Annotated in this window: 95 protein-coding genes and 3 tRNA genes (1 of these 98 running past the window's edge); 42 read left to right on the top strand and 56 right to left on the bottom strand. The window is 70.2% G+C overall.

What is annotated here, in order from left to right; genetic code table 11:
* Positions 1–64 precede the first annotated feature (64 nt).
* The 8 genes from ACWTPI_RS26485 (at position 65) to cynR (ending at position 7,840) form a co-directional block, all read left to right on the top strand.
* Positions 65–1,639 carry an ABC transporter ATP-binding protein gene (locus ACWTPI_RS26485; RefSeq protein WP_454733201.1) on the top strand — a complete coding sequence of 525 codons (1,575 nt, stop codon included), beginning with the start codon at positions 65–67 and terminating at the stop codon, positions 1,637–1,639.
* Positions 1,629–2,720 (top strand): ABC transporter permease, encoded by a 1,092-nt coding sequence (locus ACWTPI_RS26490; protein ID WP_454733202.1) that lies wholly within the window; start codon positions 1,629–1,631, stop codon positions 2,718–2,720. The genes ACWTPI_RS26485 and ACWTPI_RS26490 overlap by 11 nt, the downstream gene beginning before the upstream one ends.
* The gene (locus ACWTPI_RS26495) at positions 2,720–3,682 is read left to right on the top strand and encodes an ABC transporter permease (protein WP_020203349.1); all 963 of its coding nucleotides are present in this window, start codon (positions 2,720–2,722) and stop codon (positions 3,680–3,682) included. Before ACWTPI_RS26490 ends, ACWTPI_RS26495 begins: the two co-directional genes overlap by 1 nt.
* A gap of 31 nt (positions 3,683–3,713) precedes the next feature.
* Positions 3,714–4,985 (top strand): amidohydrolase family protein, encoded by a 1,272-nt coding sequence (locus ACWTPI_RS26500; RefSeq protein WP_454733203.1) that lies wholly within the window; start codon positions 3,714–3,716, stop codon positions 4,983–4,985.
* Between the two features lie 106 nt (positions 4,986–5,091).
* Positions 5,092–5,178: transfer RNA gene (locus tag ACWTPI_RS26505), tRNA-Leu, on the top strand.
* Between the two features lie 519 nt (positions 5,179–5,697).
* A complete protein-coding gene (locus ACWTPI_RS26510) occupies positions 5,698–6,525 on the top strand; it encodes a hypothetical protein (protein WP_454733204.1) in 828 nt (275 codons plus the stop codon).
* A gap of 89 nt (positions 6,526–6,614) precedes the next feature.
* Positions 6,615–6,691: transfer RNA gene (locus ACWTPI_RS26515), tRNA-Arg, on the top strand.
* Positions 6,692–6,913: 222 nt separating this feature from the next.
* Complete coding sequence (cynR, locus tag ACWTPI_RS26520) at positions 6,914–7,840, top strand: transcriptional regulator CynR (protein WP_454733205.1); 927 nt, start codon at positions 6,914–6,916, stop codon at positions 7,838–7,840.
* Here cynR and ACWTPI_RS26525 read toward each other — a convergent pair.
* Entirely contained in the window at positions 7,813–8,370 is a 558-nt protein-coding gene (locus tag ACWTPI_RS26525) for a DUF934 domain-containing protein (RefSeq protein ID WP_454733206.1), read from the bottom strand. The two genes, cynR and ACWTPI_RS26525, sit on opposite strands and share 28 nt — an antisense overlap.
* 7 nt (positions 8,371–8,377) lie before the next feature.
* Positions 8,378–10,120: a nitrite/sulfite reductase gene (locus ACWTPI_RS26530; RefSeq protein WP_454733207.1), complete on the bottom strand. Its 1,743-nt coding sequence runs from the start codon at positions 10,118–10,120 to the stop codon at positions 8,378–8,380.
* Positions 10,121–10,392: 272 nt separating this feature from the next.
* Between ACWTPI_RS26530 and ACWTPI_RS26535 the strand changes: the two genes are divergently transcribed.
* Complete coding sequence (locus tag ACWTPI_RS26535; RefSeq protein WP_454733208.1) at positions 10,393–10,983, top strand: TetR/AcrR family transcriptional regulator; 591 nt, start codon at positions 10,393–10,395, stop codon at positions 10,981–10,983.
* Between the two features lie 79 nt (positions 10,984–11,062).
* On the opposite strand, the gene ACWTPI_RS26540 is transcribed toward ACWTPI_RS26535, so the two are convergent.
* Positions 11,063–11,425 (bottom strand): hypothetical protein, encoded by a 363-nt coding sequence (locus tag ACWTPI_RS26540; RefSeq protein WP_059411752.1) that lies wholly within the window; start codon positions 11,423–11,425, stop codon positions 11,063–11,065.
* Positions 11,426–11,588: 163 nt separating this feature from the next.
* On the opposite strand from ACWTPI_RS26540, the gene ACWTPI_RS26545 reads away from it, so the two are divergent.
* Positions 11,589–11,813, top strand: coding sequence for a DUF6566 family protein (locus ACWTPI_RS26545; RefSeq protein ID WP_059411751.1), 225 nt, complete (start codon positions 11,589–11,591; stop codon positions 11,811–11,813).
* 143 nt (positions 11,814–11,956) lie between these two features.
* A tRNA-Met gene (locus tag ACWTPI_RS26550) sits at positions 11,957–12,032 on the top strand.
* Between the two features lie 212 nt (positions 12,033–12,244).
* Here ACWTPI_RS26550 and ACWTPI_RS26555 read toward each other — a convergent pair.
* Entirely contained in the window at positions 12,245–12,892 is a 648-nt protein-coding gene (locus ACWTPI_RS26555; protein ID WP_454733209.1) for a TetR/AcrR family transcriptional regulator, read from the bottom strand.
* Positions 12,893–13,155: 263 nt separating this feature from the next.
* Here ACWTPI_RS26555 and ACWTPI_RS26560 point away from each other — a divergent pair, with 263 nt between their 5' ends.
* Entirely contained in the window at positions 13,156–14,724 is a 1,569-nt protein-coding gene (locus tag ACWTPI_RS26560; RefSeq protein WP_454733210.1) for a flavin-containing monooxygenase, read from the top strand.
* Positions 14,725–14,736: 12 nt separating this feature from the next.
* Positions 14,737–15,696 carry an alpha/beta fold hydrolase gene (locus ACWTPI_RS26565; RefSeq protein ID WP_020203365.1) on the top strand — a complete coding sequence of 320 codons (960 nt, stop codon included), beginning with the start codon at positions 14,737–14,739 and terminating at the stop codon, positions 15,694–15,696.
* Between the two features lie 216 nt (positions 15,697–15,912).
* Here the strand turns inward: ACWTPI_RS26565 and ACWTPI_RS26570 are convergent, their stop codons facing one another.
* Both ACWTPI_RS26570 and ACWTPI_RS26575 read right to left on the bottom strand, forming a co-directional pair.
* A complete protein-coding gene (locus ACWTPI_RS26570; RefSeq protein ID WP_020203366.1) occupies positions 15,913–16,119 on the bottom strand; it encodes a hypothetical protein in 207 nt (68 codons plus the stop codon).
* A gap of 219 nt (positions 16,120–16,338) precedes the next feature.
* Positions 16,339–17,460: a right-handed parallel beta-helix repeat-containing protein gene (locus tag ACWTPI_RS26575; RefSeq protein WP_454733211.1), complete on the bottom strand. Its 1,122-nt coding sequence runs from the start codon at positions 17,458–17,460 to the stop codon at positions 16,339–16,341.
* A 770-nt stretch (positions 17,461–18,230) separates the two neighbouring features.
* Here ACWTPI_RS26575 and ACWTPI_RS26580 point away from each other — a divergent pair.
* Positions 18,231–19,640 (top strand): DUF1254 domain-containing protein, encoded by a 1,410-nt coding sequence (locus tag ACWTPI_RS26580; RefSeq protein WP_454733212.1) that lies wholly within the window; start codon positions 18,231–18,233, stop codon positions 19,638–19,640.
* A gap of 46 nt (positions 19,641–19,686) precedes the next feature.
* On the opposite strand, the gene ACWTPI_RS26585 is transcribed toward ACWTPI_RS26580, so the two are convergent.
* A complete protein-coding gene (locus tag ACWTPI_RS26585) occupies positions 19,687–21,777 on the bottom strand; it encodes a TonB-dependent receptor family protein (RefSeq protein ID WP_454733213.1) in 2,091 nt (696 codons plus the stop codon).
* A 178-nt stretch (positions 21,778–21,955) separates the two neighbouring features.
* Positions 21,956–24,319, bottom strand: coding sequence for a 5-methyltetrahydropteroyltriglutamate--homocysteine S-methyltransferase (gene metE, locus ACWTPI_RS26590; RefSeq protein ID WP_059411743.1), 2,364 nt, complete (start codon positions 24,317–24,319; stop codon positions 21,956–21,958).
* A 133-nt stretch (positions 24,320–24,452) separates the two neighbouring features.
* On the opposite strand from metE, the gene ACWTPI_RS26595 reads away from it, so the two are divergent.
* A complete protein-coding gene (locus ACWTPI_RS26595; RefSeq protein ID WP_454733214.1) occupies positions 24,453–25,376 on the top strand; it encodes a LysR family transcriptional regulator in 924 nt (307 codons plus the stop codon).
* A gap of 15 nt (positions 25,377–25,391) precedes the next feature.
* Here ACWTPI_RS26595 and ACWTPI_RS26600 read toward each other — a convergent pair whose 3' ends face one another.
* From ACWTPI_RS26600 to ACWTPI_RS26610, 3 genes are all read right to left on the bottom strand, one after another.
* Positions 25,392–26,672 carry an MFS transporter gene (locus tag ACWTPI_RS26600; RefSeq protein WP_454733215.1) on the bottom strand — a complete coding sequence of 427 codons (1,281 nt, stop codon included), beginning with the start codon at positions 26,670–26,672 and terminating at the stop codon, positions 25,392–25,394.
* A 98-nt stretch (positions 26,673–26,770) separates the two neighbouring features.
* Positions 26,771–27,715 (bottom strand): LysR substrate-binding domain-containing protein, encoded by a 945-nt coding sequence (locus tag ACWTPI_RS26605; protein WP_059411741.1) that lies wholly within the window; start codon positions 27,713–27,715, stop codon positions 26,771–26,773.
* Positions 27,672–28,073 carry a hypothetical protein gene (locus ACWTPI_RS26610; protein ID WP_454733216.1) on the bottom strand — a complete coding sequence of 134 codons (402 nt, stop codon included), beginning with the start codon at positions 28,071–28,073 and terminating at the stop codon, positions 27,672–27,674. Before ACWTPI_RS26610 ends, ACWTPI_RS26605 begins: the two co-directional genes overlap by 44 nt.
* Positions 28,074–28,200: 127 nt before the next feature.
* Here ACWTPI_RS26610 and ACWTPI_RS26615 point away from each other — a divergent pair, with 127 nt between their 5' ends.
* Positions 28,201–28,671, top strand: a complete 471-nt coding sequence (locus ACWTPI_RS26615; protein ID WP_020203375.1) for an Lrp/AsnC family transcriptional regulator — start codon at positions 28,201–28,203, stop codon at positions 28,669–28,671.
* Positions 28,672–28,679: 8 nt separating this feature from the next.
* Here ACWTPI_RS26615 and bluB read toward each other — a convergent pair whose 3' ends face one another.
* The 7 genes from bluB to ACWTPI_RS26650 form a co-directional block, all read right to left on the bottom strand.
* The gene (bluB, locus tag ACWTPI_RS26620) at positions 28,680–29,345 is read right to left on the bottom strand and encodes a 5,6-dimethylbenzimidazole synthase (RefSeq protein WP_454733217.1); all 666 of its coding nucleotides are present in this window, start codon (positions 29,343–29,345) and stop codon (positions 28,680–28,682) included.
* Positions 29,346–29,376: 31 nt separating this feature from the next.
* On the bottom strand, positions 29,377–29,796 hold the full coding sequence (locus ACWTPI_RS26625) for a type II toxin-antitoxin system VapC family toxin (RefSeq protein ID WP_059411739.1): 420 nt from the start codon (positions 29,794–29,796) through the stop codon (positions 29,377–29,379).
* A complete protein-coding gene (locus ACWTPI_RS26630; RefSeq protein WP_454733218.1) occupies positions 29,793–30,038 on the bottom strand; it encodes a FitA-like ribbon-helix-helix domain-containing protein in 246 nt (81 codons plus the stop codon). Before ACWTPI_RS26630 ends, ACWTPI_RS26625 begins: the two co-directional genes overlap by 4 nt.
* A gap of 52 nt (positions 30,039–30,090) precedes the next feature.
* Positions 30,091–31,323 carry a cystathionine beta-lyase gene (gene metC, locus ACWTPI_RS26635; protein ID WP_454733219.1) on the bottom strand — a complete coding sequence of 411 codons (1,233 nt, stop codon included), beginning with the start codon at positions 31,321–31,323 and terminating at the stop codon, positions 30,091–30,093.
* A gap of 9 nt (positions 31,324–31,332) precedes the next feature.
* Entirely contained in the window at positions 31,333–32,328 is a 996-nt protein-coding gene (locus ACWTPI_RS26640) for a Bug family tripartite tricarboxylate transporter substrate binding protein (protein ID WP_454733220.1), read from the bottom strand.
* A gap of 102 nt (positions 32,329–32,430) precedes the next feature.
* Complete coding sequence (locus ACWTPI_RS26645; protein ID WP_454733221.1) at positions 32,431–34,044, bottom strand: rhodanese-like domain-containing protein; 1,614 nt, start codon at positions 34,042–34,044, stop codon at positions 32,431–32,433.
* Between the two features lie 156 nt (positions 34,045–34,200).
* The gene (locus ACWTPI_RS26650) at positions 34,201–34,788 is read right to left on the bottom strand and encodes a hypothetical protein (protein WP_454733222.1); all 588 of its coding nucleotides are present in this window, start codon (positions 34,786–34,788) and stop codon (positions 34,201–34,203) included.
* Positions 34,789–34,925: 137 nt separating this feature from the next.
* Here ACWTPI_RS26650 and ACWTPI_RS26655 point away from each other — a divergent pair, with 137 nt between their 5' ends.
* The gene (locus ACWTPI_RS26655; protein WP_020206541.1) at positions 34,926–35,789 is read left to right on the top strand and encodes a LysR substrate-binding domain-containing protein; all 864 of its coding nucleotides are present in this window, start codon (positions 34,926–34,928) and stop codon (positions 35,787–35,789) included.
* A gap of 13 nt (positions 35,790–35,802) precedes the next feature.
* Here the strand turns inward: ACWTPI_RS26655 and ACWTPI_RS26660 are convergent, their stop codons facing one another.
* On the bottom strand, positions 35,803–37,359 hold the full coding sequence (locus tag ACWTPI_RS26660) for a methyl-accepting chemotaxis protein (protein WP_059411735.1): 1,557 nt from the start codon (positions 37,357–37,359) through the stop codon (positions 35,803–35,805).
* Between the two features lie 320 nt (positions 37,360–37,679).
* Here ACWTPI_RS26660 and ACWTPI_RS26665 point away from each other — a divergent pair, with 320 nt between their 5' ends.
* Positions 37,680–40,727, top strand: coding sequence for a transglycosylase domain-containing protein (locus ACWTPI_RS26665; protein ID WP_454733223.1), 3,048 nt, complete (start codon positions 37,680–37,682; stop codon positions 40,725–40,727).
* A 15-nt stretch (positions 40,728–40,742) separates the two neighbouring features.
* Here ACWTPI_RS26665 and ACWTPI_RS26670 read toward each other — a convergent pair whose 3' ends face one another.
* Positions 40,743–40,922 carry a hypothetical protein gene (locus tag ACWTPI_RS26670; RefSeq protein ID WP_454733224.1) on the bottom strand — a complete coding sequence of 60 codons (180 nt, stop codon included), beginning with the start codon at positions 40,920–40,922 and terminating at the stop codon, positions 40,743–40,745.
* Positions 40,923–41,064: 142 nt separating this feature from the next.
* Complete coding sequence (locus tag ACWTPI_RS26675; protein ID WP_059411733.1) at positions 41,065–42,198, bottom strand: DUF1275 domain-containing transporter; 1,134 nt, start codon at positions 42,196–42,198, stop codon at positions 41,065–41,067.
* A gap of 325 nt (positions 42,199–42,523) precedes the next feature.
* Between ACWTPI_RS26675 and ACWTPI_RS26680 the strand changes: the two genes are divergently transcribed.
* Positions 42,524–43,408 (top strand): GntR family transcriptional regulator, encoded by an 885-nt coding sequence (locus tag ACWTPI_RS26680; RefSeq protein WP_454733225.1) that lies wholly within the window; start codon positions 42,524–42,526, stop codon positions 43,406–43,408.
* Between the two features lie 182 nt (positions 43,409–43,590).
* On the opposite strand, the gene ACWTPI_RS26685 is transcribed toward ACWTPI_RS26680, so the two are convergent.
* Complete coding sequence (locus tag ACWTPI_RS26685; RefSeq protein WP_454734063.1) at positions 43,591–43,728, bottom strand: hypothetical protein; 138 nt, start codon at positions 43,726–43,728, stop codon at positions 43,591–43,593.
* Here ACWTPI_RS26685 and ACWTPI_RS26690 point away from each other — a divergent pair.
* Entirely contained in the window at positions 43,703–45,001 is a 1,299-nt protein-coding gene (locus tag ACWTPI_RS26690; protein WP_454734022.1) for an aminotransferase class III-fold pyridoxal phosphate-dependent enzyme, read from the top strand. The genes ACWTPI_RS26685 and ACWTPI_RS26690 overlap by 26 nt on opposite strands.
* A gap of 19 nt (positions 45,002–45,020) precedes the next feature.
* On the opposite strand, the gene ACWTPI_RS26695 is transcribed toward ACWTPI_RS26690, so the two are convergent.
* Positions 45,021–47,594 (bottom strand): sensor domain-containing protein, encoded by a 2,574-nt coding sequence (locus tag ACWTPI_RS26695; protein ID WP_082079504.1) that lies wholly within the window; start codon positions 47,592–47,594, stop codon positions 45,021–45,023.
* A gap of 261 nt (positions 47,595–47,855) precedes the next feature.
* Between ACWTPI_RS26695 and ACWTPI_RS26700 the strand changes: the two genes are divergently transcribed.
* The 6 genes from ACWTPI_RS26700 (at position 47,856) to ACWTPI_RS26725 (ending at position 54,636) form a co-directional block, all read left to right on the top strand.
* Complete coding sequence (locus ACWTPI_RS26700; protein WP_059411730.1) at positions 47,856–48,692, top strand: universal stress protein; 837 nt, start codon at positions 47,856–47,858, stop codon at positions 48,690–48,692.
* Positions 48,693–48,837: 145 nt separating this feature from the next.
* Positions 48,838–49,272, top strand: coding sequence for a YeeE/YedE family protein (locus ACWTPI_RS26705; RefSeq protein WP_059411729.1), 435 nt, complete (start codon positions 48,838–48,840; stop codon positions 49,270–49,272).
* A 13-nt stretch (positions 49,273–49,285) separates the two neighbouring features.
* On the top strand, positions 49,286–49,789 hold the full coding sequence (locus ACWTPI_RS26710; RefSeq protein WP_454733226.1) for a DUF6691 family protein: 504 nt from the start codon (positions 49,286–49,288) through the stop codon (positions 49,787–49,789).
* Between the two features lie 44 nt (positions 49,790–49,833).
* On the top strand, positions 49,834–50,736 hold the full coding sequence (locus ACWTPI_RS26715) for a cation diffusion facilitator family transporter (RefSeq protein ID WP_454734023.1): 903 nt from the start codon (positions 49,834–49,836) through the stop codon (positions 50,734–50,736).
* Between the two features lie 163 nt (positions 50,737–50,899).
* A complete protein-coding gene (locus ACWTPI_RS26720; RefSeq protein WP_020202486.1) occupies positions 50,900–52,303 on the top strand; it encodes an MFS transporter in 1,404 nt (467 codons plus the stop codon).
* 521 nt (positions 52,304–52,824) lie between these two features.
* Positions 52,825–54,636: an OPT/YSL family transporter gene (locus ACWTPI_RS26725; protein WP_454733227.1), complete on the top strand. Its 1,812-nt coding sequence runs from the start codon at positions 52,825–52,827 to the stop codon at positions 54,634–54,636.
* Here ACWTPI_RS26725 and ACWTPI_RS26730 read toward each other — a convergent pair.
* Positions 54,633–54,941, bottom strand: a complete 309-nt coding sequence (locus ACWTPI_RS26730) for a high-potential iron-sulfur protein (protein ID WP_059411727.1) — start codon at positions 54,939–54,941, stop codon at positions 54,633–54,635. The two genes, ACWTPI_RS26725 and ACWTPI_RS26730, sit on opposite strands and share 4 nt — an antisense overlap.
* Positions 54,942–55,191: 250 nt before the next feature.
* Between ACWTPI_RS26730 and ACWTPI_RS26735 the strand changes: the two genes are divergently transcribed.
* Positions 55,192–55,896 carry a hypothetical protein gene (locus ACWTPI_RS26735; protein ID WP_454733228.1) on the top strand — a complete coding sequence of 235 codons (705 nt, stop codon included), beginning with the start codon at positions 55,192–55,194 and terminating at the stop codon, positions 55,894–55,896.
* A 268-nt stretch (positions 55,897–56,164) separates the two neighbouring features.
* Positions 56,165–56,437, top strand: a complete 273-nt coding sequence (locus tag ACWTPI_RS26740) for a hypothetical protein (RefSeq protein WP_155888032.1) — start codon at positions 56,165–56,167, stop codon at positions 56,435–56,437.
* Positions 56,438–56,458: 21 nt separating this feature from the next.
* Here the strand turns inward: ACWTPI_RS26740 and ACWTPI_RS26745 are convergent, their stop codons facing one another.
* Entirely contained in the window at positions 56,459–57,880 is a 1,422-nt protein-coding gene (locus ACWTPI_RS26745; protein WP_020202491.1) for an aldehyde dehydrogenase family protein, read from the bottom strand.
* A gap of 112 nt (positions 57,881–57,992) precedes the next feature.
* Between ACWTPI_RS26745 and ACWTPI_RS26750 the strand changes: the two genes are divergently transcribed.
* The gene (locus tag ACWTPI_RS26750) at positions 57,993–58,922 is read left to right on the top strand and encodes a LysR family transcriptional regulator (RefSeq protein WP_020202492.1); all 930 of its coding nucleotides are present in this window, start codon (positions 57,993–57,995) and stop codon (positions 58,920–58,922) included.
* A gap of 32 nt (positions 58,923–58,954) precedes the next feature.
* Here the strand turns inward: ACWTPI_RS26750 and scpA are convergent, their stop codons facing one another.
* The 9 genes from scpA to ACWTPI_RS26795 are packed head-to-tail and all read right to left on the bottom strand — an operon-like array spanning position 58,955 to position 67,668.
* On the bottom strand, positions 58,955–61,075 hold the full coding sequence (gene scpA, locus ACWTPI_RS26755) for a methylmalonyl-CoA mutase (protein ID WP_454733229.1): 2,121 nt from the start codon (positions 61,073–61,075) through the stop codon (positions 58,955–58,957).
* A complete protein-coding gene (locus ACWTPI_RS26760; RefSeq protein WP_020202494.1) occupies positions 61,072–61,896 on the bottom strand; it encodes a Pnap_2097 family protein in 825 nt (274 codons plus the stop codon). Before ACWTPI_RS26760 ends, scpA begins: the two co-directional genes overlap by 4 nt.
* A 1-nt stretch (position 61,897) precedes the next feature.
* Positions 61,898–63,187 (bottom strand): MSMEG_0569 family flavin-dependent oxidoreductase, encoded by a 1,290-nt coding sequence (locus ACWTPI_RS26765; RefSeq protein WP_059411722.1) that lies wholly within the window; start codon positions 63,185–63,187, stop codon positions 61,898–61,900.
* 59 nt (positions 63,188–63,246) lie between these two features.
* Positions 63,247–63,534 carry an MSMEG_0570 family nitrogen starvation response protein gene (locus ACWTPI_RS26770; RefSeq protein ID WP_059411721.1) on the bottom strand — a complete coding sequence of 96 codons (288 nt, stop codon included), beginning with the start codon at positions 63,532–63,534 and terminating at the stop codon, positions 63,247–63,249.
* A gap of 9 nt (positions 63,535–63,543) precedes the next feature.
* Positions 63,544–64,536, bottom strand: coding sequence for a sll0787 family AIR synthase-like protein (locus ACWTPI_RS26775; protein ID WP_454733230.1), 993 nt, complete (start codon positions 64,534–64,536; stop codon positions 63,544–63,546).
* Positions 64,533–65,078: an MSMEG_0567/Sll0786 family nitrogen starvation N-acetyltransferase gene (locus ACWTPI_RS26780; RefSeq protein WP_020202498.1), complete on the bottom strand. Its 546-nt coding sequence runs from the start codon at positions 65,076–65,078 to the stop codon at positions 64,533–64,535. The genes ACWTPI_RS26775 and ACWTPI_RS26780 overlap by 4 nt, the downstream gene beginning before the upstream one ends.
* Positions 65,075–66,154, bottom strand: a complete 1,080-nt coding sequence (locus ACWTPI_RS26785) for an MSMEG_0568 family radical SAM protein (RefSeq protein ID WP_454733231.1) — start codon at positions 66,152–66,154, stop codon at positions 65,075–65,077. The genes ACWTPI_RS26780 and ACWTPI_RS26785 overlap by 4 nt, the downstream gene beginning before the upstream one ends.
* Complete coding sequence (locus ACWTPI_RS26790; RefSeq protein WP_020202500.1) at positions 66,147–67,163, bottom strand: Nit6803 family nitrilase; 1,017 nt, start codon at positions 67,161–67,163, stop codon at positions 66,147–66,149. The genes ACWTPI_RS26785 and ACWTPI_RS26790 overlap by 8 nt, the downstream gene beginning before the upstream one ends.
* A gap of 22 nt (positions 67,164–67,185) precedes the next feature.
* Entirely contained in the window at positions 67,186–67,668 is a 483-nt protein-coding gene (locus ACWTPI_RS26795) for an MSMEG_0572/Sll0783 family nitrogen starvation response protein (protein ID WP_020202501.1), read from the bottom strand.
* A 400-nt stretch (positions 67,669–68,068) separates the two neighbouring features.
* Between ACWTPI_RS26795 and ACWTPI_RS26800 the strand changes: the two genes are divergently transcribed.
* Positions 68,069–69,460 (top strand): aminotransferase-like domain-containing protein, encoded by a 1,392-nt coding sequence (locus ACWTPI_RS26800; protein ID WP_454733232.1) that lies wholly within the window; start codon positions 68,069–68,071, stop codon positions 69,458–69,460.
* Between the two features lie 18 nt (positions 69,461–69,478).
* Positions 69,479–71,911, top strand: a complete 2,433-nt coding sequence (locus ACWTPI_RS26805; RefSeq protein WP_454733233.1) for a DNA polymerase II — start codon at positions 69,479–69,481, stop codon at positions 71,909–71,911.
* 27 nt (positions 71,912–71,938) lie between these two features.
* Here ACWTPI_RS26805 and ACWTPI_RS26810 read toward each other — a convergent pair whose 3' ends face one another.
* The 4 genes from ACWTPI_RS26810 to ACWTPI_RS26825 form a co-directional block, all read right to left on the bottom strand.
* Positions 71,939–73,513, bottom strand: coding sequence for a DHA2 family efflux MFS transporter permease subunit (locus ACWTPI_RS26810; RefSeq protein WP_454733234.1), 1,575 nt, complete (start codon positions 73,511–73,513; stop codon positions 71,939–71,941).
* Positions 73,514–73,595: 82 nt separating this feature from the next.
* Positions 73,596–74,876 (bottom strand): HlyD family secretion protein, encoded by a 1,281-nt coding sequence (locus tag ACWTPI_RS26815; protein ID WP_454733235.1) that lies wholly within the window; start codon positions 74,874–74,876, stop codon positions 73,596–73,598.
* Between the two features lie 77 nt (positions 74,877–74,953).
* Positions 74,954–76,444 carry an efflux transporter outer membrane subunit gene (locus tag ACWTPI_RS26820; RefSeq protein WP_454733236.1) on the bottom strand — a complete coding sequence of 497 codons (1,491 nt, stop codon included), beginning with the start codon at positions 76,442–76,444 and terminating at the stop codon, positions 74,954–74,956.
* Positions 76,445–76,483: 39 nt separating this feature from the next.
* Positions 76,484–76,918 carry a MarR family winged helix-turn-helix transcriptional regulator gene (locus ACWTPI_RS26825; protein ID WP_020202507.1) on the bottom strand — a complete coding sequence of 145 codons (435 nt, stop codon included), beginning with the start codon at positions 76,916–76,918 and terminating at the stop codon, positions 76,484–76,486.
* Between the two features lie 335 nt (positions 76,919–77,253).
* On the opposite strand from ACWTPI_RS26825, the gene ACWTPI_RS26830 reads away from it, so the two are divergent.
* From ACWTPI_RS26830 to ACWTPI_RS26840, 3 genes are all read left to right on the top strand, one after another.
* Positions 77,254–78,039, top strand: coding sequence for an SDR family NAD(P)-dependent oxidoreductase (locus ACWTPI_RS26830; RefSeq protein ID WP_029043495.1), 786 nt, complete (start codon positions 77,254–77,256; stop codon positions 78,037–78,039).
* Between the two features lie 364 nt (positions 78,040–78,403).
* The gene (locus tag ACWTPI_RS26835; RefSeq protein WP_454733237.1) at positions 78,404–79,390 is read left to right on the top strand and encodes a tripartite tricarboxylate transporter substrate binding protein; all 987 of its coding nucleotides are present in this window, start codon (positions 78,404–78,406) and stop codon (positions 79,388–79,390) included.
* A 22-nt stretch (positions 79,391–79,412) separates the two neighbouring features.
* On the top strand, positions 79,413–80,390 hold the full coding sequence (locus tag ACWTPI_RS26840) for a D-2-hydroxyacid dehydrogenase family protein (protein ID WP_454733238.1): 978 nt from the start codon (positions 79,413–79,415) through the stop codon (positions 80,388–80,390).
* 21 nt (positions 80,391–80,411) lie between these two features.
* Here the strand turns inward: ACWTPI_RS26840 and ACWTPI_RS26845 are convergent, their stop codons facing one another.
* Positions 80,412–81,800, bottom strand: a complete 1,389-nt coding sequence (locus ACWTPI_RS26845) for an MATE family efflux transporter (RefSeq protein WP_020202511.1) — start codon at positions 81,798–81,800, stop codon at positions 80,412–80,414.
* 173 nt (positions 81,801–81,973) lie between these two features.
* Here ACWTPI_RS26845 and ACWTPI_RS26850 point away from each other — a divergent pair, with 173 nt between their 5' ends.
* Positions 81,974–82,438 carry a MarR family winged helix-turn-helix transcriptional regulator gene (locus ACWTPI_RS26850; RefSeq protein WP_020423748.1) on the top strand — a complete coding sequence of 155 codons (465 nt, stop codon included), beginning with the start codon at positions 81,974–81,976 and terminating at the stop codon, positions 82,436–82,438.
* A 203-nt stretch (positions 82,439–82,641) separates the two neighbouring features.
* Here the strand turns inward: ACWTPI_RS26850 and ACWTPI_RS26855 are convergent, their stop codons facing one another.
* The gene (locus tag ACWTPI_RS26855) at positions 82,642–82,836 is read right to left on the bottom strand and encodes a hypothetical protein (RefSeq protein WP_020202513.1); all 195 of its coding nucleotides are present in this window, start codon (positions 82,834–82,836) and stop codon (positions 82,642–82,644) included.
* Between the two features lie 168 nt (positions 82,837–83,004).
* On the opposite strand from ACWTPI_RS26855, the gene ACWTPI_RS26860 reads away from it, so the two are divergent.
* The 4 genes from ACWTPI_RS26860 to ACWTPI_RS26875 all read left to right on the top strand — a co-directional run bounded on the left by ACWTPI_RS26860 (position 83,005) and on the right by ACWTPI_RS26875 (position 87,903).
* Positions 83,005–83,820, top strand: coding sequence for a fused MFS/spermidine synthase (locus ACWTPI_RS26860; RefSeq protein ID WP_454733239.1), 816 nt, complete (start codon positions 83,005–83,007; stop codon positions 83,818–83,820).
* A gap of 351 nt (positions 83,821–84,171) precedes the next feature.
* The gene (locus ACWTPI_RS26865; RefSeq protein ID WP_059411713.1) at positions 84,172–85,155 is read left to right on the top strand and encodes an ABC transporter permease; all 984 of its coding nucleotides are present in this window, start codon (positions 84,172–84,174) and stop codon (positions 85,153–85,155) included.
* Between the two features lie 140 nt (positions 85,156–85,295).
* Positions 85,296–86,186 carry an ABC transporter permease gene (locus ACWTPI_RS26870; RefSeq protein ID WP_020202516.1) on the top strand — a complete coding sequence of 297 codons (891 nt, stop codon included), beginning with the start codon at positions 85,296–85,298 and terminating at the stop codon, positions 86,184–86,186.
* Between the two features lies 1 nt (position 86,187).
* Positions 86,188–87,903 (top strand): ABC transporter ATP-binding protein, encoded by a 1,716-nt coding sequence (locus tag ACWTPI_RS26875; RefSeq protein WP_454733240.1) that lies wholly within the window; start codon positions 86,188–86,190, stop codon positions 87,901–87,903.
* Between the two features lie 72 nt (positions 87,904–87,975).
* Here the strand turns inward: ACWTPI_RS26875 and ACWTPI_RS26880 are convergent, their stop codons facing one another.
* The 9 genes from ACWTPI_RS26880 to ACWTPI_RS26920 all read right to left on the bottom strand — a co-directional run bounded on the left by ACWTPI_RS26880 (position 87,976) and on the right by ACWTPI_RS26920 (position 101,955).
* Positions 87,976–89,595 carry an ABC transporter substrate-binding protein gene (locus ACWTPI_RS26880; protein WP_082079503.1) on the bottom strand — a complete coding sequence of 540 codons (1,620 nt, stop codon included), beginning with the start codon at positions 89,593–89,595 and terminating at the stop codon, positions 87,976–87,978.
* A gap of 32 nt (positions 89,596–89,627) precedes the next feature.
* On the bottom strand, positions 89,628–91,418 hold the full coding sequence (locus ACWTPI_RS26885) for a hydantoinase B/oxoprolinase family protein (protein ID WP_454733241.1): 1,791 nt from the start codon (positions 91,416–91,418) through the stop codon (positions 89,628–89,630).
* Complete coding sequence (locus ACWTPI_RS26890; RefSeq protein WP_454733242.1) at positions 91,415–93,133, bottom strand: hydantoinase B/oxoprolinase family protein; 1,719 nt, start codon at positions 93,131–93,133, stop codon at positions 91,415–91,417. Before ACWTPI_RS26890 ends, ACWTPI_RS26885 begins: the two co-directional genes overlap by 4 nt.
* On the bottom strand, positions 93,130–95,286 hold the full coding sequence (locus ACWTPI_RS26895) for a hydantoinase/oxoprolinase family protein (RefSeq protein WP_454733243.1): 2,157 nt from the start codon (positions 95,284–95,286) through the stop codon (positions 93,130–93,132). The genes ACWTPI_RS26890 and ACWTPI_RS26895 overlap by 4 nt, the downstream gene beginning before the upstream one ends.
* Before the next feature lie 277 nt (positions 95,287–95,563).
* On the bottom strand, positions 95,564–97,108 hold the full coding sequence (locus ACWTPI_RS26900; RefSeq protein ID WP_454733244.1) for an amidase: 1,545 nt from the start codon (positions 97,106–97,108) through the stop codon (positions 95,564–95,566).
* Entirely contained in the window at positions 97,105–98,712 is a 1,608-nt protein-coding gene (locus ACWTPI_RS26905; protein WP_059411709.1) for an ABC transporter substrate-binding protein, read from the bottom strand. The genes ACWTPI_RS26900 and ACWTPI_RS26905 overlap by 4 nt, the downstream gene beginning before the upstream one ends.
* A 352-nt stretch (positions 98,713–99,064) precedes the next feature.
* Positions 99,065–99,334 (bottom strand): Txe/YoeB family addiction module toxin, encoded by a 270-nt coding sequence (locus ACWTPI_RS26910; protein WP_454733245.1) that lies wholly within the window; start codon positions 99,332–99,334, stop codon positions 99,065–99,067.
* Positions 99,331–99,594, bottom strand: a complete 264-nt coding sequence (locus ACWTPI_RS26915) for a type II toxin-antitoxin system Phd/YefM family antitoxin (protein WP_059411683.1) — start codon at positions 99,592–99,594, stop codon at positions 99,331–99,333. Before ACWTPI_RS26915 ends, ACWTPI_RS26910 begins: the two co-directional genes overlap by 4 nt.
* Positions 99,595–99,762: 168 nt before the next feature.
* The gene (locus tag ACWTPI_RS26920; protein ID WP_454733246.1) at positions 99,763–101,955 is read right to left on the bottom strand and encodes an SdiA-regulated domain-containing protein; all 2,193 of its coding nucleotides are present in this window, start codon (positions 101,953–101,955) and stop codon (positions 99,763–99,765) included.
* 645 nt (positions 101,956–102,600) lie between these two features.
* On the opposite strand from ACWTPI_RS26920, the gene ACWTPI_RS26925 reads away from it, so the two are divergent.
* A complete protein-coding gene (locus ACWTPI_RS26925; protein ID WP_082079498.1) occupies positions 102,601–104,112 on the top strand; it encodes a hypothetical protein in 1,512 nt (503 codons plus the stop codon).
* A gap of 103 nt (positions 104,113–104,215) precedes the next feature.
* On the opposite strand, the gene ACWTPI_RS26930 is transcribed toward ACWTPI_RS26925, so the two are convergent.
* From ACWTPI_RS26930 to ACWTPI_RS26960, 7 genes are all read right to left on the bottom strand, one after another.
* A complete protein-coding gene (locus ACWTPI_RS26930) occupies positions 104,216–104,581 on the bottom strand; it encodes a glyoxalase superfamily protein (protein ID WP_020202528.1) in 366 nt (121 codons plus the stop codon).
* 122 nt (positions 104,582–104,703) lie between these two features.
* Positions 104,704–104,982 (bottom strand): chaperone modulator CbpM, encoded by a 279-nt coding sequence (locus ACWTPI_RS26935; protein ID WP_197090336.1) that lies wholly within the window; start codon positions 104,980–104,982, stop codon positions 104,704–104,706.
* A 43-nt stretch (positions 104,983–105,025) separates the two neighbouring features.
* Complete coding sequence (locus tag ACWTPI_RS26940; protein ID WP_454733247.1) at positions 105,026–105,970, bottom strand: DnaJ C-terminal domain-containing protein; 945 nt, start codon at positions 105,968–105,970, stop codon at positions 105,026–105,028.
* Between the two features lie 192 nt (positions 105,971–106,162).
* Positions 106,163–107,704, bottom strand: coding sequence for a tripartite tricarboxylate transporter permease (locus tag ACWTPI_RS26945; protein WP_454733248.1), 1,542 nt, complete (start codon positions 107,702–107,704; stop codon positions 106,163–106,165).
* A gap of 5 nt (positions 107,705–107,709) precedes the next feature.
* Positions 107,710–108,192: a tripartite tricarboxylate transporter TctB family protein gene (locus ACWTPI_RS26950; protein WP_020202532.1), complete on the bottom strand. Its 483-nt coding sequence runs from the start codon at positions 108,190–108,192 to the stop codon at positions 107,710–107,712.
* A gap of 349 nt (positions 108,193–108,541) precedes the next feature.
* Positions 108,542–109,684, bottom strand: a complete 1,143-nt coding sequence (locus ACWTPI_RS26955) for an iron-containing alcohol dehydrogenase (protein WP_454733249.1) — start codon at positions 109,682–109,684, stop codon at positions 108,542–108,544.
* Positions 109,685–109,888: 204 nt separating this feature from the next.
* Positions 109,889–110,689, bottom strand: coding sequence for an IclR family transcriptional regulator (locus ACWTPI_RS26960; protein ID WP_020202534.1), 801 nt, complete (start codon positions 110,687–110,689; stop codon positions 109,889–109,891).
* A 171-nt stretch (positions 110,690–110,860) separates the two neighbouring features.
* Here ACWTPI_RS26960 and ACWTPI_RS26965 point away from each other — a divergent pair, with 171 nt between their 5' ends.
* Together ACWTPI_RS26965 and ACWTPI_RS26970 are read left to right on the top strand one after the other, a co-directional pair.
* Positions 110,861–111,274, top strand: a complete 414-nt coding sequence (locus ACWTPI_RS26965; protein WP_020202535.1) for a hypothetical protein — start codon at positions 110,861–110,863, stop codon at positions 111,272–111,274.
* A 268-nt stretch (positions 111,275–111,542) separates the two neighbouring features.
* Positions 111,543–112,753, top strand: partial view of a UDP-N-acetylglucosamine 1-carboxyvinyltransferase gene (locus ACWTPI_RS26970; protein WP_020202536.1) — the 5' portion only. 91 nt of this gene lie beyond the right edge of the window; the window shows 1,211 of its 1,302 coding nt (coding positions 1–1,211); the start codon lies at positions 111,543–111,545; its stop codon lies off the right edge, out of view.

A 112,753-nucleotide genomic window follows, 5' to 3' on the forward strand; every position in this document is an offset into this window, starting at 1 on the left:
TCTCCCGCTTTGTGGGAGAGGGGAGCGAACCATTGGTATTCCTGATGCTCCGCATTTCGTTTCCATGCCAACTCCCATCCTCCGCCTGAACGGCATCACCAAGCGCTTCGGCACGCTGCTGGCCAACGACGCCATCTCGCTGGAACTCCGGCGCGGCGAGGTGCTGGCCCTGCTGGGCGAGAACGGCGCGGGCAAGAGCACGCTGGTCAGCATCCTGTTCGGCCATTACGTGGCCGACGCCGGCACTGTGGAGGTCGACGGCCGGCCGCTGCCGCCGGGCCAGCCGCGCGCGGCGCTGGCCGCCGGCATCGGCATGGTGCACCAGCATTTCACGCTGGCCGACAATCTTTCCGTGCTCGACAACATCCTGCTCGGCACGCAGCCGCTGTGGCAATGGCGGCTGGAGCGCCGCGCCGCGCGCGCGAAGGTGCTGGCGCTGGCGCATCGCTTCGGCCTCGCGGTGCGGCCGGGCGCGCGCGTGGGCGAGCTGTCGGTCGGCGAGCGCCAGCGCGTGGAGATCGTCAAGGCGCTGTACCGCGGCGCGCGCGTGCTGATCCTCGACGAGCCCACCGCGGTGCTGACGCCGCACGAGGCCGAGACGCTGTTCGCCACGCTGGCGCAACTGATCGCGGAGGGCTTGTCGGTGATCTTCATCAGCCACAAGCTCGATGAAGTGCTGCGCGTGTCCAGCCGCATCGCCGTGCTGCGCGGCGGCAAGCTGGTGGCGCAGCGCGAGGCGGCGCAGACCAGCAAGGCGGAACTGGCCGAACTGATGGTGGGGCGCGCGGTCGCCATGCCGGAGCGGGCCGCCGGTGCCGCGGGCGATGCCGCGCCGGTGGTGCTGGCGCTGGAGCAGGCCGGCGCGCGCGGCGCGGACGGGCGCATGCGGCTCGACCGGCTCAGCCTGCGGGTGCGCGCCGGCGAGATCGTCGGCATCGCGGGCGTGTCCGGCAACGGGCAGGCGGCGCTGGCGGAACTGCTCAGCGGCACGCTGGCGGCCACCGAAGGCCGCGTCACGCTGGCCGGCCAGCCGATGCCGGCGCGCCCGCGCGCGTGGATCGGCGCGGGTGTCGCGCGCGTGCCGGAGGACCGCCATGCGGTCGGCGTGGTGGGCGACCTCGCCGTGTGGGAGAACGCCGCCAGCGAGCAGCTTGGCCAGCCGCGCTTCTCGCGCGCCGGCGTGATCCGCCGCGTGGCGGCGCAGCGCTTCGCGCGCGAACTGGTGGCGCGCTTCGACGTGCGCACCGCCGGCATCGAGGTGCCGGCGCGCACCATGTCCGGCGGCAACATGCAGAAGCTGATCCTGGGCCGGGCGCTGTCGGTGCGCGGCGAGGGCCGCGCGCCGCTGTTGGTGGTGGCCAGCCAGCCGACCTGGGGACTGGACATCGGCGCGGTGGCCTACGTGCGCGCGCGCCTGCTGGAGGCGGCGCGCGAGGGCGCGGCCGTGCTGCTGATCTCGGAAGACCTCGACGAACTGCACGCGCTGGCCGACCGCATCGCGGTCATGCACGCCGGCCGCCTGACCGAGGCGCGCCCGACGGCGGACTGGACGCTCGCGGCGCTCGGCCTGGCGATGGCCGGCGCCGGCGGCGGCGCGCCGGGCGGCGCCGGCGACGCGGAGGTGCTGCATGCGGCTTGAACCCCGGAGCGGCGTGTCGCGCGTGGCCATGCTGGCCGCGCCCGTGCTGGCCATCGCGGCCACCTTGCTGATCTGCGCGGTGCTGGTGCGCTGGGCCGGCGCGCCGGTGGGGCGCGCCTATGCGCTGCTGCTCGAAGGCGGCTTCGGCTCGCGCTTCGCGTGGTCGGAGACGCTGACGCGCGCCACGCCGCTGATCCTGACCGGGCTGTCGGTGGCGGTGGCGTTCCGCGCGCGGCTGTTCAACATCGGCGCGGAGGGGCAGCTGTACCTCGGCGCGCTGGCGGCGGTGGCCGTGGGCGGGCAGGTCGACGGCGCGGTGGCGCCGTGGGCGGAGCACCTGCCGGTGGCCGTGCATTTCGCGCTGATGGTGGCGGCCGGCATGCTGGCCGGCGCCTTGCTGCTGCTGGGCGCGGCGTGGCTCAAGACGCGGCTCGGCGTGGACGAGGTGGTGACCACCTTGCTCGGCAACTTCATCGTGCTGCTGTTCGTCTCGATGATGCTGGACGGACCGATGAAGGACGCCACCGCGATGGGCTGGCCGCAGTCGGTGCCGCTGGTGCCCGAGCTGGAACTGTCGAAGCTGATGGCGCGCTCGCGCGTGCACAGCGGCCTGCTGCTGGCGTGCGCGCTGGCGCTGATCCTGTGGGCGGTCAACCGCTTCACGGCGTTCGGCCTGCACATGCGCGCGGTCGGCGCCAACGCGCGCGCCGCGGCTTTCGTCGGCGTGCCGGTGCGGCGCGTGACGATGTGGACCGCGCTGCTGTCGGGCGCGCTGGCGGGGCTGGCCGGCGTGGTGGAGGTGGCGGGCCGCACCAGCTACCTGACGCTGGACATCTCGCCGGGCTACGGCTACGCGGGCGTGGTGATCGCCATGCTGGCCGGGCTGCATCCGCTGGGCGTGGTGGCGGCCTCGGTGTTCGTGGCCGGCGTGCTGGTCGGCGCCGACGGCATGAGCCGCGCGGTGGGCGTGCCCAACACCATCGCCGACGTGATCGTGGCGGTGGCGCTGCTGTCCATGCTGGTGGCGACCATGCTGGCACGCTACCGCATCCGCTTCGACGCCCTGCGCAAGGTGGCCTGATGGAACTGCTCGACATCCTGGCCTCGGCGCCGTTCTGGATCGCGGTGCTGCGCGTGGCCACGCCGCTGGTGTTCGGCACGCTCGGCGTGCTGCTGTGCGAGCGCGCCGGCGTGCTCAACCTCGGCATCGAGGGAATCATGGTGGCCGGCGCCTTCGGCGGCTGGCTGGCGGTCTATCACGGCCTGCCGCTGTGGGGCGGCGTGGCGGTGGCCGCGGCCGTGGGGCTGGCGTTCGGCTTGCTGCACGGCTGGCTGACGGTGAGCCTGGCGCTGTCGCAGCACGTCGCCGGGCTGGGCGTGACCATGCTGGCCACCAGCTTGTCCTACTACGCCTACCGGCTCGGCTTTGCCTCGGTGTCCACGCCGCCCACCATCGTGCCGTTCGCGCCGATGCGCTGGATGGCGGAGGTGCCGCTGCTCGGTCCGGTATTGGGCCCGGTGTTCGGGGAAGAGACCGCGCTGACCCTGCTCGCGCTGGCGCTGGTGCCACTGGTGGCCTGGCTGCTGTACCGCACGCCGCTCGGCCTCGCGGTGCGCATGGTCGGCGAGAACCCGGCCGCGGCCGAGGGGCAGGGCATCCGCGTGGGCGCCATGCGCATCGGCGCGGTGATGGCGGGCTCGGCGCTGATGGCGGTGGGCGGCGCCTTTCTCACGCTGTCGGCCTTCAACGCCTTCTTCTTCAACATGATCAACGGCCGCGGCTGGATCTGCGTGGCGCTGGTGGTGTTCGCCTCGTGGCGCCCGGGCCGCGCGCTGGCCGGCGCGCTGCTGTTCGCCGCCTTCGACGCGCTGCAGTTGCGCCTGCAGCAAAGCGGCGCCAGCCTGCCGGGCCTGCCGGCGCTGCCATACCAGCTCTACCTGATGCTGCCCTACGTGCTGTCGATCCTCGCGCTGGTGCTGGTGGCGCGGCGCGCCACCTATCCGCAGGCGCTGATGAAGCCCTATCGCAAGGGCGAACGCTGATCCATCCCGTCTCCCAGAAAAAGAACCCGCCATGCTCGACCTGATCCTGCGCAACTGCACGCTTCCCGATGGCCGCACCGGCATCGACGTCGGCATCACCGGCGACCACATCAAGGCGGTGGAGCCGGCGCTCAAGGCGCACGCCGCCACCGAGGTCGACGCCGCCGGCCAACTGGTGACGCCGCCGTTCGTCGACGCGCATTTCCACATGGACTCCACGCTGTCCTACGGCCAGCCGCGCATCAACCAGTCCGGCACGCTGCTCGAGGGCATCGCCCTGTGGGGCGAGCTCAAGCCGCTGCTGACGCAGGACGCCATCGTCGAGCGCGCGCTGGCCTATTGCGACTGGGCCGTGGCCAAGGGCCTGCTGGCGATCCGCTCGCACGTGGACGTATGCGACCCGCGCCTGCTCGCCACCGAAGCGCTGCTGCACGTGCGCGAGAAGGTCAAACCCTACCTCGACCTGCAACTGGTGGCGTTCCCGCAGGACGGGCTGCTGCGCGCGCCCGGCGCGCTCGACAACCTCAAGCGCGCGCTCGGCATGGGCGTGGATGTGGTCGGTGGCATTCCACATTTCGAGCGCACCATGAGCGATGGCGCCGACTCCGTGCGCATCCTGTGCGAGCTGGCCTGCGAGCGCGGGCTGCGCGTGGACATGCATTGCGACGAGACCGACGACCCGCTGTCGCGCCATGTCGAGACGCTGGCCGCGCAGACCGTGCGGCTGGGCCTGGAGGGCAGGGTGGCCGGCTCGCACTTGACCTCGATGCACTCGATGGACAACTACTACGTGTCCAAGCTGATCCCGCTCATGCATCAGTCCGGCGTGGCCGCCATCGCCAACCCGCTCATCAACATCACGCTGCAGGGCCGGCACGACACCTATCCGAAGCGGCGCGGCATGACGCGCGTGCCCGAACTGATGGCCGCGGGCGTGCCGGTGGCGTTCGGCCACGACTGCGTGATGGACCCCTGGTACGGGCTCGGCTCGGGCGACATGCTGGAGGTTGCCCACATGGGCCTGCACGTGGCGCAGATGACCGGGCAGGACGCCATGCGCGCGTGCTTCGCCGCCGTCACCGAGACCCCGGCCCGCATCCTCGGGCTGGAAGGCTACGGCATCGCGCCGGGATGCCGCGCCGACCTCGTGCTGCTGCAGGCGCGCGATCCGGTGGAGGCGATCCGGCTGCGCGCCACGCGGCTGATGGTGCTGCGCGCGGGCAAGGTGGTCGCCAGCACGCGTCCGGCCACCGCCACGCTGCATCTGCCGGGCCGGCCGGGGCAGGTGTGCTTCCAGCCATGAGCGCCGCCGGCGCCAGAAAATGCGTGCGGGGGTATTGACAGCCGAATCCGAACTTGCCATAATGTTTTTCTTCGCAGCGCTGCAGCAGTTCACGCAGCAAGACGAAGCCCAGATGGCGAAATTGGTAGACGCACTAGGTTCAGGTCCTAGCGGTGGCAACACTGTGGAGGTTCGAGTCCTCTTCTGGGCACCAAGACTCGATGAGAAAGGCCGTTGCAGATGCAGCGGCCTTTTTCTTTTTGCGGCGCTCGTTTTGCGATGAGACTCCGATGGCGAGGCGAGCTTCCGGCGGCACGGTCCTGGTCCGCGGGTACGCGCCGGCTTCGCGCCTTCAGCGCCGTTTTGTTTCAGGTTTGCATCGTCCGCCAAGCCGGTCCATGCGGACCCGCCATCGCGCATCTCTCTGCGCCAGTCCTCGTTTCCTCGTTTCCTCTTCGCGCGCCGGCAAGCGCGGAACCCCCTCGCATTGCCGCCGTGCGGTGGCACACGCAGATGCGCGCGGGCGCCCACGGAGCGCCCTTACGGTCGCGAGGGCTTTGACCTATGCTCAAGCAAAGCCGTAGCGGATTTTCAAGCCAGAGGTGCGGTCATGGCCAGGGGCGCGTGGTCTCCGAGCAGGGCGCAGGTCGGTGCCAGCGGGCATTGCCCGGGTATTCACGATCGCCATCTCCATCCCCATCCGTGCCGCCAGTGTTGTTGCTCGATACTCGCCATGATCGTGGCCAGCCTCGCCCAGGGCGAGGAAAGGCCAGCCGGCGGCGGCACCTTCGGCTGGGACCAGCTCGAAGGCGAACCGCCCGCGCAGGTCTCCGGCAGCGATGCGGTCATCGTCGCCGCCAATACGCTCGGCGCCGCGCCGGCCGGCATGGCCGCCGACACGGTTGCCACGGCGCCGGCCATGCCGGCCGGCGCGGCGCGCGGCGGCCAGCCTGTCCTGGTTGCCTCGCTCGGCGGCTGGGGCCGACCCGCCACCACGCATTCGTCCGGCACGCCCGCCACGGCTTACAACGACGCGCCAGGCCCGCTGCCAGCCTACGCGGACCCGGCGCCGCGCGCCGCGTGGCCCGCCGTGTCGGTGCACCTCGACGACGCCACCTCGGCCACGGGCCATGTCGGCAACCGCGTGCAGAGCATGGCGCTGTCGCTCGACACCGTGCTGCCGCGCAGCGGCGGCCTGACGATCCAGCCGCGCGTGCAGCTCGCCTACCAGCCGGCCCTCGACCGCAGCGGCACGGGTTTCCTCGGCAGCCAGCCCGCGGACGCGAGCGCGGCCGAAGTGCTGGTGCGGCTCTACCGTACCCAGCCGACCCGGCTCAACGGCGCCAACGGGGTCTACCCGTTCGTCGAAGCCGATCTCTGGCAAGACCACAAGCAGGCCATCAACATCAACGGCACACGCATCGACCCCGACATGCTGCGCGGGCTGCTGTCGGTCAACGTCGGCGCGCACGGCAGCACGAACGGCGGCGTCAAGCTGTGGATCAAGCTCAAGGCCGGACGCAACCCGGGCGGCACGCTGGGCGCGCGCTATCGCTGGTAGGCCCCGCAGCGGCGGGAAAACGGCCTGACACATGGCTGTAAAAAACGCTTGCATTCAGGCATGGCTGCGCTACAATTGCGACCTCGCGTGCGGCTGTAGCTCAGTTGGATAGAGTACTTGGCTACGAACCAAGGGGTCGTGGGTTCGAATCCTGCCAGCCGCACCACCTTATTTGAAGGGCTTCCGTTTCCGGGAGCCCTTTTTGCATTGTCTTTTTCATTGCCCTGTCCGTCGTCGCGCGCATTGCCCGCGCTGTCGCATTGTCACGGGCCGCCATCTGCCGCGAAGCGGTTCCAGCGGCGGCGCACGAAAGTCCGGGTGCGATCCGCTATTGGTCCAGGGACTGGCTTACCATCCCTCCCATAGCCAATCCCAATCGTTGATCCCGATGCTGCTCCGCCATGTCCGCTACTTTCTCGCCGTTGCCGAATGCGGCAATTTCACCCGCGCGGCCGAGGCGCTGCATGTTTCGCAGCCGACGCTTTCGCAGCAGATCCGGCAACTGGAGGACACGCTCGGCGTGCAGTTGTTCGACCGCTCGGGCCGCAGCGTCCGCACCACCGATGCCGGGCAGGCTTACCTGCTCTATGCGCGGCGCGCGCTGCAGGATCTGGAGGCGGGCAAGCGGGCGGTTCACGATGTCCAGGAACTGACGCGCGGCAGCTTGCGGCTGGCGATGACGCCGACGTTCACGCCTTATCTGGTCGGGCCGCTCGTGATGGATTTCAATGAGCGCTATCCCGGCATCGTCTTGAGCGTGCTGGAGATGCCGCAGGCGCAGATCGAGCAGATGCTGCTGCAGGACAGCCTCGACATGGGCATCGCGTTCAAGGACGTGCGGCTGGCGGACATCGACACGCAGCCGCTGCTGCTGGAGCCGCTGGCGCTGGTGGTGGGCGCGGGGCACCGCTATGCCAGGCGGCGCACGCCGCTCACGCGCAAGGAGATGCAGGACGAGCCGTTTGCCTTGCTGACGCAGGAGTTCGCCACGCGCCACTACATCGACAATTATCTTGGCCGGCAGGGCATCGTGCCGCAGGTCGCGCTGGAGGCGAACTCGGTCAGCGCGGTGGTCGAGGCGGTGCGGCGCGGCCGCCTGATGACGGTGCTGCCGGCCGCCATCGCGCAGGACAGCGGCGACCTGCGCAAGGTCAGGCTGGAGCCGCCGCTGCCGCCGCGCGAGGCCGCGCTGCTCCAGCGCAGGGGCGCCTACCGCAGCGCGGCCGTGCGGGCCTTCGTCGCGTTCGCCCAGGAGGTGCTGCCGGCCTGGACGCCAGCGCCGGACGCTCAGGCCGGCGTGGCCGGGCGCCGGTAGCCTTTCTGGTAATGGACCGTGAATGTGCCGAGCGCTTCGAGGGCCGCGCGGGGATCGTGGCTGGGTTTGATGGCGAAGCTGTCGAAGCCGCAGCGCGCCATGTAGTGCACCGTGTCGATCATCACGTCGCCCACCGCGCGCAGCTCGCCGGTCCAGCCGTATTGCGTGCGCAGCAACTGCGCCAGCGAGTAGCCGCGGCCATCGGTGTAGACGGGGAAGTCGATCGCCAGGTGGGCGATGCCGGCCGGGTCGATGACGTTCGCGCCGGGCTCGAGCAGCAGTTCGGGGTCGGCGTCCGGCGCGAGATACACGGCGACCGGATGCGCGCGCTGCCGCAGCCGGGCTTTCATCGCCAGCCAGGTGGCGGCGGTGACGAGCCAGCCGTCCTCGTCGGGCGGCAGCGCGGCGGGCGCATCGGCGCCGTCGCCTTTTCCAACTTCACCGCCTTCACCGTCATTGGCAACGAAGGCGCGCCACTTGTCCGGCTCGAGCGCGCCGTTGCGGATGACGTTGGCGACCGGGTTTGTCATGCGGGCCTCAGACACGTGCGTTCTCCGCCTGCAGCTTGCGCTGGACGATCCGCGCGTCGGTGTAGACCGCGGTCTTGAACGGTTCGATGCCGGTGCGCTCGACCACGTCGATGAACCGTTCCTCGTCGTCCTCGCGCAGCGAGAGGTAGGTCTGCACCAGCAGTTCCACCACGTCGGGGATTTCCTCGCGCGCGAACGACGGGCCGATGATCTTGCCGATGGCCGCGCCGCCGGCGCCGTCTTCCATGTCGCGCCGCTCGCCGGACAGCGCGCCGTTCTGGCGGCCGCCGATGGTGACCTGGTACCACTCCTCGCCGGCCTTGTCGACGCCGAGGATGCCGATGTGGCCCACGTGGTGGTGCCCGCACGAGTTGATGCAGCCGGAGATGTTCAGGTCCAGCTCGCCGATGTCGTGGAGGAAGTCGAGGTCGTCGAAGCGCTGCTGGATGGCCTCGGCCAGCGGGATGGAGACGGCATTGGCGAGCGAGCAGAAGTCGCCGCCCGGGCAGGCGATGATGTTGGTCAGCAGGCCGATGTTCGGCGTGGCCAGCCGCAACGGGTCCAGCCGTTGCCAGACCTGATGCAGGTGGACGCGGCGGATGTCGGCGAGGATGAGGTTCTGCTCGTGCGAGACGCGCAGTTCGCCGAAGCCGTAGGTGTCGGCGAGGTCGGCGACGGCATCCATCTGGTCGGCGGTGATGTCGCCCGGCGGGCTGCCGGTGGCCTTGAGCGATACCGTGACCGAGCAATAGCCGGCCACGCGGTGGGCATGGACGTTGCTGCGCAGCCAGCGGCGGAAGCGCGGGTCCTGTTCTGCCAGCGCGGCCGCGGGGTCGTCGTCGCCGGCCGCGGCGGGATCGTAGGCCGGCGTGGTGAAGCGGCCGGCGATGTCCTGCACGAACTCGGCGCTGACCGTGTCGGGGCCGCCGCGGATGCGCTGCCATTGCTCGTCGACCTGCTGCGCGAACACGGCCGGGGTGAGGTCCTTGACGAGGATCTTGATGCGCGCCTTGTACTTGTTGTCGCGGCGGCCGTGCAGGTTGTAGACGCGCAGCGTGGCCTGCAGGTAGGTCAGCAGGTCCGACCAGTGCACGTATTCGCTGATCAGCTTGCCCACGATCGGCGTGCGGCCCATGCCGCCGCCCACCCACACGCGAAAACCGGTCTCGCCGTCGCGGCTGACGGCCTGCAGGCCGATGTCGTGCACGCCCACCGCGGCCCGGTCCGTGCGCGCGCCGCTCACGGCGATCTTGAACTTGCGCGGCAGGAAGGCGAACTCGGGATGCAGCATCGACCATTGCCGGATGATCTCGCACCAGACCAGCGGGTTGACGATCTCGTCCGGCGCGATGCCGGCGAGGTGGTCGGTGGTGGTGTTGCGGATGCAGTTGCCGCTGGTCTGGATCGCGTGCATCTGCACCGTGGCCAGCTCGGCGAGGATGGCGGGCGCGTCTTCCAGGCGCGGCCAGTTGAACTGCATGTTCTGGCGGGTGCTGAAATGGCCGTAGCCGCGGTCCCAGCGGCGCGCGATATGGGCGAGCTTGCGCAGCTGCCGGCTGGCGAGCATGCCGTAGGGAATCGCCACGCGCAGCATGGGCGCGTGGCGCTGGATGTAGAGGCCGTTCTGCAGGCGCAGCACGCGGAATTCATCTTCCGTCAGCCGGCCGTCCAGGAAGCGCGTGGTCTGGTCGGAGAACTGGGCGACGCGCTGGTCGACCACCTGCTGGTCGACGGTGTCATACGAGTACATGGCAAAGATCGCGGCAGCCGCTACCCGGGGGGCGGGCGCGGGCGGCTTGAGTGAGGAGAGGGCACAAGGCTAGCCGGTGGGCCGCCGGCCGAACAGGATCAGTTCCGGCGAATTCGGTCATACCAGGTGACGGATGCGCGGCGGGGGTTCCGTTTGCCGGGCCGAATGGGGGCATCGCAGAGCCGGCGCGGTACCGGCGCCATGCCCCGGCTTTACAGAGACAGGTCTGTCTGCAATACTGAGTTGTCTATCTCATTTCAAGGAAGGGCGCCATGGCACAGCCCTCGGCCCGGGACCGGATTCTCGACACGGCGGCACGGCTGTTCTACCAGGACGGCTTCCGGGCGACCGGCATCGACAAGATCATTGCCGAATCCGATGTGGCGAAGATGTCGCTCTACCGGCATTTCGCCTCCAAGAACGAACTGATTTCCGCCTTTCTCGACTGGCGCCATGACTTCTGGATGCACTGGTTCACCGAGGAGGTGGAGGCGCGCTTTGCCGTCTCGCCGGGCCTCGGCGTGATCGCCGAAGCCCTGGGCGCGTGGTTCGCGCAGGACACCTTCCGCGGCTGCGCCTTCATCAACGTGGTCGCCGAGGCGGGCAGCACCGGGGTGCCGGAGCATCTGCAGCAGGCCGTCGCGCACAAGGCGTCGCTTAGCGCGTACCTTGCCGACATCGCCGGGCGGCTGGGGCTGGCGGAACCCGGCGAGGTGGCCGAGGAAGCCATGCTGTGCCTCGAAGGCATGATCGTCCGCTACCAGATGACCGCCGATCCGGCCGTGGTGGAGCACGGCAAGCGCCTGCTCGCGCGCCTCGAGCAGAGCGTCGGTGTCCGCGCGGCGAGCGCTGCCGCGGCCTGAACCTCAAGCAGCGGAATAGCGGCTGCGCCTGGCGGCCGGGCGGCGCGATGCGGCTGCGCGCGGCCTTGCGCGGTTCCGCTCAAGGCTCGCAGGCCGTCTCCTGCAGCGTGGCGTAGTGGCGCTCGCCGCGCGTGCGCAGGCACAGCGTGACGGGACTGAGGAATTCCATGCCTTCGGCGATGCTGAAGCTGATGCGCGCGCCGTCGCGCTCGAACGCCAGCGCGTCGATGGTCCACGGCAGCGCCTTCAGGGCCGCCGTGTCGATGCCCGAAAGGTACAGCGTGGCGCCGGCGGCCTGCGCGGCCGCCTCGGCTTCGGGATTCCAAGTGTCGGCCGTGAGCAGCGGGTCGTCCACCGTCAGGAGCGGGCAGCGGATCGACAGCCGGGCCGCGGCGGGGCGCTGGCTGTACAGGTAGAGGGTGCCGGGATCGCAGCTGAACATGATTTCTTGGCCTCATGTGATACTGTATGGATATACAGTATAGCGTGCTTTTCGCAGATTGCAGGCCGCCGGCAAGAGGGGGATGCCAGGGCCTTGCCGCGGGGGCGCATGCTAGGATGCGGCGCAGGATTCGCCCCGCGGCGAGAACGGACGGGCACGCCAAATGGACAGCGGCACCAAGGAGTACAAGGCGGAATACAAGGGGTACGTCATCCACGTGTTCTGCAGAACCATCAAGGCCGGCCTGCACATGGCGTCGTGCGCGATCTGGGAGGATGGCGCCATCGTCCAGGACGCGCGGGCGATCGGCAGCCAGCACGCCACGCCTGACGAGGCGAAGGCGGCGGCCTATGCCTGGGCAAGGAAGTGGATCGACGGCAATAGCTGAAAGCGAACGCTGCACTGCTTCGCCACCACGTCACCGCGCTGCCGGGCACTCCGCGCCGCAAACGGGCCGCCGGGCTAGGCGCTTTTCCGGTTTTTTCCCGCCCAGGGGTATCCAGATGCCACCGATCCGCGTATATTTCGGCCCGCGGGGTGGAGCAGTTGGCAGCTCGTCGGGCTCATAACCCGAAGGTCGCAGGTTCAAGTCCTGCCCCCGCAACCACATTCCCTACATCGACACCCGCGCCGATACGCCAGCTTTGCGTCAGGCCAATCGGCGGTGCGGTCATCGGTCACTCGCCGAAGCAGGGCGCCGCCGTAGCCGCAGCGCAGGCTGGCCGGCGAAGCGCTCCTCGATCCAGTCACTGGCCTTACCGGCCGCATCCCTCGCAGTGAAACGGCTTTGCCTGTCGTGGCTGGCAACGCAATGGCCGGCTAGCGCGCCGTATCGATATTCAGCAGCGCCTGTCCCGTTTCGGTGAGGTAGGGCGAGAACAGGCTCATCACCTGCGACGCGCCCCAACTGATGTGTTCGCGCCGCAGCGCGTCGATGCCGTGGCGCGAGCGCAGGTAATCGATCCAGTACGTCGACACGATCCAGCTATTGACCACGAGGTGGTCGAGCTGCGCCGGCGTGGCGCGCAGCAGGCCCGCCGCTTCCATGCTGGCGAACACGCGCCGCACGTGGCGCTGGCCGTCGTCGGCGAGCGCCTCGGTGCGCGCGCGCAGGGCGGGGGCGAGCGCGCGGATCGCGGCCGCGTCGCGGTAGAAGAAACGCCATTCCCACATCAGGCTGAACCAGCCGCTCAGGTAGCCGGCAAAGCGCTGCGGCGCGTTACCTTGCGCGAGGTCGGCCACGGCGGTGTCGCGCAGCGCGTGCTCGAACGCGTCGAACAGCGCTTCGAGAATCTGCTCCTTGCGGTTGAAGTGGTAATGGAGATTGCCTTCCTTGATGCCGACCGCCGCGGCGATCTCAGCCGTGGTCACGACCATCGGCCCGCGCTCGTTGAACAGGCTCAGGCAGGCCGCGAGGATGCGCTCGCGGGTCTTGGGCCGCCGCGCCGCGGCGCTGTCCGCGCTCATGGGCGGCGCTCCGCGCGGGTGGCCGGATCGGGTCGGCGGTGTTTGGCATGCAGCATGTCTTGCGTGGCGCGCGAGGCCAGGGCTTAAGGGAAAGCCCGGGTTCGGGCGATCCCGGTTGATTAATTAGGGTGAACACCCTAGTCTAGTCGGAAGTCGGCACGCGGGCACCACGGCAATGCGCAAACGCGCAGACGAGCGAGACGCAGGAAATGCGATGCCGAGGTGCCCGGCCACGACCGGCCAACAGGAACAGGAGACAACCGATGCTAGCAGGCAACGCAGACAAGGCGCATCCCCCGGCGCGGCAGGCGCCGCAAGAGCAGGTCCACCATTTCGATGTGCTGGTCGTGGGCGCCGGGCTGTCCGGCATCTGCGCGGCCTACCACCTGCAGACCAGTTGCCCGGGCAAGCGCTACGCCATCCTGGAGGGCCGCGACGCCATCGGCGGCACCTGGGACCTGTTCCGCTATCCCGGCGTGCGCTCCGACTCGGACATGTACACGCTGGGCTTCAGCTTCCGGCCGTGGCGCAGCGACAAGTCGATCGCCGCCGGCGACGCCATCCTCGAATACATCCGCGACACGGCCAGGACCTTCGACATCGAGCGCCACATCCGCTTCGGCCACCGCGCCACGCGCGCGTCGTGGTCGTCCGAGACGGCGCGCTGGACGGTGGACGCCGCCGTGGGCCCGCAGGGCGAGCCGGCGCGCTTCACCTGCAATTTCCTCTACCTGTGCAGCGGCTACTACGACTACGCGGACGGCTACATGCCGGGCTGGCCGGGCATGGAGCGCTTCGGCGGCCGCGTGGTGCATCCCCAGCACTGGCCCGAGGACCTCGTCTACGACGACCAGCGCGTGGTGGTGATCGGCAGCGGCGCCACCGCCGTGACGCTGCTCCCGGAGATGGCCAAGCGCGCCGCGCACGTGACCATGCTGCAGCGCTCGCCGACCTACATCGTCGCGCGCCCGTCCAGCGACGCGGTGTCCGCCTGGCTGCGGCGCAAGCTGCCGGCCGGCATGGCGCATCGGGTCACGCGCTGGAAGAACGTGCTGTTCGGCATGTACTTCTACCACCTCGCGCGCAGGAAGCCGGAACTGGTCAAGCGCAAGATTCTCGAGGCCGCGCGCGCGCAGCTCGGCCCGGACTACGACGTCGACAAGCATTTCTCGCCAGCCTACAAGCCGTGGGACCAGCGCCTGTGCCTGGTGCCGGACTCGGACCTGTTCAAGTCGATCCGCGCGGGCAGGGCGTCGGTGGTGACCGACCATATCGAATCCTTCACCGAGACCGGCCTGCAGCTGCGCTCCGGGCAGACGCTCGACGCGGACGTGATCGTCACCGCCACCGGCCTGCAACTGAAGGTGGCGGGCGGCATGCGGATCGAGGTGGACGGCGAGCCCGCCGATCCGGCGCAGGCCTTCATGTACAAGGGCATGATGTACAGCGACGTGCCCAACCTGGCGGTGGCGATGGGCTACGTCAATGCGTCGTGGACGCTGAAGGCGGAGTTGTCGTCGATGTACGTCTGCCGGCTCATCAACCACATGGAGGCCAACGGCCATGACTGGTGCGCGCCGCGGCGCGGCCACGCCGCCGGCGACGACGAGCCTTCGCTGTCGCTGACCTCGGGCTACGTGCAGCGCGCCAGCGGCATCCTGCCCCGGCAGGGCAGCAAGCGTCCGTGGCGGGTCCACCAGAACTACCTGTTCGACCTGATGGCGCTCAAGTTCGGCAAAGTGGAGGATGATGCGATGGAATTCGGCCGGGCCGGCCCGGCCGCGCCGCGCGCGCCGGCGCCCGCCCGGGCGGCGGAATCGGCGCACGGTTGAGGAAAGGACGCCATGACCATACTGATTGCCTGCATCGCCATCGTCGCCGCCGTCATCGCCGGCCTGGTGGCATTCACTGCGTTCATCGCGCGCAAGGTCGAGAAGGCGCTGCCGCCGCGCGGCAAGTTCATCGAGATCGACGGCGCCCGCCTGCACTACATCGACCAGGGCCAGGGGCCGGTGATCGTGATGGTGCACGGGCTGGGCGGCCAGACCGGCAATTTCTCCTACGCGCTGCTGGAGCGGCTGACGCCGCGCTTCCGCGTGATCCTGGTCGACCGGCCCGGCTCGGGGTATTCGACCCGTCCGGCGGGCATGTCGGCGCGCCTGCGCAAGCAGAGCGAGGTCATCGCCCGGTTCATGCGGGCGCTGGACCTGAAAGACCCGCTGCTGGTGGGGCATTCGCTGGGCGGCGCGGTCGCGCTCGGCGTGGCGCTCGATCATCCGGGCACGGCCGCCGGCCTGGCGCTGATCGCGCCGCTCACGCATCCGGTAGCCGGCCCGCCCGCCGTGTTCCGCGCGCTGGCGGTATCGCCGGCCGCGCTGCGGCGCGTGGTTGCGTGGACGCTGGCCATCCCGCGCTCGATCCTGCGCGGGCGCGACATGCTGGAATTCGTCTTCAGCCCGGAGCGCCCGCCGGCGGATTTCGGCACCGCCGGCGGCGGCCTGCTCGGCCTGCGGCCGGGCGCGTTCTATGCCGCGTCGTCCGACATGACCAGCCTGGAGGAAGACCTGCCCGCGATGGCCGGGCGCTATGCGTCGCTGGCGCTGCCGGTCAGCATCCTGTACGGCACGGCCGACGCCATCCTCGACTGGCGCGCGCACGGGCAGGCCATGAAGGACAAGCTGCCGGCGCTGGAACTGGAACTGGTGCCCGGCGGGCACATGCTGCCGGTCACGATCCCGGACCAGGCCGCGGCCTGGCTCGCGGCGGCGGCCGAGCGCACGCGGCTGGCCGGCGCGCCGGCCTGACCGCCGCCCGCATTCGGATTGCATCCGGGCAGCATCGCTACCGCGTGACCGGCCCCGGCGCCGGTCCACGCCAATGCCTCCCGCTCAAGCCACGCATGGGCGGTGCGACCGCCGCTGCATGGTCATGGACGTTCGGCATCCGGCGGAACCGCGCGATGTCCTCGCCACGGTGTTCCGTGCATGGTGCCGTGGGCGGCGCGCCGCAGGGCGCGGCCCTCAGGACACGGAGAAGGTGCGCACGAGCTTGGTCTTGAGCGGCCACGGTCGCGCCGCCAGGATCCAGATGCACAACAGCGGACCCATCAGCGGGATCAGCGACAGGTAGGCATAGGGTGCGCCGAAGTGCGCGGCGCGGAAGACCTTCCTGAATGGAAAGAACCACATGGCTTCGAAAGCCAGGAACCCCAGAAGATAAAACGTCATTGCGGTGCTTCCTGTGTAATTCCTGCTCCGTATCGCGCCTCTGAGAGACTCTGAAGGTCCCTGCTGGTGTTGCCGTATGGCATCGGGCAGCGTTTCCGGTGTGGCATCGGTGTTGTGCAGCGGGATTGTAGTGCGCAACCGCGCAGGTACAATCCCGCCCCTTCGGGGGATTCCTATTGATCGGAAGGTTCCTGTTAGCTTGCCGCCATTTCCCGTCGTCTACGGCAGGTAGGTATTGTTTTCCGCGACCAGCCCCGAAACGGGGCGTCCGAGATACATGGCGCGATATTGGGCGCCCGTCACGATGTCGGCGCTTCTGCTGCCGGAAAAGGTATTTCCGCTCACCGTATTATTGTCGTCCTCCACGATCACGCCCTGCCGGACATTGCTGAAGCGGTTGCTTATCACCCGGTTGTCCTGCGCATAATCGAGGAAATAGCGGCCGGCATAGTAGGAGGGATCGCCGCAATTCCAGTTGCTCAGGTCCCGGCTCTGCCGCGACGCGATCCACACGCCCACGCTCTGCGCGGCGAAATCGTTGTCCTGGATCAGGTTGCGGTCCGAGTGCTGCCAGCGCGTCGGGCCCTGGTTCTCGCCGCAGTTCTTGTAGAGCGCGATGGCGGCCAGGGCGTTGCCGCTGAACTGGTTGCCCGCGATCACGTTGCCGGCCGAGGAGTCGATGGCGATGGCTTCGCGGGTGCGCGGCACGCCGTTGCCGGTGAACGTGGAGTCCACGATCCGGTTGTCGCGCGTCGAGGCGTCCAGGTACACGCCCGGGCCGCGCGAGCCGGTCACGGTGACATGGCTCAGCGTGATGCCGGAGGCGTAGGTCTCGATATAGATGCCGGTGTCGCCCGCGCCTGCCACGCTGACATTCTCGATCAGCACCTGCTGCGGCGTGCGCGCGTAGATGTCGTCGCGGGAGTAGGTCTGCAGCCTGGCCGCGAGCGAGCCGCTCCAGCCGACCGCGATGCCCGCCGAGGCCTGGTCCTTGAGGCGGCAGTTGCGGATGGTGACGTTGCTTAGCGGGTTGCCGCGCGAGTTCACGTAGATGCCCTTGGCGTCGGTGCCGCGGCCGTCGATGAGCGCGCCGCTGCAATCCAGCGTGACGCCGGAGCGGGTGATGGTGAAGGCCTGCCTGTAGACGCAGGCGCCGTCGAGCACGGTATCGGCGGCGACTTCGGCCGGCGCCGTGCAGGTGGGCGCGCCCGGCACCGCGGATGGCATGTTGTCGCTGGCCGGGCCATCGCCGCCACCGCCGCAGCCGGGCAGGAACAGGAATAGGGGCAGGACGATGCCCGGGCCAAGACGATAAAGAAAGGGTCGTTTCCAGTTGGACATGAGGGCGCCTCCGGTGCGGGTGCAATACAGGTGTTATGGATCCGCCGGACAAAAGGCGGCCCCGCGCCCGCGGGCCGGCCGCGGGTGCCATTTTTCTGATCGAATGAATCTGGTTATCCCGCGATTTTCGCGGGCAGTAATATCGGACAGTAGCCGGGCAGGGGCCATTGATTATTCAATGGTCCCGCTGTCTCGATCCGGATAGTCTGGTGTTTCCCCGTTGGATGATTTTCCCGTCTTGTTTTTCTCTCCCCGTGTTGAGATGGTTCCGTGGCTGACGTAGGAAATTTCTCTGCCAGCGATGAGAGAATTCTAATTACGGTTTTTGGAAATTAATATAAGAATGCTCTTATTTTTGACGGTATTTAATGGCCGATCAGAGGGTGGTTTACCCTCTAATCCTGGCGGAAAGGCAGAACCGGATGGCGCGCCGGCCCAGGCGCGTCAATGCATCAATGGCCGGGCGGCCCGGTGGCCGCGCGGCGAGCCGGGGCGCGAGCCGGCCGGGCCGCGCGGGCGCGCTCCCGCAAGAATCATGCGGACGCAGGCGGCGCCGGCCGACGCGGGGTCTCGTCCGGCCCGCCGGCGCACCGGCCATAAGGCCGGCCGTTGGTGCGCTGCACCGCATTAATTCAGACACGCGAATTGACAAGCCCGGACTCGCCAGCCCATCATCGTTCGAATAAAATCACACGTTCGTGCGGGAAAATATCTCCGCTTCAGCGGTAACCGGCACGACGGGTAGTCAAACCAAAAAAGGGATCGGGGTCATGAGTTTTTCGATTCGCCAGATCGCGGGCGCGGCGGCCCTCGGCCTGCTGCTGGCAGGTTGCGCCGCGGGACCGCAGAAGGCGCAGGCGCCGCAGGGCGCCTCCAGCCAGCCGGATGCGACGGTCAAGGCCTTGTCGGCCCAGGTATTCACCTACGCTTATCCGCTGGTGCTGATGGACGTCACGCGCGAGGTCATGACCGCGCGCACGCCGGCCAATACCTTCGCGCACATGCGCGGCTTTCCCGATGCCACGTTTACCGACGTGGTCAGCCCCAACGCCGACACGCTCTATTCCACGGCATGGCTGGACCTGAGCGAGGAGCCGCAGATCCTGTCGCTGCCCGATACCCGCGGCCGCTACTACCTGATGCCGATGATGGATGCGTGGACCAATGTGTTCGCCTCGCCGGGCAAGCGCACCACGGGCACCAGGAAAGCCGTGTTCGCCATCACCGGCCCGCGCTGGACCGGCACGCTGCCGCCCGGCGTGAAGGAAATCCGCGCCCCGACCGAGATGGTCTGGCTGATCGGCCGCACCCAGACCAACGGCAAGAAGGACTACGCGGCGGTGCGCCGCCTGCAGAGCCAGTACCGCCTGATGCCGCTGTCGGCGTGGCAGGGCGGCGGCAAGGCGCGGTCGCAGGCGGCGCCGGCGGGCAATGCCGTGGACACGGAAACGCCGCCGGCCGAGCAGGTCGCGGCGATGGACGCGCAGGCCTTCTTCACGCGCTTCGCCGCGCTGCTGCCGGCCAATCCGCCGGCGCCGGCCGACGCGGCGATGGTCGAGTCGATCAGGAAGCTCGGCATCGTGCCCGGCGCGCCGTTCTCGGTGACGGCGCTGGAGCCCGCCACGGCCCGCGCCGTGCAAGAAGGCGCCACCACCGCGCTGGCCGGCATCGCGGGCGCGGCCAAGCGCGCCGCCGATACCGGGGCGGAATGGACGGTCCGCCCCGGTATCGGCAACTACGGCACCGCCTACGGCAAGCGCGCACTGGTCGCGTGGGTGGGGCTGGGCGCCAACCTGCCCGCCGATGCGGTCTATCCCGCCACGCGCGTCGATTCGGCCGGCAAGCCGCTGGACGGATCGAAGCGCTACGTCATGCATTTCGACAAGAACCAGCTGCCGCCGACCAATGCGTTCTGGTCGCTCACGCTCTACAACGACAAGCAGGCGTTCGTGGCGAACCCGCTGAACCGCTACGCCATCGGCGACCGCGACCGCCTCAGGTACAACCGCGACGGCTCGCTCGACATCGCCATCCAGAACGCGCGCCCGCCCGGCAGCCAGGTATCCAACTGGCTGCCGGCGCCGCCGGACGGCTTCAACCTGATGCTGCGCGTCTACTGGCCCGGGCAGTCCGTGCTCGACGGCACCTGGGTGGCGCCGCCGGTGGAGCGGATCGACTGACCGGACGCGCCGGGGCGGCGGGTCTCGCCGCTCCGGCCGCGGTCTCTCAGAAGCGGTACCTCACCCCGGCATAGAACGCGCGCCCCGTGCCGGGATAGAACACCGCGGTGTTCGCCGTGCGCGCGTCCGTCACGGTGCTGAAGTCGCTCACGTAGCGCTTGTTCCCCAGGTTCCTGGCATCCAGGAAGACCGTCACCCCGCCCCGGAACGCGTAGCTGGCCTGCAGGCCGAACAGCGCGTAGCCCGGCGTGCGCAAGGTATTCGCATAGTCCACGTAGGCGCCGCCCGGCACCCAGTCGATGGTGCCGGCCACGCGCAGTCCGCCCGCGCGGCTGTACGCGACGGTGGTGCGCAGCACGTGCTCGGGCACGCCCGCGATGCGGTTGTTGCCGTACTGCGCATCGTTGTCGAAGCGGAAATCGCTGTAGTTCCACAGTTGCGACAGCGTGAGCGCGTCGCCGGCGCCGAACACATTGCGCAGCACGTCGCCGGACACGCCCAGCTCCACACCCTGCAGCGTGGTGCGCCCGGCGTTGAAGGTGGAGGCGGGCACGTCCGGGTTGGTGGTGTATTGCAGCAGCTGGTCGCGCACCAGCGAGCGGTAGGCCGTCACGTCCCAGGCAAAGCGCTCGCGCTTGCCGCGCGTGCCGATCTCCATCGTCCAGCCATGCTGCGCGGCCAGCGGCACGAAGCGCGTGGTCGCGGCGATGGTCTGGCTCAGGTCGGTGAAGTCCGGCACGTCGGTGCTGCGCGTGATGTCGGCGAAAGCCTGCACGTCGCGCGCGGGTTCCCACAGCACGCCGAACTTGGGATTGACGCCACTGAAGGTGGCGCGGTCCGACCTGGCCGCCGGGTTGGCGGGCAGGCCGCCGTAGTCGTGGTAGTCGCGCACGCTGCGGTAGGCCTTGGCGCCGGCCATCAGCGCGAACGTGGGCGTGACCCACAGGCGGTCTTCGAGATAGGCCTCGTAGTTGTAGGCGTCCTGCGCCGCGTTGAGGGTCTGCGCGCCGCGGTTGCCGGCGTTGTTGACGAACTGGCGCGCATCGTTGTTGCCGCCGAAGAAGCGCGCGCCGGCGATGACCTGGTTGCGCAGGCCGCCGATGGTGTGGGTGCCGGTGTAGCGCGGCGCGAAGCCGTAGGTCCAGTAGTCCTGGTCGACGACCTGGAAGATCGGGTGGTACAGGCTCTTGTGGATGACCCAGGTGCTGAAGTCGAGCTGGCCGCTGTCGAGCTTCACCGTGGTGACGTTGGCCACGCGCTCGGTGCGCGTGTCGCGCGCCTGGTCGCCCGAGAGCGCGCTGGCGGAAGCCTTGCGCGGGCTGCCGAGCGCGTCGCCGAGCGAGAGCGAGCCCGGCAGCTGCTGGTCGACGACGTAGGCGCCGAGATAGAAGCGTGTCTCCACCGCGGGGCTGAAGCGGTAGCCGAAGTTGGCGTTGAACTGCTCGTACTGGCCGCGCTCGTGGGCGCGGAAGCCGTCCGCGTGGTTGACGCTCAGGCTGGCCAGGAAATCGAACGCGCCGATCTGGCGCGAGACCTGGCCGCTGGCGCGCGCCGTGCCGAAGCTGCCGCCGTCCACGCGCACCTCGTTGCGCGCCTCGGCGGTAAACGCCGTGGGCGTGGTGAAGTTGAGCGCGCCGCCGAGCGTGGTGCTGCCGTAGGCCAGCCCGTTGCCGCCTTTGTAGACTTCGGCCGCGCTCAGCGCGAGCGGGTCGATCTGGTAGTAGTCGCCGCTGCCGTCGGCGAAGTTGGTGGGCACGCCGTCCTGCAGGATTTCCAGCCCGCGCACGTGATAGCCGCGCGCGATGCCCGAGCCGCGCACCGACAGGCGCAGCTCCTGCCCGTAGCGCTCCTGCACGTACACGCCCGGCGCGTCCTTGAGCACGTCGCGCAGGTTGCTGGCGTAGCTGTCGCCATACGCGGCGGCGTCGACGAAGCCGACCGAGCCGGCGGTGCCGAACAGCGTTTCCTTCTGCTGGCTCACGGCGGGCACCGTGAGCGAGCCTTCGGCGCGGGCGGTCACGGTGGCGGCCGGCAGCGTCACCGTGACATCGGCGCCGGCCTGCGCCAGCGCGGCCGTGGTGAATGCCGCGGCGGGCAGCGCGGCGGCGCGCCGCCTCCAGTATCTGCTTCGTTTCATCTTCTTCCCTTGTGGCGGCGGTCCTGCGTGGGACACGCGCCTCGTATCGTGCTGGACAAGCCGCGTACGATACGAAACAAGGCTTGCCGCACGCTATGTGACACAGCGACGCAAGGGAAGAAAGCCGGCGGGCAAACGGCGGCGCCAGCCCGCCCGCGCGGCGGGCCGGCGCGCCGGTTCAGCGCGCGTGGCCGGCGCAGTCGCAGGCTTGCGTGGCGTGATGCGCCGCCTGGCCCGCGGCGCCGGCACGCTGCCAGCGCGCGGCGCCGTCGTTGCCGACGCGCTCGCGCAGCGCGCGCGCGGCCGCCACCATGTTGGCCAGCGCGGCCTCGGTCTCCGGCCATGCGCGCGTCTTGAGGCCGCAGTCCGGGTTGACCCACAGCCGCTGCGGCGGAATCACCTCGCAGGCGCGCTCGAGCAGATGCGTGATGGCCTCCACGCTGGGCACGCGCGGCGAGTGGATGTCGTACACGCCCGGCCCGATCTCGTTGGGATAGTCGAACTCGCCGAAGCCTTCGAGCAGCTCCATCGCCGAGCGCGAGGTCTCGATGGTGATCACGTCCGCGTCGAGCGCGGCGATGGCCGGCAGGATGTCGTTGAACTCCGCATAGCACATATGGGTGTGGATCTGCGTCTGGTCCGCCACCGAGGCGGCCGAGATCTTGAAGGCATGCACGGCCCAGGCGAGATAGGCGGCCCAGTCGCCCTTGCGCAGCGGCAGGCCCTCGCGCAGCGCGGGCTCGTCGATCTGGATCACGCGGATGCCGGCCTGCTCGAGGTCGCTCACCTCGTCGCGGATCGCCAGCGCGAGTTGCAGCGCGGTGGCCGAGCGGGGCTGGTCGTCGCGCACGAACGACCATTGCAGCATCGTCACCGGGCCCGTGAGCATGCCCTTCATCGGCCGCTCGGTGAGCGACTGCGCGTAGCGCGTGGTCTCCACCGTCATCGGCTCGGGGCGGTACACGTCGCCGTAGATCACCGGCGGCTTGACGCAGCGCGAGCCGTAGCTCTGCACCCAGCCGTTGGCGGTGAACGCATAGCCGCACAACTGCTCGCCGAAATATTCCACCATGTCGTTGCGCTCGGCCTCGCCGTGCACCAGCACGTCCAGGCCCAGCGCTTCCTGCTTGCGCACGGCGGTCTCGATCTCGGCGCGGATGCGCTGCAGGTATTCCAGCGCGCCGATGTCGCCGCGCTTGTAGGCTGCGCGCGTCTGGCGGATCGCCGCGGTCTGCGGGAACGAGCCGATGGTGGTGGTGGGCAGCGCCGGCAGTTGCAGCGCGTCGCGCTGGCGGGCGATGCGCACGTCGAACGCGCTGTCGCGCTCGGCCATGTCGGCGGTGATGGCGGCCATGCGCGCCTGCACCTGCTGGTTGACCACGCGGCGCGAGTTGCGGCGCGAGGCCAGCGCGGCGTCGTTGGCGGCAAGCTGCGCGGCGACGGCGGCTTCGCCTTCGTCGAGCGCGCGCGCCAGCACGTTCACCTCGGCGAGCTTCTCGGTGGCGAAGGCCAGCCAGCTCTTGATCTCGGCATCGAGCTTGTGCTCGGCCGCGAGCGACACCGGCACGTGCAGCAGCGAGCAGGACGGCGCCACCCACAGGCGCTCGCCCAGCTCGGCCCGCAGCGGCGCCAGCACGGCCAGCGCGCGGCGCAGGTCGGCGCGCCAGATGTTGCGGCCGTCGATCACGCCGGCCGAGAGCACCGCGCCGGCCGGCAGCACGCGGCGCCATGCGTCGAGCTGCTGCGGCGCGCGCACCAGGTCGACGTGGAAGCCCTGCACCGGCAGCGCGGCGGCGCGCGCGGCGTGGTCGGCGGCGGTGTCGAAGTAGGTGGCCAGCAGCAGCTTGACGCCGCTGCCGGCCAGCGCCGCGTAGGCGCTGTCATAGGCGTCGAGCCAGGCCGGCTCCAGGTCCAGGCACAGCGCCGGCTCGTCGATCTGCACCCACTCGATGCCGCGCTCGCGCAGGCGCGCCAGGATGCGGGCGTAGGCGGCCGCCAGCGCCGGCAGCAGGCTCAGGCGGTCGAAGCCCTCGACGTGGCTCTTGGACAGCCACAGGTAAGTGACCGGCCCGATCAGCACCGGCTTGGCGGACAGGCCCAGCGCCAGCGCCTCGTCCACCTCGTCGAAGAACCAGTCCACGCCGCCGTCGAAGCGCGTGTCGGGTCCAAGCTCGGGCACCAGGTAGTGGTAGTTGGTATCGAACCACTTGGTCATTTCCAGCGCGGGCTGCGCCTTGTTGCCGCGCGCCAGCTCGAAATACTGCGCCAGGCTCAGTTGCTTCGCGTCGAAGCCGAAGCGCGCGGGCAGGGCGCCGAGCAGCGCGCTCGTGCCGAGCACCTGGTCGTAGTAGGCGAAGTCGCCCACCGCCACGCTGTCCAGGCCCGCCTCGGCCTGGGCCTGCCAGTGCTGCCGGCGCAGGCCGGCGGCCACTTCGCGCAGGTCGGATTCGGCGGTCTCGCCGCGCCAGAAGGCTTCCTGGGCGAATTTCAGTTCGCGCTGGGCGCCGATGCGGGGAAAGCCCGCGATATGTGTCCGTGCCATCTGGTACTCCGTATGTGGTGTGTGACGATGGCGCCCAGTGTCGGATCCGGCGTAGAATGAATCAAGCGATAAGATTTAATCAACGTATGAATCAGTTTCATATCAGGTTTCATATCAGGCGGAGCGGCCAGTCATGATCGAAGTCAGGCACCTGCGTTCCCTCGTGGCGATCGCCGAATCGGGCAAGCTCGCCACCGCGGCCGAGCGCGTGCACGTGAGCCAGTCGGCGCTGTCGCACCAGATCAAGGGCATCGAGTCGCACTACGGCCTGCCGCTGTTCGACCGCACCCGCCAGGGGCTGCGCTTCACGCCCGCCGGCGAGCGCCTGCTGGCGCTGGCGCGCGAGACGCTGGCCGCCATCAGCACGGCCGAGCGCGACCTCGCGCGGCTCAAGGGCGACACGCGCGGCGAGCTGCGCATCGTGCTCGAATGCCATACCTGCTTCGACTGGCTGATGCCGGTCATGGACGAGTTCCGCCGCCGCTGGCCGGAAGTGGAGGTGGACCTGGTGGCGGGCTTCCACGCCGACCCGCTGGCGCTGCTGGCCGAAGGCCGGACCGACATGGTGATCGGCTCGCTGCCGCCGGCCAAGCGCGGGCTGGCGGTGGCGCCGCTGTTCCGCTTCGAGATCCTGGCGGTGATCGCCAACGAGCACCGGCTGCGCAACAAGCGCCGCATCGAGGCGCAGGACCTCGCCGGCGAGACCCTCATCACCTACCCGGTGCCCGAGCAGCGCATCGATCTGATCCGCGAGGTGCTGGAGCCGGCCGGCATCAAGCTGCAGCGGCGCACGGCCGAACTCACGGTGGCGGTACTGCAACTGGTGGCCAGCCGCCGCGGCGTGGCCGCGCTGCCGAACTGGGGCGTGAAGAACTACGTCGACCACGACTACGTGCTGGCCAAGCGCATCGGCGCGCGGGGGCTGTGGAGCGAGTTGTACGCGACCACGCCGGCGGCGCTGGCGCAGCGGCCCTACGTGCGCGACTTCGTTTCCATCGTGCGCGACACCTGCGCCGCCGAACTGGACGGCATCGAACTGCTGCCGGACAACCGGTAGCGTCCCGGTGGCGGGTCAGGCGGAGCGCGGAGCCGCGCCGCGCGGCGCGGGCGGCGGCGCGGGCGTGCCGGCCACGCTGTCGTCGATCGGGAAATGCAGCAGCGCCGCCACCAGCCCGGCCAGCGCCGTGGCGGCCCACACGAGCGAGTAGGAGCCGGTCAGGTCGAACATGAAGCCGCCCAGCCAAGCGCCGAGGAAGGAGCCTATCTGGTGGCTGAGGAAGACCACGCCGAACAGCGTGCCGAGATGGCGCGTGCCGAACACCTTGGCCACCAGCCCGCTGGTGAGCGGCACCGTGCCGAGCCACGTCAGGCCCATCACGGCCGCGAACACCATCACCGAGGTGGCGCTCTTGGGCAGCAGCAGGAAGGCGGCGATGGCCACGCCGCGCACGAGGTAGAGCCAGCCCAGCACGTATTGCTGGCGGAAGCGCCCGCCCAGCCAGCCGCAGGCCCAGCTTCCCGCCATGTTGAACAGCCCGATCAGCGCCAGCGCGGTCGCGCCCAGCCCGGCGGGCAGGTGGCACAGCGTCAGGTAGCCCGGCAAGTGGGTGCCGATGAACGCCAGCTGGAAGCCGCAGGTGAAGAAACCGAGCGTGAGCAGCCGGTAGCCGCGGTGGCGGCTTGCCAGCGCCAGCACCGGGCGCAGCGGCTCCGCCGGCGCCTGCCGCGCGGGCGCGCCGCCGGCGTGGCGCTTTTCGAGCATGAGGCCGAGCGGCGCGGCCAGCAGCATCACCGCGGCGAGCACGAACAGCGAGGCGCCGACGCCCGCGCCCGCGCGCACCGACTGCGCCAGCGGCACCACCAGCACCTGCCCGAGCGAGCCGCCCGCGCTGGCGATGCCCATCGCCATGCTGCGCTGCGCGGGCGTGGCCACGCGGCCCACCGCGCTCAGCACCACGCCGAAGCTGGTGCAACTGATGCCGATGCCGACCAGCACGCCCATGCCGATGACCAGCATGGCGCCCGACGGCGCCACCGCCGCCAGCCCGAGGCCCGCCGCGAAGGCCGCGCCGCCGAACGCCACCACCGGCGCGCAGCCGTGGCGGTCGGCCGCGGCGCCGGCGAACGGCTGGGCCAGGCCCCATACGAGGTTATGCAGCGCGATGGCGAACGCGATCAGCGTGACCGGCATGCCGCGGTCGAACGACAAGGGGCCGAGGAACAGCCCGAAGGTCTGCCGCACGCCCATCGCCGCGCTGAGGATCAGCGCGGCCGCGATCACTACCGGCAGCGCGGGGTTGCGCAGGGAACCCCTGCGCGGGTCGTGGTGGTCTTGGGCTGGCGCCGTCGGCATGGTGGTGTTCCTCCTGCGCCAATACTGGCAGCGGGCGGCACGCGCGACAAAGGAAAAGAATTCGGCTGCGCGTGAGGCGGGCTCACCTGTGCCCGCGCTCAGCGCAGGGCCGGCGCCGGTGCCGCCGGTTGCGCGACGGGCTCCGCGCAGGCCCGCGCCTCGGCCAGCAGCCATTGCCGGAAGCCGGCGAGATCGGGCCGGCCCCGGGTCTCGGCGGCGCCCTCGGCGCTGACCAGCCAGTAGGCCGTGCGCGCGGCCAGCGGCGGCGCGCCGAGCGTGACCAGCGTGCCGGCGGCCAGTTCGCGGTCCACCAGCGGCCGCCGTCCCAGCGCCACGCCCAGGCCCGCGGCGGCGGCTTCCAGCGCGAGCTGGATGGTGTCGAAGCGCAGGTTGCCGGCCGGCGCCGCGTCCGGCATGCCGGTGGCGGCCAGCCATGCGGGCCAGTCCTCGCCGGCGGTGTCCACATGGATCAGCGTGGCCAGGCGCGGATCGAAATGGCCTTGCGCGTCGAGCGTGCCGGCGCGGCAGGCCGGGCTGCATACCGGCAGCAACTGCTCGCCGAACAGGCGGTCCCACGCCGTGCCGGGCACCGGCGCGCGGCTCATGCGGATGGCGAAGTCGAAGCCGTCGGCGGGGAATCCCACCAGCCGCCGCGAGGTATCCACGGTCACGTTGACGTCCGGCCAGCGGCGGCGGAAATCGTGCAGGCGCGGCAGCAGCCAGCGCGACGCCAGCGTCGGCGCGCAGCTCACGGCGATGGTGCGCCCGGCGCGGCGGTCCGGCAGGCGCTGCGTGCCGGTGGCGATCAGCGCGAAGGCCTCGGAGATGTAGGCCAGGTAATCCGCCCCGGCCGGGGTCAGCGCCAGCCCGCGCGGCTCGCGCACGAACAGCGCCACGCCGAGCGCCTGTTCCAGGCCGGTGATGCCGTGGCTGACCGCGCTCGGCGTCACGTTCAGCTCGGCGGCGGCGAGCTTGAAGCTCTGGTGCCTGCCGGCGGCTTCAAAGAAGCGCAGCGCCGAGAGGGGTGGAAGACGAAGCGGCATGAGACGTTCCCGAGGGCAGCCTGTTGGCGGCCTGAGGATACCGAGCCGGCGCGGCGGCGGCAAGCGCGGGGGCGGGCGTAGCCGCGGCGACCTCGCGCACTTCCAGCACGTCCACGCCGTTCCCGAGCCGCCTGACGAACAGGTCCAGCAGGTCCGCGTCCGCGGCGGCGACCGACAGCGTCAGCGCCCACGGCGCGGCGGCATCGAAATCCATGCCGGCCAGGGTCAGGCCGGTGCGGCGGGCATTGGCGAGCGTCCATTCGATGGCGCCGAAGACATCGCCGCGGTCGAGGCGCAGCGCAAGATTCAGGGTGGGCATGGGGAGCATGGCGGGGCTGGAAAGCGGCGTCGGATTCATGCGACAAATTTACCAGCGGCGGTGCGGAATGGGCTTCTTTATTCCCTGCCATTCCCACGAATATGGAGATGGATTATCCGTGAATGATAGGATCATGGGTGAATCCTTCTTTCGGTCACGCAAAGTCATGGCAAGCTCTCCCAAACTCGACGAAACCGACCGCCGCATCCTGCGCGCGCTGCGGCGCGACGGCCGGCTCTCCAACCTCAAGCTCGCGGAGCAGGTCGGCCTGTCGCCCACGCCGTGCTGGAACCGCGTGCGCGCGCTGGAAGACAGCGGGGTGATCGAGGGCTATGCGGCCTTGCTGAACCAGAAGGCGCTCGGCCTGCCCGACACCGTGCTGATCGAGGTCACGCTCGACCGGCACGACGACGACATGCTCGACCGTTTCGGCGAGGCGCTGGCCGAATTGCCCGAGGTGATGGAGGCCTACCTGCTGACCGGCGAGTACGACTACCTCATCAAGGTGGCGGTCGCCGGCACCGAAGGCTACGAGCAGTTCCTGCGCCACAAGCTGTACAAGCTGCCCGGCCTGCGGCACAGCCATTCCACCTTCGTGCTGCGCACCATGAAGCGCGAGCCCTCCGTGGCGCCTTGAGGCGCGGCTCAGGACGCCGGCGCGTCCCAGCCGTCCGTGGCCACGAACGCCGCCAGCGGCCGGCCGTGGCGCCAGTTCTCGATTTCCAGCATCGGCGCCGGATAGAACGCGCGCACCGGCCCCAGGCACAGGATGGCGATGGGCTGCGCGCCCGGCGGCATGCGCAGCCGCGCGGCCAGCGCCTCGGGCGCGAACATCGAGACCCAGCCCATGCCGAGGTTTTCCGCGCGCGCGGCCAGCCACAGGTTCTGGATCGCGCAGGCCGCCGAGCACAGCGCCATCTCGCGCGGCATGGTGCGCCGGCCGAACACCGTGCCGTCGTCCGGCGCCAGCGCCACCACCAGCAGCTCCGCGCATTCGCGCACGCCTTCCACCTTCAGCCGCAGGAACTCGGCATCGCGCTCGCCCAGCGCCAGCGCGGTCCGCTGCCGCTCGGCCTCGACCAGCGCGGCGATGTCCTCCCGCACGGCCGGATCGGCGATGCGAATGAAGCGCCAGGGCTGCATCAGGCCGACCGAAGGCGCCGCGTGCGCGGCCCGCAGCAGGCGCAGCAGCACGGCTTCGTCCACGGTCGCGCCGGCGATGAAATGGCGCATGTCGCGGCGCGCCGCCACGAGGTCGTAGAAGCGCTGCTGGTCGTGGGGCGTGAAGACGGCGTCGGCGTGGTCGGTCATGGGCGGATGCAGGTGGGCAGGCAGGTCCCGCTCAGTCGTGCCACGGGTTGACCACGGTCAGGCCGATGCCGCCGAAGTCCTTGCCGTTGCGGGTGGCGAGCACGGCGCCGTGCCGCAGGCAGATCGCCGCGATCTGCGCGTCGGCCATGCTGATCGGGCGGCCGGCCCGGGTGCGCATGGCGACGATCTCCGCATGGCAGCCCGCGGCCTCGGCGTCGAACGGCAGCACGGCGCCGGTGAATTCCGCGTCGAGCATGCCGGTCGCCGCCGCGTAGAGCCCGGCCTTGCGCCGGCCATCCGCGAGCAGGGCGATGCCGGTGAGCAATTCGGCGACGGTGACGGCCGTCACCGCGAAGGCCTGCTCGGAAGCGCGGTCCAGCCACGCGACGACCGCCGCGTCCGGCGCCGCGCGCATGAGCTCCGACAGCACGTTGGTGTCGAGGACGATCATTCCGGCAGGTCCGCCGCGCGCGGCGGCTCGTCGCGGGGAGGCAGCGGCACGCCCGGGTCGGACAGGTGCGCGAAATGCGTCCGGATCCGGCTGCCCAGCCCCTCCGTGCGAGACGGCTTGCTCAGCGCCTGCCGCAGGATGGCGCGCACCTCTTCTTCCATCGAGCGCCCGTGCTGGGCGGCTTCGAGGCGCAGGCGCGCCTTGAGCGCCTCGTCGATATTGCGGATTGTCAGCGTTGCCATGCCGGCTCCCGTGCTTGCGTTGCATGCAATGCTAGCACATGGGCGGCGCGTGTCATCGGTGCTGTTCGCCGCCGCCGCCGCCGTCGCGGTCGCGGTCGATGCCGTATGCGGCCATCCGCGCCATCGCCTCGAAGCCCCGCGCGAGGTCCGCGATCAGGTCGTCGCTGTCTTCCAGCCCGATATGCAGCCGCACCACCTGTCCGCGCGCCGACCAGTCGGTCACGCTGCGCGCGCCGCGCATGTCGGCGAGCACCGCCAGGCTTTCGAAGCCGCCCCACGAGGCGCCGATGCCGAACAGCGCGAGGTTGTCGATGAAGTGCCCGGCGGCGCCCGGCGCGGCCTCGCGCAGCGCGAACGACAGCAGCCCGTTGGTGCCGTGGCAGTCGCGCCGCCACAGCGCGTGGCCCGGGTCGCCGGGCAGGGCGGGGCAGAACACCTCGGCCACCTCGGAGCGCGCCTGCAGCCAGCGCGCCACCGCGAGCGCGCCGCGCTCGTGCTGGGCCATGCGCGCGCCGAGCGTGCGCATGCCGCGCTGGACCAGGTAGGCGTCGTCCGGGCTGACGGCGATGCCGAAGGCGTCGGCCACGCCGGCCAGCGCGGGCCAGGCGGCCTCGGTGGCGCAGACCGTGCCCATCATCACGTCGGAATGGCCGGACAGGTATTTGGTGGCGGCCATCAGCGAGATGTCGGCGCCGAGCGCCAGCGGGCGGTAGAGCAGGCCCGAGCCCCAGGTGTTGTCGGCGGCGACCAGCGCGCCGTGGCGGTGGGCGATGCCGGCGATGGCGGGCAGGTCGCACATCTCGTAGGCCAGCGAGCCGGGCGTTTCCACGTAGACCAGCCGCGTCTCGGGCCGCAGCCGGGCTTGCAGGTCGTGCCCGTCGCCGGCGTAGAAACTAGCCGCGATGCCATGCTGGGCGAGAAAACCCGTGGCCAGCCTGCGTACCGGCTCGTAGACGCAGTCGGGCAGCAGCACGTGTTGGCCCGGGCGCAGGCAGGCCAGCAGGGTCATGGCCGCGGCGGACAGGCCGGTCGGAAACAGGCGCGTGCGGTAGCCGCCCTCGAGTTCCGTGACCATGTCTTCGAGCGCGAAGGCGGTCGGGGTGCCGCGCGCGCCGTAGGTAAACAGGCGCTCGCTGCCGCGCCGGCCGCGCATCTCGCGCATCTGCGCGGTGGAATCGAACAGCACCGTGCTGGCGCGCACCAGCGGCGGATTGACGGGCCGGCCGCCGTCCACGGCGGTGGCGCGGCCGCCGTGGACGAGGCGGGTCAGGGGGCGGTGTGTCATCGTCGGGCCTCAGTCCACGTGCGCGCCGGACAGCTTGACGATCTGCGACCAGCGCGCGATGTCGCCCTTGAGCTGGGCCGCGAACGCATCGGGCTTGCTGGCCACCACGTCGCTGCCGCCGTCGTTGATGAGCTTGACCACCTCCGGCATCTGCAGCACCTGCACGATGGCGCGGTTGAGCAGGGCGATGCGCTCGGGCGAGGTGCCGGCCGGCACGAACACGCCGTACCAGTCCTCGAAGCGGGCATTGCGGTAGCCGAGCTCTTCCAGCGTCGGCACCTTGGCGAACACGCCCAGCCGGCGCGGGCTGGTGACGGCCAGCGCGCGCATGCGCCCGCCCTGGATGAAGCCCGCCACCGACGAGGTGGAGGTGATCAGCACGTCCACCTGGTGGCCCAGCAGGTCATTGATGGCCGGGCCTGCGCCTTTGTAGGGCACGTGCTCCAGGGCGACGCCGCTGTCCTTGTCCAGCACCACGCCGACCAGGTGCGAGAGCGTGCCGTTGCCGGGCGTGGCGAAGGTGATCTTGTGCGGCTGGGCCCTGGCCTGCGCCGCCAGTTCGGCAAAGCTCTGCCACGGCGCGTTGGCGGCCACCACGATGGCCAGGGGCGCGGCGTTGATCTGCGTGACCGGCGCGAACTGCTTCACCGGGTCGAAGCCGGGCGCGCTGTAGAGCGAGGGGTTGACCGCCATCACGGAGACCTGCGAGGTCAGCAGGGTATAGCCGTCCGGCTTGGACTCGGCCACGAAACGCGTGCCGATATTGCCGCCGGCGCCGCCGCGGTTGTCGGTCACGGCGGTCTGCCCCAGCACCTCGCCCAGGTGGGTGGCGACGATGCGCGTGACGGCATCGTTGCCGCCGCCGGCCGGGAACGGCGAGACGATGCGCAGCGGCTGGGCCGGAAAGCCGCCGACGGGCGCGAGCGGCTGGGCCGCCGCGAGGCCGGCGCACAGCACGGCGGTGGCGGCGAGGGCGCCGGCGAGGACTTGCGTGGGGCGAGACATGGGGACCTCCTTTTCTGGCTTTGGGCGTGGAGCGATGTCTGAAGCGAACAAGTGGACGAGTGGACGAGCGGACGAGCAAAAACCGCGACCCGGCGCGGCGGATCAGGCGAAGCGGAAAGTGGCCAGCTCCTGCTCGTCGAGCTGGCCGATCAGGTTGGTCTCCCACGCCAGGTAGCGGCGGGCGGCTTCCTTGTTGCCGTCGTGGCGGTCGTGCACGAAAAACAGGAAATCGATGCAGCGCGCGTCGGGCAGCACCGCCGCGCCGGCATCGTCGGCAAGCGCCAGGCCGGCGGCCTGCCACGCCCGCATGCCGCCGTCGAGCAGGCTGACGTCGCCGAAGCCGAGCGCGGCCAGCTCGGCCGCGGCGAGCAGAGCCACGCCGTCTTCGTCGCCGATCAGCGCCAGCGGCATGTCGCGCGGCACGCCGGCCAGGTCGCGCGCCAGCACCGGGCGGATCGACCAGCGGCTGCCGGGCACGTGGCCGGCGCGGTAGGCCATGCTGGGGCGCACGTCGAGCGCCAGCAGCCGGCCCGCCGCCAGCCCCGCGGCGAGGTCGCGCGCGCCGATGCGCGGCAGCGCGCCGGCCGGCGCGCGCGGGCCGGCGGACGCGGCAAGCCCCGCCGCCAGCGCGGCGCCGAGCCCGCCTTCGAGCACCACCGCGTCGTGTCCCATCTGGCGCAGCCAGCTTGCCGCCACCGGGGCGCGCACGCCGTCGGCGTCGATCAGCACCAGCCGCGCGCGGCGCACGCCGACGTACTGGTCGGTGGCCTGGACCAGCTGGCCGCCCGGCGTGTTCTGCGCGCCCGGCACCGAGCCGGCGGCGAATTCCTCGGGCGTGCGCACGTCGCACAGGTAGGTGGTGCGCGCGGGGTCGCGCAGCCAGCCATCGACCTCGCCGGCGCCGGCGTGCGGCACCGCGAAGCGCGTGGCCAGCGCGCGGGCCGCGGCGCGCGCCTCTGCCAGCCCCGCCGGCGCGGCATTGTCCGGATAGCGCCGCGTGCCGCCGTGCTCCAGCGCGAAGTCGTTCAGGTACCAGCCCTGCGTGCCGTTTTCCAGCGCGAACACCGGGTTGGGCACGCCGAGGTTGATCAGCGTCTGGGCGCCGATGATGCTGCGCGTGCGCCCGGCGCAGTTGATGACGACCGGCGTGGCGGGGTCGGGCACGAGGTCGCGCAGCCGGTAGGCCAGCTCGCCGTTGGGGCAGCAGACGGCGCCGGGGATGTTCATCTTGCGGAATTCGCTCGCGGGCCGCCCGTCGAGCACCACCGGCGGGCGCTCGCCGGCCAGCATCGCGGCCAGCTCCGGCGCCGACACGCGCGGCGTGCCGTAGTGATGCTCGGCCAGCTCGCCGAAGGTCTTGGAGGGCACGTTGACGCCCGCGAACAGCGCATGGCCGGCGGCCTGCCAGGCCGGCACGCCGCCGTCGAGCACGAACACGGCCGCATAGCCCAGCCCGGCCAGCGCCCGCGCCGCGCGCGCCGCCACGCCGTCGCCGTCGTCGGCCAGCACGATGCGCGCGGCCGCGTTGGGCGCCAGGCGGCCGATCTCGAGCTCGAGCCGGCTGTATGGCAGCGGCACGGCGTGGAAGGGATGGCCTTCGCCATACTGGCCGTGCTCGCGGACGTCGAGCAGGGCGATTTCGCCGGGGCCGTGCAGCCAGGCCTTGAGCGTGGCGGGATCGACCAGGGCGGGATGGGCGGAAAGTGGCTGGGGCATGCGGTTGGTCCAGGCAAGAAGGGGGCCTGCCTCGTGGCCGCGCGAGCGCGGGAGGCAAGGGGAAATGCGTCGTAACGGGAAAAGCGGGGAAAGCGGGAAGCCCCGGGGCGGGCGCGGGCCGGCGCGACGGCCCGGCCCGGTGCTGCCCGGCGGCGGTCAGCGGCGCGTCTTGACGCCCACGTTCATGATCTGGCAGCGGCCGGTTTCGAGGTCGAAGGACAGGCGCTCGGTCAGGGTCTCCAACGAGCGGCCGTACATGTGCAGGTGGCGGATCACGCTGTCGCCGCGGATCTCCACCGAATGGATGTCGTCGGGCAGCAGCGCGATGCCGCTGCCCGGCCCGACCTCCACCGTGCGCGCGTGCGCCAGCGTGCCCACGCCCGGCTGGCTGCCGTCGTCGGTGCGCAGGTAGACGTCGTTGAACTCGGTGCCGACCACGCCGGCCACGCAGGCCCAGGTGGTGTGGTTGTGCGGCGGGATGCGCTTGCCGGGCCGCATCACGTTCAGGTACAGCGCGAAGGTCTGGTCGGCGTCTTCGGCGATCAGGTAGCGGGCCTGGCGCTCGCCGTCCTCGGGCGGCGCGAACTCGTCCTGCGCCCACAGTTGCGGCTGGGCCGCCAGTTGCTTGACCTGGCCCAGCACGGCGTCCAGCGAAGCGCGGGTGACGCCGCCGGCGGCGACGATGTCCTTGATGGAACGGATGGCGTCCCCAACGGCTTGCTGGCGTTGTTGTGCGATCGACATATCTCTAGAATCCTTGCTCAGTCTTATGGTTCTCGGGTTTGCGGGGCGCTCGGAGGCGTTGTCTGGCCTCACTTTAATGAACCTTGCCGGCCAAAACCACTTAATCACCGATAAAAACACTTAAGCAAGTCTGATGAATGCGTAATCTCGACCTGGACCTGCTGCGCACGCTGGTGGCCATTGCCGACCGCGGCACCTTCGGCGCCGCCGCCGAGCACCTGCACCGCACGCAGTCCGCCGTGACCCAGCAGATGCAGCGCCTCGAGGAGCAGGTGGCGCTGCCGCTGTTCGAGCGGCAGGGGCGCGGCAAGCAGCTCACGCGGCACGGCAACAAGCTGGTGGAATACGCGCGCCAGTTGCTGGGCCTGAACGACGAGGCGCTGCGCGTGCTGCGCGAAGGCGACCTGACCGGCTCGCTGCGCATCGGCGCGCCGCACGACGTGGCCGACACCATCCTGCCGCCGCTGCTGTCGCACATCGCGCGGGCGTCGCCGGCGCTGCGGCTGGAGATCCACGTGGGGCGCAGCCCGTTCCTGATGGAGTCGCTGCGGCGCGGCGAGATCGACCTGACGGTCTCCACGCGCGAGGACGCCAGCCTGGACGGGCTGGTGCTGCGCACCTCGCCCACGATCTGGGTGTGCGCGGCGGATTTCGCCTACGAGGCGGGCAGCCCGGTGCCGCTGATCCTGGCCGACGAGCCCAGCCTGTTCCGCCGGCTGGCGCTGGAAGCGCTCAAGGAAGCCGGCGTGCCGTGGCGCTCGGCCTACCTGGCGCCGAGCCTGATCGGCATCAAGGCGGCGATCCGCGCCGGGCTGGGCATCACCGCGCGCAGCATCGACCTGCTCGGCGCGGACATGCGCGTGCTGGGCGACAAGGACGGCCTGCCGCGCCTGCCGGACGTGACCTACTACCTGTGGGCGCGGCCCAACGCCGCCAACCCGGTGGCGCGCCAGGTGTTCTCGATGCTCAAGACCACCTTGCAGCGCGGGCTGGCGGCGTAGCCGGGCAGGGGGCTCACGCGGCCGGCGCCAGCCGGAACGCGCCCACCGCCTCGGCCAGCTGGCGCGCCTGCGTCTCCAGCGAACCGGCCGCCGCCGCGGCCTGCTCGACCAGCGCGGCGTTCTGCTGGGTGACTTCCTCCATCTGCGTCACCGCGCGGCTGACCTGCACGATGCCCGCGCTCTGCTCCAGCGAGGCGGCCGAGATGTCCTCCACGATGCGGGCCACGCGCTGCACGGCCTCGACCGCCTCGTTCATGGTGTGGCCGGCCTGCGCCACCAGCGCGTTGCCGGCGGCGACCTTGTTGGCCGAGTCGTCGATCAGGTTCTTGATCTCGCGCGCGGCCTGCGCGCTGCGCTGCGCCAGCGCGCGCACCTCGCCCGCCACCACCGCGAAGCCGCGCCCGGTCTCGCCGGCGCGCGCCGCTTCCACGGCGGCGTTGAGCGCCAGGATGTTGGTCTGGAAGGCAATGCCGTCGATCACGCCGATGATGTCGGCGATACGCTGCGAACTGCTGCTGATGTCGCCCATCGTCTGCACCACGCCGCGCACGTCGTCGCCGCCGCGCGTGGCCAGCCGGGCCGCCTCGGCGGCCAGCGCGCTGGCCTGGCGCGCGCTTTCGGTGTTGTTGCCCACGGTGGAGGTCAACTGCTCCATGCTGGCCGCGGTCTGCTCGAGCGAGGCGGACTGCTGCTCGGTGCGGCCGGACAGGTCGGCGTTGCCGGCGGCGATCTCGCGCGCGCCGATGTTGACCGAGTCCGAGCTGGCGCGCACCTGGCTGACGGTGCGCGTGAGCGCCGCCTGCATGCGCGCCACGGCGCCCAGCACGCGGCCGACTTCGTTGCCGCTGGCGGTTTCGGCGCGCTGCGTGAGGTCGCCCTCGGCCACGCGGTCGAGATGCTCGGCGGCGGCGGCCAGCGGCGCCACCACGAAGGTGCGCAGGCCCAGGTGCACGGCCACGATCAGTGCCAGCGAGGCACTGATGCCCACCGCCACCAGCTTCACCACCAGGCGGTAGCGCGTGCCGCTGGTCTCGGTCTCGTGCAGCGAGAGCGCGCTGGCCTGCTGCTGGAATTGTTCCAGCGCGGTGGAGAAGTCCGCGCCCGAGCGCGTGATGTCCTGGTCGTTGATGGCCGCGTAGGCGGCCGGGTCGCCGGCGCGCAGCGCGGCCGCGGCGCGCTCGATGGCGCCGGCGTGCTGCTGGGCGGCCTGCGCGAGCTGGCGGCGCTGGCCGTCGGCCTCGCCGTCCTGCGCGGGCGCGGCGGCGAAGCGCTGCATCCGCTGCGCCGCGCTGCCCAGCGACTTGGCCGCCGCCGCCAGCGCGTCGGCATTGACGCCGCCGCCGCCTTCGCGCGCGGAGGCGTAGGCGCGCGAAAGCGCGGCGCGGGCGCGCGTCATGTCCTTGTAGGCGTCGTTGAGCAGCAGGGTGCTGGCCGAGAGTTGCTGTACGCGCACCGTGGCCTGGTTGGCGGCGCCGAGCGCGAACACGCCGACTACCGCGCCGAATACGATCATCAATGCAAACGTCACCAGAATGGCCAGCAGGGCAATGCGTACGCTCAGGTTTTTCATCTTCGCGGCAGTTATGAAATTGGGATGTCTACGCTAACGGACTGTCGGGCCCGGACTTGACGCGCGCGGCGCCGGATATTGAGCAAGATCAAATCCCGGCCCGGGCCATCGCCGCGTTCCGCGTCCAGGCGCCCGGCGCGCGGCCGGCGGCCATGATGCTGCACGCGCACTTTGTGCGTCAGGCCGCATTAGTCTAGGGTATACGTTGTGACGGAGGCGCCCGATTGGTGCCATCGTTGCCAGCAGGCGGCCAGTGCTGGCCGACGCGCCGGGCATGCCCCGGTTTCCTTGCGGGACGGACCTGAAAGCGGACCTGAATCGTGCGACGACGTCTCTGGCCCAGGCTCGTGATGCTGGCCCTGCTGGTGGGGGGCGGCTATGTCCTGTACGCGGTCGTGGCCGAGGAGCTGTCCACCTCGCGCCTGCAGGCCCGCTACTTCTCGGCGCGCGTCAGGGACGCGGGCTACGCCGACGCGGCCGGGCCCAGCGACCGCATCCGCTTCCCCGACGACGGCCCCTACGACCTGCGCTTCGGCTACAGCCGCCTGCCGCAGTTCACCGAGCTGCTGGAGGCGCGCGGCTACAGGCGCGAGCGCCAGGCGCGCTGGTCCGCCCGCCTGCTGGAGATCACCGACTCCGGCCTGTTCGCGCCCTACCGCGAGAAGACCCGGGCCGGCCTGGCGCTGCTCGACTGCAACGACCAGCCCTTCGGCGCGGCGCCGGCGCCGGACCGCGCCTACGCCAGCTTCCGGGACATCCCGGCGGTGCTGGTGAATGCCTTGCTCTACATCGAGAACCGCGACCTGCTCGATCCCGAGTTCCCCACCCGCAACCCCGCGCTCGACGTGCGCCGCTTCACGCGCGCGGCGATGGACCAGGGCGTGCGCCTGTTCAACGACCGCCACGAGGCGCCCGGCGGCAGCACGCTGGCCACGCAGATCGAGAAGTACCGCCATTCGCGCGCCGGGCGCACCGGCTCGCCGCACGAGAAGCTCCGGCAGATGGCGAGCGCGTCCATGCGGGCCTATCTCGACGGGCCGGACACCATCGGCGCGCGCCAGCGCATCCTGCTCGACTACCTGAACACGGTGCCGCTGTCGGCGCGCGCCGGCGTGGGCGAGATCAACGGCCTGGGCGACGGGCTGTGGGCCTGGTACGGCCAGGACTTCGGCGAAGCCAATCGCCTGCTGGGCGCGGCCGGCATGGGGCCGGGGCCGGGCAGGGGCCCGCTGCCGGGCGAGCAGGGCGCCACCCAGGCGCGCGTGTTCAAGGAGGCGCTGTCGCTGATCATCGCGCAGCGCGGGCCGTCGCATTTCCTGCGGCGCGACACCGCCGCGCTGGCGGCGCTGACCGACAGCTACCTCCGCCTGCTGGCCGCCGCCGGCGCCATCCCGCCGTGGCTGCGCGACGCCGCGCTGGCCCAGCCGCTCAGGCTGCGCGGCGAGGACGCCGGCGCGCAGGACCGCCCGGAGATCTCCTTCGTCTCGCGCAAGGCCATCAGCGGCGTGCGCACCGACCTGCTGCGCTATCTCGGCCTGGGCAGCAGCTACGAGCTCGACCGCCTCGACCTGACCGCCCACAGCACCATCGACACCGGGCTGCAGCGCGTCGTCACCGATGCGCTGCTCAAGGCCGGTACGCGCGACGGCGCCCGCGCCACCGGGCTGTACGGCCGCAACCTGCTGCGCGACGGCGACGACCCCGGCCGGCTGGCGATCAGCTTCACGCTGTACGAGCGCGCCGGCGGCGCCAACCTGCTGCGCGTGCAGGCCGACAACCTCGACCTGCCGTTCGACCTCAACCGCGGCGCGCGCCTCAACCTGGGCTCCACTGCCAAGCTGCGCACGCTGGTGACTTACCTGGAAATCCTCTCCGAGCTGCACGAGGCGTTCTCCGCCATGACGCCCGCGCAGCTCAAGGCGGTCACGCCGGCCAGGCTCGACGCGCTCAGCCTGTGGGCGCAGAACTACCTGCTGACGCAGCCCGACAAGAGCCTGCGCGCGATGCTGGAGGCGGCCATGCTGCGCAAGTACTCCGGCGGCGCGGGCGAGGCCTTCTTCACCGGCGGCGGCCTGCAGACCTTCTCCAACTTCGAGCGTTGGGAAAACCTGAAGATCATGCCGGTGCGCGAGGCCTTCGAGCATTCGGTCAACCTGGTGTTCGTGCGCCTGATGCGCGACATCGTGCGCTACGAAACCTACCGGCTGCACCCGGACGCCGACGCATGGCTCAACAACCCGGCCGCGCCCCAGCGCCGCGCCTACCTGGTGCGCTTCGCCGACCAGGAAGGCAGCGACTACCTGCGCGCGTTCTACGGCAAGTACCGCGGCAAGACCTGGCCGGAGCGGTTCCGGCGCGCGCTGGAGAACCGGCGCTTCAGCCAGGTCGGGCTGGCGGTCACGCTGCGCAGCATCGAGCCGGACATGGACCTGGAACAGTTCGCCAGGATCATGCGCGCCACGCTGCCGAAGATCGCCAAGGCGCCGCTGACCGACGAAGCGCTGGCCAGGATGTACGGCAAGTACGGCCCGCGCAGCTTCAACCTGAACGACCGCGGCTACCTCGCGCGCGTGCATCCGCTGGAACTGTGGCTGCTGGACTACCTGCGCCAGCATCCCGACGCCAGCCTGGACGAGGTCCTGCGCGACAGCACCGCGCAGCGCCAGGAGGTCTACGCATGGCTGTTCAAGACCCGCAACCCGGGCGGGCAGACCCGGCGCATCCGCGGCCAGCTCGAACGCCAGGCCTTCGGCGAGATCGCGCGGCGCTGGCAGCGGCTGGGCTATCCGTTCGGCGCGATCACGCCGTCCTACGCCTCGGCCATCGGCGCGGCGGGCGACCGCCCGGCGGCGCTGGCGGAGCTGGTCGGCATCATCCAGAACGGCGGCGTGCGCGAGCAGGCCACCGCGCTGCGCCGCCTGGACTTTGCCGAGGGCACGCCGTATGCCACGGTGTTCGGGCTGGACATGCACGGCAAGCGCCTGCTGAGCGAGGACCTGGCGCAGGTGGTGCGCGCCGCGCTGGTGGGGGTGGTGAACTCGGGCACGGCCGGGTCGCTGCGACCGGCGCTGGCGGGCAGCGGCATCGTCGCCGGCGGCAAGACCGGCACCGGCGACCACCGCTACGAGGTCTACGGGCCGGGCGGCCGGCTGATTTCGTCGCGCGTGGTCAGCCGCTCGGCGACCTTCGTGTTCTTCCTCGGCGAGCGCTATTTCGGCAACGTCACCGCCTACGTGCAGGAGCCCTATGCGGCGCGCTACGCCTTCACCAGCGCCTTGTCGGTGCAGTTGCTCAAGTCGCTGGCGCCGGCGCTGCTGCCGCTGGCGCGCGACGGCGGCGCGCGCGTGCCGCTGGCCTGCCAGCACTGAACCGCCGGGCCGGGCTCAGTCCCAGCAGTGGCGCAGGGCGCTGTAGCGGTCTTCGGAGTCGCGCGCTTCGCGCTCGTATTCGGCGATGACCTGCAAGGTGGCGCGCTGAAGCAGGGACCCGGCGGTCAGCAGGGCCGCCAGATCGCGCAGGCCCTGCAGGCAGGTCACGGTGGGGATGTCGGCGTCTTGCTGCATGATGCGTTGCTGGCTCGGGACAGGCGGCTCGTGCCGCTCGATGATTCGAGTGTAGTGAGCCGCCGGGCGCCCGAATGCAAGGCAATGTGTCCGCGCCAACCTTTTGCCGGCCTTTTCGTGCCGGGGCCTGCGAGCCGTCACATCATGGCCGGCCGAAGTGGCGGGCAAGCAGCGCGCCGGTCAGCACGGTGACGCAGATCCACAACATCACGATCACCACCGCGGCGATCCGGCTGCGCGGGCGTTGCGCGGCGGCCACGGCGGCCGCGCGGTATTCGCGCATCAGCTCGGGCGGCACCATCCGCACCGCCAGCAGCACGCCCAGCGGCACCAGCACCACGTCGTCGAGATAGCCCAGCACGGGGATGAAATCCGGGATCAGGTCGAGCGGCGACAGCGCGTAGCCCGCCACCAGCAGCGCCACCACCTTGGCATACCAGGGCGTGCGCGGGTCGCGCGCGGCCAGCCACAGCGCATGTACGTCGCGCAGCACTTCGCGCGCCCAGACGCGGCAGCGCACCACCGCGCGCCGCAGGTGGCCGCGCACGTCGTCGGCCACCGGCACCACCGCCAGCGCCAGCAGCAGCGCCGCCAGCGCCAGCGTGGCGCTGAAGCCCAGGTGCTTGAACCCCAGCGCGCCGATCACGCCGCCGCCGAAGAACAGCCCCACCAGCGTGGCCAGCATGCGCAGCCGGGAGCGGTTGGCCAGCACCACCGGCTTGCCGGCGACGGCGCCGGTGGCGTTCCAGTAGAACAGCTTGCCGAGCTCGATGCCGATGTCGGTCACCATGCCGGTGACGTGGGTGGTGCGGATCTCGGCATTAGAGATCTTGGTGATCATGGCGTTCTGCAGGCCCATGATGAAGCACAGCACGATCACGGTGGCGGTGCCGAGCGCCCAGCGGTGCATCTCCAGGTTGCCGCCCATCAGGCCGAAGCACAGCAGCAGCACGGCCTCCAGCAGCAGCGGCAGCGCGTATTCGCTGTGCAGGTCCTCGCGCCGCGCCCAGTTGATCAGCACGGCCGAGGTGGCGGCGCCGGCCAGGAAGGACAGCAGCGCGCCCAGCCCCTCCAGGAACAGCCCGGCCTCGCCGAGCGCGAGATGGTCGGCCATCGCGGAGACGATGCCGCTCATGTGCGAGGTGTATTGCTGGACCGCGAGATAACCGCCGGCGTTGGCGGCGCCGGCGACGAAACTGAGGTAGCAGGCGAGCTGCCGGTTGGCTTGCGGACTGCGCTGGCGCCCGGCGAGGCTGCGCAGGTAAGGGATGGGCATGGCGACGGATTCCGTGAGCGGCCGTGGGTGGAGCAAGGTGCAATGGATGGAATGGTAATCCACGCGGCGCCGTGCCCGCGGCCGGCGGCCCGCCCGACACGCTTGCATGACGCGCGGCGAGGCCCGCGCGGGGCGCCGGACCGGCGCTTTCCGGGGCCAGCATGCGGCGAAATGGATATGTACTAAATTTGTTCAAAATACAACCAGGCTGCCGGCAATATTTGCGCGCGCCCGGCTTCGGGGCTACCATCGCGGCTCTCGTCCGGCCGTGCCGCTTGCGCGCCGGCACGGCTTGCGCCACCGGCGCCACCCGATCCCACTGTCCATGCCCGCTTCCAGCAAACCGGCCTCGCCGCTGCAGATCGACCTCGCGCGCCGCATCGCGCGGCAGGTGGCCGAGGGCGAGCTGGCGCCCGGCGCGCACCTCGCCGAGGAAACCCTGGCGAGCCATTTCGCGGTGTCGCGCACGCCGGTGCGGGCGGCGCTGCGGCTGCTGGCCGGGCACGGCCTGATCCGCTACCGCGCCAACAGCGGCTATTTCGTCGAGGCGCCGGCGCACGGCGCCGCGGTGCCGGACTTCGGCGAGTCCGGCATGGGCGGCGACGAGCTGTACCGCCAGCTGGTGGACGGCCGCGCCCGCAAGCAGCTGCCCGACACGCTGACCGAGAAGGAGCTGCTGCGCGCCTATCCGGTGTCGCGCAGCCTGCTGGCCAAGACCCTGACGCGCATGGTGGCGGACGGCCTGATCGAGAAGCGCGCCGGCCACGGCTGGCGCTTCCTGCCATCGCTGGAGACGCCGGAGGCGCTGGCCGAGAGCTACCGCTTCCGCATGATCGTGGAATGCGGCGCCTTGCTGGAGCCGGCCTTCGAGGCCGACAAGGCGCAGGTCGCGCGCTGCCGCAAGGCCTACGAGCAGGTCATCGCGGACGGCGGCGCGAGCCTGTCGCCGGCCGGGTTCTTCGCGCTGAACACGTCGTTCCACGAGATGCTGGCGCGCTTTTCCGGCAACCGCTTCATCGTGCAGGCGGTGCAGCAGCAGACCCAGTTGCGCCGGCTGGAGGAGCACGCCGCGTTCTACCGCGAGATCGACCTGGTCGAAGCCTGCCGCGAGCACCTGCAGATCCTCGACGCGCTGGAGCTGGGCGACCGCGAATGGGCGGCCGCGCTGATGCGCCGGCACCTGCTGAGCGCGCGCGCCCACAGCAACTGAGCGGCCGCGCCGCCGCTTGTCACGCGGCTTGTCACACGGCCTCCCTTCCTCCGAACGCATCGCAATGCGCGGCCGTGCCGGGCGCGGTCCGGCTATGCGCGCGCCTGTCCCGCCGGCATGGGCCGTATCCGTGCAACATTGTACTTTGTTAATATTTAGTACAAAATGGCCGGGACCGTGCCTTACCGCAACGCCACTTCGACGAGCCCCGCCATGACCGCCCACAGCGTATTGCCCGCTTCTGACTCCGCTTCCGCTTCCATTTCTGTCTCCGACGCCGATCCCGCCGCCGCGATGGCCGCGTACTGGATGCCATTCACGTCCAACCGCCGCTTCAAGCAGCAGCCGCAACCGCAGATGTTCTCGGGCGCCGACGGCATGTACTACCTGCGCCCGGACGGCAGCCGCGTGCTCGACGGCATGGCCGGGCTGTGGTGCGTCAACGCCGGGCACCGCCGCCCGGAGATCGTCGAGGCCATCGCGCGCACGGCCCATGAGCTGGACTACGCGCCGTCGTTCCAGATGAGCCACCCGCTGGCCTTCGCGTTCGCCGAGGCGCTGGTGGCCGAGGCGCCGGCCGGCCTGTCCAACGTGTTCTTTTCCAATTCCGGGTCGGAGGCGGTGGATTCGGCGCTCAAGATCGCGCTGGCCTATCACCGCGCGCGCGGCGAGCCGCAGCGGGTGCGCCTGATCGGGCGCGAGCGCGCCTATCACGGCGTGGGTTTCGGCGGGCTGTCGGTGTCGGGCATCGCCGGCCACCGCAAGCCGTTCGGCAACCTGCTGCCGTGGGTGGACCACCTGCCGCACACCTACGACCGCGCGGCGATGGCGTTCTCGCGCGGGCAGCCGGCGTGGGGCGCGCACCTCGCGGACGAGCTGGAGCGCCTGGTCGCGCTGCACGACGCATCCACCATCGCCGCCGTGATCGTCGAGCCGGTGTCCGGCTCCACCGGCGTGCTGGTGCCGCCGGTGGGCTACCTGCAGCGCCTGCGCGAGATCTGCGACAGGCACGGCATCCTGCTGATCTTCGACGAGGTCATCACCGGCTTCGGCCGCGTGGGCGCGCCGTTCGCCGCGCAGGCCTTCGGCGTGGCGCCGGACCTGATGACCAGCGCCAAGGGCCTGACCAACGGCGCGGTGCCGATGGGCGCGACGCTGGTGGGCGGCCATGTGTACGAGGCCCTCATGCAGGGCGCGCCGGGCAGCATCGAGCTGCCGCATGGATACACCTATTCGGGCCATCCGCTGGCCTGCGCGGCCGGGCTGGCGGCGCTGGACATCTACCGTCGCGAGGGGCTGTTTACGCGCGCCAACGATCTGGCGCGGCAATGGGCCGACGCGGCGCACGGCCTGCGCGGCCTGCCGCACGTGGCGGACGTGCGCAATATCGGCCTGCTGGCGGCCATCGAACTGGCGCCGCTGCCGGGCCAGCCCGGCCAGCGCGGTTATGCGGCGCACCTGGCCTGCCTGGCGCGCGGCTGCCTGATCCGCGCGGCGGGCGACACGATGGTGCTGTCGCCGCCGCTGGTCATCGCGCCGGCGCAGATCGACACGCTGTTCGGCACGCTGGCGGAGGTGTTGCGCGCATCGTGACGCGGGCCGCCGCGCCGGCCTAGCGCAGCGAGTGGTTGGGCTGCGGGGCCGCGCGCTCGGCCGGGTGCTGCGACTTCATCCACTGCGCCGCGGCGTCGGCATCGAGCGGGCGCGAGAACAGGTAGCCCTGGCCCATGTGGCAGCCCTGCGAGAGCAGGAACTGGCGCTGCGCGTCGTTCTCCACGCCTTCGGCCACCACCGCGAGCTTCAGGCTGTCGCCGATGCGGATCACGGCGCTGGCCAGTTCGCGCGCGGCGGCGTCGCTCTCCAGGTCGATCACGAAACTCTTGTCGAGCTTGAGCTGGTGCACCGGCAACTGGCGCAGGTAGCCCAGGCTCGAATAGCCGGTGCCGAAATCGTCCATCGACAGGCGCACGCCCTGCGCGTGGATCGCGGCGACGGTGGCGGCGATGCCGGCATCGTCCTCCATCAGCAGGCCCTCGGTCATCTCCAGCACCAGCGCGTGGGCGGGCAGGCCGTGGCGCGAGAGCGTCTCGGCCACGTCGGTGGCCAGCGCCGGGTCGCGGAAGCTGCCCGGCGAGATGTTGACGGAGATGGTCGGCACCGGGATGCCCTCGTGGCGCCAGGCGGCCAGCTGCGCGCACGCGCGCTCGAGTACCCAGCGGTCCAGCGTGCCGATCAGGCCGGCGTCCTCGGCCAGCGGCACGAAGCGGTCGGGCGGCACCTTGCCGAAATGCGGGTGGTGCCAGCGCACCAGCACTTCCAGCCCGTACAGGCGCCCGTCGCGCAGGAACACCTGCGGCTGGAAGTTGAGGTGGAGTTCCTCGTTGAGCAGCGCGTCGCGCAGCGCCGACTCCAGCGCCAGGCGCTCCTGCGCGGCCCAGTTCATCTCGATGCTGAAGAGGCGGAACAGGTTGCGCCCGGCCGCCTTGGCGTCGTACATGGCCATCTCGGCGCAGTGCAGCAGGTAGTCCAGCGTGTCGCCGTCCGACGGGAACAGGCTGATGCCGATGCTGGCCGAGGGCGCGATGCTGGCGTGGTCGATGCGCAGCGGCTGGCGCATCGCCACCAGCAGGCGCTGGCCGGTGGCGATGGTGCGGGTGCGGTCGGCGCCGGGCAGCACCAGCGCGAACTCGTCGCCCGACAGGCGCGCCACCAGCGCGCTCTCGCCGGCGTGGGCGACCAGGCGCTTGGCCACCTCGCGCAGCATCTTGTCGCCGCCGCTGTGGCCGAGCGAATCGTTGATGTACTTGAAGCGGTCCAGGTCGACGAACAGCACGCTCAGCGCGGCGCCGGCCTGGCGCGCCGCCAGCAGCAGCTTGCCGGCCTGGCGCTGCAGCTGGCTGCGGTTGGGCAGGCCGGTGAGGGAGTCGTAGTGGTCGAGCTGCTGGATGCGCTCGGCGGCGTCGTCGCGCTCGAAGGCCAGCTTGCACAGCCAGGCGCAGACTTCCACCACCTGCTGGTGGAAGGCGTCGGGCTCGCGCACGCTGCGGAAATAGAAGGCCAGCGTGGCCAGCACGCGGCCGTCGCCGGCCTTGATCGGGTACGACCAGCAGGCCGCCAGGCCCAGCGGCAGGGCCAGGTGGCGGAAGTCCGCCCAGCGCGGGTCGGTGGCGATGTCGCTGACCACCACCGGCTCGCCCAGCCAGGCGGCGGTGCCGCAGGAGCCCACCGCGGCCCCGACCGGCACGCCGTCGAGCGCCGCCGAGTACTCGGGCGGCAGCGCCGGCGCGGCCAGCGGGCGCAGGCGCCGCTCGCTGTCCACGCGCAGCACGGAGGCGACCACCGAGGGCGCCACGCGCTGCACTTCCTGGCAGATCAGCTCCATCACCGCCGGCAGCGGCTGATCCATCACCATCGCGTGCAGCACCTTGCGCTGGAGCAGCTCGTAGGTTTTCTTCTGCGTGATGTCGGACAGGATGACGATGCCGTGGTGGTGCCCGCCCACCGTGCTGACCAGGTGGCGCACCGTGACCGACACCCACAGCGGGCTGTTGCCGCGCGCGTAGATCAGCGCCTCGTGGCGCTCCACCGCGGGCGCGGCGCGTTGCGCCTGCGGGCGCCGCATGGCGGCGGGGTCGGTGAACTCGCCGGCCAGCACGTCGGCGGGCGTGCGGCCGAACATGTCGCTCGGCGCGTAGCCGAGCAGGCGCGTCAGGCCGGCGTTGACGTACACGATGCGCCAGTCGGTATCCACCACCAGCACCGCGCTGTCGATCTCGTCGGCGATCACCGACAGCAGCGGATGGTCGTCGCGGCCGACGCCGGCGCCGTCCGGCACCTTGACCAGCAGGGTGCGCAGCGCGGCGCCGCCCGGCGTGGCGACGGCTTCGGCCAGGAAGCCGAAGCGCCGGCCGCCGTCCGGGCGCAGCACCTGCACCGCCGGCAGCAGCTCGCCATGCTCGCCGGCCGGCTGCGGGCCGGCGCCGGGCAGCGGCTGCACCAGCGTGTCGACGTGCCGGCCGAGCACCTGCGTGCGGCAGGCGCCGCAGAGCGTCTCGGCCGCCGCGTTCAGGAAGATCACCTGGCCATCCGCGTCCACCACGAAGACGGCATCGGTGGCCTGTTCGAGCGAATTGCGGAATAGCAGATGGGGGTCGGCTATGCCGAGCGCTTTGTCTCTGTCTGGCATGGGTGAGGTAAACGTCGCTAACGACCGATAATGCCTGCCCGCCCCGACGGGGCCCTGCGTGACAATGACTCGGCTCTGGCATTGCTATCGGCATGGCGGCCCCGATCCTGAAGTTATTTTTTCGGCGCTCACCGGGCGCGCGCCGGCGGGGCTGCCAAGGCACGCCCGGGCTTGGCATAATTGCGGCGCGGCCATTCGCCGCCTTTGCTGACTGTTCTTCCACCGTTTTTCCACCGTCCTCTGCCCGGAGCCCGAGACATCATGGAATTCAAGACCCTGCTGGTCGAACTTGGCCCGGACCCGGGCTGCGCCGACCGGGTCCGCCTGGCGGCGGAGCTGGCGCGGCACAGTGCCGCCCACGTCACCGGCGTGACCGCGACCGGCACGCGCCTGGAGCCGTTCCGCGGCGCCGGCGACGACGCCGGCCGCTACGCCGAGCTGGCCCGGCGCCAGTTGCTGGCCCAGGCCGCGGCGGCCAGCGCCGACTTCCACCGCGTCATGCAGGAAACCGCGCCGGAGCTGGGCTGCAACCATCGCCTGATCGAGGAAGAGCCGGGCTGGGCGCTGGCCCGGGAAGGGCGGCTGGCCGACCTGATCGTGCTGGCCCGGCTGCCGGGGCTGGAGTCGCTGCCGGTGCTGGTGGCGCAGACCCCCGAATACGTGATGCTGGAGGCGGGCCGGCCGGTGCTGCTGGTGCCGCCGGGCGTGCGCCGGCTGGACTGCGGGCACGTCGCCATCGCCTGGGACGGCGGCCGCGAGGCCGCCCGCGCGGTGGCCGACGCCATGCCGCTGCTGCGCCGGGCCGCGCGCGTGAGCGTGATCAGCGCGCCGGGCGCCGACAGCGGCGCGCCCGAGCCGCATGCCGCGCCGGCCGCGCTGTGCGAGCACCTCGCGCGCCACGGCATCGTGGCCGCCATCCATGCCGCGCCGGGCGGCCAGCGGCCCGGGCCGCTGCTGCTGGGCGCGGTGCGCGAGCTGCGGGCCGACCTGCTGGTCGCGGGCGGCTACGGACACGCGCGCCTGCGCGAGCTGGTCACGGGCGGCACCACGCGCACGCTGATGCGGCAAGCAGAGATTCCTGTGCTGATGTCGCATTGACTATCCCATCGACTACCGCATTGACTACCGCATCGACCATCCCGTCGACCGCGGCATCGACCGTCGCGTCGGCGCCGGGCGGCGCGCGGCCGGCGGCACCGGCACCATCCGCGGCACGGCGGGCCGGGAACCCCACAAGACCATCATGACAATCGACTGGACGCATTTCACGCCGCTGCCGGCACTGGCAGGCGGCCTGCTGATCGGGCTGGCCGCGGCGCTGTTCATCCTCCTCAACGGGCGCATCGCCGGCATCAGCGGCATCGTCGGCGGCCTGTTGCGCCCGGCGCGCGGGGACGTGGCCTGGCGGCTGGCCTTCGTGGCCGGGCTGGTGGCGGCGCCGTTGTGCTGGCGCCTGTTCGCGGCGCTGCCGGAGATCCGCATCGAGGCCGGCACCGGCGTGCTGGCCGTGGCCGGGCTGCTGGTCGGGCTGGGCACGCGCTACGGCTCGGGCTGCACCAGCGGGCATGGCGTGTGCGGGCTGTCGCGGCTGTCGCCGCGCTCGCTGGTGGCCACGCTGGCCTTCATGGCCACCGGCTTTGCCACGGTCTACGTGGTCCGCCATCTGGTCGGGGCTTGAGATGGCCACGCCCATGACGACTCCCGATACCGCGTCCCACGGCGCCGCGCGCGTGGCTTCCCCGCTGTCTTCCCCGCTGTCCTCCCTGTTGTCGGCGCTGCTGGCCGGGCTGGTGTTCGGCCTCGGGCTGATCCTGGCCGGCATGGCCAATCCCGCCAAGGTGCTGGGCTTTCTCGACCTCGCCGGCGCCTGGGACCCGTCCCTGGCGCTGGTGATGGGCGGCGCCATCGCGCTCGGCCTGGTGGCGTTCGCGCTGGCGCGGCGCCGCCGCGTGTCGCTGCTCGGGCTGCCGATGCGATTGCCAGGCGCGCGCGGCATCGATGCGCGCCTCGTCGGCGGCAGCCTGCTGTTCGGCGCAGGCTGGGGCCTGGCCGGCATCTGCCCGGGCCCGGCGCTGGTGCTGCTCGGCGCCGGCGCGTGGCAGGGCGCGGTGTTCGTGCTGGCCATGCTGGCGGGCATGATGCTGTTCGAATGGCTGGAGCGGCGCGGGCGGACTAGCGCCGCGCCGGCGCGATGAGCGCCGTGGGGCCCGGCGAGGGCCGCGCGAGGGCCGAGGCGCGCATGGCCGGCGAGCACGACGGCGCCGGCGCGCCGACCAAGACCGAGGAGGCGCGCCGCAGCACGCTGGTGAGCGTCGGCGTCAATCTGCTGCTGACCGGCATGCAGATGGCGGCCGGGCTGTTCGCCGGCTCGCAGGCGCTGATCGCCGACGCCGTGCACTCGCTGTCCGACCTGATCTCCGATTTCGTGGTGCTGTTCGCCAGCCACCACAGCCGCAAGGGCGCCGACGCCGACCACCAGTACGGCCACCAGCGCTTCGAGACCGCCGCCTCGCTGGGCATCGGCATCCTGCTGCTGGCGGTCGGCGTGGGCATGCTGTGGACGGCGGTGAGCAAGCTGGAGCATCCCGAGCTGATCCAGCCGGTCAAGGAGATCGCGCTGTGGGTGGCGCTGGGCGCGCTGGCGGCCAAGGAACTGCTGTTCCGCTACATGCTGGCGGTGGCCCAGCGCGTGCGCTCCGCCATGCTGGCGGCCAATGCCTGGCATGCGCGCTCGGACGCGGCGTCCTCGCTGGTGGTGGCGCTCGGCATCGGCGGCAACATGCTGGGCGTGCACATGCTCGACCCGATCGCGGCGCTGGTGGTCGGCCTGATGGTCAGCCGCATGGGCTGGAAGTTCTCGTGGGAGGCCATGCACGACCTGATGGACGGCGCCGTGGACGCGCAGACCGTGGCGGCGATCCGCGAGGCCATGCTCGGCACGCCCGGCGTGCACGGCCTGCACGGGCTGCGCACGCGCAAGATGGGCGACTTCGTCCTGGCCGACGTGCACCTGGAGATCGACGGCGCGCTCACGGTGGAGGCCGGCCACCACATCGCCCTCGAGGCGCGCCGGCGCGCGATGGAAGTGACCGACGTGCTCGACGTGATGACGCACATGGACCCGGTGCACCTGCCGCGCTGAGCCGCCCGGGGCGGGCAACGGCCGGCGCCGATGCCCGGTATCATGGCGCTTTCGCCCCGGCGCCAGCCCGGGCCGCCGCCAAGATCAACCCTCCCCGACGCCGGACGGCATCCCGCCAGTCCGCGCGCGCCAGTCCATGACAACCATGCAAAGCCAGTCTTCGATGAGATTCCTGCCCTATCTCGTCGCCGCCACCTTTTTCATGGAGTACCTCGACACCACCGTGATCGCCACGGCGCTGCCGCAGATGGCGCAGTCGTTCGGGGTCGGGCCGAACGACCTCAGCCTGGGCATGACCGCCTACATGCTGGCGCTGGCGGTGTTCATCCCGATCAGCGGCTGGATCGCGGACCGCTACGGCTCGCGCACCGTGTTCGGCGGCGCCATCGTGGTGTTCACGGTGGCCTCGGTGCTGTGCGGCGCGTCCAGCGGGCTGGCGGAGTTCACCGCGGCGCGCGTGCTGCAAGGCATCGGCGGGGCGATGATGGTGCCGGTGGGGCGCCTGATCGTGGTGCGCAACACCGACAAGCGCGACCTCATCAAAGCCATCTCCACCATCACCTGGCCGGCCATCGCCGCGCCCGTGGTGGGGCCGCCGATCGGTGGCTTCATCACCACCTATGCGTCCTGGCGCTGGATCTTCCTGCTCAACGTGCCGTTCGGCATCGCCGCGCTGGTGGCCACCTTCATGATGATCCGCAACGCGCGCGCGGCCGAGCGCAAGCCGCTCGACGTGATCGGCTTCCTGCTCGGCGGCGCCACCCTGACGCTGGTGCTGTACGGCACCGAGCTGGCCAGCCAGGACGGCGCCAGCCTGGCGCTGGCGGGCGGCTGCGTGGCGGCGGGGCTGCTGTCCGGCGTGCTGACCGTGCGCCACGCGGCGGGCCACCCGCATCCGCTGCTCGACTTCACCACGCTGCGCGTGCCGACCTTCTCCGTCACGGTCATTACCGGGTCGTTCACGCGCGTGGGCATCGGCGCGGTGCCGTACCTGATGCCGCTGCTGTTCCAGGTCGGCTTCGGCCTGTCTGCGTTCCGCGCGGGGCTGCTGCTGCTGGCCAGCGCGGTCGGCAACCTCGGCATGAAGGCGCTCACCACGCCCGTGCTGCACCGCTACGGCTTCCGCTCCACGGCGATCGTCAACACCGCGCTCGCCGGCGTGTTCATCGTGGCCTGCGGGCTGCTCACCTCGGACATGCCGCTGGCGCTGGTGCTGTTCGTGGTGTTCGTGTACGGCGTGACGCGCTCGATGCAGTTCTCCACGCTCGCCTCGCTGGCCTATGCCGACATTCCGCCGGCGCAGATGAGCGGCGCCAACACGCTGTGGAACGCCGCCCAGCAGATGACCATCGGCCTGGGCATCGCGTTCGGCTCGCTGTCGCTGCGCGTGGCCGCGGCGCTGCGCGGCGAGTCGGCCCAGCCGGGCGGATTGCCGCATTTCACGCTGGGCGATTTCCGCTGGGCCTTCCTGTTCGCCGGGGTGCTGACGCTGGTCTCGCTGATCGGCTACGTCCGCATGGCGCCGGACGCGGGGCGGCACCTGGCGGCGCAGCGCAAGACCGCCTGAGCGGGGCGCCCACGGCAGGTCCTGGCCGACCGGCGGGATCGCCGGCGCCATCGCCAGCAGGGCGTCGGCCTGGCGCCGGACCCGCGCGGCAATGGCGCGCGCCATGTCGCGTTCCGCGCCGGCGTGGATACGGAAACAAAGACTGCGCCTCGGGCTTGGCGCCAGTCATTTCGATCACCGGCCGCGGGCGCATGACAGACCGGGTATACATATCTTGACCAGGCAAATGATAATCATTATTATTTATTGTCTCAGGTTTGTGACACGATCTGAGTCAGCAAATGGGTTTCCGGACACCGACGTGTCCGGATTTTTTTCGCCATGCGGATACCGCGTGGCGGCCGCGCCGCATTCCCTTCCCGCCATCCTTTCCTTCTTTCCGCCAGCCCGCCCATCCCCGCCGCGCGGCGTTGCGGTAGCATCGCTTCCAGCATCTCCCGCGTGACGGCGCCCACCGTGTTGCCGCCGTTGCCGTTCCACCCCCGCAGATCCGACCGACGCCAAGGCGCATGGGAAAGCCAATGACGGAAGCCACCGTTCCACCGCCCGGCGATGCCGTGCCCGCCGGCCGCCGCTGGGAGTGGCTGCCGGCGCAGGGCAGTTGGGGCTACTACGCGCTGCTCGGCGCGGTCGGGGTGCTGGTGCTGGGGCCGCTGGGCGGGGTCGCGGCGGCCTACATGAATTTCTCGCTCGGCTTCTTCGTGGGCGGGCAGGTGCTGGCCGGCATCCTGGGCTCGACCATCACCTACGGCTACGGCGCGCAGGGGCGCCACGGCGCCAACTACATCCAGACCATTGCCGCCTCGGTGGCCGGCATGAGCGCGATGGCGGTGGTGATCCAGGCGATGACGTGGATGGGCCTGCCGGAGCCGCCGCTGTGGCAGCTGATGCTGTACATGCTGTGCGTGGGCATGTTCGGCGTGGGCGTGGGCATGCTGTACACGCCGGTGCTGGTGGACCGCCTGCAACTGACGTTTCCGTCCGGGCTGGCGGTGGCCAACATCCTGCGCGCGCTGACCGATCCGGTGCTGCTGCGGCTTTCGGTTGCGCGGCTGGCCGGCGGCGCCGCGCTGGGCGTGGCCTGCGGCGTCGGCGCGGCGCGCGTGGCGCTGCTGGCGGCGGTGGACCTGTCGGCCTCGACCTTCGGCGCGGGCATGATCGTGGGCGCGCGCATCGGGCTGGCGGCGCTGGCGGCCGGGCTCGCGAGCCAGGCGCTGGTGCCGTATTTCATCTCGATCGGCTGGCTGGCGCCGGGCGACCCGTTCCGCAAGATCACGTTCCTGATCGCGCTGGGCATGATCATGGGCGCGGCGCTGGTCGACATGTCGCTGCTGCTGCGGCGCGCCTGGCGGCAGGGCCGGGCGGTCCGCGAGGCGCGCGCATCCCAGCCGCGCGCGCCGGGCGGCGCGTCGTGGCGGCTGCTGGCATGGGTGGTGTTCTGGGGCGCGGCCATCGTCGCGGTGGGATCTGGCCTGCTGGGCCAGCCGCCGGGCTACCTGCTGCTGGCCGTGGTGCTGGTGTTCCTGTTCGCGATGGTCAACGGCATCTCGGTCGGCATGGTGGACCAGAACCCGATTTCCTCGGCCTTCGTGCTGTCGGTGATCCTGATGGCGGCGCTCGGCCTGAAGGATCCGCAGGTGGGGCTGATCGCCGCGACGGTGCTGCTGGTGTCCACCGGCCAGGCCTGCGACATGCAGCAGGACCGCTCCACCGGCTGGCGCCTGGGCACGGACCGCACCGTGCAGTTCCGCTTCCAGGTGGCCGGCATCGCCGCCGGCGCGGTGCTGGCGGTGCTGTTCGCGCGCCTGTTCATGCGCGCTTATCCCGAACTGGCGCTGGACCAGACCATGCTGGCCGCCGACGCGCAGCCGCACCGCTGGGCCTCGGCCATGACCTACAAGATCGTCGGCGCGCTGCGCGGGCTGGCGCAGGACCTGCCGCACCAGCGCACCGCGGTGGCGCTGGGGATCGGCCTCGGCCTGGCCACCGCGCTGCTGCGCCTGCTGGTCAGGTCGCGCGCGGGCTACCAGCGTCTCGTCGCGGCCGGCGGCAAGGGCCGTGTGCTCGATTTCCTGGTCGATACGGTGCTGCTGCCTTCGCCTTATGCGTCTTCGTTCGGCGGCTTCGTCAACCTGCCGACCTCGGCCTGGTTTGCCGCCGGCGGCGTGGTGGCCAGCGTGGTCGACGCGCTGCCGGGCCGGCGCGCGGCGGCGGACCCGCTGCCCGCCGACATGAGCACCACCTCGCTGGTGGGCGGCGGGCTGATCGCCGGCGATGCGCTGGCCGCGGTGGGGCTGGGCATCGCCGGCCTGCTGTTCACGGCGATGGGCTAGCCCTGTTCCCAGGCGCTGCACCAGCCCGCCGCCGCGACCTGCTTGTCGCCGAACAGCACGCAACTGCCGGTGGCCGGGCTGCTGCCTTCCTGGAACAGCTGGCAATTGGCGCAGGTCTGGCTGGCCGCGTGCTTCGGGTACTTGGCCTGGTCGACCTTGCGGGTGTCCGCCTTGTAGCCGAGGCCGACGGCCTGCGGGTCCTGCTCGTCGAGCAGGGCCGCCGCGGCGGGCGCGGCGGCGGTGGCCGCCAGGCCCGCGGCCAGGGCGATCGGCACGGTCTTCAGGAACTCACGGCGGGAGGGCATGCTGCTTCCTTTTTCTGGCTGGAGGAATCGGGATCGCGGGTGGGTGATGCCGGCGGCCGCCGGCGGGAATTGTGTTTCATGGGGAGGGCGGCGCGGCCCGCGTGCAGGATTGTGGCACAGCGCCCCGCGCGGTGGCTCGGCGCGCCGTATCTGTGGCAAACTCGCCGCTGCCTTCCGAATGCCACATCGTCGTCATCTTCTCCGTCTTCCGCCTCTTCCGCGTCTTCTCCCTTCCTTTCCTATCCACGCCATGACCGCTTCCACCAACACCGACACCCTGCGCCAGGCCCTGCAGGAGCCGCTGCCGCTGCAACTCTCGCCGCTGATGGGCGCCGGCTTCCTGGACGGCGCCGAGGCCGGCCGCTTCGCCATCTACACCGAACCGCCGCAGGCGCCGGGCCGCGAGGAAGTGCTGGCCGGGCTGCGCGCGCAACTGGCCGCGCAGGGCGGCGCGCAGGCCAGCGGCGAGGCGCTCGACAGCGACGACTGGGAGCCGGGCCAGGCCTTCGAGATGGACATGGACAGCGACGAAATCTGCGGGCAGGTGCTGTTCTACCGCCTGATCCTTGCGCGCGACCTCGATCCCGTGGGCTATTGCGCGTTCGAGATCAATGCCGACGAAACCGGCGTGATCTTCGTCACGCTGGTGGAATCGTGGATCCGCGCGTCCTACGTCGCGCTGGGCGTGCAGCGCGGCTTCGTGCGGCAGATGGCCGGCGCGGTCTACGCGGTGCTGGCCGAACTCGACGCGCGCCTGCAGGCCGCGGGCGAGCACGATGCCGCGTTCGAGGTGCTGCTGGGGCTGGATGAGGAAACGGAGGACAACGGCGCCTTGCTGCACGCGCTGCGGGACACGCTGCGCGGCTGGACCGGCGCGGACGCCGCCGGCGACGCCGGGCGCGAGCCGCTGGGCATCGTGGCGGTCAACGTCTCGGTGATCGGCGCGGGCGCGTGATGGCGCGGCGGCGCGGCGGCATCCGCGAGCAGGGAACGCATCTTGCTTGACTTCCGCAGGCCGTCGCGGCAATGATTTCCCCGGCTTTGGGGATGGACAGACGCGGCGTGGCGCAGGGATTCCGCTCCCGGCGCCGCCAATATGCAATACGCAATATGCAATACGCAACGCCGCAAGACGTGACGCGCACGCCATCGACGGACACACGTCGAGGCAACGCAGGAGAATCGTTTTTTTCGCAGCACCGGGGTGCGGGGAGTGCTTTGCAATGCGAAAAGACGAGATTCTTCTGCGAATGCGCCAGGGGGCCACGCTGACCCTGGCGGTCAATCCCTGGGGCGGGCGGATTCCCGCGGCGATACTGAAGCACCCGCCGTCGCTCGAGCACGACGTGCACATCGCCTGGTGGCAGATCCAGCGCCTGCTCGATGCGCAATTGCTGGCATTCGACGGTGCCACGCTTGAAAAATCCACATCCCTGCGGCTGACCCGGCTGGGGCTGCGGCAGGCCGGCGCCGAGGGCGCGCGCGACCCCGCTTGAGGCGCGCGCGCCGCCGCCCGCTCAGGCCACGCCCAGCAGCGACTTGGGCTCCATGAACGCTTCCAGCCCGAAGGTGCCGTACTCGCGGCCGATGCCGGACTGCTTGAAGCCGCCGAACGGCGCGGCCGGCTCGTGCGCCAGTGTGTTGACCAGCACGCGGCCGGCCTCGATGCGCTGCGCCACCGCGCGGGCGCGCGCCGCGTCCGTGGACAGCACGTAGCCCTGCAGGCCGTAGCTGGTGTCGTTGGCGATGGCGATGCCTTCCTCGGTGTCGCCGTAAGGCAGGATCGCCAGCACCGGGCCGAAGATCTCCTCGCGCGCGATGGTCATGTCGTTGCGCACGCCGCTGAACACGGTCGGGCGCACGAACCAGCCGTCGCGCGTGCCCTGCGGGCGGCCTTCGCCGCCGGCCAGCAGCCGCGCGCCTTCGCCGATGCCGATGCGGATGTAGCGCTGCACGCGCTCCCATTGCTTCTGGCTGACCATCGGGCCGATGGCGGTCTCGGGGTCGCGCGGGTCGCCGCTGCGGATGCGCGCCACCTCCGCCACCACGGCCGCCTCGAATTCGGCCAGGCGCTGCCGCGGCACCAGGATGCGCGTGCCGGCGATGCAGGCTTGGCCGCTGTTCATGAAGCCGGCCTGCAGCGCCAGCGGCACCGCCTGCGCGAAGTCGGCGTCGTCGAGCACCAGCACCGGCGACTTGCCGCCCAGCTCCAGCGTGACGCGCTTGAGCGTGTCGGCGCCGGCGCGCAGGATGGCCTTGCCGACCGCGGTGGAGCCCGTGAACGACACCTTAGCCACGTCCGGGTGCGCGCTGATCTCGGCGCCGACCACCTCGCCGCGGCCGGTCACGATGTTGAACACGCCGGGCGGCAGGCCCGCCTCGTGCAGCGCCTCGGTGACGATGCGGGTCTGCACGGCGCTCATCTCGCTGGGCTTGATGACGGCGGTGCAGCCGGCCGCCACGGCCGCCGCGAGCTTGCCGCAGATGAAGCTGCCGTTGCTGTTCCACGGTGTGATCAGCCCGGCCACGCCGAGCGGCGTCATGATGACGTCCGCCGTGCCCATGCGGCGCGTGAAGGCGTAGTCCTCCAGCACGCGGGCCGCCTCCAGCAGCACGCTGGCGGCATGCTGCGCCATCCAGCGCCCGCGCGACACCGGCGCGCCGTACTCCGCGACGATGGCCTCGAACAGCTCGTCCTCGCGCGCCTGCACCGCGGCGTGCATGCGCCGCAGCCACTCGATGCGCTCGGCCTTGCTGGTGCGCGAGAAGGCGGGAAACGCGCGGCTGGCCGCGGCGATGGCGCGCCGCGCGTCGTGCGCGTCGGCCAGCCGGACCTGGCCGCTGGGCGCGGCGGTGGCGGGGTTGTACAGGTCGAACCATTCCTCGCCGTGCGGGGTGACAAAGGCGCCGTCGATGTAGATCTGTTCGATGCGATGCATGGGAACTCCGGGAATGCGCAGGATGCGTAGGAACATGGGGCAGAAGATAAGCCCGCGGCATTGGCCGGTCTAGCCATATAATTCCGCACGAACTATTGAGTAATTTAGGACAATGCAGACTTCCGGACTCGGCGAGCTCGAAGGCGTGGCCGCGGTGGCGCGCCTGCGCAGCTTCCGCGCGGCGGCCACCGAGCTGGGCGTCTCCACCTCGGCGCTCAGCCATGCCATCGCCGCGCTGGAGGCGCGCATCGGCGTGCGGCTGTTCCACCGCACCACGCGCAGCGTGTCGCTGACCGAGGCCGGCGCGCAGTTCGTGGCCGGCATCGCGCCCGCGCTGTCGGCCATCCGCGGCGCGATGGAGCAGGCCGGCAGCCACCGCGACACGCCCTCCGGCACGCTGCGCATCAATACCTCGTCGGGCGCCGCGCGGCAGGCGATGCCGCTGTTCCTGGCGTTCCTGCGGCGCTATCCCGAGATGCGGCTGGATATCGTCACCGAAGGGCGCCTGATCGACATCGTGGTGGCCGGCTTCGACGCCGGCATCCGGCTGGCCGAAAGCGTGCCGCTGGACATGGTGGCGGTGCCGCTGGGGCGGCCGCAGCGCTTCGCCGTGGTCGGCAGCCCGGCGTACTTCGCCGCCAACCCGCCGCCGCGCGCGCCGGCCGACCTGCTCGCGCACCGCTGCATCCGCACGCGCCTGCCGAGCGGCACGCTCTACCGCTGGGAATTCTCGCGCCACGGCGAAGCGCTCAGCGTGGACGTGCAGGGCGAGCTCACGCTGGACGATCCTTACCTGATGCTCGACGCGGCGCGCGACGGCATGGGCCTGACCTATCTCACCGAGTGGAGCGTGGAGGCGGACCTCGCCGCCGGCACGCTGGTGCGCGTGCTGGAAGACTGGACGCCGCCGTTCGACGGGCTCAGCCTGTACTACCCGGGCCGCCGCCACGTGCCGGCGGGGCTGCGCGCGCTGATCGAGATGATCCGCGAGGACGCGCAGCCGGCGCCGCGGCGGCCGGGCAAGGCGCGCGGCAAGCGCTGAAGGCGGCGCGCCCGGTCAGCCGGACCGCAGGTTCAGAGGCTTTCGTGCAGCACGCGCGGCGGCGCCGCGTGTTTCGTGTCCGCCGCTGGCGCCGCAGTCTCCGCCACCGCGTCGGCGAACCGCACGGCGATCGCCTCCATCGGCGTGCCCGGCCCGAACAGGCCGCGCACGCCCAGCCCGAGCAGCAGGCGCGCGTCGGCGTCCGGCACGATGCCGCCGGCAAAGACCGGCGTGCCCGGTTGCCGCTGCGCCAGCGCCCGCAGGAAGCGCGGCAGCAGCGCGAGGTGCGCGCCGGCCAGCGTGGAGATGCCGATCGCGTCGTAGCCGCCGCGCGCGGCCTCGGCGGCCACGTCCTCGGGCTGCTGGAACAGCGGGCCGAGCGTGACGGCGAAGCCGGCGTCGGACAGCGCCGCGGCCACCGCCTTGGCGCCGCGGTCGTGCCCGTCCAGCCCGAGCTTGGCGATCAGCACGCGCGGCGCGCGGCCCAGCCCGGCGGCCAGCGCGCGCACGCGGGCGCAAGCCTGTTCCCAGGCGGTGTCGGTGTCGCCCGCGTTGCCACGCGCGCTGCCGTATTCGCCGGCGGCGAACACCGGGCTGGCCTGATGGCGCGGCCAGACCTGCTCCAGCGCGGCGGTGCATTCGCCCACGGTGGCGCGGCAGCGCATGGCCTCGATGGCGAGCGCGAGCAGGTTGCCGCCGCCGTCGCGCGCCGCCGCCGTCAGCGCGGCCAGCGCGCGTTGCAGCGCCGCCGGGTCGCGCGCCTGCTTCAGCGCGGCCAGGCGCTGCGCCTGCGCGGCCTGCACCGCGCGCCCGTCCACCATGAAGCAGGCCGGCTCCTCGTCCGGCCCGCGGAACTGGTTGACGCCGATGATGGCCTGCTCGCCCGAGTCGATGCGGGCCTGCGTGCGCGCGGCGCCGCGCGCGATCATGGCATGCACCCAGCCCGATTCGAGCGCGGCGAGCACGCCGCCGCGCGCCGCGATCTCGGCCATCAGCGCGCGCACGCGGCGCGCCACGTCGTCGGTCAGCGACTCCATCATGTAGGAGCCGGCCCACGGGTCGGCCACTTCGCACAGGCCCATCTCGCGCTGCAGGATGAGTTGGGTGTCGCGCGCCAGGCGCGCGGCGTCGGCGCCGGGCAGCGCCAGCGCTTCGTCGTAGGCGTTGGTGTGCAGCGACTGGGTGCCGCCGAACACCGCCGCCATCGCCTCCACCGTGGTGCGCACCACGTTGTTGAGCGGCTGGCGCGCGGTCAGCGACCAGCCCGAGGTCTGGCAGTGCGTGCGCAGCGCGCCGGCGCGCGCGCTGGTGCCGCCGGCGGCCTGGATGATCTCCCACCACAGCAGGCGCGCGGCGCGCAGCTTGGCGATCTCCAGGTAGAAATCCTTGCCCACGCCGAAGAAGAAGCTCAGCGTGCCGCAGAATTCGTCCACGCCGATGCCGCGCGCGCGGATGGCCTCGACGTAGGCCTGGCCGTTGGCCAATGCCAGCGCCAGTTCCAGCACCGGGTCGGCGCCGGCTTCCTGGAAATGGTAGCCGGAGATCGACATGCCGTTGAAGCGCGGCACGTGCCGCGCCAGCCACGCCACCACGTCGCCGACGATGCGCATGGACGGCGCCGGCGCGAAGATCCACGCATTGCGGACCATGTACTCCTTGAGGATGTCGTTCTGGATGGTGCCGCTCAACTGGGCCAGCGGCACGCCGCTTTCCTCGCCGGCCACCAGGAACGCGGCCAGCACCGGCAGCACCGCGCCGCTCATGGTCATCGACACCGAGACGCGCTCCAGCGGGATGCCCGCGAACAGGCGCTTCATGTCCTCGACCGAATCGACCGCCACGCCGGCCATGCCCACGTCCGCCTGCGCCAGCGGGTGGTCCGAGTCGTAGCCGCGGTGGGTGGGCAGGTCGAATGCCACCGACAGGCCCTGCGCGCCCTGCGCCAGCGCGGTGCGGTAGGCGAGGTTGGACGCGGTGGCGTCGGCGAAGCCGGCGTACTGGCGGATGGTCCACGGCTTGCCCGCGTACATGGTGCGGTGCACGCCGCGCACGAACGGGGCCTCGCCGGGCAGGGTGCCCAGATGGGCGATGCCGTCGAGGTCGGCGGCGGTATAGACGGCGCGCCGGGGCACGCCGTGGTGGCCGTTGCTCATCGCGTTCTCCAGTGCTTGCGCGTGACCACGTCGGCGATCTTCTCGCCGTCGCTGGCGCGGCGGATCTCGCACCAGTGCGCCAGCCCGCCGGGGCCGCTGTGCACGGCGCTGAACGATAATTCCAGCGCGTCGCCCAGGTTGACGTTGCCGTGGAAGAACAGGTCGCGCTGCGACACCGCGGGCGGTTCCTCGAAGCGCTGCCACTGCCACTCGGCGCGGTCGACGATGGCCTGGAAGCTGGCGAAGTAGAGCAGGTCGGCGCCGTTGAAGTCGGTGTACGGGCAGGGCAGGTATTCGGCGGTGTGGCGCGCGGGCGCCAGCGTCTGCGCCAGCCCGAGGTGCGCGCCCCAGTCGCCCGCGCGGAAGCGCTTGGCCAGCGCCGCCATCTCGGCGGCGGCGGGCAGCGGCGCCTCGGGCGCGGGGCCGAAGGCCGCGCGCACCACCGAGCGGTTGTCGCGCTCGCGCTCGCGGCGGATGAAGGTGGACATCATCGTCACCTCGGCGCGGCGCGCCTCGCCCGCCATCACGCGGTGCGTGCTGTGGTGGCGCGCGCCGGTCACGCGCTGGAGCTCGCTGTCGATGGCGAATGCCGCGTGCTCGCCCATCGTCTCCAGCGCGGCCTCGCGCACGCGGATCGCCAGGAAGGCGGCGTAGGACTTGTGCCCCCCGGCGTCGCGGAACTCCGGCACGGCCTGCCCGGCCAGCGCGGCAAGGCCCTGCCAGTGCAGGTCGCCGCAGGTCTTGAGCAGCCAGTTCTCCGACAGCCCCGTGTACGACAACTGCGGCATGCCCGCCACGTAGTCGGTGCGAGCGCGGTGCATGTCAGGCCGCCAGCGCTTCTTCGCCGGTGCGCGCGGCGATCACCTTGCCGGCCAGGAACTCGGCGTCGCGCGCGATGCCGGAGAAGCGGCCCGAGCCCCAGGTGTGCAGCCACGGCAGGCCGAGGAAGTACAGGCCGGCCTGCGCGGTGACGCCGCGCACGTGGCCGGGATAGCCGCGGCCGTTGAAGACCGGCACTTCCAGCCAGCTGAAGTCCGGGCGGAAGCCGATGCACCAGATGATGCTGCCGATGCCGGCGCTGCCCAGGTCCAGCGCGGTGCGCTCGCCGGCGGGCCGCCACACCGGCTCGTAGACGCTGGCCGGCGGCGCCGCGATGCCTTGCTTCTCGATGTACTTGTCGATGCCGGCGTTGATGCGGTTGTAGGTGTCGTCGGCGTCCTGCAGGTTGGCCGCCAGGTTGGGCGCGAAGCGCAGGTGGCCGTCGCGGTAGTCGTCCAGCACGCCGTACAGTTCCATGCCTTCGCTGGCGAACTTGCGCAGGTCGATGTCGCGCCCGCCGTCGCGCCCGGTCACGTAGTGGTTGGTGTTGTCGCGCACGCCTTCGCGCAGCGGGTGCTCTTCCACCGGCATGTCGTAGTACTGCATGTCGGCCAGCCAGTCCACCACGTCGCGGCCGCGGTAGAAGCGCGCGCAGCGCGGCGCCTCGCCCACCGCCAGGTAGACCTTGCGCCCGGCCAGGTGCAGGTCTTCGGCGATCTGCGCGCCGGACTGGCCGGAGCCCACCACCAGCACCGCGCCTTCGGGCAGCGCCTGCGGGTTGCGGTACTCGGACGACTGGATCTGGCGGATGCCGGCCGGCAGCCGCTCGGCCATGCGCGGCACGATCGGCGCGTGATAGCCGCCCGAGGCCACCACCACCTGGTCGGCGGTGAAGTCGCCGTTCGAGGTGAAGACCTCGTAGCCGCCGTGCTCGCGCGGCCTGACGCGGCGCACCTCGGTGTGCTCGAGCACCGGCGCGTCGACCATGCGGATGAAACCGTCGAGATAGGCCTCGATCTCGTCCTTCTTCATGAAGCCGTGGGGGTCGCTGCCCCGGTACGGGTAGCCGGGCAGCGCGCATTGCCAGTTGGGCGTGACCAGGCAGAACGCATCCCAGCGCTGGTTGCGCCAGGTGTGGGTGATGGTGTGCTTTTCGATCACGAGGTGGTCGATCCTGGCCTGCTGCAGGTAGTAGCTCATGGACAGGCCTGCCTGGCCGCCCCCGACCACGATCACGCTGTAGTGCTTGGCGGCTGCCCCGCCGGGTTGGCTTGCGCCGAGAGTATTGGACATGATGGTTCCTTCGTAGATAGCGGTGATGCGCGAATGACTGGCGTGCTGCCCGGGCCGCGCTAGCGCCCGAAGCCGAGCACGCGCACGGTGGCGTCCGGCTGGGCGCTCCACCTGGCGGCGGTGTTTTCGATCTGCTCGAGCTGGTCCATCGCCGAGGAGCAGGCGTAGCCGTACTTGGCCCGCACGCGCTCGGAGGCGCTGCCCAGCGCCTGGCGCGCGCGCGCGAGGAAGTCCTCGAGCGGATAGTCCTGCCCGGCGGCGAAATACTCGGTGACGACCGACGAGGGCGAGTAGCAGGTGGCCTGGCTGTTGTCCGGCCATTGCACCCGGAAATGCGTGACGGGCATGGGTAGTCCTTATGCGGTAAGCGGTTCCGTGCCGCGCGGCACGATGAAGGCGTCGCTGGCGAAGTCCCACAGCACGGCGCGCTCGCCGTGCCGCTCGACCCGCACCGTGCGCGTGGCATCGATGGCGCCGATGTCCGCGCACGCGATGCCGCGCGCGCGGAAGCGCGCGCCCACGGCTTCCACGTCCTGCTCGTCCACGGCCAGCAGGAAACCGAAGCTGGGGAAGGCGCTCAGCCAGCGCTGCGGGTCCACGCCGGGCGGGGCGGGGATGCGCGCGAGGTCGATGACGGCGCCCACGCCGGAGCACTCCAGCAGCATCAGCGCGGTGCCGAGCGTGCCGGCCATGCTGATGTCCTTGGCGGCGGCGCACAGGCCGTCCTCGGCCAGCGCCGGCAGGATCTCCAGGTCGCCGCGCAGGCGCTGGGCGGGCGCCTCGGTGGAGGCGTTCCAGTACGGATACGGCTCGACGAAGGCGCCGCGCAGGTCCACCGCCATCAGCAGGCGCTGGCCGGGACGCGCGGCGAAGCTGGAGAGCAGGCGCGTGGCGCGCCCGAGGATGGCCACCGCGAGCTGGGCCTGGTCGGCGCGGGCGTTGCTGTGCCCGCCCACGATCGGCACGCCGTAGCGCGAGGCCGCCGCCGCCATGCCCTTGAAGACCTCGGCGGCATCGTCCACGCCCTGGCTCCAGATCGCGTCGACCACCGCCAGCGGGCGCCCGCCCATCGCGCACACGTCGCTGATGTTGACCATCACCGCGCTGTAGCCGGCGAACCACGGCATGGTGCGGATGAAGTCGCTGACCATGCCTTCGATGGCGAACAGCAGGTAGCCGCCGCCGTCGGCGATGGCGGCGCAGTCGTCGCCCACGGCCACGGCCTGGTCGAGGTCGCGCGCGCCGCCGGGCAGGGCGCTGCCGAGCGAGGACAGCATGCCGGCGATGTCGGTCTTGTGGCCGAAGCCGCGGCTGGCGCGCTGCGCGCGCACGAGTTCGTCGAGCGTCATCGCGCGGCCCTGCCTTCGGCGACGAAGCCTTCGCGCGGCGTGTGGCAGGGCGGATACATGTTCAGGTCCGCCTGCATCAGGTGATGCGGATGGCCGAGCAGCGTTTCTTCCGACAGCACGCTCCAGTGCAGGCGCCGGAACAGCGGCACGTTCTGGCTCTGCACGTGGGCCAGGAAGCGCTGGCAGCCCAGCGCGTTGGCGCTGCTCACGGCCAGGCGGATCAGCGTGGCGCCGATCTTGCCGTGGCGGCGGAAGGCCGCGTCCACCGCCAGGCGCGAGCCGAACCACACGCCGGGCTCGCTCTCGTGGATGCGCACGGTGCCGACCACCTGCTCCGGCTGGCCGGGCCGGGATACCACGGCCACCAGCAGCTGGGCCACGTCGTCGACGGCATCGCGGTCGTCGCCGGCGAAGATGCCCTGCTCGTCGCAGAACACCGCGCGCCGCAGGCGGTAGGCCTGCTCGCTTTCCCAGGCCGCGTCGGCCCAGCGCACGCGCAGGACCTCGGCGGCCGGCACTTCGACGCAGAGATCGGCTTTCATGCTGCCAGCCCTTCGTAGGACGACAGCGACGAGCAGGCGCCGCACTTGCCGCAGCCGGCCTTGATGTCGGCCGAGCGCATGCCGGCCGCGGCGACCATCGCGCCGAGCGGCTGCAGCACCGACTTCATGAACTCGGGCGTGGGCGCCGGGTGGTCTTCCAGCGGCGTGCCGGAGATCGGCACGAACGGCACCACGAACGGATAGACGCCGAGGTCGAGCAGCTCGCGCGAGATCGACAGGATGGCCTCGGCGGTGTCGCCCAGGCCGGCGAGGATATAGGTGCTGACCTGGCCGCGGCCGAACACCGCCACCGCGGCCTTGAACGACTCCATGTAGCGGGACAGAGGCACCGAGGCCTTGCCCGGCATGATGCGCTCGCGCACCGACGGCGTGACCACTTCCAGGTGCATGCCGAGCGTGTCGATGCCGGCCGCGCGCATGCGGCTGAACCAGCGGTCGTCGTCGGGCGGCTCGCACTGCGCCTGGATCGGCAGGTCGACCGCGGCGCGGATGGCGAACGCGCTGTCGCACAGGATGCTGGCGCCGCGGTCCGGCGTGGGCGGCGTGCCGGTGGTCAGCACCATGTGCTTGACGCCGTCGAGCAGCACCGCGGCGCGCGCCACCTCGGCCAGTTGCTCGGGCGTCTTGCGGGCGATGGTGCGGCCGGCCGCCAGCGACTGCCCGATCGAGCAGAACTTGCAGGTCTTGCGCCGGCTTTCGTAGCGGATGCAGGTCTGCAGCACCGTGGTGGCCAGCACGTCGGCGCCGTGCAGCGTGGCGATGTGCGAGTAGGGCACGCCTTCCATCGTCTGCATGGCGTAGAAACGCGGTGTCCTGGGAAAGCTGATGCTGGCGATCGGGATGGTGCCGCGCGTGAGCCTGACCGCGCCGCTCGCGTCGGGCGCGGAGGCGACGAACGGCGAATCCCAGGCCGTGCTGGTATGCACCGGCACCATGATGGTCACGCCGTCGATGGTCACCGCCTTGTGGTCCGACGGGCCCGCGCCGCCGCGACGGCTGGCCGCCCCCGCGCGCGGGTCTTCCAGGCGCATGCCGACGGATTGAAGCTCAGTCATCAACTGCCGGCTCGAGGCCGGCGTCGTCTCGCTGGAGTGCATGTTGGGGGCTCCCGTTGAAGTTGGCGAATGCGGTGCTCATGGCCGAGACCGTGGTGGCCGGCCGGTCGTTGATGGCGAGGCTCAGCAGCTCGGGGCGCGCGTAGTGCCCCACCGAGTCCATCATGCGTTTGCGCTTGGTGATGAGCGACATGTCCAGGTCGGCGATCACCAGGCCTTCGCCCTCGCGCAGCGGCGTGGCGAGGTGCTTGCCCTCGGGCGAGATGATCGCGGTGTTGCAGCCGCCGCGCAGGGCCTTCTGCAGCTCCGGGTCGGTGGTCACGGAGGCGATCTGCTGCTCGGTCAGCCAGCCGGTGGCGTTGACCACGAAGCAGCCCGATTCCAGCGCGTGGTGGCGGATGGTGACTTCGATCTGGTCGGCGAAGACCGGGCCCACCAGCGAGCCCGGGAACTGGCTGCAGTGGATTTCCTCGTGCTGGGTCATCAGCGCGTAGCGCGCCAGCGGGTTGTAGTGCTCCCAGCAGGCCAGCGCGCCCACGCGGCCGACGGCGGTGTCGGCGACCTTGAGGCCGGCGGCGTCGCCCTGGCCCCAGATCATGCGTTCGTGGTAGGTGGGGGTGATCTTGCGGCGCTTGAGCACGAGGCGGCCGTCGGCGTCGAAGATCAGCTGGGTGTTGTAGATGGTGCCGTGGTCGCGCTCGTTGACGCCGAGCACCACCACCATGCCGTGCCGGCGCGCGCGCTCGGCGACGGCGTGCGTGACCGGGCCGGGTACCACCACGGCTTGCTCGTACAGGCGCATGTGGTCGGCGCCGGCCTGCACCGGCGGCCGCACGAAGGAAAAATACGGGTAGTACGGCACGAAGGTCTCGGGGAAGACGATCAGTTGCACGCCCTCCAGGGCGGCCTTGTCGATCGCCTCGCAGACCTTGCCGAGCGTACCCTCGCCGTGTTCGAGGTCCGGGGAGATCTGGACCGCGGCTGCGCGCACGATGCGTTTCTGTGACATGGTGATACCCGCCTCTCTGTGCTTAAACCGTCCAGGTGTCGATGATCAGCGCGTTCTCCTTGCGGTGCAGGAGCTTGAGGTCGAGCACGTCGAGCGGGTTGATCGGGCGCACGCCTTCGATCAGCGAGGCTTCGCCGTGGCCGTACAGCGCCTGCAGCGCGAAGCGGCAGGCGTAGACCTTGCCGCCTTCGTCCATGAACTTGGTGAGCTGCTTGTTGAAGTTCAGGTGGCCCGGGAAGGCTTCGTCGCCCAGCGTGGGGAAGCCGCGCTGCAGGCCCAGCGTGACGCCCGGGCCATACAGCAGGATCGAGGTCTCGAAGCCCTTGCGCTGCAGGCGGGTGGCCTGCAGCATGTTGACGAAGCCGATCGAGCCTTCGAAGGCCACGGTGTGGAAGGTCACCAGCGCCTTCTCGCCCGGCTCGGCCTTCACGTCCTCGAAGACCTTCTCTTCGTAGTCGACCAGGAAATCGCCCTTCTTGTGGGCCGGTTTGTTCACTGCGGGCATGTTTTTGCTCCAATTCGTTGGGGTTCAGTCGATCAAGCGATCCGTCGATCGATCGATCGGCCGGGGGGCCGACGTGGAACCTTGTGCAACCGGTATGCCATCCGCGCGGCATGGCCATGCGATCAATCTGCGATCTGGCAGGCGCAGCCGCATTGATCGCATCAGTGATCGGCAGCGATTCGCGCGCGGCGAGTACCGCGATTGCCACCTCGCGGCCATGCGCCGGCTGGCCGGAATGCACCGCGGCGCGGCCAGCGGGGCGATCGCATGCGCTCAATCGGTGCAATCAGGCTCGTTCACGCACCATCATGCTGCGCGAATTGATGCAATCAATATTGCTTGGGAAAAGCAATCGCTTGGTGCTAGCCTTGAGGCTCGAATCCAGCTACCGGAGCCCGCCTTGTCTGGCCTGACGAACCATTGGGAAAAGCGCATCGCAGAGAGTCCGAAGCCGGCCTATCTGATGATTCCCGACCTGATCGAGGAGGCGCTCGCCAGCGGCCGCCTCCAGGCGCGCGACCGGCTGCCCGCGCTGCGCGACCTCGCCGACGCGCTCAAGCTCAACTACACGACGGTGGCGCGCGGCTACAACGAGGCGCGCAAGCGCGGCCTGATCGACACCAAGGCCGGCAGCGGCACCTACGTGCGCGGGCGCGCGCCGGCGCTGCCGCTGCGCGCCGGCACCGGCGCCGAGATGACCATGAACATGCCGCCCGAGCCGCCGGCGCTGGCCGCGCGGCTGCGCGAGTCGATGACGCGCCTGATGGGCGCCACCGATCCGTACACGCTGCTGCGCTACCAGGACTTCGGCGGCACGCCGGCCGACCGCGCGGTGGCCACCGGCTGGCTGCGGCGGCTGGTGCCGGCCTGCAGCGCGGAGACCGTGCTGATCGCGCCCGGCATCCACAGCGCGCTGGTGGCGCTGCTGTCGCAGTTGTCCCGGCCGGGCCAGGCGATCTGCCTGGACACGCTGGCCTATCCCGGCATCAAGGCCATCGCCGCGCAGCTCGGCGTGCAGCTGCAGGCGCTGCCCGGCGACGAGGACGGCCCGCTCGCGCCGGCCTTCGAGGCGCTGTGCAAGACCCAGAAGCCGGCCGCGTTCTACTGCAACCCCACGCTGCAGAACCCGAGCACGCGCACGATCCCGCAGCGCCGCCGCGAGATCCTCGCCGACATCGCGCTGCGCTACAGCGTGCCGATCATCGAGGACGACGCCTACGGCATGCTGCCGCACAGCGTGCCCGATGCGTTCGCCACGCTGGCGCCGGAACTCACGTACTACGTGACCGGGCTGTCCAAGTGCTTCGGCGCGGGCCTGCGCATCGCCTTCATCCACGGCCCCAACGCGCGCCAGACCCAGCGCCTGGCCGGCACGCTGCGTGCCACCACGGTGATGGCCAGCCCGTTCAACACGCTGCTGGCCACCGCGTGGATCCAGGACGGCACCGTGGACGACATGCTCAAGGCGATCCGCGCCGAGAGCGTGGCGCGCCAGGCGATCGCGCAGCGCATCCTGGCGAGCCGGCCCTACGACGCCGATCCCGGCGGCTTCCACCTGTGGCTGCCGATCCCCGGCGAAAGCGTGTGGAGCCCGTCCGAGCTGGCGCTGCACCTGCGCTCGCGCAGCATCGGCGCGGTGTCCAGCGCGGCGTTCTCCACCGACGGCAACCCGCCCGACGCGGTGCGCATCTGCCTGGGCGGCCCGAGCGACCGCGACGAGGTGGAGGAATCCCTGCAGATCGTCGCCGACACGCTGGACGACCCGCACCACCTGCACTCGGCCATGCTCTGAGGCGGCGGCGCCGGTAGAATGTCCGGTGGCCGCGAAGGCCGGATTTTCCAGGGCAGCGAAGGCAACGACAGGGTGGACCGACTACTACAAGAGGGTTTTCTTCTGACCCGGCACTGGCGCGACACCGCGGCCGGCGCCGAGGTCGAGTTCTGGCTGGCGACCGACGACGGCCCGCGCCACGTCCGCCTGGCCCCGCAGCAATCGGTGGCCTTCATCCCGGCCGAGCACGGCGAGCGCGCCACGCAGGCGCTGCGCGGCGAGCGCGGCTTCGAGCTCAAGCCGCTGCCGCTGACCGACTTCCACCAGCGCCCGGTGCTGGGCCTGTACTGCCCGCAATACCGCCAGCTCGGCAAGCTGGAAAAGCTGCTGCGCGAATACGGCGTGGACGTCTACGAAGCCGACATCCGGCCCACCGACCGCTACCTGATGGAGCGCTTCATCAACGCGCCGGTGTGGTTCGGCGGCGAGCCGCCCGCGCCCGGCACCGCTGGCCCGCTGCTCAACGCCCAGATGAAACCCGCGCCGGACTACCGGCCGCGCCTGAAGCTGGTCTCGCTCGACATCGAGACCACCGCCCACGGCGAGCTGTACTCGATCGCGCTGGAAGGCTGCGGCCAGCGCCAGGTGTACATGCTCGGCCCGCCCAACGGCAACGCCGACGGCATCGATTTCGACCTCGAATATTGCGCCAGCCATGCCGACATGCTGGAGCGGCTGAACCAGTGGATGGCGCGCCACGACCCCGACGTCCTCATCGGCTGGAACGTGGTGCAGTTCGATTTGCGCGTGCTGCAGAAGCACGCCGACCGCTACCGCGTGCCGCTGCGCTTCGGGCGCGGCGGCGGCCTGCTGGAGTGGCGCGAGCACGGCTTCAAGCAGGAGCATTATTTCGCCTCCGCCGCCGGGCGCCTGATCGTCGACGGCATCGAGGCATTGCGCTCGGCCACCTGGAATTTCCCCTCGTTCAGCCTGGAAAGCGTGGCGCAGACGCTGCTCGGCGAAGGCAAGTCCATCGACAACCCGTACCAGCGCATGGCGGAGATCGACCGCCGCTTCGCCGAGGACAAGCCCGCGCTGGCGCGCTACAACCTCAAGGACTGCGAGCTGGTCACGCGCATCTTCGCCAGGACCGAGCTGCTGCACTTCCTGCTCGAGCGCGCCGCCGTCACCGGCCTCGCCGCCGACCGCAGCGGCGGTTCGGTGGCCGCGTTCAGCCACCTGTACATGCCGCTGATGCACCGCCAGGGCTACGTGGCGCCCAACCTCGGCGACGTGCCCGAGCAGGGCAGCCCCGGCGGCTTCGTCATGGACTCGCGGCCGGGCCTGTACGACTCGGTGCTGGTGCTCGACTACAAGAGCCTGTACCCGTCCATCATCCGCACCTTCCTGATCGATCCGGTCGGGCTGGTGGAAGGCATGCAGCATCCGTCCGACGCCGATTCGGTGCCGGGCTTCCGCGGCGCGCGCTTCTCGCGCGGCAAGCACAGCCTGCCGGCCATCGTCAGCCAGATCTGGCAGGAGCGCGAGGCCGCCAAGCGCCAGCGCAACCAGCCGCTGTCGCAGGCGCTCAAGATCATCATGAACGCCTTCTACGGCGTGCTGGGCTCGAGCGGCTGCCGCTTCTTCGACCCGCGCCTGGCCTCGTCGATCACCATGCGCGGCCACGAGATCATGCACCGCACGCGCGAACTGATCGAGGCGCGCGGCTACGAGGTCATCTACGGCGACACCGACTCCACCTTCGTCTGGCTCAGGCACCCGCACTCGGAGCGCGACGCGCAGCAGCTCGGCCGCGCGCTGGTCGAGCACGTCAACCAGTGGTGGCGCGGCCACCTGCGCGCGGCCTACGGACTCGAAAGCGCGCTGGAACTCGAATTCGACACCCACTACCACCGCTTCCTGATGCCCACCGTGCGCGGCGCCGAGCAGGGCAGCAAGAAGCGCTACGCCGGGCTGGTGACGGACGAGCACGGCAACGAGGAGATGGTGTTCAAGGGGCTGGAGACCGTGCGCACCGACTGGACCCCGCTGGCCCAGCGCTTCCAGCAGGAGCTCTACCAGCGCGTGTTCAAGAAGCAGCCCTACCGCGAATACGTGCAGGACTACGTGGCGCGCACGCTGGGCGGCGAGTTCGACGACCTGCTGGTCTACCGCAAGCGCCTGCGCCGGCCGCTGGAAGCCTACCAGCGCAACGTGCCGCCCCACGTGCGCGCCGCGCGCGCGGCCGACGAGTTCAACCAGCGCGAAGGGCGGCCGCTGCAATACCAGAACGGCGGCTGGATCAGCTACGTGATGACCACCGCCGGCCCCGAGCCGCTGGAGACGCGGCGCGGCGCGCTCGACTACGACCACTACCTGGAGCGCCAGCTGCAGCCGGTGGCGGACGCGATCCTGCCGTTTCTGGACGAGGATTTCTCAAGGCTGGTGACGGGGCAGCGGGATTTGTTCTGAGGCGGCGGAGAGAAGCCCGCGCACGGCTCAATGCGCCGCGGCCGCCGCGTCCGACATCGGCCCCTTCACCGGCCCTTTCACCGGCCGCGTGAGCCAGACCAGCGGCACGATCATCACGAAGATCACGCCCGAGATCCAGAAGATGTCGTTCAGGCCGAGCATGATCGCCTGCGCGTTGAGGCCGCGCTCGAAGTAGGCCACGGCCTGCTCGGGGCTGAAGTTGAGCGTGGACTGGATCGATGCGAGCGCGGCGTGGTAAAGCGGGCTGGTCGGGCTGGCCTGCTCGGCGAGCTGGCTGTGGTGCAGGACGCTGCGGTCGTTCCACGCCGTGCCGGCGATCGACGTGCCGGCGGCGCCGGCGAACACGCGCGCAAAGTTGGACAGGCCGGCGGCGGCGGGAATCTTTTCCGGGGGCAGGCCGGACAGGATGATGGAGGTCAGCGGCACGAAGAACAGCCCGGTGGGGATGCCCTGCAGCAGCGTCGGCAGCACCAGCGTCCACGTATCCACGCCGGTGGTGTAGTGCGAGCGCATGAAGAAGACGGCGGCGAAGCCGAGGAAGGCGGCGGTGGCCCACACGCGCAGGTCGAGCCGGGGCAGGCACTTGCCAAGCACCGGCGTAAGCAGCACGGCGAAGATGCCCAGCGGCGCGGTGGCCAGCCCGGCGTTGACGGCCGGGTAGTTCAGGTACTGCTGCATCCATTGCGGCAGCAGCACGAGGTTGGCGAAGAACACCGCGTAGGCGACCGAGATGGCGACGGTGCCGCCGAGGAAGTTGCGGCGCTTGAACAGGCGCAGGTCGATCACGGGGTTCTTCTCGGTCAGTTCCCAGATCACGAAGAAGGCGAAGCCGAGCAGGGCCACCACCGCGAGCGTGACGATCACCGGCGAGCTGAACCAGTCGAGGTCCTTGCCCTTGTCGAGCATGATCTGCAGCGCGGCGACCCACAGCACCAGCGCGCCCAGGCCGACCACGTCGATCGGCAGCTTGCGCGGCGGGGTCTCGCGGTCGCGGTAGATGGCCCAGGTCACGGCGGCGGCGAACAGGCCGACCGGGATGTTGATGTAGAAGATCCACGACCACGAGTAGCTGTCGGTCATCCAGCCGCCCAGCGCGGGGCCGGCGATGGGGCCCACGGTGGCGGTCATGGCCCACAGCGCGAGCGCGGTGGTGCTTTTTTCCTTGGGATACGAGCCGAGCAGGATGGCCTGCGAGAGCGGCACCAGCGGGCCGGCCACGGCGCCTTGCAGGATGCGCGCGGCCAGCAGCACGGTGAGGTTGGGCGCCATGCCGCACAGCCACGACGACAGCACGAACAGCAGGATGGCGCCCACGAACAGGCGGATCTGGCCGACGCGCTGGGTCAGCCAGCCGGTCAGCGGGATCGACACCGCGTTGGCCGCGGCGAACAGCGTGATGACCCACGTGCCTTCGTCGATGGAGACGCCGAGATTGCCGGAGATGGTGGGAATGGCCACGTTGGCGATCGACGAATCGAGCACGTTCATGAAGGTGGCCAGCGCCACCGCGAAAGTGGCCAGCACGAGCTTGCCGCCGGTCAGCGGCGGCGGTGGGGCGAGAGGTTGGGATTGGGCTTGCATGGGGCGCTCCGGCGCGGTCTCGGTGGATGCCGGCGGCTGGCCGGCATCTGCTGATAAGTCAGATCGTTGCTCAAAAAAAAGATCAGGCGCCTGCGCCGGGTTTCGCCGAGCGCGCCGCCTGCGTGGCCTGCGCGCCGGGGCCGCTACCGCCGTTGCTGCCGCTGTTCTGCGCCACGATGCGCGCGATCTCGCCGTCGGCTTCCGCGCCGTAGCGTTCGAACACGTCGGTCTTGTAGACGGTGCGGTAGCCGGTGCCGGCGCCGTCCGCGGCGGGCGCGAGATGCGAGCCGCCGGCGTTGCGGGTGTCGACGTCCACCTGCATCGACAGGCCGATCTGCAGCGGGTGCGCGCGCAGTTCCGCCGCATCGAGCGCGATGCGCACGGGCAAGCGCTGCACCACCTTGATCCAGTTGCCGGTGGCGTTCTGCGCGGGCAGCGCCGAGAACGCGCTGCCGGTGCCGGCGGAGAAGCCGACCACCTTGCCGTGGTAGGTCACGCCGCTGCCGTACAGGTCGGCGTGCAGCGCCACCGGCTGGCCGATGCGGATGTTCTTGAGCTGCACTTCCTTGAAATTGGCGTCGATCCACACGCCGTCGAGCGGCACGATGGCCATCAGCGGGTTGCCGGGCGCGACGCGCTGGCCTACCTGCACCGAGCGGCGCGCCACGTAGCCGGCCACGGGCGCCGGCAGGCTGTTGCGCGCGTTGGCGAGGTAGGCGTCGCGCACTCTGGCCGCGGCGGCCTGCACGCTGGGGTGGCTCGACACGCTGGCCTGGTCGGTCAGCGCGCGGTTGGCGGCGAGCTGCTGGCGCGCGGTCTCGAGCGCGGCGGCGGCGGTCTTGACGGCATCGCGCGCGTGCGCCACGTCTTCGGCGGCCACGGCGCCGCTCTCGCTGACCTCGGTGCGGCGGCGCAGGTCGTCGCGGGCGCGCGCCAGGTCGGCCTCGCGCTGGGCGATGGTGGCGGCGAGCACGCCATTGTTGACGTAGAGCGCGCTGACCTGGCGCACGGTCTGGCCGAGCATGGCCTCGGCGTTGGCCAGCGCCACGCGGGCATCGGCCGCGTCGAGGCTGACCAGCGGCTCGCCGGCCTTGACGATCTGCGTGTCGTCGGCGTTGACCGCGATCACGGTGCCGGTGACTTGCGGCGTGATCTGGACCAGGTTGCCGTTGACGTAGGCGTCGTCGGTGTCTTCGTGGAAGCGGGCCACGGTGTAGTAGTAGGCGCCCCAGCCGGCGGCGGCCAGCGCGGCGGCGAGGCCGAGCACGGCCAGGGAGCGCCTGCGCGCGTTGGCCGCGGGCCGGGCCGCGGCTTGCGGGTTGTCTTGCCGGGGGCTGGGTTCGGTCTGGTTCTGGGTAGTCATGGCGGCACCTGTGTGCGGAAGTCGCGGTGAATGGGGTTGACGATTTGCGGTTGGGTGAGCGGCGGCGGCGGGCCGGTTCAGCGGGCCAGCGCCACCTGCGCGGCGCCGTCCGGCGTGTCGGCGTAGCCGCCGCCGAGCGCCGCGGCCAGCGCGATCTGGCGGTCGCGGCGGGCCATGCGCAGGTTGGCCACGGCCTGGGCGCTGGCCAGCGCGTTGGTCTGCGCGTTGAGCACGGTGAGCTGCGTGGTCAAGCCGGCCTTGTACTGCGCCAGGGCCAGCGCGAGCGCGCGCCGCGCGGCTTTGTCGCTGCGCACGGCGTTGGCGATCTGGGCGTCGGTGGCGCGGATGTCGGCGAGCTGCGTGGCGACGTCGGCCAGCGCGTTGACCAGCGTTTCGTTGTAGCTGGCCACGGCGAAGTCGAACTCGGCGTAGCGGCCCTTGAGCTGGGCGCGCAGCGCGCCGCCGTCGAAGATCGGCAGGTGGATGGCCGGGCCGGCCGCCACGGTGCCGCTGGCCGCGCGCAGGAAGCGGCCGAAGCCGAACGCGTCGAGGCCGATGGCGGCCGACAGGTTGATGTCCGGGTAGAACTCGGCCTTGGCCACCTTGATGTCGTGCAGGGTGGCGTCCACGCGCCAGCGCGCGGCCACGATGTCGGGGCGGCGCGAGACCAGGTCGGCGGGCAGGTTGTCGGGCAGGCGCACTTCGTCGCCGGCGCCCAGGCTCGGGCGGGCGATGGCCAGGCCGCGGTCCGGGCCCTGGCCGAGCAGCGCGCCGAGCTGGTAGCGGGTGCGCAGGATGCTGCCTTCCAGCGCCGAGACGGCGACCTCGCTGGTGGCGAGGTTGGCCTCGGCGGTGCGCTTCTCGACCTCGGTTTCCAGGCCCATCCGCACGCGGCCGTCGGTCAGGCGCAGCACGGCGGCGCGCTGGGCCACCTCGTCGCGGGCGATGTCGAGCAGCGCGTACAGGCGCGCCAGTTCGTTGTAGGCGCGCGCGACCGCGGTGCCGAGCGTGAGCCGGACCTGCTCCGACTCGGCCTCGCTGGCGCGCAGGGCGGACACCGACGCGCGCAGCGCTTCGCGGTTCTTGCCCCACAGGTCCAGTTCATAGCTGGCGCCCAGCACCGCCTTGTTCTCGGTCTGCCACGAGCCGCCATACGGCGGCGGCGTCATGGCGTTCGCGGAAAAGCGCTGGCGGTTCCACGAGTAGCCGAAGCCGACCTGCGGCAGCGTGCTGGCGTTGGCGCTTTCGCTGACCGCGGCGGCGGCGGCCACGCGCGCGCGGGCCTTGTCCAGCGAGGGGCTGCCCTGCAGCGCTTCGGCAAGCAGGGCCTTGAGCTGCGCGTCGCCGAACTGGCCGGCCCAGTCTGGCGACGGCCAGCGGCCTTGCGCGGTGGGGATGCTCTGCGTGGCGGCGTAGTCGCCGGCGCCGGCGATCTGCTTGTCGCTGTGGATGCCGGCGTAGTTGGCGCAGCCGGCCAGCGCGGCGACCATCAGCGCGGAGAGGGCGAGGCCGGCCGGGCGGGCAAGGCGGCGCAGGCGGCTGGCCGGATTTGTATGCTGATTTCTCATTTTCTGACCTATCAGTTAATTGGGCGAAAAAAAGCGGGCTCAGGCGCCTGCGAACTTGACCAGCAGCCGGCGGAACTCGGCGAACTCTTCGCGCGAGAACGCGGCGAGGCGGGCATTGAGCACGTCCGGCGCGATCTCCGCGGCGCGTTCGGTGACTTGCCGGCCCGCCCCGGTCAGCGCCAGGTTGACCACGCGGCGGTCGTCCAGGCTCCGGCTGCGGCACAGCAGTCCGCGGGTCTCGAGCTTGTCGAGCATGCGCGTCATCAGGCCGGTGTCCACGCCGAGCCGCCTGCACAGCCCGAACGGCGTGGCGTTGCCGTGGCGCATCGACAGCAGGATGGCCATCTGCTGGCTGTTGATGCCGAGGTCCTTCAGCGCGGCGTCCAGTTCTTCCATCAGGCCGTTGCGGGCGCGATTGAGGAAGTACCCGACGCTGTGGGTCAGCGGGTAAGTTTCCCTGGTGTAGTGGTTCACGGCTGCCTCCCGTTCTTGATTGATCGAACAGTAGCTGACATGTCAGATAAAGACAAGAGGAATTTGCGGGCGGAAGTTCGAGCCGGAAGGCAAGAGGCGGGAGCGGCGCGGTTCCCGCCTGCCTTGCCGGAGCGTTCGTGCGGGCAATTTCCTCCTGTCGGGGTAGGTCCGGGCCGCATGCGGTGACGGCAACGCGACTTGCGCCTGGCGGCCTTGAGCGTGCTCCCTGAGGGCGGGGCGGCGGCATCGGGCATGTGTGCCGCCTCACGCACGGCGGCAAGCGCGGTTACGATGTCGGCGACAACAACGGCGATCACAATCAAGGGAGTGCAGCGGTGGAACTCAATCTGCGGGACAAGCTCGTCATCGTCACGGGCGGCAGCAAAGGCATCGGGCTGGCATGCGCGCGGGCCTTCGCGCGCGAGGGCGCGCGCGTCGCCATCATCTCCAGGGACCCCGGCAACGTCGAGCGCGCGCTGGCCGGACTGGCGCAGGAGGGCATCCGGGCCGCCGGCTACGCGGCCAACCTGTCGGCGTACGAGGACGCGGCCAGGGTGGTGGCGACCATCGAGGACGAGCAGGGCGCGGTCGACGTGCTGATCAACAGCGCCGGCGCGGCCAAGCGCTACGAGCCGGAGGCGCTCGACGGCAATGCGCTGCGCGCGGGCATGGAGGACAAGTATTTTCCCGTCGCCAATGCGCAGGAGGCGGTGCTGGCGCGCATGCGGCCGCGCGGCAGGGGCGCCATCGTCAACATCATCGGCACCGGCGGCAAGATGCCGACCTCCACCCATCTCTCCGGCGGGGCGGCGAACGCGGCGCTGATGCTGTCCACGGTGGGCCACGCGGCGCACTATGCCGCGCTGGGCATCCGCATCAACGGCATCAATCCGGGCCACACGCTGACGGGGCGCGTCGAGCAGTCCCTCGCGCTAGAGGCCAAGCGGCTCGACATCAGCCGCGACGAGGCCTTCGCCCGCACCGCGGCCGACGTGCCGCTGGGCCGCTACGGCCGGCCCGAGGAGATCGCCGATGCGGCGCTGTTCCTCGCCAGCGAGCGCGCCAGCTACATCGTCGGCGCGATCCTGTCGGTCAACGGCGGGCGCGGCCCGGTGATCTGAAACCGCCGCCCAGGCGGAAGTCGCGCACGTAGGTGAAGCGTCCGGCCAGCTTGGCCGGCAGGTCCACGCGCGGCACGCCCTTGCCAACCAGCGCATGCGCGGCCGCGCCAGCCCGACGTCGGGCTCCTCGGCCACCATCTGCGCCAGCGCGATGCGCGCACCGGTGCCGAGGTCGACCTTGCCGCTGTACACCGTGCGCTGTACACCGTGATGCATGCGACCAGCCGCCGCGGGAACAGGAGCGGGGCGCGCGCATTTCCACGGCACGGAAATACCGGGTCGTTTTTGCCGGCACATCTCTTAAACTCGGCTGGCATCAAGGCATGCCGCAGCGACGGCACACGAGAAAAAAGGAGACATTGGCATGGCCCATATTTCTGGCCGCCGCCGGGCGCTGCTGCTGGCCGCGCCGGCGGCGCTCTGCGCAGGCTGGCTGCCGCGCGCCCACGCCACGGCGTACCCGGACAAGCCGGTGCGGCTGGTGGTGCCGTTCGCCGCGGGCGGTCCCGTGGACGGCATCGCGCGCATGCTGTCGCGCCAGATGGGCGGCGGGCTGGCGCAGCCGGTGGTGGTGGACAACCGGCCCGGCGCCGGCGGCGTCATCGGCCTGAGCGCCATCGCCAGCGCGCCGGCCGACGGCTACAGCATGGTGCTGTCGTCGATCCAGCTGGTGACGAATCCGGCGCTGATGCCGTCGCTGCCGTTCGTGGTCGAGCGGGATTTCGCGCCGGTGACGGTGGTCGGGTTCATCCCGCACGCGCTGGTGGTGCGCGGCGACTATCCGGCGCGCACGCTGCAGGATCTCGTCGCGATGGCGCGCAAGGCGCCGGGCTCGATGAACTACGGCTCGTCCGGCAACGGCACCTCGGCCCATCTGGCCGGCGCGATGTTCGCCGAGCGCGCCGGCATCCGCGCCGTGCACGCGCCGTACCGCGGCGCCTCGCCGGCGCTGACCGACCTGCTGGGCGGGCAGATCCAGTTCATGTTCCTCGACGTGCCGACCGCCTTGCCTTACCTGAAATCCGGCAAGCTGCGCGCACTGGCGCTGGCGCCCAGCAGCGGCGCCTCGGTGCTGCCCGACGTGCCGACCATCGCCGCCTCCGGTTATCCCGGCTTCGACATCCACGCGTGGTACGGCCTGCTGACGCGCACCGGCACGCCGCCCGAGATCCAGCAGCGGCTCTACCAGGAAACGCGCCGCGCCATCCAGAGCGAGGCAGGGCGGGCGTACCTGAAAGCGCAGGGCATCGAGCCCGGCGGCATGCCGCCGGCCGAGTTCGGCGCGCTGATCCGCGCGGACCTGGCAAGCTGGCGGGGCGTCGTCGAGCGCCTGCACATTTCTCTGTCCTGAGCCTTCCTCGGAGTTTCCAACCATGCGAATTGTCATTCCCGACGACTATCAGGGCTGCGTCCGGGGCCTGCACTGTTTCTCCACGCTGGCCGGCCACGACGTCACCGTCTACGAGGACAACGTCAAGTCCCTCGATGCGCTGGCCGAGCGCTTCCGCGACGCCGACGCGCTGGTGCTTACGCGCGAGCGCACGCAGATCACGGCCGCGCTGCTGGACCGCCTGCCGCGGCTGCGGCTGATCAGCCAGACCGGCAAGGTGGCGGGGCATGTGGACGTGGATGCCTGCACCGCGCGCGGAGTCGCCGTGGCCGAAGGCTCGGGTTCGGGCGCCGCCACGGCGGAGCTGACCTGGGCGCTGATCCTGGCGAGCCGGCGCCATCTCGTCGCCGAGGTCAACCGGCTGCGCGGCGGCCAGTGGCAGGGCACGCTGGGGCAGGAGCTGCGCGGGCAGCGGCTGGGGATCTGGAGCTATGGCCGCATCGGCAGGCAGGTGGCCGCCTACGGGCGCGCCTTCGGCATGAAGGTGTGGGTGTGGGGCCGCGAAGGTTCGGTGGCGGATGCGCGCGCCGACGGCTTCGAGGCCGCGCCGTCGCGCGAGGCTTTTTTCGCCGAGAGCGACATCGTCAGCCTGCATGTCCGGCTCAACGCCGAGACCGAGGGCCTGATCGGCGCCGCCGACCTGGCGCGCATGGGCCCGGCCGCGCTGCTGGTCAACACCAGCCGCGCCGAGCTGGTGGCGCCCGGCGCGCTGGTGGCGGCGCTGCGCGCGGGCCGCCCGGGCTTCGCGGCGGTCGATGCCTATGAGCAGGAGCCGGTGCTGGGCGCCGCGCATCCGCTGCTCCAGCTGGACAACGCGCTGTGCACGCCGCACATCGGCTTCGTCGAGCGCGACAACTACGAAGCGTACTTCGGCACCGCCTTCGACAACATCAACAGCTTCTTTGCCGGCGCGCCGAAGAACCTCGTCAACCCGCGGGCGCTGGAGGTGGCGCGGCGCTGAAGCCGGCCCCGCCGCCGGCGCCTAGCTGGTCTCCCTGAAGCCGAAGAGGAAGACCGATGCGATGACCGCGCCGTACAACACCATGCCGAGCGCCGAGGCGGCGAAGAACGCGACCAGCGAGCCGGTGAGGTGGATGGCCAGCCATCCGCCGCCGACCGCGACCAGCAGCCGCAGCAGGCCGGCCAGCAGCGGCCATTTCAGGCGGCGCGCGCCCTGCGAGGCGAAGTACAGCGCGAATCCCAGCCCGAAGAAGCCATAGAAGGGGCCGACCACGCGCAGGTAGGTCGTGCCCGTCGCGAGCATGCCCGGGTCGGTGCCGAACAGCCGGAGCCAGCTCAGCGGCCAGATGGCGGCGCACAGGCCGATGGCCTCTGTCACCGCGAACGACATCGCGCCGCCGATGAGCGCGATCTGGCGCACCCGCGCCGGCTGGCGCGCGCCCAGGTTCGAGCCGACCATCGCCACCAGCGGCGCGCCGATGCCGAAGGCCACCGGAATGACGAGATATTCGAGCCGCACCCCGGTACCGTAGCCGGCCAGCGCCGACACCCCGAAGCTCGCGCCGACCATCGCGGTGGTGGCGCCGATCATGGTGTTGGTGATGAACGGGTTGATCGCGGCCACGCCGCCGACCGAGAGTATTTCCATCGCCAGCGGCCAGCGCAGCGGGCCGCGCTGCAGCTTCGCGGCGTTGCGCCCGCTCAGGCAGTACCAAGCCAGCACGGCGGCGCCGAGCGCGTAGTAGATGAGCATGGCGACGCCCGCGCCCGCGATGCCGAGCTCCGGCATCGGGCCCCATCCGAAGATCAGGCTGGGCGACAGCGGGATCAGCAGCAGCGCGCCGCCGCAGATCACCGCGCCCGGCGTGACCATGTTGCCGGTGCCGCGGATCACGCTGGCCAGTGCGTTCATGACCCACATCATGACCGAGCCGGCGAAGACGATGTCCGAGTAGGTCAGCGCCGCGTCCAGCGCGGCGCCGCTGCCGCCGAGCGCGCGGTAGAGATACGGGCCGGCAAGCAGCAGGGCGGCGGACGAGACGATGCCCAGTCCCGCGTTGATGGCCACCGCGTGCAGGGCGAGGCTGCTGGCTTCGGCATGCCTGCCGCCGCCGAGCGCGCGCGACACCGCCGCGGAAATGCCGCCGCCCATGGCGCCGCCGGCCATGTTCTGCAGCAGCATCAGCACCGGCAGGACCAGCGCCATGCCGGCCAGCGGCGCCGTGCCCAGGCGCGAGACGAACCAGGTTTCGATCAGGCCCGTGCTCGACTGCGCCAGCATCATGGCGAGGTTGGGCCAGGCCAGCCGCGCGACCGTCGGCAGCACCGGCCCCTTGAGCATCGCCTGCAGCCGCGGGTTGGCCGCCGCGCTGGCGGCATGCGGCGCATTGGATGCCGCGGGAGTCGTCATTCTGTCACCTCGGAGGGATTCGCACGGTGACTGGCACACCGCCTCGGCCGATGCCACATGCAGGCATATGCAAGTAGCCGGAAACGCAAAGGTATGTGCATATGCAATCAATGTCAAGTGAGGTAAGCTCGCCGCATCACGTCCACTGCCGCGGCCAGGACCGCCAAGCCACAATGACATCCCTCCGGAGCGACGCAACCCTGTGCAATGGCGGCGCGCTGCGCAAGGCAGCCCGCCGCGTGTCCCAGCTCTACGACGCCGTGCTGGCGCCGTGCGGCCTGAAGCTGTCGCAGCACGCGATCCTCGCCCACGTCGACCGCGCCGGGGCGCCGCCGTCGATGGGGCAACTGGCGAAGGCGCTGGTGCTCGACCGCTCCGCGCTGGCCCACAACATCAAGCCGCTCGAACGCGACGGCCTGATCGAACAGTTGCGGGACCCGGAGGACGGCCGCAGCCGCCTCGTCGCGCTGACCGACGCCGGCCGGAGCAAGCTCGTCGAATCGAAGCGGCTGTGGCGCCTGGCGCAGGCGCGGTTCGAGCACGTCTACGGCGAGGACGACGCGAAGGCCCTGCGCAGCGCGCTGGCCAGGATTCATTCCGATGAGTTTGCCGAGGACTTCGTGGCCGTTGGCGACTGAACCGGCCACGCGCGGCCGGCGGGGGCGGGGCGCCCGGTCCGGCCCGGCAGGCGCGGGGAGGGCGGCGATGCCCTCCACTGCCGGAGGGCTTATTTGGACGGTGGAGCGGGCGGCTCTGGGACGGCGGCTCTGGGACGGCAACAGTGCGATCCCAGGCGATATTCCGGCAGCGGCGCATGCGCCCGCCGGACGGCGGCATGCGGCTATCGGCTGCTTTCCCTGACCGAGCCGACCTTGGGCCGCGTCGCATAGTCGACGCCGTGCTGTTCCAGATAATCGCGGATCAACTGGCGCACGACCTGCGATGGCGTCTGGTCCTGTGCCGCGCACAGCGTCTCGAAAGCTTTCTTCTTCACCGGGTCAATCAACACGGTAAGCCGTGCGGTCTTGGTTTCCATGCGTTTTCCATGCGTATCAGAGTCGCATCGTATGATAATGCTATTATCATAGTATACAACCTGACAGCCGGAGTACAGGCCCGCTGGCTCAGGCTGGCCGTGCCGCCCCGGGACCGATTCCGGGAGGCCCGCACAAGCTGCCTGCCCCTGCAAGCCCACGTCATCAAGATGGATCCATCCCGCGCCTCGTTCGAAGCGTATTTGAAGTTTCTTGCCGAAACGCCCGATGACGGCAAGCCGGTGATCCTGGAAACCGATCACGCGCTGTCGCTGCATTTCGACGTGCATGCCACGCAAAGTCTCATGTCGCGGCGCGACCCCGACAAGCTGGTGCTCGGTTATACCCGGACCATGATGGGCTTCCTGCTGCTGCGCCCGGCGCCGGCCCGCATCTCGATGATCGGCCTCGGCGGCGGCTCGCTGGCCAAATACTGCTACCGCCATCTGCCCAACGCCAAGGTCGTGGCCATCGAGATCGATCCGGCCGTGATCGCCTTGCGCGACACCTTCCATATCCCGCCCGACGACGACCGCCTCGAAGTCATCTGCGCGGACGGCGCCGAGTACGTCAAGGGCCAGGACGCGCGGCCCGACGTGATCATGGTCGACGGCTTCCTCGCGCACGGCATGCCGGCCCAGCTGGGAACGGCGGATTTCTACGGCGCCTGCCACGCGCGGCTGGCCGACGACGGCGTGCTGGTCGCCAATTTCCTCGAGAGCGACCAGGACATTCCGTTCTACCTGGAAGAGGTCCGCTCCGTGTTCGGCGAGTCGTTCGCCGTGTCGCTGTCGGAAGACAGCTGCAACTACACGCTGTTCGCCTGGAAAGGCGCGTGGACGCTGCCGTCCCTCGAAACGCTGCTCGCCCGCGCGCGCATCCTGGAGACCGCGCACGCACTGAACCTGCGCTCCGCCGCGCGGCGCCTGAAGCAGGGCAAGCGGCTGGCGTCGGACTGGCGGTTCTGGCGGAAACTGGAGGGATGACGGAGCGTGGCCGGGGGCAGCAACGCCGGCGGCGGTTGGGGGGCGGCTGCAGGCCTGTCTGGCGGGCCGGCGCGGCGCGGATTGCGGCCCCCGGTGCCGCAGCCATCTGACGGAAGTAAATCGAATATGCGTAGACGATAAAGTTCGTTGGGTGCGCACGGAGACCGCCTTAGCCTGACTGTCGATCCTGCTTTCCGCCAGATAGTCCCTCATGATCCTCTCCTGCAGCAAGTTCCTTGGTACCCGCTCGCGTGGTGCCGGCGCCGTCCATCGCGGCGTCTCACCGACCACGGCCGTCATGCGCCGGCCTTCCGATGCAGGCGTGGTCAGCCCGGACGGGGCGGTACAGCCATGAAGCTGCGTCAGGCGAGCCGCACGCTGATCCGCACGGCGTGGCAGGCCGTGCCGACGGTCATTGGCGTGATCCTTCTCAATTTCATCCTGATGCAGCTGATTCCCGGCGACGCCGCCGACGTGGTGGCGGCCGAGTCGGGCTCCGCCACGGCGGAGAGCATGGCGCAGCTGCGCACGCATTTCGGCCTCGACCTGCCCGTGCTCCAGCAACTGGGTGCCTACCTGAACAACCTCGCGCATTTCAGCCTGGGCGTTTCGCCGCGCTATAACATGCCGGTGGTGGCGCTGATCGGCGCGCGGCTCGGCAATACGCTGCTGCTAATGGTGACGGCGCTGACGTTGGCGCTGGCCATCGGCATCGCCGCGGGCACGGTCATGTCCACGCGCGTGGGCCGCTGGCAGGACCGCACGCTTTCCGTGCTGGCACTGCTGCTGTATTCCACGCCGGGTTTCTGGCTGGGGCTGATGGCCATCGTACTGTTCTCGGTGCACCTGGGCTGGCTGCCCACCGGCGGCAGCGAAACCATCGGCGCGGGCTATGCCGGCTGGACGCACGTGGTGGACGTGGCACTGCATCTGGTGCTCCCCGCGCTGGCGATGGCCGGCTTCTATATCGCGATCTTCTCGCGGCTCACGCGCGCCGCGATGCTCGAGGTGGCCCGGCAGGACTTCGTGCGCACGGCCGAAGCCAAGGGGCTGCATCCGTGGACGGTGAACCTGCGCCACATCCTGCGCAATGCGCTGATCCCGGTCACCACCGTGGCCGGCATGCATTTCGGCACGCTGCTGGGGGGCGCGGTGGTGGTCGAGACCGTGTTCAGCTGGCCCGGACTGGGACGCCTGGCGTTCGACTCGGTGGCCGGACGGGACTACACGGTGCTGCTCGGCGTCTTGCTGATGTCGTCGATGCTGGTCATCGTCGCCAACATGCTGGTCGACCTGCTGCATGCCTGGCTCGATCCGCGCATCCAGGTGCGATGAGCGTCCCGCCGCGGTCTTCCCGTCCGTCTTCCTTTCTCTCCCTGTTTCCGAACAACCAGGCTTCAACGCGTTCGATGTCCACACCGCTCTCATCCGATTCCGCGCTTGCGTCCCCGCCGGTGCCTCGCTCCGAACCCGCCTTGACGGCAACCGCGGCCGCGAAGGTCGGCGCCGGCGCCAGACCGGTCTCCAGCCGCCATGCCGCGCTGCGCGCCTTCCTGCGCAATCCGGCCGCCGTGGCGGGCGTGCTGCTGCTGGCGTTCATGCTCGTGCTGGCGCTCGCCGCGCCGCTGCTCTATCCGGGCGACCCGCTCGACATGGTCGCGCCGCCGCTGTTGTGGCCGGGTCATGACGCGGCCTTTCCGCTCGGCAGCGACTCGCTGGGCCGCGACGTCATCGCCGGCATCGCCCACGGCGCGCGCGTGTCGCTCGCCGTGGGCGTGGTCGCCGCGGTGCTGAGCCTGCTGATCGGGGTGCTGGTCGGGGCAAGCGCCGGCTACTTCGGCGGCCGCATCGACGACGCCCTGGTACGCATCACGGAGCTGTTCCAGACGATGCCGTCGTTCCTGTTCGTGATCGTGGTGGTGGCCATCGGCCAGCCTTCCGTGCCGGTGATCGTGCTCGCGATCGGTCTGGCCTCGTGGCCGGTGATCGCGCGGCTGGTGCGCGCCGAGTTCCGCGCGCTGCGCGAGACGGAGTTCGTGCTCGCCGCGCGCAGCCAGGGCTTCAGCCACGCGCGCATCATCTTCCAGGAGATGCTGCCCAATGCGTTACCGCCGGTGATCGTGACGACGTCGGTGCTGGTGGCCAGCGCCATCCTCATCGAGTCGGCGCTGTCCTTCCTCGGCATGGGCGATCCGAACGCGGTGTCCTGGGGCAGCATGATCGGCCAGGGCAGGGAGCTGCTGCGTACGGCGTGGTACCTCACGGCGCTGCCGGGCGCGGCCATCGTGCTGACGGTGCTGGCGCTCAACCTCGTGGGCGACGGGCTCAACGATGCATTCAACCCGCGCCTGAGGGGGCGCCACTGACATGGCGGCAAACCACATCAACCAAGACGCGCCGCTGCTCGACGTGCGCGGCCTCGATGTCTTCTTCCACGGATCGAATGGTCCGATCCAGGCTGTCCGCGGGCTGGACCTGACCTTGCGGCGCGGCGAGACGCTCGCGCTCGTGGGCGAATCCGGCTGCGGGAAGTCCACCACCGCACTCGCGCTGCTGCGCCTGCTGGCGCCCGGCGCCGCGCTGCGCGGCAGCATCCGTTTCGATGGCCGCGACATCCTCGCCTTGTCTCCCGCCCAGCTGCGCGAAGTGCGTGGCCGCGAGATCGCCATGATCTTCCAGGAGCCGATGACCTCGCTGAACCCCGTGCACACGATCGGCGCGCAGATCGGGGAGACGCTGCGCAGGCACGAAAGGCTTTCGGCCCCGGCGGCCCGCAGGCGCGCCATCGAACTGCTCGACCTGGTGCGCATTCCCGAGCCACACCGGCGTATCGACGACCACCCGCACAACCTGTCCGGCGGCCAGCGGCAGCGCGTGATGATCGCGATGGCGGTGGCCTGCAATCCGCGCCTGCTGGTCGCGGACGAACCCACGACCGCGCTGGACGTCACCATCCAGGCGCAGATCCTCGCGCTGCTCGACGGCCTGCGCCGCGATCTCGACATGGCGCTGCTGCTCATCACGCACGACCTGGGCCTGGTCGCGCAATGGGCCGATCGCGTGGCGGTCATGTACGGCGGCGAGAAGGTCGAGGAGGGGCCGGCCGCGAGTTTGTTCGAGGCGCCCGCGCACGCATACACCAAAGGCCTGCTCGGCGCGTCGCTGCACGCGGGCAGCGCGCTGCATTATGCCGAGGCGCGGCTGCCCGAGATACAGCCTCGCCTCGATCCCGTCACCGGCGCGCGCGAGTTCGCCTTGCATGTGCCCGCGGCGAAGCCGCTCAGGCGTGTGCCGGCGGGCGCGCCGCTGCTGTCGGTACAGGCGCTGCGCACCGACTATCCCACGCGGGGTGGCGGCGTGCTGCACGCGGTGGACGGCGTGTCGTTCGACATCCGCGCGGGAGAGACCGTGGGACTCGTGGGGGAGTCGGGCTGCGGGAAGTCCACGCTGTCGCGCACGCTGCTGCGTCTCGTCGATCCGGCGGCGGGCCGCATCGTGTTCGACGGCACCGACATCGCGCCGCTCGCCGAAAAGGCGCTCAAGCCGTGGCGCCGCCGCGTGCAGATGGTGTTCCAGGACCCGTATGCCTCGCTGAACCCGAGGCGCAGCGTGTTCGACATCATCGATGCCGTGCTCAAGGTTCATGGGGTGAGCGACCGTGCCGAGCGGCGCAACCGCATCGCGGCAATCCTGGAGCGCGTGGGCTTGCCGGCCGATGCGGCGCGCCGTTTTCCCAATGAGTTCTCGGGCGGACAGCGCCAGCGCATCGGCATCGCGCGCGCGCTGGTGCTGCGGCCCTCCCTCGTGGTGCTCGACGAGCCCGTGTCGGCGCTGGACGTGTCGGTGCAGGCGCAGATTCTGAACCTGCTGGTGGAGCTCAAGGAAGACTTCGGGCTCTCGTACCTGTTCATCTCGCACGACCTTTCGGTGGTGCGCTATATCGCCGACCGCGTGATGGTGATGCATCAGGGAAAGATCGTCGAGACCGGCAGCCACCGCGAGATCTGGGACCGGCCGCAGCATCCGTACACGCGCAGCCTGATCGCGGCCGTGCCGGGCGCGCAGCAGCGCAAGGCGGCGTGATCGCCCTGCCACGGGCATCCGCCGCCGGAGATCCGCAAGCGCCTGCCGGCCTGACGGCCGGCAGGCCGGCGCCTACTTCTTCGGCGCGTCCACCCACACGTCCGCCAGATTCGACTCCACGCCGTCCGCCGTCAGCGAATGGTCATGCACGCGCTGGTTGGCGATCGTGATGAACATCGGCTGGTAGAGGTTCAGGTCCGGCACGTCGCGCGCCACGGTGTCCTGGAACGTCTTGAACAGTTTCAGGCGCGCGGCGGGGTTGTTTTCCACCGCCGCGTCCTCCAGGAGCTTGTCCACCACCGGGTTCTGGTAATGCGTGCCGTTGGAGAAGGGCACGCCCTTGATGAAGTTCTTCGACCAGTACAGCCGCTGCACGCCCACGGTCGGGTCGAACAGGTTGCTCGCGCCGTTGGTGGTGAACGCGAAATCGCGGTCCGTGTAGATGCGCTTGATGAACGCGCTCGGATCCTGCGAGCGTACCGTCACCGCGATACCCACGCGTGCCAGCGCCGCGCGGAGGTAGTCCGCCAGGCGCGCACCGTCGCCGGCGATGGGGTTGTAGTCGAGCGGTACGCTGAAGCGGACGCCGCCGGCCTTCTTCGGATAGCCTGCCTCGTCCAGCAGCGCATTGGCCTTCTTCAGGTCGAGCGCGTAAGGCGAGGGCGCCGGATCGTGGAAGGCCTTGAGGCCCGGCGCGATCGGCGAGTAGCTTACCTGGCCATAGCCGTAGTTCACGACCTTGACGATGACGTTTCGGTCCACCGCATGGGCCACGGCCTGGCGCACCTTCTCATTGCGGAAGTACTCGTTGTCGAGGTTGAACTCCAGCCGCGTGACATTCGACGAGTAGCTGTTGCCCTTGGTCTCGAAGCGCAGCGAGGGCACCTTCTTGAGACGGTCGAGGTCGGCCAGTGGCACCGGCGTGCGGTAGCCGAGGTCCACCGCGCCGGTCTCGAACGCCACGGCGGCGGCGGCGGGGTCGGTCACGAAGCGTACGATCAGCTGGTCGACGAAGGGCTTGGGCTTGTCCCAGTAGTCGGGGTTGCGTTCGTACACGATGTGGCTGCCGCGCACCCATTCCTTGAACCGGAACGGGCCGGTGCCGATGGGCGCGTTGTTGTTCGGATTGCTGGCGGGATCGGTCCCCTCGTAGAGATGGCGGGGCACGATGGGCGTCTCGGTCGCGACCAGCGCGCGGATGAGGTATGGCGCGGGCCTGGACAGCCGCAGGATGGCGGTGTACTTGTCGGGCGTGTCGATGCCGACGAGGTTGGCGAACGTGTTGCGCCCGCGCGGGTGGATCTTCTTCAGCAGTTCGATGGAGTAGGCGACGTCGGCCGACGTGAAATCCTTCCCGTCATGCCATTTCACGCCGTGACGCAACGTGAACGTGTAGGTCAGGCCGTCGGGGCTGATCGCCCATCTGGTGGCCAGTTGCGGCTGCGGGTTGACGTCGTAGTCGTACTTCAGCAGGCCTTCGGTCACCTTGGCGCTCACGCTCAGGATGGGCGTGGCGACGTTGCCGATGGTGACGAGCGCGGTCGGCTCGCTGGTGGACAGCAGCGTAAGCGTGCCGTTGTGGTTGGGTGGCGCGGCGAAGGCGATGCCGCCGGCATTGGCCGCGAGGCCGATGGCGAGCAGCGTGGCGAGGAAGGTGCGACGCAGGGGCAACGAGGGCTTCAGGAGGTGCATGGAGTAGGACGCAGGATCAAGGTGGAAATGAGTCAGGAGGTGGCTTCGGCCGGCATGTCGTCGTCCGTCTTTGCCACCGGGGTTTCGGGCGAAACCAGCCCCTCGCGCAGGTCGCGCGCCGCCAGCGCGGGGTCGCGCCCGGCGGGGTCGCCAAGGCCGCCGCCGCCCGGCGTCTCGACGATCAGGCGGTCGCCGGCCGGCACGACCTGGCGGCCCTTGGCCCGCAGCGTGGCGCCCGAGGCCAGCCGCAGCCGGCCAGGCGCGCCGTCGCCGCCGCCGAGCGCGCCGCGCGCGGGGTTGGCCACGCGGTCGAACGCCGCCGCGATCAGCATGGCCGCGTCCTCGCGCGCATGGCGTACCTCGATCACCTGGCCAAGGCCGCCGCGCGTGGCGCCGGTGCCGCCCGAGCCGATGCGGAACTCCTTGCGGTCGAAGATGATCGGGGCCTGGGTTTCCAGGATTTCGAGCGAGACGTTGCGCACGCCGCTCGGATAGGCCGTGACCGAGAGGCCGTCCTTGCCGGGCCGCGCGCCGGTACCGCCGGTGGAGAAACTGATCACGTTGAAACGCTCGCCGCGGCGCATGGCCTCGGCATCGGCCTGGCTTGCCCCTGCCAGCACCTCGCCGCCAACGAGCTGCAGGTTCCACAGCGACGAAGCGCCCTCGGCCGGCACGCGATCCGCCCGCGCCTGGCGGAGCGCGCCGAACACGGCGTCGGGCAGCAGTTGCCCGAGCACGTGGCGCGCCGTCACGGCGGCGGGATGCAGCGCGTTGAGGATGCAGCCGGCGGGCGCCTCGACGCGGATCGGCGCCAGCGATCCGGCGTTGTTCGGCACGTCGGGCCCGACCAGGCAGCGGATGCCGAACGAGGTGTAGGCGTCGGTGTAGGCCTTGGGCACGTTGATGCCGCGCGCCACGCTGCCCGAGGTGCCGGCGTAGTCCACCGTGATGCCGTCGTCGGCGATGGTCACCGAGACCTGCAGCGTGATGGGCGCGTCGTAGCCATCCGCTACCAGGGTGTTGTGCCAGGTCCCGCGCGGCCAGCCGCGCAGCGCGTCGCGCATCGCCCGGGCCGAGCGCGCGATGACAAATTCGCCCAGTTCCTCGAGATCGGATAACTTGAACTCGCGCAACAGCGTGCGCAGCCGCCGGCCACCGACCTCGTTGCACGCGATCAGCGCGAAGAGGTCGCCCTCCACCTGCTCCGGGTCGCGCACGTTGGCGCGGATGATGGCCCGCACGGCCGGGTCCACCGTGCCGCGGCGCACGAAGCGCAGGATGGGGAGGAACAGGCCTTCATGGTAGATCTCCAGACCGTCCGGGCTGGAGCCGATGCCGCCGATGTCCACCACATGCAGCGTGGAGGCGAACAGCGCCACCGGGCGCGCCGTCCCCGGCTCGCCGTCATCGCGCTCGCCGTGGTGGAAGACGGGCGTGACCATCGTCATGTCGAACAGGTGGCCGGTGCCTTTCCACGGATCGTTGGTGAGGAACACGTCGCCGTCTTCCATCGTGTCCAGCGGAAAGCGCCGCAGGAAGTGCTTGACCGATTCGGCCATCGAGTTGACGTGGCCCGGCGTGCCGGTCACGGCCTGCGCGATCATCCGGCCATCGGGCAGGAACACGCCGGCCGACAGGTCGCCGGCCTCGCGCGTGGGGGTGCCGAAGGCCGTGTGGACCAGCACCTGCGCCTGTTCCTCGACCACGGAGAGCAGACGGTTCCAGGCGAGTTGGTGGCGGATGAGTCCGCCGGGTCGGGCGGCCGGACCGGGCGGACTGGTCGGGACGTCAGCCAGTGTCCTGGCAGCGGGTGTCTTGCTCATGCGGCGGTTCCTGCGGGATCTTTGGTAGGGGTGGCGGCGTGCTTCGTGACCAGGCCCGCCTCGATGTCTCGCGCGAGCAGGGCAGGGTCGCGCTCGGCGGGGTCGCCAAGGCCGGCGCCGCCTGGCGTCTCGACCACCAGCACCTCGCCGGCCGGAATGACCTGCCGGCCCTTGCCGCGCAGCACGGTACCGGCGTGTCGGAGCCGAGCCGTGCCGGGCGCGCCATCGCCGCCGCCGAGCGCGCCGCGCGCGGGAAAGCGCACGCGGTCCCAGGTGGCGGACAGCACCATCGGATCGCCGTCGGCGTTCTCGATTTCGATGACCTGCCCGAGGCCGCCGCGCGACGCGCCGACGCCGCCCGAGTCCGGGCGGTACTCCTTGCGCCGGAACAGCAGCGGCGCCTGCGTCTCGAGGATTTCGAGCGACACGTTGCGCACGCCGCTCGGATAGGCCGTGGCCGAGAGGCCGTCCTTGCCCGGGCGCGCGCCGGTGCCTCCGGTGGAGAAGCTCACGATGTTGAAGCGCCGCGCGCGGCGCAGAGCGTCGTTCGGCCCGCCCTCGATCGGCTGGCCGCCGAACAGGCGAACGTTCCAGAGCGACGAGGCGCCTTCGGCGGGCACGCGGTCGGGCCGCGCCTGGCGCAGCGCGCCGAATACCAGGTCGGGCAACATCTGGCCGATCGCCGCGCGCGCGGCGACGGCGGCGGGCGGCAGCGCGTTCACGATGGAGCCTTCCGGCGCCACGACCCGGATGGGCGCGAGCGAGCCCGAGTTGTTGGGCACGTCGGCGCCGATCAGGCAGCGGATGCCGAACGAGGTGTAGGCGTCGGTGTAGGCCTTGGGCACGTTGATGCCGCGGGCGATGCTGGCCGAGGTGCCCGCGAAGTCGACCACGATGCCGTCGTCCGACACCGTGATGGCCGCATGGAGATCCAGCGGCGAGTCATAGCCGTCCACCGTCATGTGGTTGTGCCAGGTACCCTTGGGCCATGCGCGCAGCGCCTCGCGCATGGCCAGCCGCGAACGTTCGATGATGTAGTCTCCCTGCGCCTGCAGGTCGCCGAGCCCGAACTCGCGCAGCATGCGCCGCAGTCGCGTGGCGCCCACGGCGTTGCAGGCCACCAGCGCGTGGAAGTCGCCCTCCACCTGGCCGGGCTCGCGCACGTTGGCGCGCACGATGTCCAGCACCGCTTCCTCGATCACGCCCTCGCTGACGAAGCGCAGCGGCGGCAGGAACAGTCCCTCCTGGTAGATATCCAGCGCATCGGGGCCGGCATTGACGCCACCGATGTCGACCACGTGCACGGTGGAGGCGAACAGCGCGACGAGGCACTTCGCGCCGTTTTCTCCATCGCCGTCGCCATCCCCGTGGAAGACCGGCGTGAGCATGACCACGTCGAACAGGTGCCCGGTTCCCTTCCACGGATCGTTGGTGACGTAGACATCGCCGTCGCGCATGGTTTCCACCGGAAACGCGCGCAGGAAATGCAGCACGGAATCGGCCATCGAATTGACGTGGCCTGGCGTGCCGGTCACGGCTTGCGCGATCATCCGGCCATCGGGCAGGAACACGCCGGCCGACAGGTCGCCGGCCTCGCGCGTGGGAGTGCCGAAGGCGGTGCGGATCAGGGTCTGGGCCTGTTCTTCCACCACCGCGAGCAGGCGGCTCCAGACCAGTTGCCGGCGCAGCGCCTGACGGCCAGCAGCGTTTGTCATACGGCCTCCGCTTCGGCCGCGGGCGCGCGCTGCCGGCGCGCGGCGGCGGTGTCGTCGAGCACCAGCGCGCCCAGCTTGCTCACGCGCGCCTCAAAGCCCGAAATGACGTGCGTGGTCGTCTCGTCTTCCACCACCAGTGCCGGGCCTTCGATCCACTTGCCCGCGCCGAGCGCGGCACGCTCGAAGACTGGCACCTCGCTCCACTGCCCGGTCTCCGCGTCGTACAGCCGCCGGGTGCCGGAGGGCTGGGCGCGGTGCGCGTCGGCCACGATTTCGTCCGGCTCGGGCGCCGCGCGCCCGCCGGCTTCCACGGCGACCGACCAGCTCACCGCCTCCGCCGCGATGTGCGGCAGGCTGCGGCCGTAGAGCGCGGCATAGCGCGCCTCGAAGCGCTCGTGCAGGGCCTTGCCGCTGGCCACGTCGAACGGGCCGTCCGGCAGTTCCACGGGAATCTCGTGGCCCTGGCCCGCGTACCGCATGAAGGCCTGGCGATGGCGTACCAGCGAAGCGCCCGGCGCGGCGCGCAGCACCACGTCGTCAGCGGTGGCGGTGAGTTCGGCAAGCAGCTTGTCCACCGCCGCGTGGTCGATGCGATCGAGCCGCTGCGCGAGGCTGCGTACCGTCTGGTAGGCCACCGGTGCCCACAGGAAGCCCAGCGCCGAACCCACGCCGGCGGAATTGGGAATCACCAGCCGCGCCACGCCCAGCTTGCGCGCCAGCAGCGCGGCATGCAGCGGCGCGGCACCACCGAAGGCAATGACGGTGCTGTCTTCCGCCACCTTGCCGAGCTCGGAGGCATGCACGCGCGCCGCGTTGGCCATGTTTTCCGTGACGATCTCGATCACGGCCTGCGCGGCCGGCTCGATGTCGAGGCCCGTTTGCGCGGCCAGGCCCCGCAGCAGCGCGTCGCGTGCGCGTTGCGGGTCCAGCCGCACCTTGCCGACCGCGAAGCGCGCCGGGTCGATGGTGCCGAGCGCGGCGTGCGCATCGGTCACGGTAGGCAGTTCGCCGCCCAGCCCATAAGCCGCCGGGCCGGGCGAGGAACCCGCGCTGTCGGGGCCGACCTGGACCACGCCAAGGTGGTTGACGCGCGCGATGGAGCCACCGCCGGCGCCGATCTCCACCATCTCGATGACCGGGATACGGATCGGCAGGCCGGAGCCCTTGAGGTGCCGGTGCACGCGACCGAACTCGAAGCTGCGGCTTATCTGCGGCTGGTAGTCGTCGATGAAGCAGATCTTGGCCGTGGTGCCGCCCATGTCGAACGACAGCGCGCGCGCGGCGCCGATCTGCTCGGCGACCTGGCGTGCGAGCACCGCGCCGCCGGCGGGGCCGGATTCGACCAGGCGCACCGGTTCGTCGATGCCGGCCTGCAGCGTGGTGATGGCGCCGCCCGAGGTCATCAGGAACGGCTCGGCGCGCAGGCCGCGCGCGGCCGCTCCTTCCTGCAGGCGGCGTAGGTAGCCCGCCACCTGCGGCTGCACGTAGGCGTTGGCGCTGACGGTGGACAGTCGCTCGTACTCGCGGATCTCGGGGCATACGTCCGAGGCCAGCGACACCCACAGGCCGGGTGCGTGCTCGCGCAGCAGGTCGCGCACGCGGCGCTCGTGCGCGGGATTGGCGTAGCCGTGCAGGAAGCAGACGGCCACGCTCTCGATGCCGTCGGCCAGCAGTTGCCGCGCCAGCTCGACCACCTGCGCCTCGTCGAGCGGCGTGATCACGCGGCCGGCCGCATCGGTGCGTTCGACCACGCCATGACGCCAGTGGCGCGGAACCAGCGGCGCGGGCTTGTCGAGGAACACGTCGTACTGCGCGAAACGGTCTTCGAGGCCGATTTCCACCAGGTCGCGGAATCCGTGCGTGGTGAGCAGCGCGGTAGGTGCGCCTTTGCGCTCGATCAGCGCGTTGGTGGCCAGCGTGGTGCCGAGGATCAGCAGGTCGACGTCGACCCAGCCGGCACCTGCCAGTCGCAGCACTTCTTCGACGCCGCCAAGGACGGCTTGCTCCGGCGCCGTCGGCGTGGTGAGTACCTTCAGCGTGTGCTTCTCGGTGCCGCGCAGCAACACCACGTCGGTAAAGGTGCCGCCGACGTCGACGGCGACACGCAGGCGCGGGTCATGCGCGGCGGAGGGGGAGGGGAGTTGCGAAGACATGAGGGAGAAGCTCTTTGAAAGGGTCGGCGCTCGAATCCGCTTGGCGCCGGCCGGCGAAGCAGATGCAACCGCGCTGGCGGCGCACGCTTTCGCCACGGCACGCGCCGTGGGGCAGGGCCATAAGCCACGCGGAGGAAACCGGTCATCTTGCGCGCGTGCGGCGGCCTGGGCAACGAACGCGTTCGACTATCGTTATGCACTGCGCTGCCCGGCCCGCGGCACCCGGTGGCCGGAGCGGCGGCGCGCGCCTGCCATCGGGCGGCGCGAGGCGGCCGTCCTATCCCGCCGGCTGCTCGTCGTAGCCAGGCGGCGCGACGAAGCCGCCGTAGGCCTGTTCCAGCAGGTGCGCGAAGTGCAGGGTGGTGCGATCTTCGAGGTAAGGGCCAACGGCTTGCGCGCTGATGGGCAAGCCTTGCGCATCGAGTCCGAGCGGAAAGCTGGTGGCCGGCAGTCCCGGCAACACCGGCAGGCCCGCCCAGTAGAACAGGTCGAGGAAGCGGACCTGGCGGGTGCCGTCGGCGAACTCGACCGGGAACGTGCGCGCGTCCTTCGGTTCGCGCTGGTCGTGCGCGAAGGCCGGCAGCGGCGCCACCGGCGTCACCACCACGTCGAAGCGTTCGAACAGGCGCTCCCATTGGTGGCGCAGTGCGAAGCGCGCTTCGTTGTCGCGCAGCCAGTCGGCATGACGCAAGGCCGGCGCACGCAGCCAGGCGGCATCGGCGCTGTCGTCATCAGGCGAGAGTGCCGCAAGGCGTTGGCGCGCGGCCTCGCTCTGCGCGGGCGGCGACGCCAGCGAGGAGCCCAGCAGGCTGCGGTACACACGGTGCTGCAGCACCAGGTCGGGCAGGAGGCCGGACGGCACGTCGGCGATGTGGCTCACTTGCGTGCCCTGAGTGCGCAGGCGTTCCACGAGGCGCTCCACCACCTGCTGCTCGTGCAGGCTGCGTTCGGTGCCCGGCCACTGGTCGATGACCAGCACCCGGAAGTCCCGCAGCCGTGCGTGGCGCGCAGGCGGCAGCGCGACCTTCCAGGCCTTGGCGGCGATCGGCTCGCGGTTGAGCAGCAGGTCGAGCGCCAGCTCCAGGTCGGCGGCGGTGCGTGCCAACGGACCCGCCACCACCAGGTCGCGGTCCGCCAGGCGGCCCGAGGGCACGCCGGTGCCGCCCAGCGCGACCAGGCCCGCGGTCGGCTTGTGGCCGTAGACGCCGTTGAAGTGGGCGGGAATGCGGATCGAGCCGCCGATGTCGGTCCCCAATTCCAGAGAGACATAGCCAGCCGCCAGCGCGGCCGCCGAACCGCCCGACGAGCCGCCCGGGGTACGTGCAAGATCCCATGGATTGTTGCTCGTACCGTGGATGGCGTTATAGCTCTGCAGGTCGGCCAGCGCGAGAGGAACATTGCTCTTGCCGACGATCACGGCACCGGCCTCACGCAGCGCCGCGACGGCCAGCGCGTCGGTTGCGGCGACGTTGTCGGCATAGGCGGGGTTGCCGTTGCTGGTGACAAGTCCGGCCACGTCGAACGATGCCTTTACCGTGATCGGCACGCCTAGCAGCGGCTGGCGTTCGCCGCGAGCCAGGGCAGCGTCGGCCGCGCGCGCGTCGGCGCGGGCTGCTTCGTCGTTTCGCACGACGACGGCGTTGATCGCTCCGTCGAGGCGGTCGATGCGCGCCAGTACGTGTTCGAGCAACTCGACAGCCGTTACGTGGCCGTCAGCGAGCGCCTGGGCCTGTGCGCTCGCGCTCGCAAAGGTCAGCGCCTGCAAGCGAGACTGCTGGATGTCCTGCGTCGTCATGCTGGATCCCCGGGTGTCGGCATTCATTTGCGCGGCTCGATCCAGGCGTCCGAGAGATCGCCCGCCATCAGGTCGATGCTGTTATTGAGGTTGTGTACGCGCACGCTGTACACCTGGACAAATGGAACGGTGACAAGCGGCAGCACCGGCAGGTCGCGCCCGACGATCTGCTGGATCTGCTTGAAATGACTTGCGCGCCTGCCAGGGTCGACCTCCACGGCCGCCTGGCGAAATAGCTCGTCGACCTGCGCATTGACATAGTGCGAGCCGTTGATCCAGACCAGCGGGTTGCGCACACCGTCGCCCCAGTAGATCCGCTGCACGCCCACTGTCGGGTCGAACAGGCGCCCGAGGCCGTTGATATTGATGTCGAAGTCGCGCGTGGTGTAAACGCGTTTCAGAAAGGTGGGAAGGTCGCCATCCACGACTTCCACCTTGATGCCGACGCGGCCGAGCGCCGAGCGCAGATAGTCCGTGGTCCGCTTGAATTCCGCCCCGGGGATGTAGCTCAGTCGGAGGGCAAAGCGCTGGCCGGTGGCCGGCTTCGGATAGCCCGCCTCGTCAAGCAACCGGTTCGCCGCCGCGACATCGAACGGGTACTGGAAGGTACTGTCGTCATAGTAGTCAGACAAGACGCGCGGAACAGGGGAGTTCACCAGCTCTGTGCGCTTGTAGTAGATGGCATTCCGGATGAAGTTGCGATCGATCGCCTGTGCAATGGCGTGGCGTACCTTGACGTTCGCCAGGATTGGATTCTCTACATTGAATTCCAGGAACGACGCGTTGTTGAGGAAGCCATCGTACGTGTCGTCCGTCCTCAGCTTCGGGTTCGCGGCCAACCGCTCCAGGTCAGCCAGTCCGACCCCCTGTGCCGCATCGACCTCGCCGGTTTCCACCGCGGTCGAAATAGCGGCCGGATCTCGCATGAACTTCAGGATCACCCGGTCGAGGTGCGGATAGCCCTTGCGCCAGTAGTTCGGATTCTTGCGAAGCACCACGTGGCTGCCGCGGACCCACTGCTCGAATAGGAAAGGCCCGGTGCCAACAGGCGCATTGCTGTTCGGGCTGCTCAGCGGCGCACCGTCACCATAGCGATGCGCAGGCACGACGGGCAGCTCGGCAGACGACAGCGCCTTGAGGAGAAAGGGCGCCGGTCTGGACAGGACAATGACCGCGGTAAGCGGGTCAGGCGTGTCGACGCGCTCCACATTGGCCAGCGTGATGCGTCCGCGCGGCCCCTGCTTTTTTTGCGCAAGCACCGAGTACCGGACGTCCTCGGCGGTAAAGTTGGTGCCGTCGTGAAATTTGACGCCCGGCCGAAGCTTGAAGGTGTACTTCAGGCCATCGGCACTGACTTGCCAGGCCGTAGCCAGTAGCGGCTGGGGGTTGAACTTCGCATCATAGCGAAGCAAGCCTTCCGTGATCTTGCCGCTGACGTTGCGATTGTCGGTCTTTGTGTCAAGAAAGGAGACGAGTGCCGTAGGCTCTTGCGAGAGGGCGTATGTCAGTGTGCCACCTTCCACGGGGGACTGTGCATTGCTCGGCGCAGTGACAGCGAGTGGCAAGGCTGCCAGCACGAGATGAAGATACCGGCGGTCGAACTTGAGAGTCCTAAGCAAGGATGGGAGCATGACATGCAGCGTGGATCGCAGCGTCGTTGAATAGGCATTCGATTGTCTTGGAATTTCGCGAACGCACTTAGCATTTGTTCGCGCATTGAAATGCGACGCGGCTGCATGTCGACATGCAGCCGCGATCAAATGGCGCTGGATCGGGTAGGCGCAACGAGAGCGGTGCGAATGGGGTGTGATCTCGCGCTGCGTGGCCTGGCTACAGCACGCGGTGCGTCATATGCAAGAGGATTTTTCGTCTGTCGAGCCGCGCCGGGGCTGGGTTTCAGTTCCGGATTGCATATTTAACATAACGATAATTATGCGCGCATCAGATGTACAGGCCGAAAGCCGCCACGCGATCACCTAAGCCCTACTTGTCGCCGTAATGCAGGCGACAGGCGATGATGGTCAGTTCGTCGTCGCTGGCGAAATAGATCAGGCGGTTGGTGTCGTCGATGCGGCGCGACCAGTAGCCCGACAGATTGCCTTTCAGGGGCTCGGGCTTGCCGATGCCCTCGAACGGCTGGCGTTGTGCGTCCTGGATCAGCGCGTTGATGCGCTTGAGCGTCTTCTTGTCCTGGCCCTGCCAATACACATAGTCTTCCCAGGCGTCAGGCGTGAAGGCCAGCGGGCGCGTCATTCAGCGTCCGGGTCGATCAGGTCGTGCTTCTCGGCCATGCCGGCGCGGTGCTGCTGAATCGAGCGCATCAGGCGCCCGGCGTTGGCCGGCGAGTTGAGCAGGTGCATCGTTTCCATCCAGCTGTCGTACTGCTCCTGCGACATGATGACGGCATTGGGTGCGTCGCGTCGTGTGATCAGCACGGCGTCGTGATCGGCGATGGCCTGGTCGATGACCGCCTTCAGGTTGTTGCGGGCATCGGAGAAATGAACGGTGCGCATGGGCTCCCTCCGTCAGACTTGTTCAACTAACTGAACAAGTATAGCACCGGGAAGTTCGGCATGCGCAGTTGAAATGTCCAAATCCGGACACCACACCGCCCCCGCAAAAACAACCGCACCCCGGAGGTCGACCGACCATCCGGGGTGCGTTGTCCTGCGTCGGCCTTCTTACTTGCCGGGCGAGCCGACCTCGGTGGCGTCGCCAGGCGCGGCGAAGGCATTCAGTTCACCGGCCACCGCCGCCTTATAGGCCGGCGCCGAGGTGGAAACGCCGTCCCAGACCGCCGAGGTGTTTGCCGTTCCGCCGAACGCGGCGCCGGCATGGCTGGCCGCGGTGAACGTCACGCCGGTGGAAGGCGCCGAAGTCGGGACGCTGACCGTCGATCCGTCCGCCTGCGTCGTCGTGACCGCCGAGCCCTTGTAGTTGAAGGCCGTTACCACCTTGCCCTGCTGGTCGAAGAGAACCACCATGTCCTCCTTGCCCAGGCCGATGCCCTTGGCGCCCATTGCGATGACCGGCGTGGTCGCATCCAGGCCCCAGGCCGTCTTGAACGCGGTGGCGTCAGTCGTGTTGACCACGACCAGGCGCCCGCCCGCGGGAATGACCGTGCCGGAGGGGAACAACTCGAAGTTGTTGGCATCCGTGGCGGTCGCGTGGTCGTCGCTCCACTTCCAGCCGGACAGATCGGCCACTGCCGTACCGTAGTTGTAGATCTCGAAGAAGTCGACGCCGGAGGGCGTGCTCTCGTTCGAGTTCACTTCGCTGACCAGCACGGTCGGGACCACGGGGGCCAGCGAGACGGTGCTGAAATTGAATGCCGTGGGCGAACTGATGCCGTCGAAGGCATTGCCCGAGGTATCCAGGACGGCACCGGCATCCACGCGGACATCGTAGTTGATGCTGTTCTGCAGCGGCGTGCCGGGCGTGACGATGACCGACGAGCCGCTGAACTTGACCTGCGCCGTGTCGGTGACCGGAATGGTGCGCGTATCGCCGGCGCTTTCGATCACGATGTTGCCCACTCCCCTGCTCACCGTCTCGTTGAAGTTCAGCGAGATCGAGGCGTTCGCGGCGACATTGGTGGCATCGTCGGCCGGCATGGTGCTGGCGAGCTGGGGCGCCACGTGGTCGGCTTCGCCCACGGTGGTGAAGGACAGCGCGGCGGCGTTGGAGACGGCCGGCGCGCCGTTGATGACGCCATCGGCGTAGCTGATGGTGTACTGGGAACCCGGCGCCAGATCGACGGCGGGATTGATCTTCACGACCTTGCCGCTGATGGTCACCTGCGCGTCGCGCACGGGAATCTTGCGGACATCCTTGGCACCGTTGCTGAGGACCACGAAGCCGTCGCCGGCGGTCACGTCCTGCGGGAAAGTCAGGTAGAGGTTGCTGCCGACGCCGACCGCGTCCTTGTTCTTGGTCGGCGTGAAGACGGCCAGTTCGGGACCGGTGCCATCGCCCTTCTCGCCCACGGCGTAGAGGTTGCCGGCCGGGTCCATCGTCACGCCTTCGTTCTGGGCGGCGCTGCCCACCGCCAGGCTGCTGTGGACGTTGCCGGCCCGGTCGACCTTGACGACTTCGCCGTCGGGCCCGCTGATGACGACGAGGTTGTCATAGTCGGGCGCCGTCGACGGCAGGATGTTCGACAAGGCAAACACGTCGTTGTGCGAGGACAGCCCGGTCTTGGTGGGATCGAACAGGTCGACCGAATTGTCGGTGGTCGGCGAGCCGTTCGACGCCGTGCCAGCAGCGAAATCGATCGTGGTCTGGAACAGCCCGATGGGCTGCTTTTCCTTCGCGAAGATATAGCCGCCCGTCATCGGGTCGTAGCTGACCCCTTCCAGGCCGATGTTGCCAATGGTCGTGCCCAGCTTGACGGTCTTCGCGCCGGTGCCGTCCAGAACGGTGTTGGGAACATAGCTGAACTGGTCGACTTGCCGGAAGCGCTCTTCCACCAGCACGAACTTGTTGCCGCCGACCCAGGAGATGCCTTCGGTGTCGTAGAAATACGTGCCCTGCGGCTTGGTCGCGTCGGCGGCCAGCTGCATGGAGTCGATCAACTGGCCCTGCTTCGTGACCTGCGTGATCGAGGTGCCACCATCGCCGATGACGAACAGCGTCCCGGTGTCCTGGTTGTAGGTCACGCCGGACGCCTCCGCGGCCAGCAGGTTGGCTCCGGTCCCTACCGGCAGCGCGTACTTGCCCGTCGAGTAGTAGTTCTCCAGCTCGTAGGTATCTTGCGCAGCCGCGAAGGAAAGCGCCGGCGCGCTGGCCGCGGGAGTCTGGGCGCTGGGGCCTGCCGGGGAGGAGGACGGGGAGTCACTGCCGCACGCGCTCAGGGCAAGCGCGAGCGCGGTCAAGGGGAAGACCAGTCTCCGGGTTTTGAATTGTTTTTCTGGGGTTGCCATAGTCGGGATGGGAGCGGTTGTTACAATTGGAAACAGGCATATTAATGGTCTTATATGTCACTTTTGCTTCAGGGAAACAGAATGGCGCCCGACCGCCTGAAGCCCGCCTGCCTGAGTGGCCACCTGACTGGGGGCACAACGGAAGACCGGCATCGCAGTGAATCCGCTCCCATCCCGCTCCCATCCTGGTCGCATCAGGCCCGCGTCACCACCGCCCTGCACCACCCCCACGACGGCGCCCGGATGCCCCGGCCGCCAATGCCCGCCTCGCCAAGTGTGCAGCACGCCATATTTGTCAACTCCACCTTTGGCGGGGTATCAGGTCGAAAACCGTTGCGCGAGACTCGACGCCGCCTGGCATTGGCCTGACAGCCCGTGCCGGCCGGAGCGCACGCCAGAGCCAAGGGAGTCAAGGGTCGGGAACCTCCCGGTGTGCGCGACAGAAATCAACCAGATAAGAGACATTCAGGGATGAAATCGAAACTTGTTTTGGCGGGGCTGGCGGCTGCCGTGCTTTCCGCATGCGGCGGCGGTTCGGGGGATAGCGCAGCAACTGCGCCTGCGCCCATTACCACCAAGGTCAGCGGCACTGCCGCGGTGGGCGCGGCACTGGCCAACGTCACCGTGCAGGCCAAGTGCGCGGTCGGCGGCGGCAGCGCCACGACGGCCGCCGACGGCACCTTCACGATCAACATCGCCGACGCCAAGCGCCCCTGCGTGCTGAGCGCGGTGGCGCCGGACGGCACGGTGCTGCATTCGGTGGTGGAAGCCGGCACGGACACCAGCGTGGTGGCCAACATCACGCCGCTGACCGAACTGGTCACGGCCGCGCTGGCGCAAGGCAGCACGAGCACGTTCTTCGACCAGTTCGACGCCAATGCCCAGGCACGGCTGACCGCCGCCAACCTGTCGACCTCGACCGATACCGTGCGCCTGGCGCTGACCGGCCTGGTCGACATCTCCGGCACCGACCCGCTCAAGGGCGCGCTGGTGGCGGCCAGCGGCGGCAAGGCCGGCAACGCGCTGGACCAGTTGCTGGACCAGTTGGCCGCGCGCCTGGCGACGTCCAAGGCCACCGTGGCCGACCTGTCCACGGCCATCGGCAGCAACGCGGGCCCGGTGGCCATCGGCACGATCCTGCAGAAGGCCTCCGCCACCTGCGCGGGCCTGCGCACGGGCAAGTATTTCGGGCTGCGCGCCGGCTACTTCTCCTCGCTGACCGTCGATGCGGACGCGCTGACCCTGACGGACAATTCGCCGCTGACCAGCATGATCTCGGCTTCCGTCGTGAATCCGACGTGGCCGCTGGCGCCGGCCGTGAACGATGCCTGCCGCTTCGACGTCACCGGCACCCCTTCCAGCCTGCTGGTCTCGAAATCGGGCGTGTCGCTGCTGATCCCGAGCGCCGGCGCCGTGGCGGCGCCGAATGGCCTGCTGGGCTTCGTCGTGCCGGCACAGCAGCTGCCGCTGGCCGACCTCGCCGGCAACTGGAATGCGCTGGCTTTCCAGAGCGCCGACAACGGCAACACGTACGGTACGTCACGCCTGACCTTCACGCTGGACGCCAACGGCAAGATGACGGCCGCTTCGAGCTGCGACGACGATAACGCCTGCACGAGCTGGGGCGCCGGCGAGCTGGCCACGCTCACGGCCAACAACGACGGCTCTTTTGCGGCGACCAGCAACGCCGGCACTGGCCGGGCGGCGGCGTTCAAGGGCACGGACGGACTGGTGTCCGCGGTGATCGGCCAGTCGAACGGCCTCATCGTCGCCACCAAGCAGGTCGTGCGCGCCCTGCCCGTTGCCGGTTCGACCAACTCGTACTGGGACTATGTGGCATTTGCCGACCTCGCCAGCCAGTTTGGCGTCTGGAGCACCACGATCACCAGCGTCGATCCCAAGACCAGCACGTACACGCGCACCCGCATCGACGACAAGCGCGTCGACGCCTGGACGCAGAACGTTCCGGTAAACGGCCTGCGCTATCGCGCCAAGGGCAGCGCCGCGGACGAACTGATCGCGATGTCGCTGGGCAACACCGGCGTGGGCGTGAACATCGGCCTGCACGTCACGAAGCCGTACCTCGACATTTCGGTGAATCGTCCGTGATGTCCTGCCCGGCGGCCATGCGCCGCCGGGCGGATTCCACATGGACAGGCTGGACAGCCCGCTGCGAAGCGGGCTTTTTTTCGCCGGGCCGGCGCGGACCGCGCTAGTCCTCGGAAAGCTCGCAGAAGCGCAGGCGATTGCCGAATGGATCCGCCACCTGCAGTTGCCGTCCCCAGCCGAGGGCTTCGATGGCGGGCTTCGCATATCGATACGGCTTCGATTCCAGTTCGCGATGGAGCGCATCGATGTCATGGACCGGCACGAACACCGTCGATCCGGGCGTCGCGTCGCCGTGGTGCTCGCTCAGGTGCAGCGTCAGGCCGGAGCGCCTGACCTGCATGTACAGCGGAAAATCGTCGCCGAACCGATGCTCCCACTCCAGCGAGAAGCCGAGGTAGTCCAGATAGAACTCCCTGGCCTTGTCGATCGAGAAGATGCGGAGGATCGGGATGGCGGCGGACAGATTCATGGCTTCAGCGGATCGGGAGACTGGCGGACTGGCGGACTGGCAATGATGGATGCGCGCCGGGAACCTGCAAAGCCCGGGCAGCGCCCGGGCGCCCGCGCCCGGTCTTGCGTCACCTGCCTGCCTCATCGTTCTCCCAGCTGCCGCAGCCGCGCCCTCAGCGTCTCGATCTGCTCCAGCAGGTCGAGTACCACGGCGGTGCCGCCCACGCTCAGTTCGAGGTCGTGCATCAGCCGCAGCGCCGTGCGCGTGCGTTTCAGGGCCGAGCCGTCGAAGCGCCATTGGCGCGGGTCCTCGCCGTGCGCGGGGATCACGCCCTCCGCCACCAGCGCGGCCACCTGATCCGTTTCGGCCCGGCAGGCCACGCTCAGTTCGACCAGCGTGAACTGGACCTCTTGCTCCACGAGAACGCCCTGCAAGCCGGGCATGCCGTTATCGCTCATCGCATCAAGCCTCCAGTGAACGGCGCGGGGCAAAGCCGTCGAAGGTCTTCGCCATCTCCCGGTAGGCTGCCTTCGCCTTGTCCGTGTCCGCCGGCGGCAGGGCGATCGACAGCACCGCGTACAGGTCGCCGGGCTGGCCGCCGGGAATGCCCTTGCCCTTGAGCCGCAGCTTGCGGCCCGACGCCGAGCCGGGCGGCAGTTTCATCTGCACGCTGCCGTCCGGCGTGGGGATGATGACGTCCGCGCCGAGCGCGGCTTCCCAGGGCGCCACCGGGATGTCGACGTAGACATCGCCGCCGTCCACGCGGAACAGCGGGTCCGGCGCGAACGCGACTTCGAGGTACAGGTCGCCGGCCGGCGCATCGCCGATGGCGGGGCCGCCCTGCCCGGCGAGCCGCAGGTGCTGGCCGCCGCGGATGCCCTTCGGGATGCTCACGTCCAGCTGCCGCTCGCGCATGCGCACGTGCCCGTCCGCGTCCATCTGCGGCACGCGCAGCGAAATGGTGCGGCGGGCGCCCCGGTAGGCGTCGCGCAGGTCGATCTGCACCTTGGCGTGATGGTCGCTGCCGGCCATGTGCGTGCCGCGCGTGCTGCGCGCGCCGGCCGCGCGGGCGCCGAACAGCGTCTCGAAGAAATCGCTGTGGTCCATGTCGGCGCCGGCATAGCCATCGCCGCCGCTGTACTCGAAGCCGCTGTCCCAGCCCGGCGGCGGGGTGAACTCCCGGCCGGACTTGTAGCGCGCCTCGACGTCGTCGTAGGCGGCTCTTTTCTCGCTGTCCTTCAGCGCCTCGTATGCCTCGGCCACGTCCTTGAAGCGGGCCTCCGCATCGGGTTCCTTGTTCAGGTCGGGGTGGTACTTGCGCGCCAGCTTGCGATAGGCACGCTTGATGTCGTCCTGCGTGGCCGTGCGCTCCACGCCCAGCGTCGCGTAGTAATCCTTGAACTCCATGCGGGCTCCCGGCAAGGGACTGCGAGATGCGGCCGGCACTCGCGGCCGGCATCCGCTCAAGTATAGCCAAGGCTCGGGGCGCGGCGTGTGATTCTCCCGTGGCGGGGCGCGCGCCCCGCCCTCCCCGGCGGCTTGCCGGTCATGCCAGCGCATGACCGCGGCAATCCGCGCCGGGGGCGCTACGCGGGGGTATTACTTGCTCAGCGCGGGTTCGCTGGCGGGGACTTCGATCGGCTTGCGCGGCTTCTTGCGGCCGCGCCACACCGAGTACGTGACGCCGAGCAGCAGCAGCGCGGAGGCGATGACGAAGGTGCAGCTGATCGGGCGCTGCACGAAGATCATCATGTCGCCGCGCGACAGCAGCAAGGCGCGGCGGAAGTTCTCTTCCACCATCGGCCCCAGCACGAAGCCGAGCAGGATCGGCGCCACCGAGAACCCGAGCCACATGAACAAGGCCCCGATCAGGCCGAAGGCCATGACTTCCCATATCTGGAACAGGCTGTTCTGCGTGCTGAAGACGCCCACCACGATAAAGAACATCGCCGAGGGGAACAGGTAGCGGTATGGCACCTGCAGTAGCTTGACCCACACGCCGATCAGCGGCACGTTCAGCACGATCAGCAGCACGTTGCCGATCCAGAAGCTGGCGATCAGGCCCCAGAAGATGTCCGGGTGCTCGCCGATCAGCTGCGGGCCGGGAGAGATGCCCTGGATCATCAGCGCGCCGAGGATCAGCGCCATCACCGCGTCGCCGGGGATGCCCAGGCTCATGGTGGGGATGAAGTCCACCTGCGTCTTGGAGTGCGACGAAGCCTCCGGCGCGGCCACGCCCGCGATCATGCCGGTGCCGAATTTCTCCGGCGTCTTGGAGATCTTGCGCTCGAGCGCATAGGCGATGAAGGTGGTGATGGTGGGGCCGGTGCCGGGCATGGCGCCGAACACGGTGCCCACGCCGGTGCCGCGCACCATCGGCCAGAATGCCTCCTTCAGCTCGGCCATCGACGGCCGCATATCGCGGATGCGCAGCGAGCCCTTGTTGTGCACCACCGCCATGCGGTTGACGTTGAGCAGGAAGTCCGCCACGCCGAACAGGCCCATCGCGATGGCCACCAGTTCCAGGCCGTCGCTCAGCTCCGGGATGTCCAGCGCGAAGCGGAACGTGCCGGTGTTCACGTCGGTGCCGACCACACCGCAAAGCAGGCCGAACAGCGTCATCGCCACGCCCTTGAGCGGCGAGCCGCGCGACATGGTGGAACCCGCCAGCAGCCCCAGCAGCATGATCGAGAAGATCTCGGTCGGGCCGAACTTGAACGAGATTTCCGTCAGCAGCGGCGAGGCGAAGATCATCACGATGATGCCCACCGAGGCGGCGAAGAACGAGCAGATCATGGTGATGCCCAGCGCCGTGCCGCCCTTGCCCGCCCGCGTCATCGGGTAGCCGTCGAGGCAGGTCACCGCGTGCGGCGGATGCGAAGGCAGGTTGAGCAGGATCGCGCCGATGGCGCCGCCGTACTGCGAGCCGTAGAAGATGCCGGCCAGCATCAGCACCGCGGGCACGGGGTGCATCGCGTAGGTCAGCGGCAGCAGGATGGAGATCGCCGACAGCGCGCCCATGCCGGGCAGCACGCCGATCAGGTTGCCGACCAGCACGCCGAAAAAGGACCACATCAGGTTCGTGCCCTGGAAGGCAACGCCGAAGCCGAACCACAGGTCATGCAAAGCACTCGAGACCATGATGATCAGCCTCCCCAGGTAAACAGCGGCAACTGCAATTGCAGCGCCCACCAGAACACCACCGCGGCGATGACGCACATCGCCAGCGCCAGCACGATGGCCTGCTTGATCGTGTTGCTGCGGTCGCCCAGCGCCGAGATGAACACAATCGCGAACGTCGCGGGAATCAGGCCGCCGTACTTGCCCAGCAGCAGGAACGCCAGCACGCCCAGCACGATGCAGACGCAGCCGCGCAGGTCGGGCAGGCCGTGGCTGTGGTCATGCCCCGGCACCGGCGCCGCCGCGGCCTTCTCGCCGCGCGCGGACAGCGCGATCATCACGCCGACCAGCGCCAGCAGCGTGCCCACGGCGACCGGAAAGAAGCCGGGCCCCATGTGGGCCAGCGTGCCGGTGCGGTATTGCAGCCCGGCCGTGACCGAGGCAAGCCCGACCAGCGTCATCAGGGCGCCGCCGTAGTAGTCCTTCTTGAATTGGGAGGGTGTGCTCATTGCGCGGCTCCCCGGATCGCTGGCAGCGAGGGGGGCACCGCCGGCCGTGTGGCCGCGGGGCGGTATGTGTGGGTGTCTTGGTACATAGGCTGGTCCTTTCGTCTCCTATTTCTGCACCACCGCGCCGCGAATGAATCGCGGATGCCGTGGCGTGTGGAGACTCTATGAACGCAGCCTTCCAAACCGCTTACCGTCGCCTTGCATTCGGCTTTCGTCCGAATGAAATTCCGGGGAAAAATCAATGTTTCTACTTTGTACAAATTCCGATACAAAATAGATCACTACATGACGCATGCGCGGACGGAACTTTCCGACGGCGGGCCCATACACGGGCGGCCCGCCGCCGCGCCTACGCAACCTGCTCCAGCAGCGCGATGATTTCCTCCGGCCCCGTGAACTTGCGCGGATTGCTGTGCGTCCAGCGGTCCAGCAGCGCGTTCCTCGCCACCAGCTCGAAGTCCTTGCGCTCCACGCCGACCTTGTGCAGCCGGTTCGGCATCTCCAGCGCGTCGATCAGCTCGGCCACGAGGTCGGCCGTCTCGCGGTTCGCGTCGCCCAGCGCCGCGCTCAGCAGCTTCTGCTTTTCCTCCGTCACCGGCTTGTTGAAGCGCAGCACGCCCGGCAAGGTCACGCAGGTGCAATGGCCGTGCGGCACGTGGAAGGTGCCCGCGAGCACGTGGCCGATGCCGTGGCTGGCGCCCATCGGCACCAGCGACCACATGCCCATCTGCGACAGCCACATGCCGGCCTGCGCGTCGGCGCGCGCTTCCATGTCGCCGGGGTCCTTCCTGGTGCGCTTGAGCGCATCGGGCAGCGTGCGCAGCGCCTGCAGCGCGGTGCCGTCGACGAACGGGCTGCCGTAGGGCGAACAGAACGACTCCACCGCGTGGTCGACCGCGCGCATGCCGGTGGACAGCCACAGCCCGAGCGGCGTGTGCCGCGTCAGCACCGGATCGAACACCACCGTGCGCGGAATCATCAGCGGGTTGCGGATGCTCTGCTTGAGTTTCCTGACCGGGTCGTTGGAGCCGCCGCTCTGGTGGAACTCGCCGCCCGATAGCGTGGTCGGCACCGCGATCTGGCGCACCTTCGGTCCGCGGAACACCGGCGCCTCCACCACGCCCGTCGCCGGGTCCGTCTTGAGGCGGAACGGCTCGAACTGGTCCAGCTCGGTGATGTCGTGCTCCAGGCACAGCTGCACGTTCTTGCCGGTGTCGGTGATCGAGCCGCCGCCGACCGTCACGATCAGGTCGGCGTCCGCCGCGCGCGCGACCGCCGCCGCGCGCAGCACCGCATCGCGCGGAATGTGCGCGGGGATGTCGTCGTGGATGGCGGCGAACCTCGGGCCCAGCGCGTCGCGCAGCTTGCCGATCTCGTCGGTCTTGTTGTTGAGCGTGTTGCTGACCAGCAGGAACACGCGGCGCGCGCCGAGCCGCTCCACTTCCTCCAGGACCACCTCGACGAACGGCCGCCCGAAAAATACCCGTTCCATCGGCGGAATGCTGAATGAACCTTGTCTCATCGTGATCCTTCGTTATGTTGGCCGGGCAGCCCGGCGGTGGCATGACACGGCGCGAGGCCGCCCCGGCCGGGCGCTGGCGCCCGGCCTCGGTAAATCAGGAAGGGAAGGCCCGCGCGGCGGGCCGGCTCAGGTGGCCAGTTCGGTGGCCAATCAGGTGGCCGGTCGGGCGGCCAGTCAGGCAGCCAATACTGCCGCCTCGACGTTGCGCACCACGTTGAGCAGGCGCGGGCCCCATTTCTCGACCAGATCGCCGGGCGTCAGCTGGTAGGCTGGCCCGCAGCAATTGAAGCCCAGCACCGCGGTGCCGTCGGCCGAGCGGTAAGGCACGCCCACGGCGTTCACGTCGGTCTGCCATTCGCCCACGGACAGGCAGAAGCCCAGTTCGCGAAAGGACTTCAGGCCGGCTTCGAGCGAGTCGCGAATCTGGCCGAACTCGGACGGCGCGCGCTGCGACAGCTCGGCCAGCAGCCCTTCCCGCTCGTCCCCGGTCAGGCCGCAGTAATAGGCGCGGCCCATCGCCGAGGTCGCCAGCGGCACGCGCGAGCCGATGTTGAGGCGGAAGTTCTGGTTGGCCGCGCTGGCCGCATTCTCGACATAGAGCATGGTGTGGCGGTCGCGCATGCCGATGCCGACCGAGGCCGAGCAGCCATCGGCCAGCTCGCGCATCAGCGGCCGCGCCAGTTGCCGCACGCGCATGGCGCCCAACACGGAGAAGCCCAGCGAGACCACCCGCGCGCCCAGGTAGAACTTGGCCTGCGCCTGCGCGTATTCGAGATAGCCGTTGGCCAGCAGCGTGTAGGCCAGCCGCGACACGGTGGCCTTCGGCAGCCCCGTGCGCTCGACCAGTTCCTGGATGCCGAGGAAGCGCTCCTGCGAGCGGAAACAGTCCAGCAGCATCAGGCCGCGCGCGAGGGCGGAAACCTGATCCTTGTCGGCGTCATCGGGGTCGGGGGTGGTCGCGGTCCTGGTGTTCACGCTGCGGATATTTAAAATGGAACATTAGGTCCATTATATTCAGAGAAAATGGCAATGCAAGTGTCGCAGCAGGCGTAAATTCGAAAGACCAAAGAAAATTTGACTTTCTCGTTCCGTGCAATCAAAAATAAACGGAACTCATGTTCCATAAAATTAGAGACACTTCCCTCCATGCCCACCGCATCCACCAGCAACGTCGCCGCCCGCGAAGACATCCAGCGCGCCTGCAACGCCGTCCTCGACGCCTTCATGCAGGCGCTCAACGACCACGACGCCGCGGCGATGGACCGCTGCATGCACTTCCCGCACACCCGGCTCGCCAACGGCACCACCACGATCTACGAAGCGCCCGGCAGCAACCCGATGGACCTGTTCAAGCGGCTCGAAGAAGCGGACGGCTGGTCATACAGCCGCTGGGAATCGCGCGAGGTCGTGCAGTGCAATGCCCGCAAGGCGCACGTGCTGCTGAGCTACACGCGCTTTCGCAAGGACCACAGTGTGATCGGCGTCTATGACTCGATGTACGTCATGACCCTGGAGGCCGGCGGCTGGGGCATCCAGGCCCGCTCGAGCTTCGGTCCCTGAATCCGGTCCCTGAATCCGGTCCCTGAATCCGGTCCCTGAGCGCCGCGCGGGTGCCGTGGCGGGCATGCGTGCCGGGAAAGGGCGACAAAGGGAGACAAAGGGCGGGCAAAAGGAGAACAAGGTGACGTGCCGGGCTGCGTCGCGGCGCGCCGGCGCAAGTACAATGCGGGACGCGCCCGCGGCCGGTCCGCGCTGTCGCGCTCCGGCCAGCCTCGATCCGTCTCCGTCAAGTCTCCGTCAGCCCAGCCAGTCCCCTTATTCCTGATCCATGTCCAATCTCATCGTGCACGGTGGTACGCCTCTGCGTGGCCGCATCATCCCCTCCGCCAACAAGAACGCGGTGCTGCCGGTGCTGTGCGCCACGCTGCTCACGGCGGAGCCGCTGCGCCTGCACGGCGTGCCGGACATCACCGACGTGCGCAAGATCCTCGACATCTTCCGCACGCTCGGCAGCGACGTGCGCATGGACCACGCCACCGGCACGCTGGAGCTGCACCACCGCGACACCCGCTTCGACGCGGCCAGCCACCGGCTGCCCGAGGAGATGCGCTCGTCCATCATGCTGGTGCCGCCGCTGCTGGCGCGCTTCGGCGTGGCGCGGCTGGAGGACAACGTCAAGGGCTGCACGCTGGGCGTGCGCGAGATCGATCCGCACGTGGACGTGTTCCGCCGCTTCGGCGGCCAGATCGAGCGCGCCGACGGTTCGCTGCTGGTGCGCAGCGCCGGCCGCCTGACGCCCAACGATCACTGGCTCGACTACGCTTCCGTCACCACCACCGAGAACTTCGTGCTGTGCGCGGCCGCCGCCGATGGGGTTTCCACGCTGACCAACGCGGCGTCCGAGCCGCACGTGCAGGAATTCTGCCGCTTCATGGAGATGCTCGGCGTGCGCATCGAAGGCATCGGCACCTCGCGCGTGACGGTGCACGGCGGCCATGCGCTGCGCGGCGGCGAATTCCACTTCGACGAGGATTTCCACGAGATCACCACCTTCCTGGCGCTGGGCGCCATCACCGGCGGCGACGTGGTGGTGCGCAACAGCGCGCCCGGCAATTTCCCGCTGATCGACCGCACCTTCGCCAAGTTCGGCGTGCAGATCACGCACGAGGACGGCTGGTCGCGCGCCACCTGCCCCGGCCCGCTGGAAGTGCAGACGCCGTTTACCAGCAACGTGCTGACCAAGGTGGAAGCCGCGCCGTGGCCGTATTTCCCGGTCGACCTGCTGCCCATCTTCATCGCGCTGGGCGTGCGCGCCAAGGGCAACGCCATGTTCTGGAACAAGGTCTACGACGGCGCGCTGGGCTGGACCGGCGAGCTCTCCAAGTTCGGCGCCCACGTGTTCTCGTCCGACCCGCACCGGCTCATCACCTTCGGCGGCAACCCGCTCACGCCGGCGGTGGTGGAAAGCCCGTACATCATCCGCGTGGCCATCGCCCTGTTCATGGTCGCGGCCAGCATCGACGGCCGCTCCGAGATCCG

The organism is Cupriavidus ulmosensis (assembly GCF_977008105.1).

Excerpts from the sequence above, each read along its gene's own strand:
- ACWTPI_RS26610 (WP_454733216.1), bottom strand. The coding sequence starts at position 28,073 with ATGAATCCGACGCCGCTTTCCAGCCCCGCCATGCTCCCCATGCCCACC.
- ACWTPI_RS26690 (WP_454734022.1), top strand. The coding sequence starts at position 43,703 with ATGGCCGCGTACTGGATGCCATTCACGTCCAACCGCCGCTTCAAGCAG.
- ACWTPI_RS26650 (WP_454733222.1), bottom strand. The coding sequence starts at position 34,788 with ATGTCGATCGCACAACAACGCCAGCAAGCCGTTGGGGACGCCATCCGT.
- ACWTPI_RS26940 (WP_454733247.1), bottom strand. The coding sequence starts at position 105,970 with ATGGAGTTCAAGGATTACTACGCGACGCTGGGCGTGGAGCGCACGGCC.
- ACWTPI_RS26865 (WP_059411713.1), top strand. The coding sequence starts at position 84,172 with ATGAAGCTGCGTCAGGCGAGCCGCACGCTGATCCGCACGGCGTGGCAG.
- ACWTPI_RS26640 (WP_454733220.1), bottom strand. The coding sequence starts at position 32,328 with ATGTCTCGCCCCACGCAAGTCCTCGCCGGCGCCCTCGCCGCCACCGCC.
- ACWTPI_RS26655 (WP_020206541.1), top strand. The coding sequence starts at position 34,926 with ATGCGTAATCTCGACCTGGACCTGCTGCGCACGCTGGTGGCCATTGCC.
- bluB (WP_454733217.1), bottom strand. The coding sequence starts at position 29,345 with ATGACCGACCACGCCGACGCCGTCTTCACGCCCCACGACCAGCAGCGC.
- ACWTPI_RS26880 (WP_082079503.1), bottom strand. The coding sequence starts at position 89,595 with ATGCACCTCCTGAAGCCCTCGTTGCCCCTGCGTCGCACCTTCCTCGCC.
- ACWTPI_RS26670 (WP_454733224.1), bottom strand. The coding sequence starts at position 40,922 with ATGCAGCAAGACGCCGACATCCCCACCGTGACCTGCCTGCAGGGCCTG.
- ACWTPI_RS26965 (WP_020202535.1), top strand. The coding sequence starts at position 110,861 with ATGCCCACCGCATCCACCAGCAACGTCGCCGCCCGCGAAGACATCCAG.
- ACWTPI_RS26485 (WP_454733201.1), top strand. The coding sequence starts at position 65 with ATGCCAACTCCCATCCTCCGCCTGAACGGCATCACCAAGCGCTTCGGC.
- ACWTPI_RS26725 (WP_454733227.1), top strand. The coding sequence starts at position 52,825 with ATGACGGAAGCCACCGTTCCACCGCCCGGCGATGCCGTGCCCGCCGGC.
- ACWTPI_RS26770 (WP_059411721.1), bottom strand. The coding sequence starts at position 63,534 with ATGCCCGTCACGCATTTCCGGGTGCAATGGCCGGACAACAGCCAGGCC.
- ACWTPI_RS26885 (WP_454733241.1), bottom strand. The coding sequence starts at position 91,418 with ATGAGCAAGACACCCGCTGCCAGGACACTGGCTGACGTCCCGACCAGT.
- ACWTPI_RS26535 (WP_454733208.1), top strand. The coding sequence starts at position 10,393 with ATGGCACAGCCCTCGGCCCGGGACCGGATTCTCGACACGGCGGCACGG.
- ACWTPI_RS26565 (WP_020203365.1), top strand. The coding sequence starts at position 14,737 with ATGACCATACTGATTGCCTGCATCGCCATCGTCGCCGCCGTCATCGCC.
- ACWTPI_RS26615 (WP_020203375.1), top strand. The coding sequence starts at position 28,201 with ATGGCAAGCTCTCCCAAACTCGACGAAACCGACCGCCGCATCCTGCGC.
- ACWTPI_RS26530 (WP_454733207.1), bottom strand. The coding sequence starts at position 10,120 with ATGTACTCGTATGACACCGTCGACCAGCAGGTGGTCGACCAGCGCGTC.
- ACWTPI_RS26955 (WP_454733249.1), bottom strand. The coding sequence starts at position 109,684 with ATGGAACGGGTATTTTTCGGGCGGCCGTTCGTCGAGGTGGTCCTGGAG.
- ACWTPI_RS26785 (WP_454733231.1), bottom strand. The coding sequence starts at position 66,154 with ATGACTGAGCTTCAATCCGTCGGCATGCGCCTGGAAGACCCGCGCGCG.
- ACWTPI_RS26835 (WP_454733237.1), top strand. The coding sequence starts at position 78,404 with ATGGCCCATATTTCTGGCCGCCGCCGGGCGCTGCTGCTGGCCGCGCCG.
- ACWTPI_RS26600 (WP_454733215.1), bottom strand. The coding sequence starts at position 26,672 with ATGCCGACGGCGCCAGCCCAAGACCACCACGACCCGCGCAGGGGTTCC.
- ACWTPI_RS26890 (WP_454733242.1), bottom strand. The coding sequence starts at position 93,133 with ATGACAAACGCTGCTGGCCGTCAGGCGCTGCGCCGGCAACTGGTCTGG.
- ACWTPI_RS26805 (WP_454733233.1), top strand. The coding sequence starts at position 69,479 with ATGTCCGGTGGCCGCGAAGGCCGGATTTTCCAGGGCAGCGAAGGCAAC.
- ACWTPI_RS26915 (WP_059411683.1), bottom strand. The coding sequence starts at position 99,594 with ATGCGCACCGTTCATTTCTCCGATGCCCGCAACAACCTGAAGGCGGTC.
- ACWTPI_RS26895 (WP_454733243.1), bottom strand. The coding sequence starts at position 95,286 with ATGTCTTCGCAACTCCCCTCCCCCTCCGCCGCGCATGACCCGCGCCTG.
- ACWTPI_RS26845 (WP_020202511.1), bottom strand. The coding sequence starts at position 81,800 with ATGACGACTCCCGCGGCATCCAATGCGCCGCATGCCGCCAGCGCGGCG.
- ACWTPI_RS26720 (WP_020202486.1), top strand. The coding sequence starts at position 50,900 with ATGAGATTCCTGCCCTATCTCGTCGCCGCCACCTTTTTCATGGAGTAC.
- ACWTPI_RS26525 (WP_454733206.1), bottom strand. The coding sequence starts at position 8,370 with ATGACAAACCCGGTCGCCAACGTCATCCGCAACGGCGCGCTCGAGCCG.
- ACWTPI_RS26790 (WP_020202500.1), bottom strand. The coding sequence starts at position 67,163 with ATGTCACAGAAACGCATCGTGCGCGCAGCCGCGGTCCAGATCTCCCCG.
- ACWTPI_RS26560 (WP_454733210.1), top strand. The coding sequence starts at position 13,156 with ATGCTAGCAGGCAACGCAGACAAGGCGCATCCCCCGGCGCGGCAGGCG.
- ACWTPI_RS26675 (WP_059411733.1), bottom strand. The coding sequence starts at position 42,198 with ATGCCCATCCCTTACCTGCGCAGCCTCGCCGGGCGCCAGCGCAGTCCG.
- ACWTPI_RS26700 (WP_059411730.1), top strand. The coding sequence starts at position 47,856 with ATGGAATTCAAGACCCTGCTGGTCGAACTTGGCCCGGACCCGGGCTGC.
- ACWTPI_RS26735 (WP_454733228.1), top strand. The coding sequence starts at position 55,192 with ATGACCGCTTCCACCAACACCGACACCCTGCGCCAGGCCCTGCAGGAG.
- ACWTPI_RS26740 (WP_155888032.1), top strand. The coding sequence starts at position 56,165 with ATGCGAAAAGACGAGATTCTTCTGCGAATGCGCCAGGGGGCCACGCTG.
- ACWTPI_RS26715 (WP_454734023.1), top strand. The coding sequence starts at position 49,834 with ATGGCCGGCGAGCACGACGGCGCCGGCGCGCCGACCAAGACCGAGGAG.
- ACWTPI_RS26795 (WP_020202501.1), bottom strand. The coding sequence starts at position 67,668 with ATGCCCGCAGTGAACAAACCGGCCCACAAGAAGGGCGATTTCCTGGTC.
- ACWTPI_RS26575 (WP_454733211.1), bottom strand. The coding sequence starts at position 17,460 with ATGTCCAACTGGAAACGACCCTTTCTTTATCGTCTTGGCCCGGGCATC.
- ACWTPI_RS26810 (WP_454733234.1), bottom strand. The coding sequence starts at position 73,513 with ATGCAAGCCCAATCCCAACCTCTCGCCCCACCGCCGCCGCTGACCGGC.
- ACWTPI_RS26840 (WP_454733238.1), top strand. The coding sequence starts at position 79,413 with ATGCGAATTGTCATTCCCGACGACTATCAGGGCTGCGTCCGGGGCCTG.
- ACWTPI_RS26595 (WP_454733214.1), top strand. The coding sequence starts at position 24,453 with ATGATCGAAGTCAGGCACCTGCGTTCCCTCGTGGCGATCGCCGAATCG.
- ACWTPI_RS26555 (WP_454733209.1), bottom strand. The coding sequence starts at position 12,892 with ATGAGCGCGGACAGCGCCGCGGCGCGGCGGCCCAAGACCCGCGAGCGC.
- ACWTPI_RS26500 (WP_454733203.1), top strand. The coding sequence starts at position 3,714 with ATGCTCGACCTGATCCTGCGCAACTGCACGCTTCCCGATGGCCGCACC.
- ACWTPI_RS26775 (WP_454733230.1), bottom strand. The coding sequence starts at position 64,536 with ATGACGCTCGACGAACTCGTGCGCGCGCAGCGCGCCAGCCGCGGCTTC.
- ACWTPI_RS26695 (WP_082079504.1), bottom strand. The coding sequence starts at position 47,594 with ATGCCAGACAGAGACAAAGCGCTCGGCATAGCCGACCCCCATCTGCTA.
- metE (WP_059411743.1), bottom strand. The coding sequence starts at position 24,319 with ATGGCACGGACACATATCGCGGGCTTTCCCCGCATCGGCGCCCAGCGC.
- ACWTPI_RS26875 (WP_454733240.1), top strand. The coding sequence starts at position 86,188 with ATGGCGGCAAACCACATCAACCAAGACGCGCCGCTGCTCGACGTGCGC.
- ACWTPI_RS26605 (WP_059411741.1), bottom strand. The coding sequence starts at position 27,715 with ATGCCGCTTCGTCTTCCACCCCTCTCGGCGCTGCGCTTCTTTGAAGCC.
- ACWTPI_RS26705 (WP_059411729.1), top strand. The coding sequence starts at position 48,838 with ATGACAATCGACTGGACGCATTTCACGCCGCTGCCGGCACTGGCAGGC.
- ACWTPI_RS26710 (WP_454733226.1), top strand. The coding sequence starts at position 49,286 with ATGACGACTCCCGATACCGCGTCCCACGGCGCCGCGCGCGTGGCTTCC.
- ACWTPI_RS26645 (WP_454733221.1), bottom strand. The coding sequence starts at position 34,044 with ATGCCCCAGCCACTTTCCGCCCATCCCGCCCTGGTCGATCCCGCCACG.
- ACWTPI_RS26950 (WP_020202532.1), bottom strand. The coding sequence starts at position 108,192 with ATGAGCACACCCTCCCAATTCAAGAAGGACTACTACGGCGGCGCCCTG.
- ACWTPI_RS26905 (WP_059411709.1), bottom strand. The coding sequence starts at position 98,712 with ATGCTCCCATCCTTGCTTAGGACTCTCAAGTTCGACCGCCGGTATCTT.
- ACWTPI_RS26945 (WP_454733248.1), bottom strand. The coding sequence starts at position 107,704 with ATGGTCTCGAGTGCTTTGCATGACCTGTGGTTCGGCTTCGGCGTTGCC.
- ACWTPI_RS26850 (WP_020423748.1), top strand. The coding sequence starts at position 81,974 with ATGACATCCCTCCGGAGCGACGCAACCCTGTGCAATGGCGGCGCGCTG.
- ACWTPI_RS26930 (WP_020202528.1), bottom strand. The coding sequence starts at position 104,581 with ATGAATCTGTCCGCCGCCATCCCGATCCTCCGCATCTTCTCGATCGAC.
- ACWTPI_RS26730 (WP_059411727.1), bottom strand. The coding sequence starts at position 54,941 with ATGCCCTCCCGCCGTGAGTTCCTGAAGACCGTGCCGATCGCCCTGGCC.
- ACWTPI_RS26680 (WP_454733225.1), top strand. The coding sequence starts at position 42,524 with ATGCCCGCTTCCAGCAAACCGGCCTCGCCGCTGCAGATCGACCTCGCG.
- scpA (WP_454733229.1), bottom strand. The coding sequence starts at position 61,075 with ATGAGCAACGGCCACCACGGCGTGCCCCGGCGCGCCGTCTATACCGCC.
- ACWTPI_RS26855 (WP_020202513.1), bottom strand. The coding sequence starts at position 82,836 with ATGGAAACCAAGACCGCACGGCTTACCGTGTTGATTGACCCGGTGAAG.
- ACWTPI_RS26765 (WP_059411722.1), bottom strand. The coding sequence starts at position 63,187 with ATGTCCAATACTCTCGGCGCAAGCCAACCCGGCGGGGCAGCCGCCAAG.
- cynR (WP_454733205.1), top strand. The coding sequence starts at position 6,914 with ATGCTGCTCCGCCATGTCCGCTACTTTCTCGCCGTTGCCGAATGCGGC.
- metC (WP_454733219.1), bottom strand. The coding sequence starts at position 31,323 with ATGACACACCGCCCCCTGACCCGCCTCGTCCACGGCGGCCGCGCCACC.
- ACWTPI_RS26910 (WP_454733245.1), bottom strand. The coding sequence starts at position 99,334 with ATGACGCGCCCGCTGGCCTTCACGCCTGACGCCTGGGAAGACTATGTG.
- ACWTPI_RS26760 (WP_020202494.1), bottom strand. The coding sequence starts at position 61,896 with ATGCACCGCGCTCGCACCGACTACGTGGCGGGCATGCCGCAGTTGTCG.
- ACWTPI_RS26490 (WP_454733202.1), top strand. The coding sequence starts at position 1,629 with ATGCGGCTTGAACCCCGGAGCGGCGTGTCGCGCGTGGCCATGCTGGCC.
- ACWTPI_RS26580 (WP_454733212.1), top strand. The coding sequence starts at position 18,231 with ATGAGTTTTTCGATTCGCCAGATCGCGGGCGCGGCGGCCCTCGGCCTG.
- ACWTPI_RS26510 (WP_454733204.1), top strand. The coding sequence starts at position 5,698 with ATGATCGTGGCCAGCCTCGCCCAGGGCGAGGAAAGGCCAGCCGGCGGC.
- ACWTPI_RS26900 (WP_454733244.1), bottom strand. The coding sequence starts at position 97,108 with ATGAATGCCGACACCCGGGGATCCAGCATGACGACGCAGGACATCCAG.
- ACWTPI_RS26540 (WP_059411752.1), bottom strand. The coding sequence starts at position 11,425 with ATGTTCAGCTGCGATCCCGGCACCCTCTACCTGTACAGCCAGCGCCCC.
- ACWTPI_RS26495 (WP_020203349.1), top strand. The coding sequence starts at position 2,720 with ATGGAACTGCTCGACATCCTGGCCTCGGCGCCGTTCTGGATCGCGGTG.
- ACWTPI_RS26570 (WP_020203366.1), bottom strand. The coding sequence starts at position 16,119 with ATGACGTTTTATCTTCTGGGGTTCCTGGCTTTCGAAGCCATGTGGTTC.
- ACWTPI_RS26780 (WP_020202498.1), bottom strand. The coding sequence starts at position 65,078 with ATGAAAGCCGATCTCTGCGTCGAAGTGCCGGCCGCCGAGGTCCTGCGC.
- ACWTPI_RS26820 (WP_454733236.1), bottom strand. The coding sequence starts at position 76,444 with ATGAGAAATCAGCATACAAATCCGGCCAGCCGCCTGCGCCGCCTTGCC.
- ACWTPI_RS26750 (WP_020202492.1), top strand. The coding sequence starts at position 57,993 with ATGCAGACTTCCGGACTCGGCGAGCTCGAAGGCGTGGCCGCGGTGGCG.
- ACWTPI_RS26745 (WP_020202491.1), bottom strand. The coding sequence starts at position 57,880 with ATGCATCGCATCGAACAGATCTACATCGACGGCGCCTTTGTCACCCCG.
- ACWTPI_RS26815 (WP_454733235.1), bottom strand. The coding sequence starts at position 74,876 with ATGACTACCCAGAACCAGACCGAACCCAGCCCCCGGCAAGACAACCCG.
- ACWTPI_RS26545 (WP_059411751.1), top strand. The coding sequence starts at position 11,589 with ATGGACAGCGGCACCAAGGAGTACAAGGCGGAATACAAGGGGTACGTC.
- ACWTPI_RS26585 (WP_454733213.1), bottom strand. The coding sequence starts at position 21,777 with ATGAAACGAAGCAGATACTGGAGGCGGCGCGCCGCCGCGCTGCCCGCC.
- ACWTPI_RS26625 (WP_059411739.1), bottom strand. The coding sequence starts at position 29,796 with ATGATCGTCCTCGACACCAACGTGCTGTCGGAGCTCATGCGCGCGGCG.
- ACWTPI_RS26660 (WP_059411735.1), bottom strand. The coding sequence starts at position 37,359 with ATGAAAAACCTGAGCGTACGCATTGCCCTGCTGGCCATTCTGGTGACG.
- ACWTPI_RS26860 (WP_454733239.1), top strand. The coding sequence starts at position 83,005 with ATGGATCCATCCCGCGCCTCGTTCGAAGCGTATTTGAAGTTTCTTGCC.
- ACWTPI_RS26630 (WP_454733218.1), bottom strand. The coding sequence starts at position 30,038 with ATGGCAACGCTGACAATCCGCAATATCGACGAGGCGCTCAAGGCGCGC.